Source organism: Ensifer adhaerens, from assembly GCF_013283195.1.
Lineage (GTDB): Bacteria > Pseudomonadota > Alphaproteobacteria > Rhizobiales > Rhizobiaceae > Ensifer > Ensifer adhaerens_G.
Map to the genome: position 1 here is coordinate 1,080,900 of NZ_JABEKT010000001.1, position 115,343 is coordinate 1,196,242.

Genomic DNA, 115,343 nt, shown 5'->3' on the forward strand with positions numbered 1-115,343 from the left:
GCCGTCCGAGCGTGCCGGGAGACGAGATCCGCGAACCCGCCTTCGGCATGCCGGCGGTCTCGATCCTCGAAACCTTCACCGAAGACTTGAAGCGTGAAGGTTTCCACCCGATCGACAACGTCTCGGTGGTGCTGACGCATCTTTCTGAAGTGATCCGCAACAACCTGCCGCATCTCCTGTCGTACAAGGACGTGAAGGTGCTGATCGATCGGCTGGATCCGGAATACCGCAAGCTCGCCGACGAAATCTGCACCTCGCACATGTCCTACTCCGGGCTGCAGGCGGTGTTGAAGCTGCTCCTGGCGGAGCGGGTATCGATCCGCAACCTGCACCTGATCCTCGAAGCGGTGGCCGAACTCGCGCCGCATGTCAGAAAGACAGAACAGATCGTCGAGCATGTGCGCGTGCGCATGTCGCAGCAGCTGTGCGGCGACCTCGCCGACAACGGCATCCTGCGCGTCCTGCGCCTCGGCAACAAATGGGACATGGTATTCCACCAGGCGCTGAAGCGTGATGCCAAGGGGGAGGTCGTCGAGTTCGACATCGATCCGCGCCATCTCGAAGAGTTCAGCGAACAGGCGACGAAAGTTATCCGTGAACATCTCGATCGCGGCATGCCCTTCGTACTGGTAAGTTCGCCCGAATCCCGCTCTTATGTCCGCATGATCATCGAACGTCTTTTTGCCACTTTGCCCGTGCTCTCGCATGTCGAGCTTGCCAAGGGACTCGAGATCAAGATCATCGGCTCGATTTCATGATAACCGACCCCGAGGGCACGGTGCTCGCGCTGTTTGCGGCGTTCTGCCGGATCGGGGCGTGCATCATGATCATGCCGGGGTTTTCGACCGCGCGCATTCCCATGCAGATCCGGCTGTTCATCGCGGTCGCCATCTCCATGGCGATCCTGCCTGTCATGTGGGCCGACATCTACCCGCAGGTGACCGGCAAGGGCCACACCTATATCTACCTGATCGCGGCCGAAACGGCGGTTGGCGCGGTGATCGGTCTGGTCGCGCGCTACTATGTGCTCGGCCTTCAATTCGCCGGCACGGCGATAACGATGCTGATGGGCTTCAACCCGCCGCCATCGTCGGACGTGCTCGAAGACACGGCGGAGAACCAGATCACGAGCATGATCAGCTTTGCCGGGCTGATGATCCTGTTCATGCTCGACTTTCACCACGTCATGTTCGAAGCGATCGCCCAGTCCTATCGGGTCATGCCCGTCGGCAGTGTCTTCGATCCGCAGGGCGTTCTGATTACCTTGACGGATTCGCTCGAGCAGACCTTCATGATCATGGTGAGGCTTGCCAGCCCCTTCCTGATCTACGGCCTCCTGTTCAACGTCGCCATCGGCATGGTCAACAAGCTGGCGCCGCAGATCCCGATCTACTTCATCTCGCAGCCCTATCTGATCATGGGGGGCATGTTCCTGCTCTATCTCGGCATCGCCGCGATGCTGCGCCTGTTCGGCGACGGCTTTGCACCCGTCATGCAGGGAGGTTAGGGAAATGAAGACGCGGTCACAGAAGCTCAAGCGCCTGGTCGCCGTTCAGCGTCATCTCGAGCAGATGGCTGAGGCGGACTTCGTCGAGATGACGCGCCAGCGCGACGTCCTGGCCGAGACGATCGACGTCGTCGTCGATGCCATGGGCTCTGGCCATCCGATGCATCGCATGTTTTCCGGCCACTATTCCTCTCAGGTCGGGCGCCTTGTGCAGAAGGACCAGATGCTGCTCGGCATCCAGCAGACGCACGAAGCGCGCATGCTGAAGGAGCGTGCCAAGGCCGACCGGCTTGAGGAAAACATGAAGGAGGCCCGGCAGTCGGAAGACCGCGAGGAGGCCGATAATTCCATCTACGACCTGATCGACCAACACGTCGGCGGCCAAGCGCCAGCTTCCGGTAAGGTTGAGCGGCGATAGTGTGACATCCGCAACGCTCGCCGATCGGCAGGGCGTTCGGGTCGAATGTTGAACGCGCGATTGCGTCGGTCCTGATCAAGGACGCCGCGGTACCGTTGTCGAGAGGAATTGTCATGGCTATCTCTCCGCCCAGCGATCTGGTGATGGACGTCGTACGCGCCGCCGATCCGGCCGAGGTGCAGGAAGCGCAGGCCCGGCTCAAGGCCAATCGCGCCGCCTTTCAGGCGACGAGCCTGGCGGAAAACGGCAATGGCTTCGCCGCTGCGGTCAACGTACTCAACTCTTCGCAAGGATCGAGCGGTCTCGGCGACATCAACAACCGCGTCGAACAGAAGAAGGTTCCCGAGACCTACCGCAAGTTCGAGGCGATGATCTTGCAGAACTTCGTGAAATCCATGCTCCCGAACGACAGCGAGAACGTTTTCGGCAAGGGCACATCCGGTGACATCTGGAAGAGCATGATGGCCGAGCAGATCGGCGACGTCATCTCCAAGAGCGGCGGTATCGGCATTGCCGATCAGCTGGCCGCGGGCGATGCGCGTGAGCGCGTCAATGCCTCGCTCGATGGCAACAGCCGAAACCTGGCCGCAAGCCTCGTGCAGGAATACGAGCGCAAGACGCTCACTGGTTATTCGACTGACGACGATAAAAACAAACAAGCTTAATTGGGAGTTCATTTATGGAAGCTGTGGCATCCAACGACGTCCGGATCCAGAACGTGCTCGGCCGGCTGGAAATGATCATCGACAATGAAAACAGCCGGATCGGCGTTGATCCGGAGTTCGATATCAAGACGTCGAACGCGCACAAGAGCCGTTGCCTCTACGAATTGACGATGCTTCACCGCGATACGCTGCCGGGTGAGTTTTCGCCGGCCTTCGCATCGCAGACCCGTCACCTGCGCGACAAGCTCGAGGTCAATTCACAAAAGGTCGAAGCCCATCTCGATGCCGTGCGATCGGTCGTCGATCTCTTGAAGACCGCAGCTCAGGACGCCGATGCCGACGGCATCTATTCCGAAGCGCAGTTCCGCTACAGCGATTTCTAATGCTTAAGCTCATTCTCACCGGGGTTTGGGTCTGCGCCGTCACGCTCGGATCCGTCTATTATTCCATGCAGAGCGCTTCGGCGCCCGTCGTCTCGGATGCGGAAGCAACGCGGCGTGCATCGGAACAATATGTTCCGGGGGAAATGATCACGGTCCCCGTCATCAAGGACGGGGCCGTACAGGGCTATTTCCTGACGAAGCTTTCCTTCTCGGCAACGAAGGAAGGCATCAACAATCTGCGGGCGCCGCTTCGCCAGATGGTCACGGACGAGCTTTACGACATGCTCGTCGGCTCGCGCTTCATCGACGTTGCTGACACCGGCACCTTCGATCTGCCGACCTTCAAGTCGACGGTCAAGGATGGGCTCAACAAGAAGCTCGGCGGCGAGGTGATCACCGAGGTCCTCGTCGAACAGCTCGAATATCTGACCAAGGACGACGTCAAGCGCGTGGCCAACGGCCAGAACGTCCCGCGCCAGAAGCCTGTCGCCATCGTCGACAAGAATGGCAACGTTGCCAACGACAAGCTGCCTGAAGGCGGCGTCAGCGCCAGCAGCGGCCACTGATTGCCTACGCAACAGCTGAGGACCAGCGCAGGGTCGTATCAGTTCTTTTCCGGATTGCGGTACTGTTCGTTGACGAAGCCGAACTCAGCCATCAGCCGGCCTACGGCCACATAGAAGTGGTAAAGCCCGGCTGAGAAGAGACCGGTCTTCCTCCATAATCTGATGCCGCGCGGCAGCGAGGCAGCGAGCAGGGCAAGCGACTTCGCGAAGGTTTTCACCCGTCCGCCAAAGCTTGAATCCCGGCGGTGCTCTAGCATTGTCGAAATCGCCCCGTTTCTGAGACTGCGCGCGCGAACCCATGATGAACTGGTGCGCCGCGCCGGCACCGTTTCCGCCACCCACGCCTCGTTGGCCCAGGCGAACGAAAACCCCTTTTCCTTGCCGCGGCTGTAGAAGTCGGCGTCGCCGCCGCCGATGAAGTTGAAAGCGGGATCGAGAAACGGGCGCGGCATGGCGTCCAGAACCCGCCGCGTCACCAGCACGTTACCGGAGGAAAAGAGGATCGGCACAGGTCCGGTCGCTTCATAATGGGGCGTAAACACCGGGTGCCGCTTCCATTTCTGTCCGCTCACATCCTCGAAAACGGGCAGCTGAGGTCCGCCGACCATGTCAGCCTGGGTCGCTTCCTGTGCCGTGATGAGGCAATCGAGCCATTCGGGTGCGGCGATCTCGTCGTCGTCGATGATGGCGATGGCGCGCAGGTTGGGGTAGGTTTCAAGCGCTGTCGCCCATCCGGCATTGTAGGCGTAGCAGTTTCCGCGCTGGTGGGCGACGATGACGATGGAGTCCGACGGATGTCCGAGGAAAAAATCTTTCGCAGCCGCAGCGCCTGCCAGACCTTTATCGTCGTTCTCGACGACGACGGTCGCAAAGGCGATGTCAGGCCGTTGGGAAACAATCGTTTTCAGCGTCTTGATGACATGTTCGGGCCGCCGAAAGGTCGGCAGCACGACGACAAGCTCGATGTCACCGACGTCCTCCAGCTCGGTCCGGAAATAGATGGAAATATCCTGGCCGGTAGACGTCATCATGAAACCTGTGCAAGCGGATTGCTGGCCACCACTAAAGCAAATCTTCCTAAACAGATGCTGAACCGGGAAAACGACTTTTGAATGAATGCTTTAAGTGGTCCTTCACCCCGTCCTGCTAAAGAAGGACGCAATGCTCCATCCATGACGTTTGGCACAATGCACCTGGTTCTGGTCTCCTCGCTCGTTCCCGTCGAAAATCCCGCTTCCGGTTTCGACATCGCCAACCGTGCGCTGCTTGACGGTCTGCTTGCGCTCGGCCATCGGGTCAGTGTCGTCGGCTTCCTGCAGCCCGGACGCAAGCCCGCGCCTGGTTGCGAGATGCGCCTGCTCGGCGAGCTGGAGGTGACCAATGCCAAGGTTGGCCGTCGGCAAAAGTTGCGCTGGCTCGGGGCCGCCTTTCTCAACCGGACTTCCGTGTCTTCAGCCAAGATGCTCGGTGTATCGGCAGGCCGGATCCAGTCGATCCTGGACAGTCTCGCACCGTTCGATGGCCTGGTGCTCAACTCGGTGCAACTGCCTGCCGCCTTTGCGCAGGTCTTCCGCCCGTACCCTTCAATCTACGTCGCGCACAATGTCGAAGCCAATTCCGCATTGGAGAACGCCGAGCGCGCCAAGGGGGGCGTCGAGCGGCATCTGTTCAGGCGAGAGGCGGGTTATCTCGAACGCTACGAGCAGCAATTGGCACAAGACGCAGTGGCGTTGTGGACGTTTGCCGAAGCGGATCGTCTCGGTTTTGGTCGAGCGGTTGCCGATCGGGCGTTCGTGCTGCCTTTGGTGACGGGATGGGACGCGCCGGCCTGTCCGGATGTCCCGCGGCAACATGACCTCGGGCTGATCGGAACCTGGAGTTGGCGGCCAAACCGGCTCGGTCTGGACTGGTTTCTGCACGAGGTCGTGCCGCATCTGCCGGGGGACATATCGATTGCAATTGCCGGCCAATTGGAGGCGACACCTGCCGTTTCACATCCCGGCATTCGTTTCGTCGGCCGCGTCCCGGACGCGCGCACCTTCGTTGCAGCGAGTGCAGTCGTGCCGCTGATCAGCCGCGGCGGCACCGGGGTCCAGCTGAAAAGCATCGAAACTTTTGAGCTCGGCATGCCGTCGGTTGCCACCGACGCTTCGTTGCGCGGCATCGAAACCATCCCGGCAAACTGCACCGCGAGCGATGATCCCGCGGAGTTCGCCCGGCTCTTGGTCGAAAAAGTTGGCCGCGCGCGAGCGGGCGCTTCGCAGCGCCTGGATGGAACGCTGTTCCACGAGTTCCAGAAGGTCCGGATGATGCAGGTGATGCGGGATGTCCTGCCCAACCTTGCCGTGCGCGGCAAAAGCGATCGCGCGGCGCGGCCTTCACATGCTCGATGGACCGTTCACGACGGAGGGCGGTGATGACGGTTATGCCCACCGCCACGAACACATCTCTGTCGCAGCGGGTGATCCTCGGCATTCCGGTTGCCGATCCGGGCTGGGCGAATGCGTTCGACTTTGCCAACGACGCGGCGTCTCGCCCGACCGGTCAGGTCAGGATCGCCTTTCTCAATGCGAACAACGCCAACTTGATGATGAAGGACGCCGAGTTTCGCGAGGTCCTTCGCCGCCAAGTCGTCTTCCCAGATGGACACGGCGTCGATATCGCCTCCTACGTGTTCCACGGCGACATGTTTCCGGCCAATCTGAATGGAACCGATTTCGTCCCGGCCCTCCTCACCCATATCGACCGGCCCATGCGGGTCGCGATGATCGGTGCGCGGCCGGACGTCTTGGTGCAGGCGGCGGAGAACCTTGGCAGACATGCGCCCTGGCATGAGTTCGTGCCGGTGTCAGACGGATTCTTCGATCGCAACCGCTCGCGGGATATCCTTGCAGAGGTGCGGGCTTGCAAGGCGGATATTCTTATCGTTGCCATGGGGAGCCCGATGCAGGAAAAATGGGTCGACGCCTATGTCGGTGCTCAGGATGCCCGGCTGGTGATCACCGTCGGCGCGCTGTTCGATTTTGTTGCCAATGCGATCCCGCGTGCGCCGAAGCTCATGCGCAGGCTTCGGCTCGAATGGCTTTACCGACTTGCCCTGGAGCCGAAACGCATGTGGCGACGCTATATTCTTGGCAATCCCCTGTTTCTTTGGCATGTCGCTGTTCACAAGCTGACGGGCAGGGGGCGCAAGAATGTCGGCGAAGCCAGCCTTGGAGCGCGAAAATATTGACCCGCCCTTCCACGCGAACCGCTGTTGTGACCGCATCCTACGCCAATGATTTCGAGCGCTGTCGCCTGATGTGCGAGAGCATGGATCGCCGGCTGCAAGGGGACTGGGTGCATTATCTGCTGGTCGCCGATTTCGACGTGACGCTTTTCCGGCAACTCGAAGGATCTCGGCGGCAGGTCGTGAGCGAGCGCGACCTCTTGCCCTGGTGGTTGCGTCCCGTCACCGATCCCCTGTCGGGCGGGCGCCGGAAAATCTGGCTCAGCCCCTTTGGCCTGCCGTTGCGCGGCTGGCACGTGCAACAGCTTCGCCGTCTGGCGCTCGCGCGTCATATCGATGAACCGGCGATGTTTGCGGTGGATTCCGATGTGGTTTTCCTGAGGGATTTCGACCCCGCCACGCTCTGGCAGGATGGCCGCCTGACGCTTTACCGCAAGGATGCCGCGATTGACGCGAACATGCGATCGAACCATCTGGCGTGGCTTGCCCACTCCGACCGGCTTCTTGGCATCGGCCCCTATGCGCTGCCGGCCAACGATTATATCAACACCTTGATCGCCTGGCGCAGCGACACATGCCGTAAGCTGGTCGAGCACATCGAGGCGCTGCACGGACGCAACTGGGTGCGCGCGATCACCAAGACCCGCGCCTTTTCCGAATGCACGATCTATGGCCGCTTCGTCGACGAGGTGCTCGGCGGGGAAGGGCACATGCCGTCGCCCGATGCGCTGTGTCACGTGCTGTGGTTCGACGACAGCTATCGGCAGGGCATCGCAGGTCTGAGGGATTTCTTGAAGGATATGGCGCCGCACCAGATCGGCATCGGCGTGCAGTCGTTCGTGGGCCACGACCTGGACGATATCCGCAAGGCGGTCGTCGAACTCGCCGCCTGAGCTTCGCGTCCGTCAGATGACCCGGTTGGCCGGCTTGGTGAGCGCCGTGTAGGTCAGGCCGAAGGATAGAACATACAACACAAGGAAGATCAAGTTGAGCGACGGCGCCCACCCAGCGACATCCGTCGTCGCCATCAGCAACAGCGATAACAATCCGGCTTTCACCACGCCCGCGACGAGCAGATTGGCCATGCGGCGGACCGTGCGCCCGGTCGCGTAAAGCAATTCCGAATGATACTCGATCAGATTGCGGAAAGAGGGCACCAGCAGGATCATCGCCACGATCGGTGCGGCGGCCGAAACATTGTGCCCAAGGCCGTTCGGGAAAACGTGGAGATAGATCGCCATCGCGGCAATGGCTGCGAACGAGGCTACCGCCACGGCAAGCTCGATCGACAGGCGTACCGGCCATCGGGCGATTGCGTCGGGCGTGCGCATGATCCGCTGGACGAGCAGTGTGTTGAACGAGCGCACGGGTAGGGCCGTCAGATCGGCGAGCCGCATCAGGATGGCATAGATGCCGGATACGGCCGGGCCGCCGATTGCCAGCACGACGATCTTGTCGAATTCCGACTGGACATAGAACAGAATCTCGGCGCCGGCGACCGAAACCGAATCGGCCCAGCGTCGCACATAAAGCCGGGGCTGCCAGCGAAGGCGCACCCTTGGATAAAAGACGACCAGCGCGACGACGAGGCTGATGGCATTGGCAGCAAGATAAAACTGCGACCAGGCCGCGAGCGTCTTGGCCTGCAACAGCGCAAACAGAACGGCCGCTGCCGTACGGATGGCCGTGGCGATGACGACAAGCAGGGCACCGCGGCCGAACCGGCCAAGGCCGTTGAGAACGATGACCGCAGTTTCAAGACCGCGCCAACAGACGATCTCGGCGATCATGAAGGCCGCAAAGGTGCCGGCCGACATGTCGCGTGAAAAAAGCGCCAGGAAGGTGCCGGCGCAGATGAGTGCGATCAATGGCAGGGAAAGCAGCGCGCCCACAAGAAATCCGGCACTGTAGGTGCCAACCAGCAGCGGCTTGACCGTCGCCACACGGTAGAGTGGCGACATGAAGCCGAAGGCCAGCGCCCTGGAGATCATGATGCCGGCGGCCGACGCCGTGGCAAAGAGGCCGAAGTCGGAGATCGCAAGGGTATTGGCGATCGCGATAAAGTAGGCAAGCGACAGGACGAGGCGGCCCGCCGAGCCCCCCGTCATCGAGAGGTAGGCGTGGATAAGCGCCTGATGGCGAAGGTAAAGCGCTTTGATGCGAGGCAACAAGGTCCAGCTTCCATTAGTCCTTCTCCTCATATGCGGGAATGTTTAATAAGGCGTGAGATTGGCCGGTTGCATGACCGCTTCTTTCGCCAAAATTAACCATTTGTTTTCCCTGTTTCCTTAGGTTGAGTTCACTATTCGGAATTCGCCATATCGGCAGCCGCGGGATAAGTCATGTTCAACGTCGACGACGACAAACGCCCGGTTCCGCGTGCATCGTTGCTCGATATCTCAGCAGGGAGCTCGCGAACCTCGAAGCCGGCGACAGGATCGGACGCCGCGCTGCGTGCATCCTCAAGCGCGTCGTTGCTCAATCGCTTCGTCGAAGTCGATGAAGCTGCCGCGCAATCGCACACCGCCATCCGTCCGACATCCCAGGCTCGCGAATCCCAGCCAAAGGCAGCCCAACCGCAACCGCAGGCAGCCCAACCCAAGACAAGGTCGGCACCCAAGGCCGCCGCTACCCGCGCGCGACCCAAGCGCGCGCTCGGCGATGCCGGGGGCAGGATGGCGCGGTGGTTGGCGGGCAACGATGCGTCCGGCACCGGCGGTGGAGACACGCCGCCTCCCGGCGACCGTCCCCTGGTCGATATCAAGGCCGTGCTTCGCTCCGTCTGGCAGCTTCGTTTCGTCATCGCCGCCACGACGGTTCTCGGCGCCGTCGCCGGCGTGGCGATCGCGCTGTCGACACCCAGCATCTACCTCTCGGAGAGCCGGCTCTATATCGACCCGCGCGAGGTGCGGCTGACGGATTCCGATCTCTCCAAACAATCGCTGGCAACGGAAGGCATTCTTGCGCTTGTCGACAGCCAGCTCGAAGTGCTGCGCTCGCGCACCGTTATGGAGAAGGTCGCACGCGATCTGGACCTGCAGAACGATAGCGAGTTTTCCGGAACCGGCGCAGCGGACGGCGAGGTGCCACCACGCACCCTGCAGAAGCTGAGCGACGCCATCCGCGTCTGGCGCGATCCCAAGACCTTCATCGCCATCGTCGAGGCGCAAAGCAGAAGCCCGGAGAGATCGGCGCAAATCGTGAACCACTTGGTCGAAACCTTCCTCGGCGAGGAGACGGCTGCGCAATCGGGCTTCTTCCAGAAGACGACCGCGGCTCTCGACCAGCGCATCGCCGGCCTCAAGTCCGAGCTCGACACTGCGGAAAAGGCGATCGAGGAGTATAAGGCGAGCAACGATATCGTTGGCGCAGGCGGCGAGCTGATTGCAGACAAGCAATTGCTCAGTCTCAGCGACCAGGTCGCGGCTGCCCGCAACCGCATTGCGGAAGCAAAGGCGAAGGCCGAAGTCTCCGGAAGGGTCCGGATCGACGATGTGCTGACGGGCGCGTTTCCCGAAGAGGTCGGTTCGATTGCGCTTGCCGAACTGCGCAAGCAATATGCCGCAACCCGGGCGCAACTGAGCTCGCTCGATGCAAGCCTCGGCCCCCGTCACCCGCAGCGCATCGCCGTCGTGCAGTCGCTGGATTCCTCCCGTGCCGAGATTGCCAACGAGCTGCGGCGTATCGCTGCCGCTTCGCAGACCGATCTCGAGCGTGCGCAGCGGGCGGAACAGGACCTCGTGAGGCAGTTTGCGGCACAGAAGGCCCGCCAGATCAACTCGTCCGGCGAAATGGTCGAGTTGCGTGAGCTGGAGAGAAATGCGGCAGCGACCCGCGAGATCTACGAATCCTTCCTGAAGCGCGCCAGCGAAACGCGCGAAGAAGAAAAGCTGACGACCAAGAACATCCGTGTCGTTTCGCGGGCGGAACCTGCACTGTTGCCCAAGGGGCCGTCGCGAAAGATCATCGTCATCGGCGCAACTTTGGCCGGTTTCTTCGCCGGCTTCGGTCTCGGTATCCTGCTCGGAATCTATCGCAGCCTGAACGGCTTGTTTGTCAGGCCGAAGGGCGGGCCGACGGAAACCGTCGACCCGGAGCCGCCGGAGCCCGGCACGGACCCGGATCCCTTGCCCGGCACACACAGTCAGCGGGAGGAGCAATTGCGCGAGATGGACCTGCCGCCGCCGTTCTCGCCGGCGGCGCACCACGCCCAGTCGCTGACCGCCGCCTATCTCGCTTCCCGCGAACTGGTGAAGCAGGAGCCCTCCGGCAAGCGCTCGCCTCGCGGTTTCGAACCTGACGAGGATGTCGGTATCGCCCAAGTTCAGGACGATCTTCGTGCGCTCAGGTCCCGCGTCGAGAGCTATTCCCGCCAGAAAGTCGCGCGTCGCTGAACCTCAGGATTTGCGGGTGTCATCAATGCGGCCCTTCAGTGATGAGAGGAAATGACGCTGCCTGCACTGTAAACGTGCGTCTGGCGATGCCTGCCCCTTGCATTTATGCGTTTGGGACAGCATAGGGCGCTTTGAGGCAATCGCCTTTCCCGAGGCGAATTAGAGTGTGCCACGAACAGGAAGCCAGGAGGAATGCCGTGACGACTGTGATTGATGGCAAGCAGGTCGCCGCTTCGGTTATCGAGGCCGTAAAATCCGCGACGCAAGCGCTTGAAGCGGATGCGGGCGTGCGTCCCGGTCTCGCGGTGGTGATCGTCGGCAACGATCCGGCCAGCCATGCCTACGTCTCCTCCAAGAGCAAAATGGCCAAGGAATGCGGCTTCCAGTCAGTCCAGCACACCCTGCCTGAGGACACGAGCCAGGACGATCTGGCGGCCCTCGTTGCCAAGCTCAACGCGGACGCCAGTATTCACGGCATTCTCGTCCAGCTGCCGCTGCCCAAGCATCTCAATTCCGAGCCGATCATCCAGTCGATCCTGCCGGAAAAGGACGTGGACGGTCTGCATGTGGTCAACGCCGGCAAGCTGGCGACCGGCGATCTCGAAGGCGGTCTGGTTTCCTGTACGCCCGCCGGCGCGATGGTGTTCGTGCGCCAGACCCACAGTGAGGACCTTTCGGGCCTGAACGCAGTTGTCATCGGCCGCTCGAACCTTTTCGGCAAGCCGATGGCGGCTTTGCTGCTTGCCGCCAACGCGACGGTGACGACGGCGCATTCGCGCACGAAGGATCTGCCGGCGGTCTGCCGCAATGCCGATATTCTGGTCGCGGCTGTCGGTCGACCTGAAATGGTCAAGGCGGATTGGGTGAAGCCTGGCGCAACCGTGATCGATGTCGGCATTAACCGCGTGTCCGCACCGGAAAAAGGCGAGGGCAAATCCAAGCTCGTCGGCGACGTCGCTTTCGGTGAAGTGGAAAAGGTCGCAGGCGTGATCACGCCGGTGCCGGGTGGCGTCGGCCCAATGACCATTGCCATGCTGATGGCAAACACCGTGATTGCCGCCTATCGCAAGGCGGGACGCAAGCCACCACGCTTCTGATCAGCGCCAGCTGGTATCTGTCGTTACCCGGCGCGCCGCCTCCGCGGCGCGTTTTTTACTTCTGCGGGGCCGGGCCAGTCGAGGCTCGGACGATCAATTCGGCGCGCCAGAGTTCCTGGTCGGGAAAAGCGCCGCTCTTGAGGATGCCTGCAATCAACCGAGTGGCGATGCGCCCGCCGGCTGCCCGCAGCGATGAGCGCGTCGTCGTCAGCGGCACGCTGAAGTTTTCCGGCTTCAGCATCGGCAACACATCATCATGCGCGATCAGCGAGATGTCGCGACCGATCGCCATTCCCGCCTGATTGACGGCCCTGACGGCGCCGAGCGCCAGCACCGTGCTCGAACACAGAACGGCAGTTGGCGCGTCGGGCTGCTGCAGGAAGCGCTGCATGCTGCGGTAGCCGTGTTCGTCAGTCATCAGCGAGTGATGGACGAGCGCCTCGTCGATGTTGAGGCCGTGTTCGGCCAGCGCCTTCGCCATGCCTTTCCGGCGGCGAATGGAAAAGCTGAGATAATCCGGACCGTTGATCAGTGCGATCCGCTGGTGGCCGAGCTGGATCAGCAGGCGCGTCGCATCGTAAAAAGCACCGGTGTTGTCGATGTCGAGGAAAGGATAATCCCGTGTCTCGCCGATCGAGCGCCCATGCACGACAAAGGGCATGGACAGCGATTTGAGCATCGCGATGCGCGGATCGTTCGCGCGCATATAGGCAAGAAACAGCGCATCGACATTGCCGCTGGCGGCAAGCCGCTGGAAGGTCGCCTCTTCATCCTCCGGCGCACTGGGATTGAGGACGAAATGGAAGTCGTGTTTGACCGCTTCCTCGCCAAGCCCCGCCAGGAATTCCCCGAAATGCACGTCGGAATCGATGCCGGCGGCGATCGGCATCACCATGCCGATTGAATAGGCCCTGCCGGTGGCAAGCCGCTGCGCCGCCCGGTTCGGCCGATAGCCGGTTTCGCGCACGGCCTGCAGCACGCGCTGGCGGGTTTCCGCATTGACTTCCGGAAAGCCGTTCAACGCCCGGCTCACTGTCGTCTGTGACAGGCCGAGAAGTTCCGCGAGCTGCTTGAGATTGACCGCCATGGTCAATTTTCCTCCCAAAGCGCTTTGGATATCCCTTTGATTTTTGTGGTTTCATCCAGCGCCCTCAATTTCTGTAGCACTCGTTTTTCATCATACAAAGCAGAATTAGCCGGCTTCGCGCTGCAAAAAGTTGCCGCAAAGCAAAATAATGTCGGGTGAGAGACGGTGAATCGAAAGCGCTTGACTCCTGGAGTGTCGCAATGGTTTGTTAGGAAACTCAAAGCGCTTTGAATTTTGCGCATTGATGATCTGCCCGGCGGGGTCCGGGTTCATCTTGGGAGGAGAACAACGTGAAGAGATCATTTCTGTTGAGCGTGGCCGCGCTGGCGCTGTTTGCGGGCGCTGCCGGCGCTGCGGATCTGAAGTTCAAGCCTGGCGAAGACAGCAAATTCAACTGGGCGAGCTTCGAGGAATTCAAGAAGGGTCATGACCTCAAGGGGCAGACGCTGACGATCTTCGGCCCCTGGCGCGGCGAGGACGAGGCGCTCTTCAAGAGCGTCTATGCCTATTTCGTCGAGGCGACCGGCGTCGAGATCAAGTATTCGTCCTCTGAAAACTACGAACAGCAGATCGTCATCGACACCCAGGCCGGCAGCCCGTCCGATATTTCCATCCTGCCGCAGCCGGGCCTCATCGGCGATCTTGCGTCCAAGGGTTACCTGACGCCGCTCGGCGATGACACCCAGAAGTGGCTGCTCGACAATTATGCCGCCGGCCAGTCCTGGGTCGACCTTTCGACCTACAAGGGCAAGGACGGCAACGCCGCCCTTTATGCCTTCCCCTACAAGATCGACGTGAAGTCGCTGGTCTGGTACTCGCCGGAGAACTTCGAGGACGCCGGCTACGAAGTGCCCAAGACCATGGAAGAGCTGAAGGCGCTGACCGAGAAGATCGCCGCTGACGGCCAGAAGCCCTGGTGCATCGGCCTCGGCTCGGGCGGCGCGACCGGCTGGCCCGCCACCGACTGGGTCGAAGACATGATGCTGCGCACGCAGCCCGCCGATGTCTACGACAAGTGGGTCAAGAACGAGATCCCGTTCAACGATCCGGCCGTCGTTGGTGCGATCGACGAGTTTGGCTGGTTCGCCAAGAACGACAAGTTCGTCGATGGTGGCGCGGCTGCCGTCGCGTCGACCGACTTCCGCGACAGCCCGAAGGGCCTCTTCGCATCGCCGCCGAAGTGCTACCTGCATCACCAGGCATCGTTCATTCCGTCGTTCTTCCCTGAGGGCACGGTGATCGGCGAGGATGCCGACTTCTTCTACATGCCGCCTTACGAAAGCAAGAAGGACCTCGGCAATCCAGTTCTGGGCGCCGGCACGCTGGCGATGATCACCAAGGACACGCCGGCATCACGCGCCTTCATCGAGTTCCTGAAGACGCCGATCGCGCATGAAGTCTGGATGGCGCAGACGAGCTTCCTGACGCCTTACAAGAGCGTCAACGTCGACACCTACGGCAATCCGCCGCTGAAGAAGCAGGGCGAAATCCTGCTGAACGCGACGACGTTCCGCTTCGACGGCTCGGACCTGATGCCCGGCAAGATCGGCGCAGGCGCATTCTGGACCGGCATGGTCGACTTCGTCGGCGGCAAGTCGGCGACCGACGTTGCCGACAGCGTTCAGAAGGCCTGGGACGCCATCAAGTAAAAACCGGACGGCGGGCGGTGATTGCGCCGCCCGCCCAGTCCTCTGGGTCCGTTGAACGTTCAGTGCGACGGGACCCCAACGAGAACGGCGACAATCGCCATGCCCTGCGCGAAATGTGCACTTGGGGGAGGGACATGTCATGCAACAGCTCGTCTTTGCGGTAGGCACCATGGTGGCCGGGGTGCTCGGCTGTGCTGCCTATTTCTGGGGAACCAGCTACATTCTCGATTTGATCTTCCCGTCGAAAGGGCGATCCGGTGTCGAGGCGTCGCGCAACCTGCGCATTACCAACGCCATCCGGCCATGGCTGTTTCTCGCCCCGGCGCTGTTTGCGCTGACGATCTACCTCATCTACCCCGTGATCATGTCGGTCTGGTTCAGCGTGCATGATCGCGCCGGCCAGAACTTCGTCGGTGCCAGCAACTACGTCTGGATGCTGAACGACGGCGAGTTTCGCCAGTCGATCTTCAACAATTTCCTCTGGCTCCTGGTGGTGCCAGCGCTCGCCACCTTCTTCGGGCTTGTCATCGCCGCTTTGACCGACCGGATCTGGTGGGGCAACATCGCCAAGACCCTGATCTTCATGCCGATGGCGATCTCCTTCGTCGGCGCTGCCGTCATCTGGAAGTTCATCTACGATTATCGCGCCGAGGGCACCGAACAGATCGGTCTCTTGAACGCGATCGTCGTCGCTTTCGGCGGCGATCCGCAGGCCTGGATCACGCTACCGTTCTGGAACAACTTCTTCCTGATGGCGATCCTGGTCTGGATCCAGACCGGCTTTGCCATGGTGATCCTCTCGGCGGCGCTGCGCGGCATCCCGGAGGAAACGGTGGAGGCCGCCGTGATCGATGGCGCCAACGGATGGCAGATCTTCTTCAAGATCATGGTGCCGCAGATCTGGGGCACGATCGCCGTGGTCTGGACGACGATCACCATCCTCGTCCTCAAGGTGTTCGATATCGTGCTGGCGATGACCAACGGACAGTGGCAGAGCCAGGTGCTCGCCAATCTCATGTTCGACTGGATGTTCCGCGGCGGTGGCGACTTCGGTCGCGGCGCGGCGATCGCCGTCGTTATCATGGTGCTGGTCATCCCGATCATGGTTTGGAACATTCGCAACGCGGCCAAAGAAATGAAGGGGCACTGAGATGAACCCGGCGACCCGCTCCCCTCTCACCTGGGCCGTACACCTCTCGGTCCTTCTTCTGGTCGCGCTCTGGACCCTGCCGACCGCGGGCCTGTTGATCTCGTCGCTGCGCGACAAGGATCAGCTCGCAGTCTCCGGCTGGTGGACGGCCCTGTCGACCTCGACCCAGAACATCGTCGCCCGTGCACCGGGGGCCGATACCCAGGTCGAACGCGACGGCAAGTTCGTGATCTCAGGCGATGTACTCGAAGGCACCGCCGCCGGCGAAGTCTCCGCCTTCGGCTTTTCGAGCCAAAAGCCGACGGCGTTCAAGGCCGGCGAAACGGCCGAGCTGAATGACGGCGAGAAGCTGACGGTACAGGCCGATGGCAGCTTCGAGATCGTCTCCGACACCAAGATGGAAGGTTCGCGCGGCCAGCGTATCTTCTTCACTGCCGCCATTCCCCCTCGCTTCACTTTCGACAACTACGTCGAGGTCCTGAGTGCCGAAGGCATCGGCGCCTCCTTCATCAACTCGCTGACGGTCGCCATTCCCTCGACGATCATCCCGATCCTGATTGCAGCCTTTGCCGCTTATGCCCTCGCCTGGATGCCGTTTCCGGGGCGCGCGATCCTGATCGCCGTCGTCGTCGGCCTGCTCGTCGTGCCGCTGCAGATGTCGCTCATCCCGCTTCTGAAGCTCTATAACGGCGTCGGCGCCTTCTTCGGCGTGCCGGCCAAGACCTATGTCGGCATCTGGCTTGCCCATACCGGCTTCGGCCTGCCGCTGGCGATCTATCTCTTGCGCAACTACATGGCCGGCCTGCCGCGCGAGATCATGGAATCCGCGCGTGTCGACGGCGCCAGCGACTTCGACATCTTCGTCAAGATCATCCTGCCGCTGTCGTTTCCGGCGCTGGCGTCGTTCGCGATCTTCCAGTTCCTGTGGACCTGGAACGACCTGCTGGTCGCCATCGTCTTCCTCGGCGCAGGCCAGGATGAACTCGTGCTGACCGGCCGGCTGGTCAATCTTCTCGGCTCTCGCGGCGGCAACTGGGAGATCCTGACCGCCTCCGCCTTCATCACCATCATCGTCCCCCTGATCGTCTTCTTCAGCCTGCAGCGCTATCTCGTGCGCGGCCTGCTGGCGGGATCGGTCAAGGGCGGCTGATCTCACAGGGACTTCTGAACGCAATGAGCATGACTGAAATGAGCGAATCCATATTGCAGGTCGATAAGGACTGGTGGCGCGGCGCGGTGATCTATCAGATCTATCCGCGCTCCTACCAGGATTCCAACGGCGACGGCATCGGCGACTTGAAGGGCATCACCGCCCGCCTGCCGCATGTCGCCTCGCTCGGCGCCGATGCCATCTGGATCTCGCCCTTCTTCACCTCACCGATGAAGGATTTCGGCTACGACGTTTCGAATTACACCGACGTCGACGGCATCTTCGGCAATCTCGCCGATTTCGATGCGCTGATCGCCGAGGCGCACAGGCTCGGCATTCGGGTGATGATCGACCTCGTCCTGTCCCACACTTCGGACCAGCACCCCTGGTTCGTCGAAAGCCGCTCAAGCCGGACCAACGCCAAGGCGGACTGGTATGTCTGGGCGGATTCCAAGCCCGATGGAACGCCGCCCAACAACTGGCTGTCGATCTTCGGCGGCTCGGCCTGGGCCTGGGATCCGACGCGGCTACAATACTACCTGCACAACTTCCTGACTTCGCAGCCGGACCTCAACCTGCACAATCCGGATGTGCAGGAGTCGCTTCTGGGCGTCGAGCGTTTCTGGCTGGAGCGCGGCGTCGATGGCTTCCGTCTCGACACCATCAATTTCTACTTCCACGACAAGCAGCTGCGGGATAACCCGGCGCTGGCGCCCGAGCGCCGCAACGCCTCCACCGCGCCCGCGGTCAATCCGTACAACTATCAGGAACATCTCTACGACAAGAACCAGCCGGAGAACCTGGCGTTCCTGAAGCGTTTCCGTTCCGTCATGGACGAATTTCCGGCAATCGCCGCCGTTGGCGAAGTCGGCGACAGCCAGCGCGGCCTCGAGATCGCCGGCGAATACACCTCCGGCGGCGACAAGATGCACATGTGCTACGCCTTCGAGTTCCTCGCGCCAGAAGCGCCGACGCCGGAACGTGTCGCCGAAGTCCTGCGTGATTTTCACAAGGCGGCCCCCGAGGGCTGGGCCTGCTGGGCCTTTTCCAATCACGACGTCGTTCGCCATGTCAGCCGATGGGGCGATGGCGTGACCGATCAAGACGCCTACGCCAAGCTGCTCGCCAGTCTGCTGATGTCGCTGCGCGGTTCCGTATGTCTCTATCAGGGCGAAGAGCTGGCGCTCACTGAAGCCGAGCTTGCCTATGAAGACCTGAAGGATCCCTACGGCATTCAGTTCTGGCCCGACTTCAAGGGGCGCGACGGCTGCCGCACGCCGATGGTCTGGGACAGCGCTGCGGTCAACGGCGGCTTCGGCGATGCCAAGCCATGGTTGCCGGTGCCGGCCGAGCATCTGAAGCGGGCAGTCTCCACGCAGAAGGGCAACGAGGCCTCCGTCATGGAGCATTATCGCCGCTTCCTGCAGTTCCGCAAAGCGCATCCGGCCTTTGCCAAGGGCGAGATCGAGTTTCGCGGCACCGATGGGCCGGTTCTGGCCTTCGTGCGCAGCCACGGCAACGAGAAGCTTTTCTGCGCCTTCAACATGAGCGGCGCGGCCGCGACGGCCGATCTGCCTGGGGAGCCAGTGGAAGCGCTTGAAGGTCATGGCTTTACAGCCGAGATCAGGGACAACAAGGTCAATCTTCCGGCCTGGAGCGCATTCTTCGCGCGCCTGGTTTGAGACAGACATAAGAGACGAAGGGGAGGGTGCGATGACAGGTCTGACGCTTAAAGATATCCGCAAGTCCTATGGTGCGGTCGATGTCATTCACGGCATCAATCTCGAGATCAAGCAGGGCGAGTTCGTCGTGTTTGTCGGTCCGTCCGGCTGCGGCAAGTCGACCTTGCTGCGCATGATCGCCGGCCTGGAGGAAATCACCGGCGGCGACATGTTCATCGATGGCGAGCGTGTCAACGACGTGCCTCCATCGAAGCGCGGCATCGCCATGGTGTTCCAGTCCTATGCCCTCTATCCGCATATGACCGTCTACGACAACATGGCCTTCGGCATGCGGATCGCCAAGGAAAGCAAGGAAGAGATCGACCGGCGCGTGCGCGCGGCGGCCGATATCCTGCAGCTGACCAAATATCTCGACCGCCTGCCGAAGGCGCTCTCGGGCGGCCAGCGCCAGCGCGTGGCGATCGGCCGGGCGATTTGCCGTGACCCCAAGGTCTTCCTGTTCGACGAGCCGCTGTCGAACCTCGACGCAGCCCTTCGCGTTGCCACCCGCATCGAAATCGCCAGGCTCAACGAGCAGATGGCCGACACGACGATGATCTATGTCACCCACGACCAGGTCGAGGCGATGACGCTTGCCGATCGCATCGTCGTGCTGTCGGCCGGTCATATCGAGCAGGTCGGCCCGCCGCTCGAGCTTTACGAGCGCCCGGCGAACCTGTTCGTCGCCCGCTTCATCGGCTCCCCGGCGATGAACGTCATTCCCGCCGCGATCACCGCCACCGGCCCGCAGACGACGGTGAAGCTTGCCGGCGGCAAGTCGGTGACGCTCGATATCCCCACCAACGCCTCCGAGAACGGCAAGACGGCGAGCTTCGGGGTACGTCCGGAAGATCTGCAAACGGCGAGCGGCGAAGACTTCCTCTTCGAAGGCACGGTGGCGATCGTCGAGGCGCTCGGTGAAGTGACGCTGCTCTACATCGAAGGGTTGGTTGAGAAAGAGCCGATCATCGCCAAGATCCCCGGCATTCTGCCTGTGCATCGCGGCGAGAAAGTCCGGTTCACCGCCGACAAGACCAAGCTGCATCTGTTCGACGCCGCCGGCAAGAGCTACCGCGCCTGAGAAAAAGCATCGCTGTTTTTCCCCATCAACCCGTCCGATTTTCGGACGGGTTTTTCTGTGTCCGTGCCCTCAATCTACCCTCTGTTAAATTTCTTCCTCTAGCCTGATGGGCAGGGGATATTAAGAGGCCTGTTGAATGACGACCGCGGCACCGATGATGCAGCAGCACTTCCTGAACAAGGAAGAATCTTTCATGTACGATCGCGAAACCACGTTCCCGATGGAGGACACGCGGAACGAGGCGCGCATCGAATATACGGAAAAAGGCATGACGCAGCTGAGCTCGCGCCGCTGCGAAATCATCAAGCTGTCGAAAAGCGGCGCCGTCCTCGGTATCCTGACGAAGTACCAGCTGCCGCAGAATTTCTACCTCGACATTCCAAGCGCCCGCATCCAGATGGTAGGTTGCCTGCTGAAGCGCGTGCACGCCAACAATGTCGTCGAAGCGCGTTTCCTGCGGCTATTGACCGACCGCGATCTCAATCGCATCTTCGTCTACAGCACGCATCCGAACCACCGGAACCGCACGCTCGACATCTATCGCTGAACGACGGAAATCCGTATGAAACGCCGGCCCAAACCAAGCGGGCTGGCGGTTGATGCATCGTTGCGGGACGGGCAGTCATCACCTGGTGGCGGCCGCATGCACTTGACTTCGTGCTTCAGTTTGGAATTGTTTTCGTCTTCACCGGAAGCGAGGCAATCCATCGATGGCGCCACCCTACCGTCTTTCCTGCCATTGTGGCGACATCGCCATTGAAGTCGATGTGGAGCTTTCAGGGCTGATCGAGTGCAATTGCTCGACCTGCCGGCGCACCGGTTTCCTTCACTGGAAGGTCGATGCCAGCAAGATCCGGCTGATCACGGAGAAACGGCGCCTCTCTACCTATGTCTGGCGCGGTGTGACCGAGGGGCATCATTTCTGCCCCACCTGCAGCGTCGCCATCATGCGCAGCGGCTATCCGAACGATCGCGTCTCGCTCAATGCGCGCTGCATCGAGGATATCGACATCTTCACCCTCGAGGTCGAGCGTTATGACGGTCGAAACGATATGTATCCGGGACCACTGAAGTAACGCGCGCCTTCGCGCGCCGGCTCACTGCCGACGGCGATGCTCGGCAGTGAGGGCTCGGTGGAAGTGAACGCCTCGGCGATGCCACCGAGGCCTCGTTCAGTTGAAGAGCACGCTGGCGCCGTGATCGGCGGAGCCGGCAATGGCGCGGAACGGCGCGAACAGTTCGCGCCCCATCCCGAACTCGTTGTCCGAGAGATCGGCATGGGCCGGAATGCGCGTTTTCAGGGCGATATCCTCGACCAGCACCTCGATCGTGCCGGCAACGGCATCGATGCGCACGATGTCGCCTTCCTGGATGCGGGCGATCGGCCCGCCGTCCTTGGCTTCCGGCGTCACGTGAATGGCGGCGGGAACCTTGCCCGAGGCGCCCGACATGCGGCCGTCGGTGAGGATCGCCACGCGCTGGCCGCGATCCTGCAGGATGCCGAGCACGGTCGTCAGCTTGTGCAGCTCCGGCATGCCGTTTGCCTTCGGGCCCTGGAAGCGCACGACGGCGACGAAATCGCCTTCGAGCTTGCCTGCCTTGAAGGCGGCGTTCAGCTCGCCCTGGTCATGGAAGATCTTCGCCGGTGCCTCGATGACGTGGCGATCGGGCTTGACGGCTGAGATCTTGATCACCGCCTTGCCAATATTGCCGGTCAGCATCTTGAGGCCGCCCGAATGCTGGAACGGATGGTCGATGGTGGATAGCACCTTCGGGTCACCGCTCTCAGTCGGCGTCGGCACGCGCTCCACGCCGCCATCCGCCCCGAGGCGGACGTCGATCTTGTAGGCGTCGAGACCTTGGCCAACGACGGTGCGCACATCGTCGTGCAGCAGACCGCCACGAAGCAACTGGCTGATCAGGAAGCCCATGCCGCCGGCCGCGTGGAAGTGGTTCACGTCGGCAAGGCCGTTCGGGTAGACGCGCGCAAGCAGCGGCACGATGTCCGAAAGCTCGGAAATGTCCTGCCAGGTCAAGAGGATGCCGGCGGCACGCGCCATGGCGACAAGGTGCATGGTGTGGTTGGTGGAGCCACCCGTCGCATGCAGGCCGACGACGCCGTTGACGATCGAACGCTCGTCGATCATTTCGCCGGCCGGCGTAAACTCGTTGCCCATGGCCGTGATCGCCAGCGCCCGCTTCGTTGCTTCCTTCGTCAGCGCGTCGCGCAGCGGCGTGCCGGGATTGATGAACGAGGCGCCGGGCAGGTGGAAGCCCATGATCTCCATCAGCATCTGGTTGGAATTGGCGGTGCCGTAGAAGGTGCAGGTGCCTGGGCCGTGATAGGATTTGGATTCCGCTTCGAGCAACTCGTCGCGGCCGACCTTGCCTTCGGCAAAGAGTTGGCGCACGCGCGCCTTCTCGTCGTTCGGCAGGCCCGTCGTCATCGGTCCGGCCGGCACGAAGACGGCTGGCAGATGGCCGAAGGTCAGCGCTGCGATCACGAGGCCCGGCACGATCTTGTCGCAGACGCCGAGATAGACGGTGGAATCGAACATGTTGTGCGACAGGCCGACACCGGCAGACATGGCGATCAGGTCGCGCGAAAACAGCGACAGTTCCATGCCGGGCTGGCCCTGGGTCACGCCGTCGCACATAGCGGGCACGCCGCCGGCAACCTGGGCGACGCCGCCTGCCTCACGCGCCGCGTCGCGGATCATCGCCGGATAGGTCTCGAACGGCTGATGCGCCGAAAGCATGTCGTTGTAGGAGGTGATGATGCCGAGGTTGGCGACGCGGTCGCCCGCGAGCGCCACCTTCTCGGCGGGGGAACAGACGGCAAACCCGTGTGCAAGGTTGCCGCAGCCGAGAACGCTGCGATGCGGTCCGCTTGAGGCTGCACGGCGCACGCGATCGAGATAGGGTTCTCGGTGCGGCTTCGAACGCTCGACGATGCGGGCGGTGATCGCGGCAATGCGGGAATCGGCGGACATGGCAAATCCTGTTCCGGAGCGCTCACGCTCCTCATCTTCATCCAGTCATCGATCCGGAGCGTTGCTTGCCTGGGAGAACGTGCAGGCCACGCCCCGGTATGAGCTCTTTCAACACTTTCGCGTTCCGGTGGAGCGCCCACCGGTTGAAAGTGTCCTGAACCGGCCGGTGATCCGGCCGTTATGGCGCCCAGTATATCTGCAGCGGCGAGGCTGCACGGCGCAGCATGGTACGGATCGGCATCTCGGCTTCGTCGCCTTGACCTTCCGCCTTGGCAAGCACCACCTTTTTGCCCTCACCTTCGATGTGCAGGACCAGGAGCCGCGCATCGTGAAGGCTGGAAAAGGTAAAGGTCAGGCGCGGTTCGCCGGCCCCTTCCGCTTCCATGGTGATGACGCCACGCGGCGTCGCCGCGTCGATCGCCCTTGAAAGCTGTGTGCCTCCCGGGAAGAACGACGCCGTATGGCCATCCGTTCCCATGCCGAGCACGACGACGTCGAAGGGCACGCCGATCTTGGCCGTTTCGTTGCTTGCGAGCACGGCCGCATCTTCTGCCGAAGCGGCAGCATGGTAAAGCGGCAGGAAATGTGCTTTCGCCGCAGGCCCGTGAAGCAGGTTTGCCGTGACCAGCGCGTGGTTGGAACGATCGCTTTCCGGCGGAACGAAGCGTTCGTCCACCAGCGTGACCGTCACCTTGTCCCAGGCAATGTCCTTCTGGGCGAGCGCCTGGAAGAAGGCCTTGGGCGTGGATCCGCCGGAAACGGCAATGCTTGCCGTTCCGCGCGCGGCAATACCGGCGGCAAGGGCTGCGCTGACGGCGTCGGCCAGGCCTTCGGCCAGCGCGGCGCCAGTGTCGAATGTGTGAAGCGTCGTGCTCATTTCCAACCTATATCGCATCGTGCCAGGTGCGGCCGTCGCGCTCGATCAGCGCGATCGACTGGCTCGGACCCCAGGTGCCGGCGGTATAGCCCTGCACCTGCTGTCCGGTTTCTTCCCAGGCTTTGAGGATCGGATCGACCCATTTCCATGCCGCCTCGACCTCGTCACGGCGCACGAACAGCGTCTGGTTGTTGCGAACGACGTCGAACAGCAGCCGCTCATAGGCATCGGCATTGCGCACGTCGAAGGCCTCGGCAAAGCTCATGTCGAGCGAAACGTTGCGAAGGCGCATGCCGCCCGGACCTGGGTCCTTGATCATCAGCGACTGCTTGACGCCTTCGTTCGGCTGCAGGCGGATGACGAGCTGGTTGGCGGAAATCCGACCGGCACTGTTGTCGAAGATCGAGTGCGGGATCTGTTTGAAGGTAATGACGATTTCCGACATGCGACCGGCAAGGCGCTTGCCGGTGCGAATGTAGAACGGCACGCCGGCCCAACGCCAGTTGCTGACTTCGGCCTTGATCGCGACGAAGGTTTCGGTGTTCGAGACGCCGCCTTCGAGCTCTTCCAGATAGCCCTTGACCGGGCCGCCGGCAGATGCGCCCGCGCGATATTGGCCGCGTACCGTCACCTGCTCCACATTGGAAGCGTTGACCGGCTTCAGCGCGCGCAGAACTTTCAGCTTTTCGTCGCGCACGGCTTCCGCGTCCATCGAGGTCGGCGCTTCCATCGCAACAAAGCAGACGAGCTGCAGGATGTGGTTCTGCACCATGTCGCGAAGCGCGCCAGCCTTGTCGTAGTAGCCAGCGCGGTTTTCGAGGCCGACGGCTTCCGAAACGGTGATCTGCACGTGGTCGATATGGGCGGAGTTCCAAAGCGGCTCATAGAGCGCATTGGCAAAGCGCAGCGCCATCAGGTTCTGCACCGTCTCCTTGCCGAGATAGTGGTCGATGCGGAAGATCTGCTCTTCGCGGAAAACCTTGCCGATCGTGTCGTTGAGTTCGGTCGCCGACGCCAGGTCGCGCCCGATCGGCTTTTCGACGACGATGCGGGTGGTCTTGGTGATCAGCTTGTGATCGCGGATCTTTTCGGAGATGTCGCCGAAGATCGCCGGCCCGACGGCGAGGTAGAAGGCGCGAATGCGCTCCTTGCCCTCTTCCAGGATCTTCTTCAGCTGATCCCAGCCCTGGTCGGACTTGGCATCGACCGAGACGTAGAAGAGGCGGGCGGTGAACTTCGCCACTTCCTCTTCATTGTATTCGGCCGGCTTCAGGTGTTCCTTCAGCGCATCGGCGGCAAACTTGCGATATTCCTCATGCGTCAACGCGGCGCGCGAAGCGCCGATGACGCGGGTCGGCTCAGTGATCTGGCCTTCCATCTGGCGGTGATAGAGCGCTGGCAGCAGCTTGCGCTCGGCGAGATCGCCGGTGCCCCCGAACACGACATAGTCAAACGGTTCGACGGGAATGATCTGGCTGCTCATAGGATAATCTCGATCTTGTTCAGGTCAGGGACACATATAATCTAATCGATTTAAAGGCGCTAGGGTGCGACGCAATAAAATGCCCTTCAATGCGGTTTCTAGAGTTTGTCGCGAAGCGCGTACCAGCTGAGCGCCAGGAACAGAAGCGGCGAACGGAAGCGTACTCCGCCGGGAAAAGCCGGTATTTTCAAGGCTTTCAACAGGTCGAGTTCCGTCTCTTTGCCAAGTGCGAGGTCAGCGTAGAGCTTGCCGCAATAGTTGGAAAGCATGACCCCGTGGCCGGAATAGCCGCCGATCGACGTGACGCCCGGCATCACCTCGCGACAGAACGGTGTGCGCGGCATGGTGATGCCGACGGAGCCGCCCCAGCCATGGGTGATCTCCACATTGCCGAGTTCCGGATAGATCTCTGAGATTTGCCGGCGGATATGGGTGGAAATGTCGCGCGGGTTATCGGCGGTGTAGGCTTCGCGCCCGCCGAAAAGCAGTCGTCCGTCTTTTGATTTGCGGAAATAGCGCACGACAAAGCGCGAATCGTCGACCGATTCGCCGCCGGGTAGCACATTGGGGTGGGCGGATAGCACCTCGGTCGCACCGATGAAGGAGCGGATCGGCATCACATGGCTGGCACTCACCGGCTCGAGATTGCCGATATAGGCGTTGCAGGCGACAAGCACCCGGTCGGCGGTGATCGTGCCGTGATCGGTGGTGATGACGACAGCCGCGCCCTTGCGTTCGATCTTTTCGGCCTTGGTCCGCTCGAACAGGTTGGCGCCGGCAAGGGCTGCCTGCCTGGCGAGCCCCACCAGCAGTTTCATCGGATGGATATGCCCCGTGCCGGCGTCGCGGATGCCAAAGTGATAGCGGGTCGATCCGAGGCGACTTGCCGTCTCCTCACGCTCCATGAACGAGAGATGCGGATAACCGAAGCGGCTCGCCATCGCCTCGACGTGGTCGCGATAATCCTTCTCCAGGCTCTTCTTGTGGCCGACAGAGAGCTGCCCCGGCATGAACTCGATGTCGATGGCGTGTTCCGCGGCAAAATCGAGCACGTGCCGCTTGGCGTTCTCGGCCATGTCGAACAGCGCTTGCGCCCGTTCATGGCCGAGCGTTTCCTCGGTCTCGTCGGCCCAGGCCCGCTGGCCGGTGCCGAACTGACCGCCATTGCGCCCCGACGCGCCGTCGCCGAAGCGGCAGGCGTCGATGAGGGTGACATCGACGCCCTGGCGGGCAAGATTGTAGGCCGCCTGAAGCCCCGTATAACCGCCGCCGATGACGGCGACATCGGCCTTGCGCGATCCCGGCATCTGAGGGAATTCCGGTCGATCCGGAACGGTTGCCTCATACCAGGAGTAACCGGGCGAGATCGGGCTTTGCCAGGGCATAGGGTGGCCTTTCAGGTCAGACGTTCAGCAACAGGAACTCGCGTTCCCAAGGGCTGATGACCTGCATGAAGGTTTCGAACTCGCCGCGTTTCACCCCGGCATAGATGGCGATGAATTCGGGGCTCAGCACCTCGGCAAGCGAAGGCGCCGATTCCAGCAGCGCGACGGCCTCGAGCAGCCCGCGCGGCAGATCGATCTCGCCTTCGTTGGCGGTGTCTTCCGTCGGCGCCGAGGGCTCGCGACCCTCGATGATGCCGAGATAGCCGCAGGCAAGTGAAGCGGCCAGCGCCAGATAGGGGTTGGCGTCCGAGCTTGGCAGCCGGTTTTCGATCCGCCGGGCAACCGGCTCGGAAACCGGGATGCGGAAGGCGGTCGTGCGGTTGTCGTAACCCCAGGCCGTGTTCACCGGCGCCGACATGTCGGGCGTCAACCGGCGGAAGGAGTTCACATAGGGCGCCATCATCACCAGCGTGCGCGGCACATAATGCTGCATGCCGCCGATGAAGTTGAAGAACTCCTTGGAGGCGGAACCGTCAGGATTGGAAAACAGGTTGCGGCCGGTGTTGATCTCGATCACCGACTGGTGGATGTGCATGGCCGAACCTGGCTGGCCCTGCATCGGCTTGGCCATGAAGGTGGCGTAGATGCCGTGCTTCAGCGCCGCTTCGCGGATGGTGCGCTTGAACAGGAACACCTGGTCGGCAAGCTCGATCGGATCGCCGTGACGAAGGTTGATCTCGAGCTGAGCCGGACCTTCCTCGTGGATCAGCGTGTCGATCTCCAGGCCCTGCTTCTCGGAGAAATGATAGATGTCGTCGATCAGTTCGTCGAACTCGTTGATCCCAGCGATCGAGTAGCCCTGGCCGCCGAGGATCGAGCGGCCGGAGCGGCCTTTCGGCGGATGCAGCGGATAGTCGGGATCATCATTGGTGGCGACGAGGTAGAACTCGATCTCGGGGGCGACGACCGGCTTCCAGCCCTTCTGGCGATAGAGGTCGACCACGCGCTTCAGGACGTTGCGCGGCGTGTAGCTGATCTGCTCGCCTTCAGAGCCGACGATATCGCAGATCACCTGCGCTGTCGGGTCGGTTTCCCAAGGGACGACGGAGAGCGTCGACAGATCGGGCACGAGCTTGATGTCGCTGTCGCGCGAATCGTAGCGGAACTGTCCGGTCTCGTCGGGATATTCGCCCGAGATCGTGTGGCGGTAGACGGCGGATGGCAGCGCAAGCGACGTGTTGGACGTGAACTTGGAGGTCGGCATCATCTTCCCGCGGGGAACGCCGGCAAGGTCGGGCGTGATGCATTCGATGTCTTCGATCCCGCGGATCTTCAGCCAGTCCGTTGCTTCCTTCCAGGTCTTGACCCCTCGAAGCGAATGCAGGGCGGCGGGTATTTTCGAGGATTTGCTGATTTTCGTTGTTTGTTGGGCAGCACTTCTCTTGGAGGGCATAAATCACCGGTTTTGGCTTCGGATGGCGCATCATAACCGGAGATTGCCAATTGGCTAGAGCGGGACGATTGACTTTCGCTTGCTTGACCGGAAAGGAATGCGCTGAAGAGCTCAAAGGTGTTTCGTGGCTGAAAAAAAGGATGTGGTGATCATTGGCGCCGGTGCCGCCGGCATGATGTGCGCCATCGAAGCGGGCAAGCGTGGCCGGCGCGTGCTCGTCATCGACCATGCCAGGGCCCCGGGCGAGAAGATCCGCATCTCCGGCGGCGGCCGCTGCAACTTCACCAATATCCATGCCGGTCCGAAGAATTTCCTCTCGGCCAATCCGCATTTCTGTAAATCGGCGCTTGCGCGCTACGGCGCGCGCGATTTCCTGGCGCTTGTCGAAAAACACGGCATCGCCTGGCACGAGAAGACGCTCGGGCAATTGTTCTGCGATCACTCGGCCAAGGACATCATCAGGATGCTGCTCACCGAAATGCGCGAAGTCGGTGCCGAACTCCGGCTGGAGACAACGATCGACAGTGTCGAGCGCCACGGCGACGGCTTCCGGGTGATGACCGGCGATGGGCCTGTCGATGCCCAGTCGCTGGTTATTGCCAGCGGCGGCAAATCGATCCCGAAGATGGGCGCGACCGGGCTTGCCTATAAGATCGCCGAGCAGTTCGGCTTGGCGCTGGTCGAAACCCGCCCCGGGCTCGTGCCGCTGACGCTCGATCCGGCCCAACTCGAGACGATCGGCGAACTGGCAGGCGTCGCCGCCGACGCCGAGGCGCGGTCCGGCAAGACGGCCTTTCGCGAGGCGGTGCTGATCACGCATCGCGGCCTCAGCGGCCCGGCTATCCTGCAGATATCGTCCTATTGGCGCGAAGGGCAGGATATCGTCTTGAGGCTGATGCCCGATATCGACATCGCCTCGATCCTGAAAGGCGCGCGTCGCAGCAACGGCAAGCAGGCGGTCCAGACAGCACTCGCCGATATCCTGCCACGGCGGCTGGCGCAATTCTTTGCCGATGCCGCCAAGCTGACCGGAAAGCAACTCGCCGATCTCTCGGACAAGACGATCGACGCGCTGTCGGCGTCGATCCAGGCTTGGACGATCAAGCCGGCCGGTTCCGAAGGGTATCGCACAGCCGAGGTAACGCTCGGCGGTGTCGATACCAGCGGACTCGATTCCAAGACGATGCAGGCAAAGTCTGTTCCCGGCCTCTATTTCGTCGGCGAATGCGTCGATGTGACCGGCTGGCTCGGCGGCTACAATTTCCAATGGGCCTGGGCCTCGGGCTTTGCGGCCGGCCAGGAGGCCTGATCCCCGCATTTGTGGCGCGTCGCTTCAGCCATTGTTAACGGATATGCCTGAACCTCTTTCGATGTCGGCACAGCCGGCGGTTGGCGAGATGGAACTGTTCCGCAAACGGAAATCACACTGTTTCCATTTTTAGGGCTTTTCTCCGCCGCGGCATGGCTGCAATATGATCTCGACTGGCAAGCCGGTTTATCCGGGCCGAACGTTGCCGGTCAGTGAGAAGGACAGGATGTCATGAACCAGCCACGCCGTCGTCCCCGCGCCATCGCGATCGCTCGCACCGACGAGAGCCGCGCCCAGAGAGTGATGCTCACCCGCATTGCTCTGCTTGCCTTCTTTGCCGTCGCTGCCTTCGCAACGCTTCCGGCCCTTTGGCATTGACGCTGCCGGTCGGCCGCCTGGCGGCCGAACTTCTGGCGCGCCTTGAGTGCGCGAGCGCCTTCGGAAATTCGTTGGCGAGTGTTGCGCGCTTATACAATTTTTAATCGTTCAAAATGATTATTGCGACGAAGTGAGTTCCGTCAGGACTTCGCTACCGGGGAGGTGGCGTGGTCCCGCAATGATTGCTGACGGACTGGCGGTGTGCGCCGCATGATTTTTCCGAAAAACATCAGCCTGTTTGCGCATCGGGTGGCTCTCGATCGTTTCGTCCTTTCGGCGGTTACGCTCAAAGGCGAGACATGTTTCGAGCCGCCGGGGGAGGCGAATGCGAGCTGCGAGCCAAGGTGTTTTCCATGTTCATCGATAGAATTCTTGCCCGTTTCAAGATTCAGACGAAGGTGCTTTTCTTCATTCTGCCCTTCGTCGTCAGCATCTGTGCCGTCGGCATTACCGGTCTTTATGCGTCCGGCCTGCTTCAGGGCCGGATGGAGATTTCAAACAGCGTCCTGCAGACGCTGAGCGGGTTCAAGGACGTCTATGCGGGGATGAACAACTTCCTGCATTCGACCACCGAGGAAACCCGCGACGCCTTGCAGGGCAAGATTTCTGCTCAGAAGGAAATCCTTGCCGACACCGCCGCACAGGTCGCCGGCCAGAACGGCCAGGACGAACTCAAGGCCGCGATTGCCGCAACCAACGACATCGAAGCCCGCATCGACGGACTGTGGAAGCTGCATGTCGGCGAGCAGGAAATGCGCGCCGCGATGTCGGCGAACCTCGATGCTCTCCTGGTCGAGCGCGCCAAGATCAACGACGAGTCGAACCGGCTGCAATATGCCGTGCGCAAGAACGAGAACGCCGCCAAGACCATGCTGCGCGAAGCCGAAAAGCTGATGCGCGCCAGCCGCTTCTTCAACGAGTTCGGTACTGAAGTCGCCAAGGCGACGACGGTCGAGGACAAGCTCAAGGCGGTCAAGGAACGGTTCCCGATGATCGGCCGCACCGAGCGCGACATCTTCCGGCTGCTGCCGAAGGACGAGAAGTCGCTGACCGAGACGATCACCTCCGCATCGAGCGAGATCGGCGCACTTTTGAAGGCGCCCGCCGGGCCGGAAACGCTTGCCGGTATCTCGAAATACGTCGACCGCTTCCGCACTGCGAGCTTCCGTCTTGAAGCCGCGTCGGTCGGCAAGATGCGCGATGCGACACGGATCTTCGCCGAGCTTGACCAGTTGATCGTCAGCACCGAATCCGTCCTGACAGCCACACGCCGGCTTTCAAGCTCGATCACCGATATCCAGATCTCCGCGGCGACCTTCATGGGCACGACCACGGAAAGCAACCGACAGAAGCTGCTCGACAAGTTCCTGGCGGTTCAACAGAACATGGCGACTCTGCGTGGTGTTGCGAGCGAAGGCGCATCCTTCGATGCGATTGCCGATACGCTGATGCCGATCATCACCGTGATGAAGAAGGACGCGGCGTCGCTGGTCGAAATCACCGTGAAGCGGACAGCCGATTTCGACGCGGCCGGCCAGTCGATCAACCAGATCTGGAGCGATCTCACCGGCTTTGCCGAACAGCAGAAGGTTGCCGCCGGCACCGAGCGCCAGGAGGCAAACCAGATTTCGGTCGCCGCGACCGTCGCAGGCGTCGTCATCGCCCTGCTTGCCGGCATTGCACTGACGCTGACGCTCAAGAAGCCGATCGGCCAGATCACCGCCGCCATGCGTCGCCTGGCAGACGGTCGCCTTGATACGTCGATTGACGGCGATGCCCGCCAGGACGAGATCGGCGACATGGCCCGCGCCTTGGGTGTCTTCAAGGAAAATGCGCTCTCCAAGGTGCGCATCGAGGCCGAAAGCGAAGAACAGCGTGCCCGCGCCGAAGTCGAGCGAACCCGCAACGATGCTGAAAAGCGCGAACTCGACCGACAGATCGATCTTGCCGTCAGCGAACTGGCGGCCGGCCTCGGCCGTCTGGCACAGGGCGACCTGTCGCGTCAGATCGACATTCCCTTCCATGGGCGTCTCGAGCAGTTGCGCACCGACTTCAACGGCTCGCTGATCCGCCTGCAGGACACGTTGGCTCAGATCCGTGGCAATGCGCAGGCGATCCAGCAGAGTGGCGCCGACATGCACCACGCCGCTGATTCCCTGTCGAAGCGGACGGAAGCCCAGGCTGCCTCACTCGAAGAAACGGCGGCCGCGGTCGACCAGATCACCGTGACCGTTCGCTCGTCAGCAGAGCGGGCGAACGAGGCCAACGTCGCCGTGACGCAGACGAAGAAGAGCGCCGACAGCTCGGCAACCGTTGTCACCAATGCGATCGCCGCCATGGGGCGCATCGAAGAGGCGTCACGCCAGATCGAGCAGATCATCGAGGTCATCGACGATATCGCCTTCCAGACGAACCTCCTGGCGCTGAACGCGGGCATCGAGGCAGCACGCGCCGGCGAGGCCGGCAAGGGCTTTGCGGTGGTCGCACAGGAGGTCCGCGAACTGGCGCAGCGCTCGGCTGAAGCGGCCCGCGAAATCAAGGGCCTCATCAACAAGTCGACCGACGAGGTCAATTCCGGCTCGCTCCTTGTCAAGGAAACCGGCGCCGTGCTGGCTTCGATCAGTGCCCAGATCGTCACCGTCAGCCAACATGTCGAAATGATCGCGACCGCAAGCCGCGACCAGGCGGTAGCGCTTAACGAAGTCAACGGATCGGTCAACCAGATGGATCAGATGACCCAACAGAACGCCTCGATGGTGGAAGAGGCAACGGCAACGAGCCTTGCGCTTTCCAACCAGGCCGACACGCTGATGATGCTGGTCGAGCAATTCCGGCTGGAGCCGGAAGCGGCCGATATCCACGCTTACCGCGCGGCCTGATCGGCCAGCACCGCGACAGCTTTGTCATCCTAGCACTGCACCGCGCAACCCACCGGTTGCGCGGTGCATTTCGTTTGCGCAGCCTGTTCAACGCTTTCAATCCGTCTGCGTGCCGCAAGCGCGGCGATGCAGCGGCAAAACATCCGCCGCAACAAGCTCGGCGGCTTGGGATCGAAATGCTCGTCCCAGCGGCGGGATTTTAGTATCAGATCGGCCATATAGGCGGCTGCCAGCGTTTCCATGGTGATGCTCCTCATCGAGTGGCATCCTCGCTTTTATGCAGCAAAAGCTGTTTTACATACGCAAGATATCGGCCTATGTTTTTCACCAATGAAAGACATGGATTGGGACATCTATCGCTGCTTCATGAGTGTGGCGCGCACCGGCGGCCTGACCGGCGCCGCGCAGGCGCTGGGATCAAGCCCGGCAACTGTCGGCCGGCGCATGCTGGAAATCGAGGAGCGTACCGGGCGCAGCCTGTTCGTGCGCAGCCAGACCGGCTATCAGTTGACCGGCGACGGGCAATTGCTATTCGAACAGCTTGAAGAGATGGAGGCCGCCGCCCGGCGCGTCGAGAGCTGGCGACGGGAAGGCGAGGGGGCTGTCGTTCGCATCACTGCCGGAACCTGGGTGTCCTGGCTGCTTGCCGAAAACTTTCCGGCGCTCTGTACGGAGCGTGATGGTTTCAGCCTCGCGATCAATGTCGGAGAGACACGTGCAAATCTTGCCTATCGTGAGAGCGATATCGGTATCCGTGCCTTCGAGCCGGAGGAAAGCTACCTGGCCGCCCGCCCGGTGGGCGACGTCGCCTACGCCGCCTATCGGCAGAAGAATGCATTGCCGGCGTCAAATGGCCGATGGGTCGCCGTCGGCGAGGAGGATGCGATCTCGTCCTATCTGCGTTGGCCGCATGCGCATGCGACCGGTCGCATCGTGGCGACGGTGACGCGGCCGCGCTCCCTGCTCGACCTTGCACGCGCCGGTGCCGGTTGCGCCGTGCTGCCCTGTTTCGTCGGTGACCTCGACCCGCTGCTGGAGCGGACGGGCGAGGAGATTCCGGCGCTTCGACATCGCCAGTGGATCGTCATGAACAACGAGGATCGCCACCGCCAGGAAATCCGCACGGTCGTCGATCGCATGACAAAGCTTTTGAAAAGCCACGCTGACATCTTCGCCGGAAAGCGCCCGCGCCGTGGCTGACGTGGTCAGCGCATCAACAGGCTGACGAGCGCCGCCTGCGAGTTCACGTCGGTCTTGGTGTAGATGTTCTTCAGCTGCGTGCGGATGGTCTCGTAGCTGACACCGTTGGCCTGGGCCATCTCCCGGAGCGACAGGCCGGCCGCAAGGCCGGACGCGATGCGAACTTCGGCGGGCGTCAGGCCGTGAATGTCCCTGAGATGTTCCCGTCGTTCCTCAGGCAAAAGCGATGTCGCCGGCTCGATCAGAACCGCGACCGTCGGTCCGTTCAGAAGTTCGACGAAGATATCGGACCGCAGTCGCACCAGTGTGATGCGATAGGCCGCGCCATCCGTGGCCCTGGCAAGGGAGACATGTGGCTCCGCATGGGTATTGATCCGCAAGGACAACAGTTCGAGAGCTACTGCCGATCCCGCGCTTGGCAGCGTCACACGCCCACCTGCCGAAATCCGAAGAGGCGCATTGTTGGCGATCATGCGCTCGGCGCTCTCGTTCATCGAGCGGATCCGAAGATTCTCGGTGACATAGACCACGCCGACGCCGACGCTATCGAGCAAATCCCGGCCTTCGCCGTTCCCGGGCGCCAACATGTCACGCTTGCGCAGCAGATCGAAAGCCCGTTTCAAGTGCGGCGCCAGAAAGGTGTATTGCTCGGCGGCCTGCTGATTGAGGTCGTCATCTGTCGAGGAAGTGCAGGTCGAGAGCATGAAGGTTCGGCTTGCGCTTCTGATGATCGTCACGCCGACGCTGGTCTCGCATCCGGTCTGTCGCTTCAGCCAGTCGTTATAGAATTCGGATTTGATCAGCTCGCCGCGCGCGACGATCTGCTCCCCGCAGATGCCCTGGCCTGCAGGCACGAGCATCGCCTTTGGGATCCAGGGATTGACCGCGGCAAAGTGCTGGTTGAACTGCTCGATATCCTCGGCGTCAAACCCCGAGACGGAAGGCACATAGCTGCGGGGTGTTGCCAGATCGTGATAGTGCAGCGCTGATCGGCCGTTGGGCAGCGTATTGGCCAGCCGATCGAGAAAGTCTTGCCAGCTGCACTCGCCGAAGGCGGCGCCGTAGATCAGCTCAGTCAGCTCTTCCGTTCCGGAATGTCCCGGCTGCAGCATGCGCGCCCCCGCTCGCAATAGTCACAGCTAATATAGGTGAAGCTCGCATCAGAAGCAACTTGAAATGGTATTTTGCGCCGCGGGCCGGGCGCTGAAAAGCAAACAGCCGACATTGCTGCCGGCTTGTTCCCGTTAAAGGTGTATTGGTTGGGCGTGCTACGCATATGGCCGGCGACCGGCGGCAACGATTGGTATCACTCGCCGCGACTCTACGCCCGGACCGGCCGTGCACAGAGACGCGATGAACGCGACCGCTGCCGCAAGCGCCATCATCATGCCCGTCCCTGGGTGACGATGACGGGGATCAGCAGGTCGCCCCAGTTGCCTTCGCCACCGTGGTGGCGGGCCGAGCGCACGAGCTCGACCGATACGCCGGCGTCGACGGCTTTCATGACGGCCTGGTTGAGGCGGTGCAGGTCGTTGGCGACCATGCGGATCGCGGCTTGCTGGTCCGGGGTCATGGCCGAAGACTGTTCCTCGGCCCGTTCCTTGACGCGTGTCTGGACTGTCATTGGGGTTCTCCTTGGTGTCAGCGAGGTCTGTTCGATTGCGCGGGGAGCGCGGCGGGCAGGGATTGCCGCGCCCCCCGGTCCTTCACTCTGCGGCCGGGCGGAACTGGTCGTGCTCGGTCGATTCCTTCATGGCCGTCGTCGACGACTGACCGCCGGTAATGGCGAGCGACACCGCATCGAAATAGCCGGTGCCGACTTCGCGCTGATGCTTGGTGGCGGTGTAGCCGTTGACCTCGGCGGCGAACTCCGCCTCCTGCAGCTCCGAATAGGCGGCCATCTGCCGGGCCTTGTAGCCGCGGGCGAGTTCGAACATGCCGAAGTTCAGCTGGTGGAAGCCGGCGAGCGTGATGAACTGGAACTTGTAGCCCATCGCACCGAGTTCACGCTGGAACTTGGCGATCGTCGCGTCGTCGAGGTTTTTCTTCCAGTTGAACGACGGCGAGCAATTGTAGGCGAGCAGCTTGCCCGGATGCGCCTTGTGCACGCCCTCGGCAAATCTGCGGGCCTGTTCCAGGTCCGGCTTCGAGGTCTCGCACCAGATCAGGTCGCAATGCGCCGCATAGGCGATGGCGCGCGCGATGCACGGCTCGATGCCGTTCTTCACCTGGTAGAAGCCTTCGACCGTGCGTCCGGCGTCGTAGTCGACGAAGGGGCGATCGCGCTCGTCGATATCAGACGTCAAAAGCTTGGCGGCTTCCGCATCGGTGCGGGCAATCACCAGCGTCGGCGTGCCCATGACGTCGGCTGCAAGCCGTGCGGCGTTGAGGTTGCGGATATGGGCCGCCGTAGGGATCAGAACCTTGCCGCCGAGATGGCCGCACTTCTTTTCAGACGCGAGCTGGTCTTCGTAGTGGACGCCTGCCGCGCCCGCTTCGATGAACGCCTTCATGATCTCGAAGGCATTGAGCGGGCCGCCGAAGCCGGCTTCGGCGTCGGCAACGATCGGGGCGAACCAGGTGTCGACCGAAAGGCCCTTGCCTTCCGATGTCTCGATCTGATCGGCGCGCTGCAGCGTGCGGTTGATACGCTTGGCCAGCTCCGGTGCAGCGTTTGCCGGATAAAGCGACTGGTCTGGATACATCGCGGACGCGGTATTGGCGTCGGCCGCGACCTGCCAGCCGGAAAGGTAGATTGCCTTCAGGCCGGCGCGAACCATCTGCATGGCTTGGTTGCCGGAGAGCGCGCCGAGCGCGTTGACGAAGTCTTCTTCGTGAATGAGCTTCCACAAGCGGTTGGCGCCCATTTCGGCCAGCGAATAACGGATCTCGACCGAGCCGCGCAGCCGCTTCACGGTTTCGGCGGTGTAGGGGCGTTCGATGCCGTCAAAGCGGCCCTGCTGGGCACTGGGAACAAGCTTGTAAAAATCAGTCATTACTTCCTCCTGCTGGAATTCATTCACCATTCGACATTTGTCGTATGGCCTCTCTATCTCCGAGTTGATGTGACAGTTTTTACATTGCGCTGCGCAATAGAGCCACAGGAATTGCAGTTATGGCTGTTTCAAAAGGGTTATCTTGTCTTGCGTTTGACAATCACAAGCAGTAAATTTGTAAATTATGTAAATCGTCATTCGGTGTCGTTATTGTAAAGGCAGTGACAAATGGCTGAGAACAAGATCTTTGCCGGGCCACGCGTCCGCCGCATCCGCAACGGGCTTTCGCTGACGCAGACGGCCATGGCGGAAGCGCTTGGCATTTCGCCGTCCTACCTCAATCTCATCGAGCGCAACCAGCGTCCGCTGACCGTCCAGCTGCTTCTGAAGCTCGCATCGGTCTACAAGGTCGACCTCGAGGAGCTGCAGGGCGAGACGGGCAGTGGGCTGGCGCAATTGCGCGAGGTCTTCGCCGATCCGCTGCTGGCGGCGGAACTGCCGGGGGATCAGGAACTGATCGAGGTGGCCGAAGCGGCACCGAACGCCGCCGGCGGGGTGGTCAAGCTTTACCGTGCCTATCGCGAGCAGGCGGCGCGACTGAAGGACCTTGCCGACCTCCTTGCGGGCCAAGGGCACATGGAAGCGCTGTCGGGAACACGCCTTCCGATGGACGAGGTGCGCGAGACGCTCGAAGCCAGGCCCAATCATTTCGCCCGGATCGAGGAGGTGGCCGAGGCGTTTCATGCCACGCTTTCACCTGGTGACGATCTGATCGGTGCGCTCAAGGCCTGGCTGAAGAAGGAGCACGGCCTCGTGGTGCGCAATCTGCCCGTTCACGCCATGCCCAATCTGCGCCGCCGCTTCGATCGGCATTCCATGCGACTGTTCATCTCCGAGCGCCTGTCGCCCTATGACCAGTTGCGCGAGATTGCCATGGAGGTCGCCTCGATCGCCTGCCACGAGGCGATCGTCCAGGAGCTTGAGACGCTGCGTCTGTCGACTGCCGAGGCGCGCCGCATCGGTCGTTTCGAACTCGCCCGTTATGCCGCCCATGCCTTGATGATGCCCTACGGGGCGTTTCATGCGGCGGCGCTGCGGGCCAGATACGATATCGACGTGCTGCGCGCGCGTTTTCAGGTGTCGTTCGAACAGGCCGCAAACCGACTGACCATGCTGCAGCGGTCGGGGGCCGCCGGCGTTCCGTTTTTCCTGATGGAGATCGACAATGCCGGCCATCGGCTGCGGCGGTCAGGCGCATCGGGTTTTCCGCAGGCAAGGTTCGGCGGCGGCTGTCCGAAGCTCAACATCCACACAGCATTTTCCGTGCCGGGGCAGATCCTCGTCGACCGGGTTGAGACCACCGAAGGGCTGGCATTCCTCACCGTGTCGCGCACGCTCGACGGTCCACAGGCGGGCTTTGAAGAGAGGGTTCGTCGTACGGCGCTGTTGGTCGGCTGCGAGGCGTCCTTTGCCGAAGAGGTTGTCTATGGGGCGGTCCGCTCGCCGGCGATCGCCATCGGGGCGGCCTGTCGTCTTTGCGAGCGGCAGGGCTGTCTAGCGCGCGCCGAGCCTCCGGTGACGCGCCCGCTCGGGCTCGACGAGATGGCGACGGGCCTCAGCGTCTTTGATTTTCAGTAGGCGCTGGCGCTTTCAGTAGCTGACCGGGTGATGGCTCGGCAGCAGCGGTGCACTGGGGGAGAAGCATTCTGCAGTCAATCCGGTGGTGTAACCGCGCGTGATGTGCGCCTTTCCGGCATAGGTTTTGTCGCGCATCAGTATCGCATGCAGTTCCGGCAGGTTGTAGAACGGCACGCCGGGATAGAGGTGATGCTCCAGATGGTAGTTGATGTTGTGTGGAGCGAAGAACAGCTTTTCCCAGGCATGCGGATAGACCGTGCGTGAACTCGTCAGCTCGTCGCTATAGTCCATGCTGCCGAAATGTTCCGCAACGCTGCGTACATAAAGGAACAGGCAGAAGACGGTGAAGAACGGCACCAGCCAGTAGAGTGCGAATTCGCGCCAGATACCGAGCACGCTGAAGAGGCCGGCGGCAGCGATATAGAATGCCAGGCGCATTGCCTTGTAGCCGCGCGTCGACCGATCGTTCTTCGACATGCGTTTGGCCATGTGCATCATGTCGCGGATCGAGTTGATGGCCACGAGGTAGCCGAGCAGCTGCACCACGCCGCGCGCGACCTTCTGTGGAAAGGTGAACTGGGCCATGCCGAGCTTGGCCGTCCAGTCCGGGTCGTCGTCGGTGTTGGCGTGCTGGTGATGGGCAAGGTGGTTCTGCCGATAGCCGTCGACGGTTGCCAGCATCGGCCATGCGAGAAGAAGATCGCTCATCCAGTCGCTGAGCGTGCGGTTCTTGATGATGCGATAGTGCGCCGCCTCATGCACGAGGCAACCGAATGCATGCATGCGCCCGGCAATCACCGCCACGGACAAGAGGTAGACGAAGACATTGTCGGCAACTTCGCTGGCGGCGATGGCGGCGGCGATGATCGCCCAGTCGACAACGATCGCGGCAAGCGATTTCCGTGGCTCGAGTATCGAAAGGCGCTTCAAGTCCCTCGGATCGATCCTGCGGTTCCGTTCACTCATGACGCTACCCAGACGCTGATGCACAACCTGAGGGAAAATCGCATGTCCACTATGGTTAATCAATCGTAAACGGGAGCGTGGACCGGCTGGTTGCTGCCATGGTTAACGGCCGTCGTCGGACTGCCAGTTGCCGCCGGACGCGCTGCCGTCCGGATAAGTGCCCGAATTTCCTTGGCTTGCTAAAACAAGGAGCGCTGGAAGAGGTCCGCCTCTTTCCGGCACGAAACCGCTTGAGGTTGTCGAGAAACATGCCTAACTTCGCCACGGAGCGATCCAGAATGGGCCTGGATCCGTGTCACGGGTCGGCCTTGTCCGGACCGATAATAACGAGGGAACTGCATGTCCAAATTCATCGTTACAACCATGGCGACGGTCATGTTGGCCGGCTCGACCATGCTCGCTTCTGCGCAGGAGCGGGTGGTCAACGTCTACAACTGGTCTGATTATATCGACAGCAGCATTCTGGAAGATTTCACCAAGGAAACCGGCATCAAGGTCGTGTACGACGTCTTCGATTCCAACGAGATTCTTGAAACCAAACTGCTCGCAGGCGGCTCGGGCTATGACGTCGTCGTGCCGACGGCGACCTTCCTGCAGCGCCAGATCGCGGCCGGCGTGTTCCAGAAGCTCGACAAGTCCAAGCTTCCGAACCTCACCAACATGTGGGACGTGATCACCGAGCGCACCGCCAAGTACGATCCCGGCAACGAGTACGCCATCGACTACATGTGGGGCACCACCGGCATTGGCTACAACGTCGACAAGATGAAGGCGATTCTCGGCACCGACGAGAAGCCCAACTGGGACGTCATCTTCAAGCCGGAGCTTGCCGCCAAGTTCAAGGATTGCGGCATCCACGTGCTCGATTCCCCGACGGATGTGATGCCGTCGGCGCTCGCCTATCTCGGTCTCAATCCGGATAGCCATGAGGCGGCGGATCTGGAAAAGGCGGCCGAACTGCTTGCCAGCGTTCGCCCCAATATCCGCAAGTTCCACTCGTCGGAATATATCAACGCCCTTGCCAACGGCGACATCTGCCTCGCCGTCGGTTTTTCCGGCGACGTTTTCCAGGCACGGGACCGTGCTGCCGAAGCCAAGGCTGGTGTGACCGTCGATTATGCGATCCCCTCGCAGGGCGCGCAGATGTGGTTCGACATGCTCGCCATTCCGGCGGACGCTCCGCACGTCGCCGAAGCGCATGAGTTTCTCAACTACATGATGAAGCCGGAAGTCGTCGCCAAGGCGTCGAACTATGTCTTCTACGCCAACGGCAACAAGGCCTCGCAGCAGTTCCTGGATAAGGCGGTTCTCGAAGACACCGCCATCTATCCGACGGACGAAGTGATGCAGAAACTGTTCACGGTCACGCCGTTCGGGGCGAAGGAGCAGCGGGTGCTGACCCGGCTCTGGACAAAGGTCGTTACCGGCCAGTAAGAGCGAAACGAATTGCCCGGACCTCAAAATCCGGGCAATTTTCTTTCAAGGGGGCACCGGGGAAAACGAGAGTGCCCATCGGCTGTATCATTCGGGGATAGATGATGAAGTCACTCGGCAGTATCAGGCGCTCGTTCGCCCCTTGGGCGGATCCCGCTTCCAAGCCATTCATTTCCGTCAAGAACGTCACCAAGCGGTTCGGCGATTTCACCGCCGTTGATGATCTTTCGCTCGACATCTACACGCGCGAATTCTTCGCGCTGCTGGGTGCGTCCGGCTGCGGAAAGTCGACGCTTCTGCGCATGCTGGCCGGTTTCGAGCAGCCGACCTCGGGCGAAATCATCCTCGACGGCCAGAGCCTCGCCGGCATCCCGCCCTATCGTCGGCCGGTCAACATGATGTTCCAGTCCTATGCGCTGTTTCCGCACATGACCGTCGAAACCAACATCGCCTTCGGCCTGAAGCAGGACGGCATGCCCAAGGCCGATATCGCCGAGCGCGTCGGCCAGATGCTCAAGCTGGTGAAGCTCGAGAAGTTTGCCAAGCGCAAGCCGCACCAGCTTTCCGGCGGGCAGCGCCAGCGCGTCGCGCTCGCGCGTTCGCTCGCCAAGCGACCGAAGGTGCTTCTGCTCGACGAGCCGCTTGGTGCGCTCGACAAGAAGCTGCGCGAGGAAACTCAGTTCGAACTGATGGACCTGCAGCAGGAGCTCGGCTTGACCTTCGTCGTCGTTACGCACGACCAGGAAGAGGCCATGACCATGGCCGACCGCATCGCGGTCATGAGCCACGGCAAGGTCGTGCAGGTGGCGACGCCCGCAGAAATCTACGAAGCGCCCAATTCACGCTTCGTCGCCGACTTCATCGGCGACGTGAACATCTTCGACGGAACAGTTTCCGCCGTCGAAAACGGTTACCTCCGCATTGAAACCGGAAACGGTTTTCCGATCCGCATGGCATCGCCGGACAAGCCGTCCGTTGGCGCCAAGGCCGCGGTCGCCATTCGTCCGGAAAAGATCCGCGTCAGCCGACAGCCACCGGCCCATGCGCCCCTCAACGCTGTCGAGGGAGAAATCTGGGACGTCGGCTATCTCGGCGACATGACCGTTTTCCATGTCAGGTTGAAGGATGGGAGGGTGGTAAAAGCGTCGTCGCTCAATGCGGTGCGCGCCGTCGAAGACCCCTTCGGCTACGACCAGCAGGTGTGGATCTCGTTCGGCGAAGACGCCGGCGTCGTCTTGAAGGATTGAAGCCATGGCGAGAGTTGCATCAGCCCTCTTCAGCCGCCTGGTCATCATCATCCCCTATGCCTGGCTGCTGTTCTTCTTCCTGATTCCGTTCTTCATCGTCTTCCGCATCTCGTTGTCGCAGACGGCGGTGGCAATGCCGCCCTACACGCCAGTCTTCGACCTCTTCGGCGGTCTTTCCGGCATCATGGAAAAGGCGCGGGAGTTCTCGCTCGACAACTATGTCTGGCTGACCGAGGACGTTCTCTATTTCAATGCCTATGTGTCGAGCGTCATCATCGCCGCCATTTCGACGGTCCTGACATTGATGATCGCCTATCCCGTTGCTTACGGGATGGCGAAGGCGCCGAAATCGATCCGTCCGACGCTTCTGATGCTGGTGATCCTGCCGTTCTGGACCAGCTTCCTGATCCGCGTTTACGCCTGGATCGCCATCCTGAAGCCGGAAGGGCTGCTCAACCAGTTCCTGATGAGCATCAATGTCATCGACCAGCCGCTGATCATCCTCAACACCAATTGGGCGATCTATATCGGTATCGTCTACTCCTACCTGCCGTTCATGGTGCTGCCGATCTACTCGTCGCTGGAGAAGATGGACCACACCCTGACGGAGGCTGCGCTGGATCTCGGCTGCACACCATTCTCGGCCTTCTGGCAAGTGACGTTCCCTCTGTCGCTGGCCGGCGTCGTTGCCGGCTGCCTGCTCGTCTTCATCCCGGCAGTCGGCGAGTTCGTCATCCCCGATCTGCTCGGCGGCTCGGAAACACTGATGATCGGCAAGACGCTCTGGAACGAGTTCAACGCCAACCGCGATTGGCCGGTCTCGTCGGCCGTTGCCACGATCCTGCTTTTGATCCTGGTGATACCGATCGTGTTCTTCCAGAACGCACAAGCCAAAGCCGACGGCGAGGGGAGGTAGGTCATGGGCAACTGGTCACGCTTCAACATCGCCTCGATCGTGCTCGGCTTCGGCTTCCTCTATCTGCCGATCGTGCTTCTGGTGATCTTCTCGTTCAACGAATCGAAGCTCGTTACCGTCTGGGCCGGGTTCTCGACCAAGTGGTACGCGCAGCTCTGGCACAATCAAGCACTGCTCGACGCCGCCTGGGTCACCATCCGCGTCGCGCTGATCTCGGCCACCTGCGCGACAGTGCTTGGAACGCTCGCGGCGCTTGCGCTGGTGCGCTACACGCGCTTTCGCGGTCGCATGCTGTTTTCCGGCATGGTCTATGCGCCGCTGGTCATGCCCGAGGTCATCACCGGCCTCTCGCTGCTCTTGCTGTTCGTCGCGATCGGGCTCGACCGCGGCTTCTGGACGATCACGCTCGCGCACATCACCTTCACCATGTGCTTCGTTGCCGTCGTCGTGCAGTCGCGGCTCCTGAGCTTCGATCAGTCGATCGAAGAGGCAGCACTCGATCTGGGTGCAACGCCGGTCAGGACCTTCTTTGCGATCACCCTACCGGTAATCGCGCCGGCGGTGTTTTCCGGCTGGGTGCTGGCCTTCACGCTGTCGCTCGACGATCTCGTGATCTCGAGCTTCACGACGGGACCTGGGGCGACCACGCTGCCGATGAAGATCTACAGCCAGGTGCGCCTTGGGGTGACGCCTGAAATCAACGCAATCTGCACGATCCTGATCGGCATCGTCGCCATTGGGGTCGTCGTCGCCTCCGTTGTAACCAAACAGCGTGAAGCACAGCGAGAGAGGGACGAGCGCGCCGCTTTCGCGCAATAAAGCTTAAATCCGTTCTTCGCGACGGCCGGTGCGTCAAGCGCCGGCCGTTTCAGTTGGGCTCGCCGAGAACTGAAAGCGGCGAGATCACCGCGTTCGGCCAGGAGCCGCCGACGAAGAACCGCAAGCGCTGCGCCGCATTGTTGGCGTCGGTAAAGGTCCCGGCGAGAGCCAGGCTGCCGGTGCGATAGGGAATGACGCCGTTGATCGACAGGCTGCCCGAAGGCCCGGTAAAGGTTGCGCGGTTCAACCGGGCCGATCCGTTGCTGAAACGCGCCTCGATATCGGCGCGCTGAAAATCAAACGTGCCGCTGCTCGCCTGCGACAGCGAGAAGAACTCGCCCTTGCGCACCAGGTCCGAAAAGGCATTGGCGTCGAACTCCGAGAGCTTGCCGTTGGCAAGCGACAAGGTCAGGCGCCCGGATGCGTCGGCTGCCTGCGGCGTCCAGAACGGATGGTCGGTGGCAAGGTCGAGATTGACGCTGCCGCGTCCCGTCGGAACGGGGCCGGCAAAGCCGAAGTCGGCAGCGGCCGCCGCAAGATCAGCGTCCTTCAGAACCAGCGCCAACTTGCCGCCACGCGCAAGGCCCGCTTCAGACAGCACGAGCCGGCCGCTGAGCCTGCCATTGGCATAGGTGCTGTCGCCGATATCGAGCGACGCACGCCCGTGATCGACCATGACGCCGGCGGCCACGTCGGTCAGCCGCAGCGGACCGATCGCCGCCTCCTGCGTCGACAGGCGAACGTCGACGCGCCAGGTGCGAGCGAAGGCGTCCGTCATATGTCTGGCAAGTTCTTCGGGATCGACCGGAAGCTCGGCGAACAACGGTTGCAGCCCGTTGAGGTCGATCTTGTCGAAGGCGAGCGTGCCCTCGACGCGCGGCGTGTCGTCGGCCGGAATGGCAACGTCGAGCACACCGGTTGCGTTCGCCCCGCCGAGCGACAAATGCAGGTCATCCAGCTTCAGCGTCGCATCGCCGGTGGTGACATTGGCATTGAGGTTGAAGCTGCTTTCAGGCAGCCCTTCGTGCGAAGCGCCCTCGAACCAGGCCGCAAGTGCGGGCAGCGACGCGGTGGAAACCTGGAGCCGGCCCGACGCGAAGGGTTTCATCGACAGATTGCCGACGCCGTCGAAGGAAAAGTTGAGAGGTGCCGAGGTCAGCGACGTCTTTAGCGTCGTGTTGCGGCCGGCCAGCAGTGTCAGCGGCTCGTCGCAGGCGAGGGACCAGCTCACGGTCTGGCCACCGATCACGCTCGACAGTTGCGCGTTGAGCCGCCCGGCAAAGGCGGGCCACTTCACCGTGCCGGATATGCCGGGAAATTCGCGCGCATAATTGGTCGTCCGATCAAACACCTGCAAGCGGCCGTTCTCGATCGTGATGTCGCCGAAGGGTGTGTCGCCGTTGGCAGCGGCAGGTTCGCGCGGCGCAAGCCAGCGCGGCCGCTCCCAGTTGAGCGTGCCGTCGGCGCCGCGCTCCAGCGTCACCACCGGCTCGATCAGGCGGATGTCTTCAAGTGCCGGTTCGCCGCGAAGTACTGAAAGCAGGCTGAAGGCTGCCGTGATGCTGCCGATCCGCGCGAGTGTGCGGGGGGTGCCATCGGTCGTCTCGATCGTGGCGCCGTACAATGTCAGCGTCGGGTTCGGCCAGAAACGGATGTCCGGCTCGCCGGTGATCCTGCTTTTGCCACCCGACCAGGCGTCGAGCATGCGCTCCATCGTCGGCCGCACGTCCGTGGTCGAGATCACCAGCGGCAGGGCCGCGTTGTACCCGACGGCAAGTGCAATGCCGATCGCCGCGGGCCAGAGGAAATGGCGACGGCGAAGCCGCGACCAAAGGCGTGGTCGACCCAACATATGCAGGATTTTTCTTGTCATTTCCGCCTGGTTGCCCATCCCTAGGGATCACGCAGATTGGATAGGCTTTCGGCTTGCATAAATCAAATGCAGCCGACATGGAAATGTCGCCAATGCGACGCCTGCGCAGGTTCTCCTGCTGTTTATTTTGCGTTGCAGCATGGTATAGAGGGCGTGGAGTAGGAGTGGAGGAAAGCATGCAGTCTGAGCAACCTTTGTGGGTTCCCGGTCCAGAGATCCGCGAGCATAGCCCGATGGCGCAGTTCATCGCCTGGTGCAGCGAGCGCTTCGGCAAGGACTTTGCCGATTATGACGCGTTTCACGCCTGGTCGGTTGCCGAACGCGGCGACTTCTGGACGGCGGTCTGGGAGCATTGCGAGGTGATCGGCGATCGTGGCGCGACGGCTCTCGTCAACGGCGACCGCATGCTCGACGCGCGGTTTTTTCCCGATGCCAGGCTGAATTTCGCCGAGAACCTTTTGCGTCGCGTCGGCAGCGACGACGCGCTGATTTTCCGCGGTGAAGACAAGGTCGGATACCGGCTTTCCTGGGATGATTTGCGCGCACTGGTCTCGCGGCTGCAGCAGGCGCTGAAGGCGCGTGGTATCGGCAGCGGCGACCGCGTCGCCGCCATGATGCCCAATATGCCCGAAACGATCGCGCTGATGCTGGCGACAGCCTCGGTCGGCGCGATCTGGTCGTCCTGTTCGCCTGATTTCGGCGAGCAGGGCGTGCTCGATCGTTTCGGCCAGATCGGCCCGAAACTCTTCATCGCCTGCGACGGCTACTGGTATAACGGTAAGCGCCAGGACGTTGACGCAAAGGTTCGCGCGGTTTCCACGGCTCTCGGCGTTCCCACGCTTATCGTCCCCTATGCGGGCGAGGCGAGAGCACTGGCAGCCTCTATTGCCGAAGGTGTGACGCTTGAGGACTTCATCGCGCCATTCGAAGCCCGGCCGCTCTCTTTCGAGCGCCTGCCGTTCGGCCATCCGCTCTATGTGCTGTTCTCCTCCGGCACCACGGGCGTTCCCAAGTGTATCGTACATTCCGCGGGCGGCACGCTGCTGCAGCATTTGAAGGAACACCGCTTCCACTGCGGGCTCGGTGACGGCGAAAAACTCTTCTATTTCACCACCTGCGGCTGGATGATGTGGAATTGGCTCGCCTCGGGTCTGGCGGTAGGTGCGACACTGTGCCTGTTCGATGGTTCGCCGTTCTACCCTGATGGAAACGTGCTGTTCGACTATGCGGCGGAAGAGGAATTCGCCGTCTTCGGCACCTCGGCAAAATACATCGATGCGGTCCGCAAGGGCGGTTTCGAGCCGGCAAAAACCCACGATCTTTCCCATCTACGCCTGCTCACCTCGACAGGCTCGCCGCTGTCGCCCGAAGGCTTTACCTTCGTCTATGAGGGCATCAAGCCGGATGTCCAGCTTGCCTCGATCTCCGGCGGCACCGACATCGTCTCCTGCTTCGTGCTCGGCAATCCGCTGAAGCCCGTGTGGCGCGGCGAGATCCAGGGGCCGGGCCTTGGCCTGGCGATGGATGTCTGGGACGACGAGGGTCGCTCCGTGCGCGGCGAAAAGGGTGAACTGGTCTGCACCAAGGCATTCCCGTCGATGCCGGTCATGTTCTGGAACGATCCCGAAGGCGTCAAATATCGCGCGGCCTACTTCGAGCGCTTCGACAACGTCTGGTGCCATGGCGATTTTGCCGAATGGACGTCGCATGGCGGCATCATCATCCACGGCCGCTCCGACGCGACGCTCAATCCCGGTGGCGTGCGCATCGGCACGGCGGAGATCTACAACCAGGTCGAGCAGATGGAAGAGGTCGCGGAAGCCCTCTGCATCGGCCAGGATTTCGAGGATGACGTGCGCGTCGTGCTGTTCGTGCGCTTGGCGTCCGGCGTGTCGCTCGATGAGGGGCTTGAGAAGGCGATCAAGAACCGCATCCGCACGGGTGCATCGCCCCGTCACGTGCCGGCGAAGATCATTGCTGTTGCCGATATTCCGCGCACGAAATCCGGCAAGATCGTCGAATTGGCTGTCCGCGACGTCGTTCACGGGCGCCCGGTCAAGAACAAGGAGGCGCTTGCCAACCCGGAAGCGCTCGATCTTTTTGCCGGGCTCGATGCCCTTAAAAATTGAAGGGGCGTTAACTTGTTCGCGCTTTTGGAATTAACCAAGGCTTCAGACTTGCTGATAAATCCCTAAAATTGTCGGATCGGCTGGTAAGGTCTTGTTAAGGATTGGGAGCGCATGGTCATCCCAACTTGAGGCCGGCCGATGAGTGGTCGGCGCCTGGCAGCGATGCCGCCGCAGACATGATGTCATTACTTCTCGAGCATTTGTTGGTTTAGCATTCGATTTAACGAGGTGGCCTCCCAGCCGCCTCTTTTTTTGCCTTGAGAGTGCCGGGTTTTGCCGCGCTTCAGGCGGGAAGAGCCGCTTCGCACTTTTGCTGGAAAGGCTTTAGGGCCGCCGTTCCATCGATCGCGACACCAGGATCACGGGGATCATGCCGGCGATGACGATGATCATCGCAGCCACCGACGCATCCTCGACCTTCGCACGCGAGGCGTCCTCATAGACAAGGGTGGCCAGCGTGTTGAAGTTGAACGGGCGCAGCATGATCGTCGCCGACAGTTCCTTCATGGTCTCGATGAAGACGAGCAGTGCCGCGGTCAGGACGGCGGGGCGCATCATCGGCAGAAGCACGGTGCGCAGCGTCTGCCCGCCGGTGCGGCCGAGCGCGCGCGCGGCCATGTCAAGATGCGGCGACAGTTTCTGGAAGCCCGCCTCCAGCGTGCCTTCGGCCATGGTGAGGAACCGCACGGTGCAGGCATAGATGATGGCAAAGCCCGTTCCGGTCATCAGCAGGCCGGTGGAGATGCCGAAGGCGCTGCGAAAGCCGGCATCGACCCAATTGTCGAGCGCTGCCAGTGGAAAGAGCACGCCGATGGCCAGGACCGTGCCGGGCACGCCGTAGCCGAAGGAGGCGAGGCGGCCGGCCGTGTCGGTGAAGCGCGAGCGCCCGGTCCGCGCCGCATAGGCGAGCACGAAGCCGAGCAGCACCGTCACCAGAGCGGTGGCACCGGACACCAGGATGCTGTGGAAGAGTGCATTCAAGAGCCGTGGCTCGATGAATTGATCGAGCCGCTTCAGCGCGTAATTGCCCAGAATCAGGAACGGTACCGCAAAGCCGGAGAGAACCGGAAGCAGGCAGGCGATCGTCGCGGCCCACTTCTTCCAGCCGGATAGCGAAAGCCTGGAGGCGTCATGCACGGCCGATGTCGTCTTCTGGCTGGAGAAACGCTGCCTGCGCCGCGCCGCCCGCTCGATCATCATCAGCCCGATGACGAAGACGAGCATGATGCAGGCGATCTGGGCCGCGCCGGCAAGGCTGCCGCGGTTCAGCCAGGTGTCGAAGATCGAGAAGGTCAGCGTTTGCACGCCGAGAAATTCGACGGCGCCGATGTCGTTGAGCGTCTCCATCGCGACCAGCGTCAGGCCGATCATGATCGCCGGTCGCGCCATCGGGATCTGGATGCGGAAGAACACTTTCAGCGGCCCGGCGCCAAGCGTGCGGGCAACGTCGGCGGCTGCGCGCCCCTGCATCAGGAACATCGAGCGACAGGCGAGATAGATGTAGGGATAGAGTACGGAGCTCAGCACCAGCACGGCGCCCCCGAGCGAGCGGATGTCGGGGAACCAATAATCGCGGCTCGTCTTGAAGCCGAAAAGGACGCGGATCGCCCCCTGCACCGGACCGGTGAAGGTAAACAGCTCGCCGAAGGCATAGGCCGCCAGATAGGCGGGAATAGCGAGCGGCAGCACGAGTGCTGCAGACAGAAACCGGCGCAAGGGAAACTCGCAGCTTGCCACCAGCCACGCGGTCAGGATGCCGACGACGGCTGTCGTCGCCCCGGTCAGCCCGATCAGCAGCACCGTGCGGATGGTGGCGCGCGGGATGACGTTTTGCATGAGATGCGGCCAGTCTGCGCCGCCGCCCGAGATCGCCAGCCAGGCAATGGCGAGGATAGGCATCAGCACAATCAGCGAGGCACCCCCGGCCCACACGGCGAGCAGTGGATGCGAAAGACCGGTTTTCGCGCCGGTGCGGCGCCGCTTGAGGCTTTGTGACGTGGACTGCAATCGATCGGATCCGGAGCGAAACGGCAAGGAATGGCCGTGAGGACGCCAACAAACTGGCTTCCCCAAGTCAACATTTCCTTACAGCATCTGTCGTCAGTTCGCCAAGACGCGTTGTGACGGGAAGGAAATTTCCACCAGCGTGCCCTCGTTCGGTGCGGAGGTGATGGCAAACTGCGCGCGGTTGGCTTCAGCCATGGCCTTGGTCAGCGGAAGGCCGAGGCCGGTGCCGTCGCCGCGCTTGCGGCCACCTGTTGTCACCTGCCGGAACGGCTTCATCGCCTGATCGAGTTCGACGCGCGTCATGCCGACGCCGGTGTCGCGGATGCGCAGGATGACGCTGCCGTTCGCTTCATAGGAGGTGGATACGACGATCTGACCGCCCGATGGCGTGAAGCGGATGGCGTTCGCCAGGATGTTGAGCGCGATCTGCTTGATCGAACGGCTATCGGCGACCACGCTCGGCACCGTTGCCGAAAGCGACGTGCGGATGATGACGCGCTGGCTGTTGGCCTGCGGCTGCACCAGCGAGACCGCCTCGGAAACCGCATCGTTGATTTCGACCGAGCCGAAGTCGAGATCCATCTCGCCCGCCTCGATCTTGGAAATATCCAGGAGGTCGTTGACGATGTCGAGCACGTGGCGGCCGGAGCGGCCGATGTCGCCGGCGTATTCGATGTAGCGGGGATGGCCGACCGGGCCAAAATGCTCGCTGGCCATCATGTCGGAAAAGCCGATGATCGCGTTGAGTGGCGTGCGGATTTCATGGCTGACGCGCGCCAGGAACTCGGTCTTGTGGGCGTTTGCGGTCTCGGCCGCGCGCTTGGCGTTGCGCAACTCCTCTTCGGTGCGCTTCCACTGGGTGATATCGCGGATGACGGCGCAATAGCCGTTGGAGGCGGACAGGCGGCCGATGGTCATGAACAACGGAAGGAAACCGCCCGCTGCCTCGCGGCCGATTACCTCGCGGCCGTCATTGAGTACGCTGGCAACGCCGTGACCGGACAGGCCCTGCAGATAGTCGATAACAGCCTTCTGGCTCTCATGGGCAAAGAGCGCCGCAAACGGCTTACCGCGGATTTCGCTCTCATCGTAGTTGAAGAGAGCGCTCGCCGAGCGGTTGACCGAGCGGATATCGCCGTCATGCCCGAGAATGACGACGCCATCGGTCGCCGTCTCCAGGATCGAGCGCAGCTCGTCGATTTCAGTCTTGAGCTTGCCGACCTGTTCGTCGGGGACGACGGCAGGCTGAACGGTTTCAGCCGGGTCGGCTTCGCTCTCGTGCGGTTGCGAGGCTTCGGTCGATGCCAGCGCCAGCATCAGCGCGCTCTTGCCGTCCCAGCGGATCGAATGCAGGTGGGCCGTCACCGCAACCAGCTGGCCGGTCTTGCGGATCAGCGTCATCGTGCCATCAGGCTCTGCGTCGCCGATCTCTTCGTCATTGGCAAACAGCGCGTCGATGCCGCCTTCCTGCTCGAAATCGTCGAGGGTTTCGTATCCCGTCAGTCGCAGGAATTCCGGATTGGCGTGCAACAGGTCGTCGCCACGATGCACCAGAAGGCCGACAGGCAGGCTGTCGAGGATCTCGCCGCTGAAGCCAACGGTTGCGATTGCCGCCGGATCGATGCCCGCTTCGGCCAGGTCGTCGGAGCGAGGTTCGGCTGCAGCGGCTTCGCTCGATGTCGGCGTCGCAAGCGTCCGTTCGGGCTCGCTGGCGGCAGTCGGGATCGCCTCAAGATCTGCTTCATCGTCAAGCTGCGATGCCGGTCGTTCGCTTTCGCCATGGGTGGCGTCGGCCGAAGCCTCGTCCGAGGACGTATTCTGGGCCTCTGGCATCGCTACGAAATTCTCGCCGAGCTGCCGCGCGATTTCGCGAAACGCCGCCTGCTCGCCGCGGGTAAGCGCGCTTGACCCGGCCGGGCGGTGCTGCTCGAGCTCGATGATCTTGTCGGAAGTCCTTCGTCCTGGCGTCTCGACGATGCGAAGCGCCGGCCGTTCGCCAAGGAACGGATCGGTCGATACTTGAGGTTGGTCGGCGGTCGTCGTCTCGTTCGCCTGCGGCTCGTCGACAAAAAGCGAGGGCTCGTCAGTATCGCTGTCGCTCTGAACCGCATTGATCGCCTCTTCGGCGACCGGCAGGTGCTCCGCAGCAGCCGGGGCGGTGGTGATATCGTCGGCCTCTGCCGGATCTTCGTCCCGGTCGAGCGAAAGGCCGTTGGCGTTTTCGTCTTCGATCGCGTCTGCAACGCGCACAATGCCGAAGCCGCGGAAGCCGTCGAATTCCCGCGAGCGCGAATAAGTCGGCAAAGCGGCGAGATCGACGGGAACCTTGAGGCTCGTACCTTCGACCGGCCAGAAGATCGTCTTTCCGGACCATGTGTCGCGGCGGTGCAGGAGTTCGTTGATCTTGTTGTCGGGGTCGAGCCCGTACCGGGCGGAAACCGAAGCGAAGCTGGCGCCGATCACGTCAGCGGCCTTCGGCCCGACGGCCGAGGCAAATTCCTCCGAGATTTCGCTGAACTGTCCTGCCGCGTCGATCTTCCAGACGAACCGCACCGCCCGTCCGCCAGCGGCAAAGGCGAAACGCGACGGAGCGCTGGCGACGTCCGTTTGTGCAGGGGGGGCCATCGGCAGCGCGTCGGTGGCAGGTGCCGTGTCGGCGATCAGCGATTGTACGGGCGCGTCCACGACAGTATCGGTTTGTTCGCGCGCATCATCCGCCGTTGCGGCGGGCGCTGTTTCCAGGGACGTCTCGCCAGCTCCGTCGACCTCCTGATTGGCGGAGAGGGCATCAGCTTCAATCGCGCCGACGGTTTCGTCGGTCTCCGCAAGCGGCAGCTCGATTTCGTCTTCAGCGATGACCTGCTCATCCGCCGATACCGCATCGTTGGGAGCCGCCGGCTCGTCGACCGCTTCCGCCGCGTCGGCGGACACGGCCACGTCCGTTTCGACGGCAACGGGGGCGATGTCGTTGACATCGTCGGCCTCGACGACATCGATGACAGCTGCCGGCGTCAGCGCCGCCTCGGCCGGTGCCTCGTCCGGATCGAGGTTGCCGAGAATGGTTTCCACCGCGAAGAGAAGATGCAGCGCCGGCTCGTCGGCGATCTTGCCGATGGCCGCGGGCAGGTGTCCCTTTGCCGTGGCGACCGGGCGCTTGATCAGCCAGTCGTGGTCGCGGGCAACAGCCAGCACGAGCTGGCGGCGGGTCTCGTCGGACATCCCGAGATTGGCGAAGCCCGGCGACTGCGCAACGATCGCGCCGTCGGCATCGAGCACCGCCATGTGCGTGTCCGGGCCATCAAGGCCGGCGATCATGCGTGCTGCGCGATCCTCCGTCGAAAGCGGCTTGCCGGAATGGGGGGCCGTAAACAGCACGCCGAGTTCGTCCGGCCGGACGCGGATCAGCTCGACGGCCGTATTGAGCGGCACGCTTCGAAAGCCCGCGGCAATGCGCATCAGGAGCTGGCGGCGGTCGCCGACCGAAACGAGCTGTGTCGCCGCCGCCTTCAGCTGGCGCGCCGACAGGTCGTTCTGGCTAGGCCCGGTTTCGATGAAGTCGTAGATGGAGTCGGCGCCGAAGAAGGCCGCACCCTGATCGTTGGCCCAGAGAACCCGGCTCAAATCTCGCGAAAACAGGATCGCCGCATCGCCGCGCGCAAAATGTTCGCGCACCCGCTCGTGCACGGCAATGTCGATGAAGGGGTACTGTCTTGCGGGCATGGACGGGCCTATTGACGGGTCGCGGGTACGTTAACACTCTATTAATACCCGCCGAGCGGCTGAGGGTCCAGCAATCCGGGCCTTTCGCGCACCCCTTTCACCGCGAAGGGTTAACGCAGGTGAATTTGTGCACTGCACAATTTTATTGCAATGCACAAGAAGATCGATTATATAAGGTGCATCAATCAACGGCGCCTCAAATGAGGGCCCTGACACCAAGGAGCGCTTTCATGGCTACCAAGAAGATCGACGACGCATTTTCCTTCTCCTCTTTCGACCCGGCCAAGGTTGCCGACAGCTTCCGCGACTTCGCGGAAAAGGGCGCCGCCCAGTCGAAGGACGCCTATTCCAAGATGAAGACCGCTGCCGAGGAAGCCAGCAAGACCGTCGAAGCGACGCTTGAAAGCGCCCAGACCGGTAGCGTCGAGCTCGGCCTCAAGGCTATCGACGCGCTGCGCACCAATGCCGAAAACTCGCTTTCGCATATGGAAGCGCTGCTCGGCGTGAAGTCGCTGTCCGAATTCGTCGAACTGCAGACCTCGTTCTTCCGCAAGCAGGCTGAACTTGCCGTCGAGCAGACCAAGTCGATGCAGGAAGCAACCAAGAAGGTTGCCGAGAATGTCGTAAAGCCGGGCAAGGATGCCGCTGAAAAGGCGATCTCTTCTTTCAAGAAGGCCTGATCCGCGCCGGCCCCTGGCCGCGCTGGGTTTGAATGGGACCGGGTGGCTTGCCATCCGGTCTTTTTGCAGGATAATCTCAAGTTTAGGCTTGCAATGCGACGGAAGTCTCCGTATGTGAGCCGCCAAGCGACTGATGTCGCTTGTTTGTGCGGTTGTAGCTCAGTTGGTTAGAGCGCAGGTTTGTGGCACCTGAGGTCGGAGGTTCGAGACCCCCCAACCGTACCATTCTTCTTCCACAGTAAGTTTATATATCACAGGGACTTACCGGGAGAGGGGGGGATTCCTTCCCACCCCTATCAGTTTTGAAAATCGGCGTGTTATGAAATTCATAACATTCCCATAACATTTCGCTGTGTTGACAACGCAGAACGTATGAGCTGTGGCTTTAATCGGCGCCGGATACGCTCACGGCGCTCCTGTTTTCGTCAGCCGAAAAATCCTGCAGGCCCAAGATTTCATTTTGCATTAATTGCATAGGTTGTATTGAACGGCGCTGCAAAACCATTCCTTGTTCCGTGAGTCGAGCGATGTCTGATGAGCCCTACATTGCATATCGTTGTCGCACATGTGACCAGGTCGTCACGCAGGATTGCGATTTTCCCTATTTTGACGAAACAGCGGAATACCGGCACGAGACTGTAGATCAGACTGATTGTGTCGCGGTATGCTCTTGCGGCGAGCAGTGCACTTTCACGATCACGGCTTACGGGGCGAACTACTGCGAGGTGGTCGCCCAAGGTGATCGAGAGATTACGGTGATGCTGTATAGGCCTCCTTCTATCGAGGACGAAGAGCAATATGAGATGTTTCTCGACCCTCCTGACCTCGACGACCCATACCGCATATTCTTGAGATCATCCTCCGGCCTGGCTGCGTTGGGTCGCGTTGACGTTCAAGCGGAACGATTGGAGCAGGCCCAGTTCAGGATGCTCTACGCGAACCATATCGCGATCTTGGAGGCGTACCTCTGCGATCGCCTGATCGACCTTGTGGCCTATGATGATGAGGTTCTTAGGAAGTTCGTCCTGAAACATAAGAACCTGAAATCGATGACGGTGCCGGTGCACTCCGTGCTCGGGCATCCAGGTATCGCGAGGAAGAGCGCACTCGATTACCTCCGGAATTTCCTTTATCACAAGCTGAACGATGTCGGCGGCATATACCGTGACGCATTTGACATAGACATATTTACCAACGTTGCCCGCAAGGAGGCCCTAGCGGAGATGGTTAAGGTCCGTCACGACCTTGTTCATCGCAACGGCCGAAGCAAGGACGGTCAGCTGCATACAATTCAACCCATCGACCTTTCGCGTGTCGGGCAGGCCGTCGCGGTTCTCGTCCATGAAACGGAGAATGCGCTTGAGCATCTGATAAAGATGAAGCGCTTCAAACAGTTCGAAAACCCTCCACCCGCCACGCCGGAGCCGATCAACTGGGACGACGTCAGCGAAGAGGAAGTTGTTGCTGCCCTTGGCGATCAATGACAGGCAGCATTGTAGGATTCTACAATCGACAACCCAAAAGTCATGCGGCAATCCTGTCGTCGTACGCGACATGGGGCCGAACAATGGCGATTACGGCTTACGCATATCAGGTCAACGAAGGTGGCGCTCTGAACGGGTTCGCGTCGTCGATCGAAGAGGTAGCTGAGACCCTCCGGCAGGCTCGGTCAGAAATTCGTCTGGAAGACGGCCACGAGCCTGGAACGTTGTCTATCTTTGCGTTCGATCTTATCAAGCCTGATCTCGAGCAGCTCTATGCGGTCCTAAACCAGGACGCCGATCTCTAAGACCTCATATAGGCCAGCGCCTAGTGCGCATCGTACGGGATTGAACGGGGGAAGCACGCCTGCTTTGATGTGCCTCAATAGTCGGCCGATTCGAAGGTGGGTTACGTGGACTTTCTCGCAGAGCTTGGCGACTAATGAGGCTGTATTACTTCACAAAAGCCGAACACGGCCTCCAGAATGTTGCGAAGCGCCGGATCAAGATTGCTCGGATCAAAGACTTGAACGACCCGTTCGAGTTCCTTCCTCTCCGCCTGCCTGACAAAGCTTCGCGGATCGGCATGCGAGAGATGAAGAAGCTGGCTGACAAGGAGTATGGGATCGTCTGCCTGTCCGACAATTGGCAGCATCCCATGATGTGGTCTCACTACGCCGACCGGCACAGAGGGATTTGCTTGGCGTTCGACGTTGTCGGCACCCGCCCGATCATCCCCATCAGCTACGCCGAAAACCTGCTTGAGGCTAAGGACTTCAAAAGGAAACAGTTCGATGACTTTACCGTCACCGACTTCATGGAGACCTGGTTCGTCAAATACGCCTCCTGGGCCTATGAGGAGGAACGCCGAATGGTCTTTCGGCTGGATCAGGAGGAGAAGGACGGCGACCTCTATTTCCACCACTTCGAGCCCCACCTAAGGCTTGCTCAGGTTATCGTGGGTACTGAAAGCTCGGTGAGCCGACAGCAGGTGGCTGATGCCATCGGTGACCTATCCGATGTAGATACCTTCAAGGCGCGTTTGGCATTCAAGAGCTTCACCGTTCGGAAAAACGATCTCCCGCGGCTGTGGAAGTGACCGCTACGTGTCCAGGTATTGCTGTTCCTTGAACTTCGAGTCGCTTCGATAGTAGCTGCGGTACGTCTTGTCGCGATCGTCGTCGACGAACACGGTATGGAGACCGTACTCATTGGTGTCCGCGAAGTGGATGCCGTAGCCGATCTCCGGGCTATGTTCGACGAGGACAGATCGGATGGACACCGTGCCGTCGTCGTACGTGTTGACGTCGATCCCACCTGGCACGTTTCGAAGGGCGCGCAGCAAGGCGTAGTAGCGTTCCATGGCGTCACGCAAGCGGTTTTCGAAGGCACGATCCTTGCGCTTGCGGATCGCTTTGTCGAGTTGCTCGGCCTCACGCTCGCTGAAAACCTCGAGCGTGGTCCCCTTCCTGGCGGCGTTGATGATCAGCATCTGCGAGATGTCGGCATACCGATCAATGAGATCGTTTGTGTCGAGCGACGACCTGGCGTCCTGAGAGGCGACGAAGTGCATGGTGCCGTACGGCTCAAAGTCTTGAAAAGCTGGGTACTTCAGGCAAAGGGCTTTGAAGTCGGCGTCGATCCGCTCTTTCCCGGCTTTCCTGAGGTCTTTCTCATAGGTCAGCAATTTGTGGAAGGCGCGGTGCATAGCCTCGGTGTCGTCCACCATGATCTCGTTGGCCAGATCACGGCGCAGGCCGTCGAGATATCGCATCTCGGCCTCATCGACGTCCCTGTTGAGTTTCTCGGCGACGAACCGTGTCGAGTCCGACTTTCCTTTCCAGACTGTCCTGCAAAAGAGCCAGCCAACAGCAAAGCCCGACACGCCGGTCAAGATTTCTTCCATGATTTTCCCTGCCTACCACCAGACGTTGACCCTACTTGATTGCCGTGCAAGATCAAGACGATGAACGGAGGCGTAGATGATCAGGGATAATCTTACCTGGGAGACTAATTCGACGCTGAGTTACCCAAGTGGCAACGAAGGATGCGTGGTGCGCTACCAAGAAGACTGGCGCGGAGTGCAGCTGATTGTTACGAGAATACATTCGTCGACAAAGTGCGCAGCGGGTTGAAGGAATACTGGATGCATAATGACTTCGCGCTGCCCCCCGATCTTGGAATTGCAGTCGCCGCGCACTCAGGTGCGACCGTCGAGTTGGGACAACCTCTTGCCAAAACTAGTGACGACGAGGTTTTGGAGAAGGTGAAGACCCAAGGCGTGGCGGTCGACTGAAGGGCCGAAATCAAATGTAGGTATCGCACTGACGACGACCGACTTGCGTCGGGCGCGATGACCATCCCGATTCGGTGACCTCTTGCTCCCTTGCCGCTCAAGCAAACATCTGATGCTCGGCCGTCACCAGTTCCTGCAGAAACGCAACGACGGTGCGCACGCGCACCAGGTCGCGGGCGCTTTCGTGATAGGTGGTCCAGTAGGCGCGCCGGATCGTCGTCTCCGGCAGGATGCGTTCGAGTTCGGGTGTGTGCCGGGCGATGTAGTTGTGCAGGATGCCGATGCCGGCGCTGGAGCGCACGGCCTCCGTCTGGCCGGTGGCGCTGGAGATCTCGAAGGAGGCATCCCAGCTTCGCATGATCTCGGCGGAAAAATTGAGCGACGGCGTGAAGATCAGGTCCTCGACATAGCCGATGCGGCGATGGTGCTTGAGGTCGTCGATCGTCTTCGGCGTACCGTGCTGCGCCAGGTAGGGCGTCGACGCATAGAGGCCGAGCGTGTAGTCGGTCAGTTTCGATGAGACCAGCCGTCCCTGTTCCGGCCGTTCGATGGTGATGGCGATATCGGCTTCGCGCTGCGACAGCGAGAAGGAGCGGGGGACCGGCACGAGCTGCAGCTTCAGTTCCGGATAGCGCGCCGTCAGCCGGCCGAGGCGCGGTGCGAGGAAGGAAACGCCAAATCCATCGGGCGCGCCGATGCGCACGGTGCCGGCGATCGCCGTGTCGATGCGGCCGATCTGTGACTGCGCCGCCAGCATTTCCGTTTCCATGCGTTCGGCCGCCGCCAGGAAGATCTCGCCCTCGGCCGTCAGTTCGCAGCCGTTCGGCCGGCGCACCAAGAGCCGCGTCTTCAGCGTTTCCTCAAGCGCAGTCACACGCCGGCTGAGCGTGGCGTGGTTGAGCCCGAGCCGCTTGGAAGCGGCAAGGATCTGCCCGGTGCGCGCTACCGCCAAAAACATTCTCACATCGTCCCAATTCATGTTTCAAATCCCTATGGACTTTAATCTGCGCACAACGGTTGCTGAATATCGGAAATTGCTTTGTTCAAATCGTAGTGCGATCATGCCGCCACAATCAAGATCAGGAGGAGACATCCATGTACGAACTGGGTCATTTCATCGATGGCAAGCGCGTTGCCGGCACCAGCGGCCGCACGAGCAACATTTTCAACCCGGCAACGGGCGAAGTGCAGGGCACCGTGGCGCTGGCAAGCGACGCGGAACTGGGCGCAGCCGTCGCCAGCGCCAAGGCTGCGCAGCCGAAGTGGGCCGCCACCAACCCACAGCGCCGCGCCCGCGTCTTCATGAAGTTCGTCGAACTCTTGAACACCCACATGAACGAGCTTGCCGAGATCCTGTCGCGCGAGCACGGCAAGACGATCGAAGACGCCAAGGGCGATCTCGTTCGCGGCCTGGAAGTCTGCGAATTCGTCATTGGCATTCCGCATCTGCAGAAGAGCGAGTTCACCGAGGGTGCAGGCCCCGGCATCGACATGTATTCGATCCGCCAGGCTGTCGGCATCGGCGCCGGCATCACGCCGTTCAACTTCCCCGCCATGATCCCGATGTGGATGTTTGCGCCGGCGATCGCCTGCGGCAACGCCTTCATCCTGAAGCCGTCCGAGCGTGATCCGTCCGTTCCGATCCGCCTTGCCGAACTGATGATCGAAGCAGGCCTGCCGGCCGGCATCCTCAACGTCGTCAACGGTGACAAGGGCGCGGTCGACGCGATCCTCACCAACCCCGAGATTTCTGCCGTGTCCTTCGTCGGCTCGACGCCGATTGCCCGCTACGTCTATGGTACGGCTGCCATGAACGGCAAGCGCGCCCAGTGCTTCGGCGGCGCCAAGAACCACATGATCATCATGCCGGACGCCGATCTGGACCAGGCTGCCAACGCGCTGATGGGTGCGGGCTACGGCTCGGCCGGCGAGCGTTGCATGGCAATCTCCGTTGCCGTTCCGGTCGGCGAAGACACCGCCGACCGCCTGATCGCCAAGCTGACGCCGATGGTCGAAAGCCTGCGCATCGGCCCCTACACCGACGAGAAGGCCGACATGGGCCCAGTCGTCACCAAGGAAGCCCAGGCGCGCATCAAGAGCCTGATCGACAGTGGTGTCGAGGCGGGCGCCAAGCTCGTCGTCGACGGCCGCGATTTCAAGCTCCAGGGCTATGAGGATGGCTACTTCGTCGGCGGTTGCCTGTTCGACCACGTCACCCCCGACATGGACATCTACAAGACAGAGATCTTTGGACCGGTTCTTTCGGTTGTTCGCGCCAAGAACTACGAGGAAGCCCTCGACCTGCCGATGAAGCACGAATACGGCAACGGCGTCGCGATCTACACCCGCGACGGTGATGCGGCCCGCGACTTCGCCTCGCGCATCAACATCGGCATGGTTGGCGTCAACGTTCCGATCCCGGTTCCGCTCGCCTACCACTCCTTCGGCGGCTGGAAGTCCTCGTCATTCGGCGACCTCAACCAGCACGGCACGGACTCGATCAAGTTCTGGACCAAGACCAAGACGATCACCGAGCGTTGGCCGTCGGGCATCAAGGACGGTGCCGAGTTCGTCATGCCGACGATGAAGTAACAACGGGATAAAGATCCTCCCGCCTCCAGGGCCTCCTTCGGGAGGCCCTTTTTTGTTGCATGCTCTGGACCTCTTTCCGACGGCTCTTTCTTGTTGCATGGCATGTTGCGATGCAACTAATTTGATATGCCGAGGCGGCCGAAAATTGATTCGGCCTTGATCGAATATCGCAAGCATTTCGACCGTTCTTTTGCATGGAAGGCTCATCCGGGGGGATAGCCACAGTTCGCTGGGTTCACAAATGACGTCATCCTGTCGCAACGCGGCGCCTGTTTGATAGCGGGCAGCCGCAAGCTGGTTTCATTGAGAGAGGTTTATCATGGTCGTGGCCGAAACAGCGTCGATGCAAGGGACGTTGACGCAGAGGGTACCGGACAATTTCCACCGTCTGTCGTTTACCGGCAGCGGAAAGGAGTATTTTGGCATCTGGATCGTCAACGTGCTTTTGACGATCATCACGCTCGGCATCTATTCCGCCTGGGCAAAAGTTCGCCGCAATCGCTATTTCTACGGCAACACCGTGCTGCTCGGGCGCGCCTTCGAATATCATGCCAAGGGCAAGCAGATCCTGATCGGTCGCCTGATCGTCTTCGCCTATCTGATCTTCTACAACGTCATGCTGACCTTCGTGCCGATCGCCGGCATCATGCTTGCGCTGTTGCTGGTGGCCTTCGTGCCATGGCTGGTCGTCAGAGGCCTGCGCTTCAGCGCCCGCGTGACCAGCTATCGCAATGTGCGGTTCGATTTCGTCGGCGGCGTCGGCGGTGCGTTCCTCGCCTTCATCGTCGGCCCGGTCATCTCGGTCCTGACGCTCGGCATCCTCGTGCCGCTCGCCAGCCGCTGGTCCTATCGCTACATCGGCAGCAACCTGCGTTACGGGCAGCGCGCATTCGCGACCGATCCCTCGGTCGGTACGATCTACAGGTCCTGGTTCCTGTCGGCAGCGATCATCGTCGCCGGCCTCGCGATCATCGCCTTCGTCGGGTTCCTCAACTTCGCGGTGATCATGGCGCTGTTCGACGGTTCCGTCGAGCCGACCGGGGGCATACAGTTTTCGATGATCGCGCTGTTCGTCTTCGGTTACATCGCGCTCGTCTCGATCTTCGGCGTCGCAGCGCTGTTTTACCGTGCCGGTGTGCGCAACGTCGCCTGGTCGGCAACGACATTCGACGGCAAGCACCAGCTGACGAGCGATCTGTCGCGGGGGCGCTATGCATGGATCGCGGTGACCAACCTGATCGTCACCGTCATCACCCTGGGGCTGATGCGTCCCTGGGCTGCCGTGCGAATGGCGCGGTATGTCAATGAACATACAGGCGTGCATTTCGAGGGCAATGTCGGCGAGATGTTCGACAAGATCGCTCAAGAGGGTTCGGCCGTCGGTTCGGAATTCATGGACTTCGAAGGCTTCGACTTTGGCTTCTGACGGAACAGAGATTGCTGTTGGCGAGTGGCATCCGGCAGGCTCCAGCCGGTCGGTGCCATCCCGTCTGATCGACGCCGGTGGCGGCTTCAAGGTTTTGGATGAGGCCGGCCTCGAGCTTACCGCCGGCACGTTTGCTGCGGTGGATGTTTCTGCGCGTGTAGGGGCCATTCCGCGTCGCGCCGAATTTCCCGACGGTTCGCTGTTCGAAACCACCGACAACGATACCATCGATCGTTTCTTGAAGGCCAAGGGAAAGACCAGTCTCGTCCACGAATGGGAACGCTTTCACCCGCGGCTGATCGCGGTCGTTCTGGCGACAGTGCTGAGCGGCGTGGCGATTTATCGTTATGCCGTGCCTGCACTTGTCGAAATCGCCGTGCTGGTGACGCCGCCGATCGTCCCGAAGATCATGTCGGCAAGCACGCTCGAGACCATGGACCGCTCGGTTCTCGATACCTCGGCATTGGCAGCCGAGCGCCAGCAGAAGATCCGCGACGGGTTCGCCGGGATCGCGCGGCTGTCCGATCGAGGCGAGGGCGGATTTAGCCTCAATTTCCGCAAGGGTGGCGCCATCGGACCAAACGCCTTCGCGCTCCCGGACGGCACGCTGATCGTCACCGATGAACTGGTCGAGCTTGCCGGCGACGACACCGAAATGATCGTCGGCGTGCTGGCGCACGAGATCGGTCACGTCGAGCTGGAACATAGCCTGCGGCAGATCTACCGCGCGGCCGGTGTTGCGGGACTGGTGATGATGATTGGCGGCGACATCGGCTCCGGTGCGGAAGACATTCTGGTGCAGGGCGCCGGCCTCTTGTCGCTCTCCTACTCGCGGGCAGCGGAGGCGGCGGCGGATCGGCATTCCGTCGAGTTGATGGTGAAGGCCAAGCGGGATCCCACGGCGATCGCCCGGTTCTTCGATCTGCTCGAAAAAGAGCTTGGCGACAGTTCCGATACCAGCATCCTTGCGACCCATCCCGGCACGCCGGAGCGCCGCAAGGCAATTCTCGATTATGCCGGCGAACTCAAGGCGCAGGGTCAGTAGGGGAAGAGGCTTCGAGCTTTGTCGCCCACGGTAGATCAAGAAACGAAAACGGCGGGCACATGGCCCGCCGTTTCCCGTTCATGCAATGGGTTTTGATCAGTCCTGCGGACCGTCGTTGTAGCCGACCTTGTCGACCAGTTCCGACGCCTTCTTGCGGTTCGCTGCGATCTCGGCGAGCGGCAGTTCGTCCGGCTTGATCGTGCCGAAGGACTTGACCACGTCGGAGGGCTCGGCACCCGGCAGCACCGGATATTCGTAGACCTGCTCGGCATAGATCTTCTGCGCTTCGCCTTCCGACAGGAATTCCATCAGCTTCAGCGCGTTGTCCTTGTTCGGGGAATTCTTGGCGAGCGCCATGCCCGAAATGTTCACATGCGTGCCGCGGTCCTTGGCGTTCGGGAAGAGGACCTTGATGGCCGCTGCCCATTCCTTCTGCTCCGGCTCCTTCTCGTTGGTCAGCATCAGACCGACATAGTAGGTGTTGCCGAGCGCAAGGTCGCATTCGCCGGCGAGGATCGCCTTGGCCTGGTCGCGGTCGCCGCCATCGGGCTTCTTCGCCAGATTGTTCTTCAGGCCGGTCAGCCACTTCTCGGTCTCGGCTTCGCCGTTGTGGGCGATCATCGAGGCGAACAGGCCGATATTGTAGGAGTGCTGGCCGTCACGCGTGCAGATCTTGCCCTTCCACTTGGGATCAGCGAGCTCTTCGTAGGTGATGTCGTTCTCGGCGACGCGGTCCTTGGAGGCGTAAACGACGCGGCCGCGGGTGGTCAGGCCGAACCAGTTGCCTTCAGGATCGCGGAAATGTGCTGGAATGTCCTTGTTGATCGTCTCGTTGACGACAGGCTGGGTCACGCCTGCGTCCTTGGCCTCGGTGAGGCGGCTGATGTCAACGGTCAGGATCACGTCCGCCGGCGAGTTTGCGCCTTCGGCCTGGATGCGCTCGACGAGGCCCTTGTCGAGGAAGAGCACGTTCGTCGTGATGCCGGTTTCCTTGGTGAAGGCATCGAGCAGCGGCTTGATCAGGTCGGGCTGACGATAGGAATAGATGTTGACCTCGCCATCGGCCCAGGCGGCCGTGGACGCGAGCAGGCTTGCGGTGAGGGACAATACGCCCATTGCAGCTCTTGAAACGGACATGGTTTCCTCCATTTTTTGGTTTGAGCTAAGTTAACAAAATCGCTCATCTTTTTGATCCGCAGCTGGCCAACAGTCAACCGGGTAACGGTTAACGATCAAGCAGATGTGACTTTTTCGGTTTTTTGGAATTGTTCCAAACTACGATCCGTCCTATATGAAGGTTCGATAAACCTCTCGATTCCGGAGCAAATGATGCGACTGACGAAACAAACGAACTACGCAGTTCGCATGTTGATGTACTGCGCTGCAAACGGCGAGAGGCTCAGCCGCGTTCCCGAAATCGCCAAGGCCTATGGCGTCTCCGAGTTGTTTCTGTTCAAGATCCTTCAGCCGTTGACCCGCGCCGGCCTGGTCGAGACCGTGCGTGGCCGCAACGGCGGCGTACGCCTGCCGAAGCCCGCTTCAGCCATCACCCTGTTTGATGTGGTCAAGGTGACGGAAGACAGCTTCGCCATGGCCGAATGCTTCGAGGCCGGCGAAATCGATTGTCCGTTGGTTGACAGCTGCGGTCTCAATTCCGCTCTGCGCAAGGCTCTGAACGCATTCTTCGAAGTGCTGCAGGGCTACACCATCGACGATCTGGTCAAGGCGCGTCCCCAGATCAACTTCCTGCTTGGTATCGAAGAGACCAAGCGTCCGCAGACGACTGCGGCCTGAACACAGTTTCGCGGCGCCGCGTGTCCGTCATGACGCCCGGCGCTGCACCGCCTGAATCTGCCGCATGATTTCGCGGTTCAGAGCTACTCCCGGCCACCGTTTCAGTTCGGCGCCAGATACTCCCTCAATATGAACTCTATTGCCGTCGGATCGATCTCTGACTTGTCGATGCGGAAATCCGCGCCGTATTCTTCCAGGTTCTGGAAATAGGGCTCGACGAGCGACCCCGAGATAACACCGATCGGGCCGATGAAGCCCTGGTGCCGGAGCGCCGGTACCGTTTCGCGGAAGTCGCGCTGCGGCTGAAGGCGGTTGTCCATCAGCACCATCGAGACCGGTTTTCCCGACCGTAGAAATTCCAGCGCGCTTTCGATCGTCTGGCAGTAATGCAGTTCAATCGCGATCGTGCTGACCTTCTTGATCAGCCCGCGCAGAATGAGGTTCTCCGCAGGGTCGTCGTCAACGAGCAGGATATGGGCTTTTTGTGTCATGATCGTCCAAGTACCTGAGTGACCGGGAGCCATTCTGCGGTGCTCGCCTGCCATCGGCAAGCGGCTGGGTGGTGGGTGTGTATTGTTTCTGCGGTGTCCGATTGCAGCGTTTCCGCCTTGCGGCGCTGCCATCGTCAAATCGTCCCGTCGACCGGCATCACTGAATGATCTGTTCGCGTATCGCCTTCGCCACCATTTGCGTCCGATTGACGACATCCAGCTTCTTCAGGATCGTCGCCGTATGCGAATTCACGGTGTGTTCCGAGACCGATACGATCAGTGCGATCTCGCTGGCTGTCTTTCCATGGGAAATCCATTTGAGAATCTCCGTTTCGCGCGGCGTCAGGCCCATCCCGGCCTTGTTGGAAAGCGCGATGCGGTAGAAATAGTCGAAGGCGCAGATGGCATCGTAGGTCAGCTCGAAATGCTCGGAGCGGGCGATATCGTTGCCATCGCCCAGGAACAGTACGGCATACCGCGCGCCCGTCGCCGCCGCGTGCACCGGCACGCTCAAGAGCAGCTCGAAGCCGAGCTGGACAAGCAGGTTCTGGCCGTTGGCGCAGTCAGGGTCATCAGCTCTCCAGACGGAGGAAATAATCGACGTGTGCAGGGTCTTGTAGAAGAGCGAATCGCCGAAGCGGTGACGCTTGTCGTATTCTTCCGCCAGACCCGACGGAAGATCGTGCAGGACGAGCCGGGTGGACAGCATGCACGCGTCGTTCTCGTTGCCGAGCTGCAGAATGCCGAAATGATTGAAGCCGAACCGCAGCGCCATCGTGTGAAAGATGCGGAAGAAGTCGACGCGGTTGAGCGCTTTCTCCAGATCGTTGCGGAGATCATAGCGCCTGTGATTTTCCAGCAAACTTGCCACGAATGCGCTACCCCTTTGTCGCGAGGCGGCAGTCTACGCGCAAGGCCGGCTCAATCAACCGCATGAGGCCGGTGGCGAAGTTGCGGATTGGCATCGTCACGACCGTCTCTCGGCGGCATTGCCGCGAGACCGAAAGCGCCGTGAGGCGGATGCCGCCCCCTCCCAAGGACGTTGTGGCACGTCGATTGTCTCCCCCGAGATTTTGTCTAGGTTCTATTGCACAATCGGTCGGGTGATTTCTACCCAACTATCTTGGGATTGACCGTTTCTTGCGATTTCATCGAATCGCTGCCCCTTGCGTCTGTGACGATACACGCAGGGCGGGTGCATGGGAGCGGAGGATTGCTACAACCAGTCCGTTCCGCGCATGCGCTTTGCCCGTCGAACATCGCTCCGCACCGTCGACGATAGACCGGATGAGCACGCGGCGCACCGCCCGTGCAGGGGCTGTCAAAGGCCACGGAAATGTCAGGGTATTCTAAAACAGTGGACAGATTTCCGGCTCCGCCGCAGGAGGAATTTTTCGCATAGACAAATTTGTTCGGCGACTTATTGCAATGCGACGCCAAATGTCGTTCCATCCGGCCTTGACCGGGGGCAAACGCCATTCCGCGTCAGGAAAATACGAGAACAAGAACAAATCTGGGAAGCAAAGCTCATGAAAAAGCTCACTACTCTCTTCGCAGCGACGGCGCTTGCCACGCTGATGGCCGGCTCCGCCTGGTCGAAAACGTTCGTTTATTGCTCGGAAGGTTCGCCTGAGGGTTTTGACCCGGGCCTCTACACCGCCGGCACGACGTTCGACGCAGCAGCGCACACGGTCTACAACCGCCTGCTCGAGTTCAAGAAGGGCACGACCGAAACCGAGCCGGGCCTCGCTGAGAGCTGGACCATTTCCGATGACGGCCTTGAATACACGTTCAAGCTGCGTCCGGGCGTGAAGTTCCAGACGACGGAGTTCTTCACTCCCACTCGCGAGCTGAACGCTGACGACGTCGTGTTCTCCTATGAGCGCCAGCTCAAGGCCGACAACCCCTGGAACAAGTACGTGACCGGCGCTTCGTGGGAATACGCAGCCGGCATGGGCTTCCCGGAAGTCATCAAGTCGGTCGAGAAGGTCGATGACCTGACGGTCAAGTTCACCCTGACGCGCAAGGAAGCGCCGTTCCTCGCCAACATCGCCATGCCGTTCGCGTCGATCCTGTCGAAGGAATATGCCGACAAGCTGCAGGCCGAAGGCAAGATGAACCAGATGAACCAGATGCCGCTCGGCACCGGTCCGTTCGCGTTCGTCGCCTACCAGCAGGACGCTGTCATCCGCTACAAGGCAAACCCGGACTATTGGGGTGGCAAGCAGAAGATCGACGACCTGGTCTTCGCGATCACTGCCGACGCTTCGGTTCGCTACCAGAAGCTGCAGGCCGGCGAATGCCACCTGATGCCGTTCCCGAACTCGGCCGACGTGGCTGCCATGAAGGCCGATCCGAACCTGAAGGTGATGGAGCAGGCCGGTCTGAACGTTGCCTACCTCGCCTACAACACCACGCAGGCTCCGTTCGACAAGCCGGAAGTCCGCAAGGCGCTGAACAAGGCGATCAACAAGCAGGCGATCGTCGACGCCGTGTTCCAGGGCGCTGCCCAGCCGGCAACCAACCCGATCCCGCCGACGATGTGGTCGTACAACGACACGCTCCAGGACGACACCTACGATCTCGACGCAGCCAAGAAGATGCTCGAAGAAGCAGGCGTCAAGGATCTGTCGATGAAGGTGTGGGCGATGCCGGTTTCGCGTCCCTACATGCTCAACGCTCGCCGCGCTGCGGAACTGATGCAGGCTGACTTCGCCAAGATCGGCGTCAAGGTCGAGATCGTCTCCTACGAGTGGGCCGAATACCTCGACAAGTCGAAGGCAAAGGACCGTGACGGTGCCGTCATCCTCGGCTGGACCGGCGACAACGGCGACCCGGACAACTTCCTCGACACCCTGCTCGGCTGCAACGCTGTCGGCGGCAACAACCGCGCTCAGTGGTGCAACCCGGAATTCGACGCCCTGGTCAAGAAGGCCAAGGACACGTCCGACCTGGCAGAGCGCACCAAGCTCTACGAAGAGGCGCAGGTTGTCTTCAAGCGCGAAGCGCCTTGGGCAACGCTTGACCACTCCCTGTCGGTCGTTCCGATGCGCAAGAATGTCGAGGGCTTCGTCCAGAGCCCGCTCGGCGATTTTGCCTTCGACGGCGTGGATATTGTCGAGTAAGCTAATAAACTGATCCGAAAGGGGGCGTTTGCCGCGGGCAAACGCCCCTCTTTGCATCTACTGCAGCGCCATGCGTCTTGTCAGACGCGTGAAGTTCGCTGTAGGCACTTTGAGTTGCTGCCTGTTTTTGCCCTCAAATCCGAAGGGTTCAAGAAAACATGCAGTGGTGCCAGCGCCGGGAGACAACGGCGCGGCAACGTGGCGCGGGGTAAAACATGTTTCGATTTCTCTTGGGGCGTTTGGCGGTCCTGATCCCGACTTTCATCGGGGTCTCCATCATTGCCTTCTCCTTCATTCGCATGCTTCCGGGCGATCCTGTCGCCCTGCTTTCGGGCGAGCGTGTCATGTCGCCGGAGCGGCATGCGGAAATTTCACACGCGCTCGGCTTCGACCGGCCGATCGTGATCCAGTACTTGGACTATCTCTGGGGTGTGCTCCAGGGTGATTTCGGCACGTCGATCGTGACGAAGAAGCCGGTGATCGACCAGTTCTTCGAACTGTTCCCGGCGACGCTGGAGCTTTCGCTCTGCGCGATCATCTTTGCGATCGTGCTCGGCATTCCCGCCGGCGTCATCGCGGCGATCAAGCGCGGCTCCTTCGTCGACCAGACGATCATGGGCACCGCACTTGTCGGCTTCTCCATGCCGATCTTCTGGTGGGGCCTGCTGCTGATCATGCTGGTCTCGGGCATCCTGCAATGGACGCCGGTTTCGGGGCGCATCTCGCTGATGTACTTCTTCCCGCCGGTCACGGGCTTCATGCTGATCGACTCGTTGTTGTCGGGGCAGGCGGGCGCCTTCAAGTCTGCCGTGAGCCATCTCATCCTGCCGACCATCGTGCTTGGCACCATTCCGCTCGCCGTGATTGCGCGTCAGACTCGGTCGGCGATGCTTGAAGTGCTGTCGGAAGACTATGTGCGCACGGCGCGCGCCAAGGGCCTTTCGACCTTCCGTGTCGTCGGTGTCCATGCGCTGCGAAATGCCATGATCCCGGTCATCACCACGATCGGCCTGCAGGTGGGCGTCATGCTCGCCGGTGCGATCCTGACCGAGACGATCTTCTCCTGGCCGGGCATCGGCAAATGGATGGTCGATTCCGTCTTCAGGCGCGACTACGCCGTCATTCAGGGTGGCCTCCTGGTCATCGCCGGCATCATCATGCTGGTGAACCTGGCCGTCGACCTTCTCTACGGTCTCATCAACCCACGTATCCGGCACTAAGGAGGGCGATATGTCTCAAGCTGCTGCAACAAGCGCCGTTTCGACAGATCCGTCCCGCCGGGCGCGACTGGCCGAATTCTGGTATTATTTCTCCGAGAACCGCGGCGCCGTCATCGGCCTCGTGTTCTTCCTGTTCCTCGTGCTCCTGGCGATCTTTGCTCCGATCGTCGCCCCGCATGACCCGACGGCCCAATACCGCGATGCGGTGCTGATCCCGCCGGTCTGGCAGGAAGGCGGCCGTGCCGAATTCCTGCTTGGCACCGACGCTGTCGGTCGCGACATGCTCTCGCGCCTGATCTATGGCACGCAGTTCTCGCTGTTCGTCGGCGTTATCGTCACCACGCTCTCGCTGGTCGGCGGTATCTTCATCGGCGTGATCGCGGGCTACTTCCGCGGTTGGGTCGATACCGTCATCATGCGCGTGATGGACATCATTCTGGCCTTCCCGTCGCTGCTGCTTGCCCTCGTGCTGGTCGCCGTTCTCGGACCGGGCCTGACAAACGCGATGATCGCCATCGCGCTGGTGTTCCAGCCGCACTTCGTTCGCCTGACGCGCGCTGCCGTCATGAGCGAAAAGAGCCGCGACTACGTCATTGCCGCCAAGGTCGCAGGTGCCGGCCACGGTCGCCTGATGTTCAAGACGATCCTGCCGAACTGCATGGCGCCGCTGATCGTCCAGGCGACCCTGTCGTTCTCGAGCGCGATCCTCGACGCTGCCGCTCTTGGCTTCCTCGGCATGGGTGCCCAGCCTCCGACACCGGAATGGGGCACGATGCTCGCTGAAGCGCGTGAGTTCATCCAGAGCAAGTGGTGGGTGGTAACGCTTCCGGGCGTCGCAATCCTGGTCACGGTGCTGGCGATCAACCTCATGGGTGACGGCCTGCGCGATGCTCTCGATCCCAAGCTGAAGAGGTCCTGATCATGGCGCTTCTCGAAATCGAAAACCTGGTCGTCGAGTTCCAGACGGCCACCGGTCCCTTCCGCGCCGTCGATGGCGTGTCGATGAAGGTCCACGAAAAGGAAGTGCTGGCGATCGTCGGTGAATCCGGCTCGGGCAAGTCCGTGTCGATGCTGGCGGCCATGGGCCTCCTGCCTTGGACGGCGAAGGTCACGGCCGACAAGCTGACGTTCAACGGTCGCGACCTGCTTGGCATGTCGTCCGCCGAGCGCAAGAAGATCATCGGCAAGGATATTTCGATGATCTTCCAGGAGCCGGTCGCAAGCCTCAACCCTTGCTTCACGGTCGGCTTCCAGATCGAGGAGGTGCTGCGCATTCACCTCGGTCTGGACAAGACCGCGCGGCGCAAGCGCGCCATCGAGCTGTTCGAGGCGGTCGGTATCCCCGATCCGGCCGAACGGTTGGGGCACTATCCCCACCAGATGTCGGGCGGGCAGTGCCAGCGCGTGATGATCGCGATCGCCATTGCCTGCAACCCGAAGCTCCTGATCGCCGACGAGCCGACGACCGCGCTCGACGTGACGATCCAGAAGCAGATCCTCGACCTTCTGATGCGGCTCCAGGCCGAGCATGGCATGGGCCTCATCATGATCACGCACAACATGGGCGTGGTCGCCGAGACTGCCGATCGCGTCGTCGTGCAGTACAAGGGCCGCAAGATGGAGGAGGCCGACGTGCTGTCGCTGTTCGAATCACCGAAGAGCAACTACACGCGCGCTCTTCTGGCAGCTTTGCCGGACAATGCGACCGGTGATCGGTTGCCGACCATCTCCGAGCTTTTTGTCGATGAACCGAGCCTTCAAGGAGCCGCCCGATGACCGTCGTTCTCGAAGCGCGCAATCTGGTGCGCGACTATCATATCCCCGGCGGCCTGATGAAAAAGGCCAAGACCGTGCATGCGCTCAAGGGCGTGAGCTTCTCGGTGGAAAAGGGCAAGACGCTGGCGATCGTCGGCGAAAGCGGCTGCGGCAAGTCAACGCTTGGCCGCATCCTGACGCTGATCGACCCGGCGACGTCGGGTGATCTGCTGATCGATGGCAACAAGATCGACATCACCAAGGGCGACCTGACGCCGGAGATGCGCCGCAAGGTGCAGATCGTCTTCCAGAACCCCTATGGCTCGCTCAACCCGCGCCAGAAGATCGGCGACATCTTGACCGAACCACTGATCATCAACACCAAAACCCCCGCTGACGAACGTCGCGAGCGGGGGATGGCGATGCTGAAGAAGGTCGGTCTCGACGAGAAACACTACAATCGTTACCCGCACATGTTCTCGGGCGGCCAGCGCCAGCGCATCGCTATTGCGCGCGCGCTGATGCTCAACCCGAAGCTTCTGGTGCTGGACGAGCCGGTTTCGGCGCTCGACCTGTCGGTTCAGGCGCAGGTGTTGAACCTGCTCGCGGATCTGCAGGACGAGTTCCAGCTGACTTACGTCTTCATCAGTCACGATCTCTCGGTGGTGCGCTACATCGCTGACGACGTGATGGTGATGTATTTCGGCGAGGCGGTTGAATACGGCAGCCGCGACGAAGTCTTCGCCGATCCGAAGCACAGCTACACCAAGACGCTGTTTGCCGCGACGCCGCGCGCCGACGTTGCCAGCATCAAGGCACGGCTTGCCAAGAAGCAGGCAGCCTGAGCCGTCTCGGTGCTGTCTGGCGATACCAGAGGCCGGGGAAAGAACTCCCCGGCTTCTTGGCCTTGCCGGGCCGATGGTGTAGAGCTTTCGCGCCGCCATTCACTTCTCGCCTTCCGGCGGCGGGCAGCCGCTTTTCGGCCGACCATTCAGCGTTCGGCCCAACTTCAGGAACACGATCATGGAAATCAAGCGTTTCGAAACCGGCCCCCGGATGAGCCAGGCCGTGGTTTACAACAACACCGTCTACCTCGCCGGCCAGGTCGGCAATGCCGGTGACGATGTCGTGACCCAGACGAAGCAGGCGCTTGCCGAAGTCGACCGTCTTCTGGCGCTCGCCGGCACCGACAAGACCCGCATCCTCTCGGCCACCATCTGGCTCGCCGACATGGCTGACTTCCCGAAGATGAACTCGGTCTGGGATGCCTGGGCACCCCAGGGCAACACCCCGGCACGCGCGACCGGCGAAGCCAAGCTCGCAACTCCGGAATACCTCGTCGAAGTCATCGTCGTCGCAGCCGCCGCCTAAGGCACGGCAATCGCATCTGAAATATTGCGACGCGCTTTCAGTCGCTTGCCAAAACCGAGCGGTCTTGCCGCCACACTGCATCTCCGCCGCCGTGCCCTGCGCACGGCGGCGTTTTCTTTTGCCGGACCTGCCCCGCATTCCCTCGTGCAGGAACCATTCGCCAGTCTGCACGTTTACCTTCAGTTCCACAAAAACATGGGAGGGCATTCGATGCTCTACTGGCTGCCGCGGATCTGCGTGCTTGCTTTCGCAGGTCTATTGATTGGTTTCGGCTTCGTCCCGGACACCGCTACCGGCGTAGCGCACACGCTGCTCGTCATCGTCCTCGGTCTCGGGCTCTTGTCGCTGACCTTGCACGTGTTCCCACCGGAACGACACTGAACGACGAGGTACGCCGACAGGTGTCCGCGTGACAAAAAGAGGCGAGGGACGGCATTGGATACATCCGGCCACACGGCTGCTTACTACAAGCTGAAACGCATCGCCGAGGAGGAAACGGCCACGGCCGAAGCGGCCTTGCCCGCTGAACCGAAGCGGGACGGCATCGATTTGATGGTCGCCTGGAGCATCATCGGCCTGTTCGTGATTGCCGGGTCGGCCGCCGTCTACTCGATGGAAACGATTCTGATGCCGATCACGCTGGCCGTCGTCGTCGGTATCGTGCTCGGGCGCGCGGCCGACAGCCTGTCAAAGTTCGGCCTGCCGCCAATCATCGGCGGGCTGCTGCTGGCGCTCGTCTTCGTGCTTGGTCTTGCATCGGTGGTCAGCGTCCTGCTCGGACCGATCACGGAGCTGGCGCAAAAGGCGCCGGCCCTGGCGGAGGGGGTGGTCGAGCGCGTGCTGCCGTTCATCGAACGCTTCGAGTGGCTCCGCCTGGCGGTGGCGAAAGGCACCGGCAGCGAAGCACTCGCTGATACCGTCATGAAAAATGCTGCCCCTGTGCTCGGCGCCGTCGCCGGCGGGCTGACGCCCGCTTTGGTCCAGACATTGATTTTTCTGGCAGCACTCGGGCTGTTCCTGCTGGGGCGCCTGCATTTGCGCAGAACCATCATTCTTGCCTTTACCAGCCGAGAAAGACGCCTGAGCACGATCCGGATCATGAACGCGATCGAAACCGCCTTGGCACAGTATTTTTCGATAGCAAGCCTGATCTATCTGGCCCTCGGCGTCGTCACCATGATCATCGCGCTGGTCGGCGGCTTGGCCATGCCGCCGCTTTGGGGGCTGTTCGCCTTCGTCTCCAGCTTCATTCCTTATCTCGGCGTTACAATGATGACGCTGGCGCTGCTCGTCGGCGGGCTGATGACGCATGACGCCATTCTGCTGGCGTTGGCGCCGGCTGCCACGTTCTTCGTGGTTCATCTCGTCATGGAAAATCTGGTGATACCGTCGATCCTGGGCAACAGGCTCGAGGTCAACCCGTTCCTCGTCTTCGTCGCCATCATCTTCTGGACATGGATGTGGGGCGCGGTCGGCGCCATGCTGGCGCTGCCCTTGTCGCTGATCGCCATGACGATTTTCGAAGAGGTGCGCGAGCAGCCGCCCGAACGGCAGCTGCCGGCATGATGCGCCCGAGCTGTGTAATTATCCGCGGGTCGAGCGGGCGTGTTCGTCGAAGAAAAGCGCTTGGCTGATCAGCGCCTTGACCATATCCGGATTGAAGGGCTTGGTCACCAGGAAGGCCGGTTCCGGCCGCTTGCCGGTCAGCAGCCGCTCGGGGAAGGCGGTGATGAAGATCACCGGCACTGCCGCGTCCTTCAGGATCTCGTTGACGGCGTCGATGCCCGAGCTGCCGTCGGCAAGCTGGATGTCGGCCAGCACCATCTTCGGGGCCGTCTTGTGATAGAGATCGAGCGCTTCCTTGTGCGTGCGGGCGATGCCGGTCACGCGATGGCCGAGGCTCGTCACCATGTCCTCGATATCAAGTGCGATCAGCGGTTCGTCTTCGATGATCAGAACTTCGGTTGCCACCTGGCGCGATATGTCTTCAGAAGCAACCGTCAGCAGCTTGGAAAACGCCGCCTGGCTCTGCCCCATGATCTCGGCGGCATCGGCAATCGAGAAGCCCTCGACCGAGACGAGCAGAAAGGCTTGGCGCGCTGCGGGCGCGATCAGCGAAAGATTGGCCGCTGCCTGCTGCTCCCAGGCGAAGGGAGAGACGTTCCCGGTCCGGTCGATGGAGACTTTCTCGAACAGCGAGCAGAACAGCTTATAGAGGGAGATCCGGTCGTTGGAACCGTCGGGAAAAAGGCTGATGTCTTCGATCAGCGCTTCCAGAACTGCAGCCACATAACCGTCGCCGGCAGCCTGCGAACCGGTAACGGCGCGGGAGTAACGGCGCAGAAAGGGAAGGTGTGGCGCAATACGGGTCGAAAGTGACATTAAGTACTTCCTTGGGTCTGATGTGATTCGCTTGTTTTCTGAGGACAATGGACATCCCGCGAAAGACGTGAATGTTTTGAACACGTTTTTCGGCCTATGGGAAGCTGGCAACAGCGATGCGCGCTCGAGGTGTTTCGAGCGCCGTGCGACGTGGGGATAGGTGGGATGGAAGATCCTGTGGACGAACGCAGTGCCAAGGAGGGCGGAAGAGCGAAGGCCGAAAGCGGTTTGGATCCGAATGGCTTGATTGGCTCGAAACTGAAGGCGCTCTATCGGGCTATCGAACAGGAGCCCGTACCCGACCTCTTCATCGACCTTTTGCAAAAGCTGGATGATGCCGAGGCGCGCACGCGGGTCGACGAGACGCTTTCGTCAAAGGCATGAGCCCAAGACATGAGAAACGGGCCAAAGCCCGTTTCCCGCGCTCTCTCGAAACGTTTTTGCCTTAGCAGGCGGCTTCGTAGCGGCGGCCGTAGCGGTCGCGGTAGATGCAGCGCCCAGGCTCATTGGCGTTACCGATGAGCGCACCGGCGACACCGCCGACGGCGGCACCCACGGCAGCGCCTCTGACATTGCCTGTTGCGGCACCGCCGATGATCGCACCGCCGGTCGCGCCGATCGCCGCACCCTTCTCCGTTTGCGTGCAGGCCGCGAGGGGGAGGATCAGGCTTGCTACAATAAGTATCTTCTTCATGACGCGTTCCTATCCGAGGTTTTCTTTGTTGGACATTGAAGGATGCATTCGGCCTAGGCCGTTTGCGGGGAATGAGGACGAACAGAATGACGACAATGAGGCCGCTCACCGAGGCAGGCGCCCGTTGTCGACACCAGCCCTGACCCGAGCCTCACGATCAACTTAGCGGCCTTTGGTTTGCTCGCAACGGGCGGGAATGCACCGCTCATCAATGTCTCCCTGTGTGGTATCGCTGCGGGCGCAGCGCTTGTTATTGCTATGGAAACGACGATCACGCCGATTTGTTCCATTGGGCGAAGTCTTCCTGGAACTTGCCGTCGATCCGGCGTTTTGGCGGGTGGTCCGCAGCAACCGCCCGCAGACGTGCCCGACGCCCCGTTCCGCCCGACAATGCCCAGGCCGTTACCCATCGTACCGACGTGAAAGGCCGCGCCGAATGCGCAGGGCCCAGCGAGGTTACGACAAAATTTCGGTCCGACCGATGGAACTTCATACGGTCCATGATCGTTTGCTTATGAAGTTTTTGATCGAAGGAGCATGCGAATGGAACATATCGCTGCCATCATGGTCCTCGTCGGCTGCATGCAGGGCGGTACCGCCTGCCGTGAGGTCCCGACACCGGTCGTCGGTTTTGAAACCGTCGAAGAATGTCACGAATTGCTTTCGCCATCGATCGAAGAGGTCGGGAAGGTGTTCAAGGGCGCCTACGGCCAATGCGCCGAAGTGGATCCGGCCCTGTTCGTCGAAGCCGCAACGATCGAGTGGCGGATCACGCCGTCACGCCAGCTCGAAGTCAAAGTGATTGCTGACGACAGCCCCTACGTTGTTGCCACACGCACGGACGATAAGCCCAAACTCCGCAACTGAACTTGCAATCGAGAAGTGCGACGACCTCCGCCGCTTTATGTCGCTGGCAAGAGTGTCTCACAGCCATGCAGAACGAAAAACAAACGCCGCTGCGGTAATCAAGCGCAGCAGCGTTTGCTTTTGTGGTCTTTGCAAAGAGCAGTTGCGCAGCAACTATCTCTTCGGTTTGGGCTCGGTCTTTTTCAGTTTTTCAAGAAGACTGTCCAAGTTTTTGCTCTGTTTGTCTGCGTTGTGTGCGTAGAGATCACGCATCGTTCTACCGATGTGAAGATTACTGTCCGGCCGTTCGGCGTTTCGGCGTGCCGTTTCAGCCGCGGACTTCCAGATATGTGACATTGGCATCTTCATGTCGAACCTGCTTTATTCCTTGAGGGAACAACGTAGGACTATCTCGAAGGTTCCTGGCGGAATTCGTCTCGGCTGTGCCATTTCGAAACTGATTTGACGATCGTGGTTAATAGATCGTTTCGATCCTCATTTGGCAGGGTCGAAGATTTTTTCCATCATTACGGATGCGCCGGAACAAAGTCCGGGATCATGACGTTTCTTCTCCAGCGACGCACACAAGGAGATATCCTATGCTTTACTACGCTCTCGTCTTTCTGGTGGTGGCGATTATCGCCGGTGTACTTGGTTTTGGCGGTATTGCTGGCGCTTCTGCAGGTATCGCGCAGATCCTGTTCTTCCTGTTCCTCGCCTTCCTGGTGATCTCGCTGGTCGCAGGTTTGATGCGCAGGACGTGATCCAGGGAGCGATCCTCTCGCCGGACATGAACAAGGGACGAATGTCGAAAGACTTCGTCCCTTTCGCGTGTTCGGTCACGGTCCGCGACATCCCTTGCCCTCACAGATGTGCTTGGCTATTCATGCCGAAACGGATCTGACGCGCACCAAAGGAATGCGAACACCATGAAATCGCTGGAGCTCCTCGTAGAGCGGATCATCTTGTCCAGTCGCTGGCTGCTGGTCATCTTCTATCTCGGGCTTGTTGCAGCATTGGGACTCTACGGAATCTCGTTCATGTACAAGCTCGCGAAGATTGCCGGCATGGTTTTCGTCTACGACGATGCCCAGATGATCCTGGCGATGCTCGGGCTGATCGATGCCGCGCTGGTGGCGAGCCTGATCGTCATGGTGATGATCTCGGGATACGAGAATTTCGTCAGCCGCTTCGACGAGGCCGACGCCGAGGTCTCCTTCCTTGGCAAGCTCGATGCCGGCAGCCTGAAGATCAAGGTTGCCTCGTCGATTGTCGCGATTTCGTCTATCCATCTTCTGCAGATCTTCCTCAATACGCAGCAATATACAAACCAGCAGCTGATGTGGGCGACGATCATGCACCTTGCCTTCGTGGTTTCGGCAGTTCTGCTCGGCTATCTCGAGCAGATCATGACTGGACTGAAGAAGAAGTAGCGTTTGGCCCCGGCGGCGAATGGCGCCGTGGCCGGTAGGGATCGAGGAGCGAGGCAGTGGGATATGAAGACTGACGTAGTGGTTCTCGGCGCCGGCATCGTCGGCATATCCACCGCCATCCACCTGGCGCGGCGCGGCAAATCGGTGGTGCTGCTCGATCGCCGCGGTGCAGGCGAAGAAACATCCTACGGCAATGCCGGGCTCATCCAGCGCGAGGGTGTGTTTCCCTACGGTTTCCCGCATGATTTCGGAGCGCTGTTCCGCTACGCGCTCAACAACACCATCGATGCGCATTACCACATCCGCGCCTTGCCGGGCCTGGTGCCGTTCCTGGCGCGCTACTGGTGGCATTCGGGTTTCACCCAGCACCAGCGTATCGCCCACATGTATGCCCCGCTGATCGAACATTCGATCGTCGAGCATGAGGATCTCATCAACGCATCCGGCGCCGGCGACCTGATCCGCAAGGACGGCTGGATGAAGGTCTTCCGCACAGAGAAGGAACGCGACGCCGCCTACAAGGATGCGGAGAAACTGTCGGCCGGTTTCGGCGTCAATCACCAGAAGCTCTCGACCAGCGAATTGAAGACGATCGAGCCTTCCATCAAGGCCGATCTCGTCGGCGGCCTGCGCTGGAGCGATCCCTGGTCTATCCGCGATCCGCACAGCCTCAACAAGGCTTATCTTGCCTATTTCCAGTCGCTCGGCGGGCGTCTCGTTTCCGGCGACGCGGCAACGGTGGAGCACATCCTTGAAGGCCCAGGCTGGCGGGTGGCAACGCCCGAAGGTCCGCTTGAGGCGCATGAGGTGGTCGTTGCGCTTGGCCCCTGGGCCGATACCGTGACGCGCAAGCTCGGCTACCACTTCCCGCTTGCCGTCAAGCGCGGCTATCACATGCACTACGGAACTCAAGAGGGCGCACAGCTCAACAACTGGGTGCTGGACGCGGAGAAGGGCTATTTCCTGGCGCCGATGCAACGCGGTATCCGCCTGACGACGGGTGCGGAGTTTGCCTGGCGCGATGCGCCGAAAACACCGGTGCAGCTCACCCGCGCCGAGCGCGTGGCGCGTGAATTCTTCCCGCTGGCGGAGCGCCGCGACGAGGAGCCGTGGATGGGCGCTCGGCCCTGCACGCCCGACATGATGCCGATCATCGGCAAGGCGCCGCGGCATCAGGGCCTGTGGTTCGCCTTCGGGCATGCCCATCACGGCATGACGCTCGGGCCTGTCACCGGCCGGGCACTCGCCGAAGCCATGACCGGAGAGAAGACCGTGATCGATATCGCGCCCTATCGGCCAGAGCGCTTCTTCTCCTGATCGTTGTTCCGATCGACAAAAGAGGCCGGAAGCATCGCATCCGGCCTCTTTGCATTTGATCTGCATCCGCGCAGATGGCGCTCTAGGCGTTGGTGCCGCCGTCGATGGTGAATTCGGCACCGGTTACGCCCCGCGCGTCCGGGCCGGCGAGCCAGGCGACGAGAGCCGCCACTTCGTCCGCATCGTTGAAGCGGGGGATTGCCATCAGGCCGCGCTGCGGATCCGCATGCGCGCCATCCTGCGGGTTCATGTCGGTATGGGTCGAGCCGGGATGGACGATATTGACGGTGATGCTTTTCGGCCCGAGGTCGCGCGCGACCGCCTTGGTAAAGCCGACGAGCGCAGACTTGCTGAGCGCATAAAGACTGATGCCCGGAAAGGGGACGCGCTGGGCCAGATTGCTGCCGACCGAAATGATGCGCCCGCCATCCGGCATGTGTCTGGCCGCAGCGCTCGTGGCCAGCACCACCGCCTTCACGTTGATGTCCACCGTGCGATCGAAATCCTCCGCCGTTACCTCAGTGATGGCGGTCGCTTCATAAATGCCGGCATTGTTGACGAGAATGTCGATGCGTCCGTACCGTTCGACGACCGCCTTGACGGCGGCTTCCACCGCCTCGCCGTCGCGGTTGTCGGCACGAATGGCGAGCGCCTTGCCACCCGACTGCTCGATTTCGGCAACCAGCGCATCGGCCTTGGCCTGCGATTGGCCATAGGTGATGGCAACAACGGCCCCCTCGCTTGCCAGCCGCCTGGTGATCGCCGCACCAATGCCGCGCCCGCCGCCTGTCACCAACGCTATCCTGTCCTTCAAATCCGTCACGTCCAGCTCCATATTTGTAGTGATCGATACATATAAAGATGGCGACTTGCTTCATCCTGTCAAGTCATTTATGTATTGATCGATACAAAATGGAGTTCAGGCGATGTCCAACCGCGGCCGACCCCGCACCTTTTCGCGCGACGAAGCGCTGAGAAGTGCCATGGAAATCTTCTGGGACAAGGGTTTCGACAACACTTCGCTTGCCGACCTGACACGGGTTATGGGGCTCAATCCGCCGAGCCTCTATGCCGCCTTCGGCAGCAAGGCGAAACTCTTCCTGGAGGCTGTCGATCTCTATGGCCGCACCGACGGCGCCGGCATCTGGGAGTTTCTCGACAGCGCGCCGACGGCAAAGGAGGCGGTCCACGACCTGTTGCGGCGATCGGCCGAGAATTTCACCCAATGGGCAGAACCGCGCGGCTGCATGGTCGTGCTTTCGGCCCCGCAAATGGAGGGTGGTGAACCGGCGGTGTGCGACGGTCTGAAGGCCCGACGGTTGGAAAAGCAGGTCGCCTTGCAGAGCCGCCTCAAGCGCGGCGTGGCGGAGGGCGATCTTCCCGAAGGCACTGACTGCGATGCGATTGCCGCCTATGTGACGGCGATCCAGCACGGAATGTCGATCCATGCCCGCGACGGGGCGTCGCGCCAGACCCTCATGGCGATCGCCGACTGTTGTGCGGCGGGATGGCACACAATGGTGGCGGGCGTAACGACGAAGGCTCAAGGGTAAAGTCGGCCGGTGACGCCTTCGCAGGCGTCGGACCGCCCACCTGATCTTCAATCCGCATGGATCCTACCCGACTAATGTGCCAGCCCGCGCGCCCTTGTCATTTCGAAGGACGCAATAGCAGACCTTTGCCGGAAGAGATGCTTCCGGCAAAGGCAAAGCATGGCGACAGAACCGTTACTGCGCCGGTGCAGGCTGTGTAGTCGTGCCATCCGTTGCCGGCGGCGTCGTACTCTGCTGCGGCGTCGCTTCCGGAGCGGTCATCGTTCCGCCCGACGGCGCGGTGGTCGTGTCTGCCGGCGGCGTGGTCGTCGTATCCGTTGCTGGCGGGGTCGCCGTCTGGCCTGATGTCGACTGGTCTGTCGTGGCCGGTGGCGTCGCCGTTTCCGTCGTATCCCGCGACAGTTCGGCCGGCAGCCAAGCGATCAGGGCGAGCACGAGGCCGGCAAGCAGGATGATGACGAGCGGCCAGCTGCTACGCCCGGAGCGGACCGGGGCGGGATCGTTTGGCAGCGGTGTCGGCTGACCTGTCACCGGGTCGACGAGCGGCTTTTCCTTAAACTCTTCATGTTGATTCATCGCGTTTACATCCTTTCTGGGCGTCCACCGGCTATGGGTGTTGTCTGGCCGAAACGGCCTCGCAAGGACCGGGGACCGGATTGTGCGGCCGCAAACTGTCGTTGCGAACCTGCATGCTCGGCTGGACGCGCTCTGCAACAAAAACGCGCGAAAACTTGCAATGTTCCATCGGGTACAACCGGTTGGATCGCGCACGCTTTACAGCCCGCTGTTTTCGCTGCAAGAAAGTCGTCTCTTTGGGGGGGGGCGATCATGACGCTTGAGGCATACCGAAGCGGAACCTTTGTCGGACGTGTCTGGCGCTCCGATGTCGACGGTCCGGCGCTCGTGACCATCAGGGATGGCGCGATTGTCGACATCACCTCGAAACTGGCGCCCACCATGCGCGACCTGTTGGAGCTTCCCGACCCGATCGCCCATATCCGCCAGCTGGATGGTGAACGGCTTGCGTCGGTGACGGATCTGCTCGCGAGCGAGGGAGAGGGCGCAAGAATTCGGCTGCTTGCCCCCTGCGATCTCCAGGCGGTGAAAGCCTGCGGCGTCACCTTTGCGCGCTCGATGATCGAACGCGTCATCGAAGAGCGGGCGGCCGGCGATGCCGCTCGCGCCGAGGCGATCCGCGCGCGCGTCACCGCCGTTATCGGCGATAGCCTGCGCAACCTGAAGGCCGGTTCGCCCGAGGCGGCGCGCGTCAAAGCCGCGCTGATTGAGGAGGGCGTCTGGTCTCAATATCTTGAGGTCGGCATCGGCCCGGATGCGGAGGTTTTTACCAAGGCGCAGGTGTTGTCTTCGGTCGGCTCAGGAGCGGAGGTCGGGCTCCATCCGATCTCGCGCTGGAACAATCCGGAGCCGGAAATCGTGCTGGCCGTCGCTTCTGATGGCGGAGTCAAAGGGGCGACGCTCGGCAACGATGTCAACCTGCGCGACGTCGAGGGCCGCTCCGCCCTGCTGCTCGGCAAGGCAAAGGACAACAATGCCTCCTGCGCCATCGGGCCCTTCATTCGCCTGTTCGACGAGACCTATACGATCGATCATGTCCGAAGGGCCGAACTCGAATTGCTGGTCGAAGGCGCCGATGGCTACCGCCTGAAGGGAGCGAGCAGCATGGCAGAGATCAGTCGTGATCCGCTCGACCTCGTTGCCCAGACCATCGGGCCGCATCATCAGTACCCCGATGGACTGATGCTGTTCATGGGGACCCTGTTTGCCCCGGTCGAAGACCGCGACGAGAAGGGCCAGGGTTTTGCCCACAGGATCGGCGACGTCGTGACGATTTCAAACGCCGAACTCGGCAGCCTGACGAACACCGTGCGCCTGTCGACGGACTGCCCGCCCTGGACCTTCGGCACGGCCGCGCTGATGCGCAACCTCGCCAGGCGCGGCTTGCTTTAACATCGCCCTTTGCTGCTTGCCCATGCAGCCTGAAACCAGCGTCCAGATCAGCCGCTTGGCAAGGTGGCCGGCCTAAACGACGAAAGGCCCGCCGATCTTCATCGGCGGGCCTTTCGTGCGACTGTACGGCTTAGGCCTGGCTGTTGTCTTCAACAGGTGCGTCCGGTCCGTTCTTCTTGATCGAATCGATGGCGTTTTGAGCGCTGGCCTTGCTTGAGTAGCCTTCGGTCGAAAACATCACTTCGCTGTTGTACTTGAAGCGAACCCGGTACTCGCCGGCCTTGTCTTTGTAGATCTCGAACTTATGAGCCATGTGCCCTCCCATATGTAACGGTGAATCACGCAAGGACTAGCGTGGCAGTTGCAAGCGGCGTTGACAAGATGTCGGCGGTCTCATTCAAATCGACACGTCCGCTTCATGTGGTCTTGATGAGCGCATGGCTGGTTGCGCAATTTTCGCGCACCAACCAACTCCGCACTGGAAAGGCAGAACCCACGATGAGCACGGAGACCGACGCCCGCTTCTGGAACCGGACGTCGCGGGCGTACGCAGCCGGCAAGATTGTCGACCGCGCTGCATATCAGTGCACGTTGGAGCGAACCCGCGCGCTGTTGAGATCAAGTGACAGGGTCCTCGAGCTTGGCTGCGGGACCGGGACGACGGCACTCGAGCTTGCCGGCCACGTATACAGCTATGTCGCGACGGATCTTTCGACCGAAATGATCGCGATCGCCGAGCAAAAACGGGTCGTCGACCCCGTCGCGGGCTTGAGCTTCCGCACCGCGACCGCCGACATGCTGTCACCCACCGACATGCAGTTCGATGTCGTCATGGGGTTCAACTATCTGCATCTGCTGCGAGACCTGCCCGGCACGCTCGGCCGTATCTACGCCCTGCTTGCAAGGAACGGCCAGTTCATTTCCAAGACACCTTGTGTCGGCGATATGAACCCTCTCATCCGGCATGCCCTGTTGCCGGCGATGCGCGCGCTGGGCAAAGCGCCCTATACCGTCATCTTTCGGGCTGCGGACCTGTGCCGGAGCATCCATGCTGCGGGCTTCGATATCGTTGCAACGGAAGATCACGCAGCCAGGGGTAACGACAACAGTCCCTACATCGTGGCGCACAAGCGATGATTGGAAGTTCGATGCGGTCGCGTTCGCAAGTGTTGCCGCGCCGGAGCCTGCGATCCCGGGCTTGCCAAGCATCACCTCATTGATTGCGCACCGGGGCTTGGAGCGGCCGTGCCGGCCATGGTGGCAAGCCCGGTTCGGCAGAAATTCGTCGCGATGTTCGGCATGCGACGTCCTCGATGGACGCCGAAGCCGTTGCCGCACACCGAATGGCCCTGCGGTCAGAATGACCGGGTGTTGTTCGACCAGATCGGTCCCAGGCGCTCTTCTTCCTTGATGCTGTTCGTCCCGTAGGAGAACCGCAGGCCACCGAAGACGGTGCTGGTGTCGCCCGACACCGAAGAGCCGAAACCGGAAATCTCCTCGTTGGCGTACTTGTAGCCGCCGAACACCGTGACCGGGAAGTATGCAGGGCGATAGTTGGCCGTCAGCTTCAGGCTACTGATGTCGTAGTCGATGCCGCTGTCGGTGATGCGGTCGAGCGCGCCGTCGAGATCGAAACGTATATGGTCGGTGGCATAGACGCGGGCGCCGAGCGCGACCATGTAATGATCGGCGTCCAAACCTTCCCACCGCGCCTGGCCGTAGCCGGCCGCGCCGTGAATGGTCCACGTATCCTGGAAATAAGCGCCTTCGATGCCGCCCATATAGTCGTTGATGTGGCTGTCGAACCCTGCATCGAGACGCGCCGCCTGAACGAACGCGCCGACGGCATAGACACTGTCGCGGTAGTAACCGTGCAGGGTGCCGCTGTAGCTATTCGTGTTGGTGTCCTCGATCGAGGCGCTGGTGTAGCCGAGATCCGTCTGGAGATTGAAGCCGCCGCCCGCGTCGAAGTTGACGGCGCCCCGCAGCGCCCAGGCATCGGCATCGATATCTCCGGGCGAATCGACGACGCTTCCATAAGCGCCTTCGATGTATCCCGTGACGCCAAGAGACGGTTGTTCGACCGGTGCCTCATAGTAGTCGCCCGTCCCGACCAGCGGCCCGTCAATATCGGCTGCTGCTGCGAGCGGTGCGCTCGACAAAAGAAAAACAAGAAAACTGTTTGCCCGAAACATCTGCCCACCCCGCTGGAAACCCTGCCGAAGAGTAAGCAAACATCGTTAATGCAATCTGAAGGCGTATCGAGCTTGCACGGCATCTGACGTGAAGGCAGCGAACGCGTTGGTGTCTTTTTGAAAGAGGCGCTCAAGGCGGCGGCGCAGTGCGCGCAAAACACACGCTTGCCGGCGCGATCATGTTACTGCACTTGTTTTTGAAAGAGTTTGGCTGGGGAACCTGGATTCTCACATGATTTCAATAGCTTAGTGGAGAAGCCTTGTAATTCCCTCTTTTTTCCTGCCGCGAGCGACCGTGGATGCCACCTTTGTGCCCTGGCTTTGGGCATCAGTCAACAGGACAGTCGAGCGGCAATAATTTCCGCGTTCCGGCGCGAAGCTGTCGTCTGGCCATCGCCTTATAAACCTCTGTTAATTCCTGCTCATGATTTGCGTCCCGCCGCGTTCCAAAGGTAATCGACAAGCGCCTCCAGGCGGGCGGGTTGCCATCCGGAATGGCGCGCACGTTGCTGACCGAATGTGTCTGTCGAATGCGCTCGGAAGACGGATGAAGCTTTCTCCGGCAGCGTTGAGGATAGAAGATCTTTCTCACGTAGACCGCCGTTGGCAAAGCGGAGAGGGGGTCAGCCAGTTAGCCGCGGCGCTAGATTTGAGATGTCGGCCAGGTGAACCCGAAGTGAAAATGGCCTACGTAGAAGTGGCGATGCAGGAAATCCAAATCTTGTTCCCACTCACGGATTGCATCCTCCCGGGACCCGTCTTTTCGCCGCTTGCTGTTCCTGCAGAACGCCGCGATCGACACAGCCATCTTCTGGAGCCGGACAGACGACCCGTTCGGCCCCCATTCCAACATATACGCACGATCGAACACAGGTGGCAGTGTCGCTTCGAACACACGGCGCAAGATGGCCTGCCTGACCTGAGCGGGCTCGCCGTGGGTGTGCCCCACTCGGTATTCGAGGTAGGACAGCATGCCCTCGGCCTGCGACTTTTCAAGCCCTAGCCGGCCGTTGCCTCCATTGGCGACCGTTGTTGGCCACTTGAAGCCTTTGACGTCGGTGCTCGACGATCCGCGGCGTTCCCATTCCTTTGTGACCTTTATTACGGCAGCCTGCGCGCTGGCATGACTGGTCTTCTGCTTGGGATCGCCGATAATCCGTAGTGCGTTCTTCCAGAGGATCAGAAGATCCGGCATTGACATTGTTTCCAGGTTTCTAGGCACGCGGGACTGCCCACAAATCCTAGCGACGGGAAGCTCGCTCTTGTTGTTCGCTTTCGGCGCTGTAGGAGAAGCCAGCGGCTTCGGAGGCTTAACTTTCGGTTCCTCCATCACGGGAAGTTTGAGCTGTCCGGATTTCACACGGCTCGCCACATCGTAGCCGAGGTGCAGGAGCTTTCCCCGACGCTCGACGAGCTTTTCGTTGACCAGTTTCGTCAGGGCGGAGGCGAAGGTGCGCTGATAGCTCGGCTCCCCCGTTGGCGTGCCATCTGTTTTCGCATGGGCAGGTGGGTAACCTAGGCCCGAAGCCACAACTGCCCCAAGCTCATGGTAGCCCAGAACCTTTCCATTCAATTCTCTGACGATAAGGGACAGTACTGAGGCGATCGGCGGAGGTGCGGGGGTAAACGACCCCTTCGCGGATGCAGAAACATCGGACTGTTGCGACACGGAAACGTTCGATGAGCTGGCCGGAGAACCGACCGCTGGCGCGGATTCTCCGCCAATGTTGATTGCAGGGATTCCAAGAAGGGTGACGCGGCCAGAGGCGGAGATGTCAATGTCCAGATAAGGATGATGCTCGTAATAGCTTACCACGGTGCCGTTTTTCTTCATCGCGGCAGCAAAGGTGATCATGTCGTACCAGCGGACAGCCCGCTCGCCATAAGGTAGCTCCTCATCCAACGACAGGCGAACGGCACTGCCGATGGCAGATGTAGCTGCCGCGCGGCGCAGTTCACGTATCAGCCTTTCATGAGCGCCACTTTGCGTGCTGCAATCGCCATCTGAATTAATACCAATGCCACCCATCTAGCCTCCCGACCGAGCATTAAGAACCAATACAACATACGGGCCTGATCTATTGCTATCTTGGTTGACGACATCTTCACACTTAATTGATTTAATTCCGATGACGTCAGATTTACCAAACCGAGCTGCCGCATTTAGAAAAGTTGTTAAGTTCTAGGCCATGGAAACTGCCGCACGAAAGGCCGGCGCTGCTGGCGGTGACATCCCAGGTTCACTTGAACTGGCTCTCACCCGAGCGCCTGCCGACCTCCTTCATGAGCTGCGCAGGGCTTGGGGTCTGAACCGATCGGGTCCCATCTGGGTCGTTGGCCGGGTATGGGTCAAGTCCCTGACGGATGGGCGCGAACTGTGGTTTCTCGACGACATCGAGCATCCGGAAAGTGGCGCAGGTCTTCTATACCCGACACTTCCAGGCGTGCAAGGTCGCGACGACCCTGAACCATCTGCCGCATTCATCCCGCCGGGCCCGTCCCGTAAAGTGATAGGTCTGCGTGACGCTGAGGCAGGCAAACAATGGGCCGTCGCCGAACTTGAGCTTTCATCTCTTACTGAACGCCGAAAGCGCCGAAATCCATGGCTCCTCAACGTACGCTCGGGCACAATGCGACTTCTGGCTGACCTTCCGGCCGAATGGCAGGTCGCAGTATCCGGCTCTGAAGCCGTAAGGCGAATCTCGGCCTTGGCGCGGCATGAGATCGAGAGCCACGTTCGCAAGGTGGTCCTGCAAGAGGACCAGGAACTAGCCCGTCGGCATGCGGACAACGTCGAGACGCTAAGCAGGCTGGATGGGGATCGACGCCAGGCACAGGATAATGCTCGTGCGGCCAGGGCCAAGATTGAGGCGGACCTCGCCAAGCATCGCCAACGCCGCGACGAAGCTGAACGCAGTGCCGCAGATCTGCAAGTCCAGCTTGGCATCGAGCAAGAGCGGTTTGCCGCGTACAAAAGCACCGTGGAGCAGGAGAAGCAGCTTATGGAAATCAACTATCGCCGGCTGACGGATCTGCTCACCGAGAAGGGCAATCGGCTCGTTGCCCTGGGACTGGCCGATGCCGAAGACGTCGCTGCGCTCATACCCCAGATGACGGGCCCGGAAGATGAGCGATCTGGCGTAGGTTTCACTGACGCCCTTGCCGGTGATTATGCCCGCCTCGCGCCATTGCTCCAAAGCAGGCTGGCTGAAGCCGGCCTGCTTTATTCTCAGGCCCAGCTTCGCGACTTTCTGGCGTTGTTGCGCACTCGCGACCTCATTGTGCTGGCGGGAGACTCCGGTTCTGGCAAGACGAGCCTGGTGCGTGCGGCCGCGGCAGCGATCGGAGGTGTCTGCACGGTAATTCCGGTCAAGCCCAACTGGACTGGTCCCGAGGACCTGCTCGGCTACTATAATCCGATCGAGCGAAGCTATCAGGCCACGCCTTTCCTTCTCGCACTCCAGGTCGCATCGCGCAGTCCTCACGTGCCGCATTTCATCTGCCTGGACGAGATGAACCTGGCACGGGTAGAGCACTACTTCGCCGATTTCCTTAGCTTGCTTGAGAGCCGCTCCACGTCACCCGAGATCCACTTGTACACGGCCGACGAGGAACGTCACGTCGTCGTGGAGCAAGGAATCTTCCTAGCCGTGGACGCTGAGGCGCGCCGCCGCACGGGACTTCCTGATACTGCAACGCTGGAGGAAATTCTCCGTCACGACCAAGCCAACGCCGAACTTCATCGTCTCGGAGGCCTGGCGGACAACGAGTCCGTGCTGGTGCATCATACCCGCCTACGACGCTCGCTGGCGGCCCAGCTTCGCATGCCCACCTCGCTTACTCTTCCGTCGAACGTGTGGATCCTTGGCGCAGTGAACATGGACGACACGACGCATCAGCTTTCACCCAAGGTGCTCGACCGTGTGCAGGTACTGCGTTTTCGGAACCCCATGCTGGCCGATTGGGACGCAATCGAGCGAGAAATCCGGGATGTCGCGTCAACGCCGGCCTCTGTGAAGGCCTCCTTGCGAATGATGCCACACGAACTCGGTCAGCGTGCCGACTATCCTGCTTTCGATCGCAGCGACTTAAATGTGGCCTTCCTTTTGCGGATCGCGCGGCAGTATCTGGACCCGCTGGGGGTGGAATTCGGACTGCGCGCCGTGCGCCAGTCCCAGGGGTACATCGAGGCCGCCACTGCTGCCGGGATCGGCTCAGATGAGGCGTTGGACAATGTGGTCAAGCACAAGATCCTGCCGAAGATCGCGTTTGATTCTGCGCGCCCCGCCGGCAATGGGCGGTCACGACGCGAACTTCTGATGGATTTGAGCGCCGAATTGGGCAAGCGATTTGAAAATGCAGGACTCGATCCAGACACAAGCAGCGTTGCGGATCTGGAGCGCATGATCAAATTTGCCGAGGGCAACAACGGCATCGTCAACTACTGGCTGCGCTAAGCCGTGCCATGGGGGTTTTGGCGCACTATCTCGATATTGAATGGCAGGCTCCAGGCGTAGCGCGCCGAGTGGAGGTGTCGACTTATCCCATCGAGATCGAGACCGCGCCAGATGGTACGCTTCATGCCGAAGTATCGATTTTCCGGGACTTTGCCCCATGGGTTGGCCTTCAGTTGTCAGGTGCTCTGGCTGGCGTCGAGCCGTGCACAATCAACGCCGAGAATGAACGCTTGCCGTGGCTGCAGGTGTCCGACGGTGGTGACCGAATGTGGTGGATCCCCGAGACAGGCTGGAGCAAGGCCGGCAACAAGCATGTCTCGGAAATGCATCGCTCGTTCGGTTCGTTTTCAGTCGAGCTGGGCTCTCGCCAGAAGCTCATCCTCGACGCCGTGGCATTGGAGCTCGATCGTGCGCATGCCCAGGAATACCTTGACGATTTCACAGATGAACTCGTTTGGCTTGCGATAGGGCGCCCGACCGGCGCATTGGGCGAGGTGGGATCGGACAACAGTCGTGATCTGCTGTTTGCCCTCAAAGGGTTCACTGACGCCGCCAGCCGCGTTCTCGAGCATCCGGCCCGCGAAATCCGCGAAGTGACCGGCGTAGTAGCAACGGCACGGGTCCGTCCCAATTCGGAGACTTTCCGCGCCGTGATGCGTCGGCCGGGAGCTCGAAGCTACCCGGGCCGAACAGCACAGGAAAGCGCCGACATTCCGGAGAACCGCTATCTCCGTGGCCTTGTCGAGCACTGCCGCCGCCTTGCGCGATCCCTCGCCCGCTCGTCCAGCCACCATCAAGCCCATCTTGCTGCCAGAGCAGTGCGCGAGAAATCACGAGCAGCCGACCTGCTGGCCGTGGAGAGGGTCGCGGTCGATCCCGAGATTTTTGACAACCAGCTTTCTGACATTCGTAAGCGCCTCGATTCCATAGCTACCTGGTCCGGTTCCTCGGTCGCGCCAGAGCCAGGCGAGCGACAATACCGGTTCACCGTCGGCAAGGAATTCAAGGGAGACAGAGGGGCTGCCAAGGAATTTTTCTATCGCAATCCCGATCGCGATGACCGTTATGACGAGCGCGAAGGCATTATTTTCAGTGTGGCGCGGCTCCCCGACGATCTCCATGACTTAGTGATTGCCGCATGCCGTTTCGACAAGGATATCTGTCTAGACCTAACGGGGAACGCGGTCATCACCACCTTCCGGACAGCTAATGGCAAGGTAGGTCGCCGAGCGACTTTCACGCACATATCAAATGCTTTTCCCCATTCGCCGGTACTTGTGCGTCGCGAGACCGCGCGATCCCGATATGAACGAGATGGATGGCATCGGCCGATAGGCCGCACGGAGCGTGAAGAATATCGGCTTGAAGCGAACACGGCACTCACACGCGCCGGCCATTTTGCAGAGCGCGTTGAAGGTAGTGCGATCGTCTCGTCTGAACTGAACGTCGTCGCAAATTCACTCGATCAGCAGGACGCGGCATGGGAACATCTCAGGGTCGTTTCCAGCTCGAAATTTCCGCTGGGGATGCGCTTTTTTCAGGCGCCGATCTACGCCGCGGCACTGGCTACCTACCATAGGGTCTCTGAATTGGAAAAACGCACAGGTCTCAGCGGAGATGTTCTCGACAGGCTGGGGCGCATCAACACGCTGCACGCCAGTGCGCTCTACGAACGCTGGTGCCTGATCAAAATTATCGGCATCCTGATGCAGGATTTCGGCTTCGAGCCACAGGGGGGCTGGGTGCAGCATCTGGTCACGTCCATATCGCCAGCCGGACAGCCAAATGACGCCGGTTTTTCACTGAGCTTCACGCGGGTACATCCGAGCATGACCGCCCGCCTCGATGTTGAGCCCACGCTGGCTAATGGTCGTCGCCCCGACTTCCGCCTGCGCTTCACCGTCGGCGGCGCCCCGGTTTCGAAGAGCGGTGATGATGAACGGGGCTGGGGGCGTCGCCGGCCTATCTTTCGAGATGTGACACGGCCGCAGTCCGGCCTGGTCATGGACGCCAAGTTTCGTACCCGGTGGAAGCCAGATGAGCTTCCTTCGATGTTGAGGGTACTGGTCGATACGAAGAAGTACGGCCAAGACGGCGACCGCGTCTTTATCCTCCAACCTGCGAAGGCCGCTATCGCACACCAGACCTCTCCGCTCGGCTGGAGCCGGGATTGCGATTATGGGCAGGAACATCCCACGGGACACGCTCACGGCAGCATTCAACTTGCCGCCGACCCTATATCTGGCGCGGCGTCCTTGACCAATCTGCGACGCCTGATCGCTCTCCAGCTTCAGCAGGTGTTTCCGGAGCTCGAGGTCGGAGAAGTGCGGGATGGAAACGGCGACGGGAATGCCGGGCGTTGGAGCAATACTACCGAAAATTGCCGATCGAATTCCACCTTCTGTATCGCCTGCGGAGAGGCGCATGAGCCAGCGGACGTCAAGCCAGATCGGACCGAAAGAGGAAACCGAAAATGGTACTACAGTTGCAGCCGGTGCGGCACTGGCACCATGCAGACGCGCTGTTTCGGCTGTGGGACATTTTTGCACAAGAACGGCCTACAGATGACCTACCATCTGACCGTCGCCGATCAGATCTCCAACGTGGTCTGTTATGAGTGCGGCGCGGGCTTTTGACTACTGGTGGGAAATAATTGATGTGAGCCAGTACTTCAGGTTTGATCGGATTTTCGCTGAATGGTGCTATCGGCCCCAAACGACGGTCGTTGGTCACGGCTTGTTTGGGGGCGGTCGAACAAGGTCCCCAGCCGCTTTTTCTACAAAGCTCCAAGCGTCGGTGGGATCTGAAGAATATCACATATTTGACGCGAAATCGCGCCAACTGACTGTAGAAACGTCACTTTTTGGGTGAAAAGTGACGGCCAGCAAACGGCGGAAATGGGACCAAAAAGTGCTTGCTTGGGGGGCTTGGATTCCTCCCCCATTATTTCAACGACTTAGCTGAAAATCGTTGAAATTCCCTCTGTTTTCCCATCGCGAGCGACCGTGGATGCCACCTTTGTGCCCTGGCATTGGGCATCAGTCAACAGGAGAGAGCCAGCGGCAATTATTTCCGCTGACCGACCTTGCGGCAAGGCGGCCATAACGCGCCCGGCAAGATTGATGAAGCCGTCGGTAGGGAGCAGTTACTTCAATGCCTCAAAGATGAAGAGCAGCCGGGTCTGGGCAAAATCCGACTTCTTGACCAGAAGCCGCTGCTTTTCGGCCTCGCGTCGATAGACCTGCATAATTGACTAGTTTCGTCCCCTAAATCTAATCCTCCACGGTGAAGCGTCATCGTGGGCGGATCCGCCCCGATCGAGTTGCGTTACGGGTAAAAAAGAGACAATCATAGCGAGATTACAGTATCCGCTAGATCGTGTTGCAGTAATGGGCAGACTTTCGAGGTGGCTTAGAGGGGAAAGCCTTGAATCCATTAGACTTGGTATCGGGAGCGCCGTGGCAAAGCGTCGCGTTTACGACCTATGCGTTGAGTCTGTCGTTTTTCGAGTCAGTTGTCCTTGATCGTCTAGTCCGAGGCGGCAGTCGGTCGGCTCTCATCCTCGCAGATCCCGAAGGGGTGCGATCGGGACTCAGCGAGGAAGGCGCTCGACGTGCCGGTCGCGACTACGACATCGAGCCGGTCGGCTGCACAACGGGCGTCTTTCATCCAAAGATAAGCGTCTTCGCGTCTGCGGACGACGCCCATATACTCGTCGGTTCGGGTAACCTCACATTTGGCGGTTGGGGAGGCAATTTGGAGGTTGTAGAACACCTCCATCCAAGTTTCGCCTCAGACGCGATGGCCGACGCGGCAGACATGTTCGAGCTACTCGCCATGTCCGAACGCATTCAGACGGCGGCAGGCCCTGCTTTCATTCGATTGGCAGATACTCTTCGCGCTGCGAACCACACCGGACCAAGGACTGGCGCGGTACGAATTATCCACAGCGTTGGCGGCTCCATCGGCTCGGAGATCGCGCGGTTTGCTGATGAACTCGGCGGTGCCCGAAGGATTACTGTCGTATCCCCTTATCACGACCTCGATGGGCGCGGAGTCGACGCTTTGTCCGACTTGTTGTCGTGCCACGATGTTCGACTACACGTTCATGAAGACGGCAACGTTCGTGGGATTGGAGCGGTCTCGTGGCCGTTTGAGGGAAAACGCAAACGCGACGCAGTCGAAGTCCCACTACCGTTCAAGGCTGATGGCCGTCTTCTTCACGCAAAGTCAATCGAAATCATGTGCCAACGAGGGAGGTTGTTGGTAGCAGGCAGCGCCAACAGCACCCATGCTGGGTTGTTCGGGGCAAACGTCGAGGCGTCGGTCCTTCGTATCCAACGGCAAACGTTGATGGGGTGGAAGACGTCTTCCGCGGACGTACCGCAACGACCAGACGCGCAGGCGGCAGACGATGGTGAGGAGACCACAGGCGGTGTCGGTGTTCTCCGGGCTTCGCTTGAGGGCGGCGCGATAAAGGCCACCGTAATTACCCCTAAGGTCCGTGGCCGCGTAAAAGTCTGCGTGCGAACAGTTCGGAGAACTCGCGAGCTTGGCTATGCTGATATCGATTCGACTGGCCGCCTGAGCATTGAGGCACATGGCCTCGAACAAGAGGCCTGGGAAATTGGGCGTCTTGTTCTTCGGCTAGAGCAGCAAGAGACGGTGGTCGAAGGGTTCGTTGCCATCACTGTAGCAACAGAGTTGGTTCGAAGGGCGGGTCCGATGGCGACTCGTCTGTTCGCAGTCCTTGCAGGCAATGAGACCCCAGCAGACGTTGCAGCCATGTTGGCATGGTTTCGTGAGGATCCTAACAGATTGCCTCGCGTAGCGAAGGAATCAACGGCTTCCGCAGGGGGCGACGAAAACAAGACTCCGACATTCGTGAATTTTGAAAGCCTCGATGGTTCGATTGAAGACATTCGTCACGAAGCCAGCGGGAATGGTTCGGCCGCTTGGAAGAACGCTATGGCATTGCTACGCTCGGCATTTTCGACACCGCGCGGGCCCTGGAACTCCGAACGAGATGACGACGCCGACGACGACGATAAGAAAACAAACGCGAAACGCACTAAGGAAAATGATCAGCAGAATGCAAAGTCGATTGAGCATTTCGAGGCTCTGCTTCCCAAGATGCTCGACTCGAAAAGTTCCGTAGCAGATCCTTTCCTGGCCCTCACTCTGACGCATTTTGTGGCTGATCGAATACGACCGCCGTCTGTGAAAGTACGATCTTGGATTAGTCAGATACTGCCCGCTATAACGTCCTTCAACGGCGCGGCCGCTGATCAGGCGTTGGCGTCCTTCTTAGTATATTACGGGACGGATGTCGCACCGAACAGTGCTGCAAGGGCGAGGCGTGCCCTCCTACTTCGGGACGTTGATCTAGGCACGCTGATCCCCGGCATCTTCGAGTCCATACCGGCCTTCATGGAGTTGCTTGCGCAAGATCTCAATCCAGCGGAGTTCATTGAGTGCATTATTCGCTCCAAGACCGGTGGCGAGGAAGTTCGTGCCTATCTGCTTGCGGCCGCCGCAGAGGTGCCTTTCGAAGGCTCCGTGCTCTTGTCGAAGTCGGACCAATGGGTAAAGCTTAAGAAGGCCCTGACCGATCGAGACCTTTTCGGCAAGTTCTCCGTCTTCAAGACACGGCCCTCTGGCTGCCCGCGTTGTCGCATGAATTTGCCGTTGGCGCGCTCCGCCGACCTTCGTCAACTCGGCGTCACTGAATGCTGCGGCCGTATTATTCTATGCGAGGAAATCTGATGCCGGCGTCGCTAACCGAACTTCTTGAGGAAGCGGCTTCGAGAGAGGAGCCGCAGATCGCAAGCAAAATTGCCATAAGTCCCGGCGGCGTCGACCCTCTAGGACTCCGCCAGATCAATTTTGGGCTGATGGACCGAGTGTTTCCGAATCTGAACAACGTAGCCCGGCATATCAGACCTTACGTCATCATGGCTTGGGCATGGAGGAGAGTTCGCCGTATTCTGGAGAGCGACAAGAAAAAGGGCGCTACCGACTTCGAAATTCGCGACTTCGTAGATCGGATCGAAGCAATCTACGCCTGGTCACAGTTTTTGGTCGATCCAAACGCAGACCTTCCAGGAGCGGTCGCGATGCGGGAATTGCTTGATGCTGAAAGTTATGTTTTCGGCGGGGAGGAGTGGGAGCGCCGACGGGACATGCGTCGCTATTCCACGGGTCTCATCTCTCCGCTGAACTACGGGCCTAGCCTGCAAACAATGGGCTGGATCAAAAGGGCAGATGAAGGAGTAGGCGTCTTCGTTACGCCGCAGGAGTTGGATCCTGTTCTTGACGCCTTCGAGCGGAAGTTTGAAGGCGAACTCGATCATCATGCCTTTAGTCGATTTGGCCAGGTAAGGGTAGGTCGCAAGGACGCTGTACGGTGGGGTAAGCTGTGGTCAATGGAGAAGCCTCTCAAGGTAGAGTGTGATGCATTGTACGAACGGCTCGGAGGATCGAAAGCGCCTGCTGCTCGTCAGGAGGGGATCGCGCTTGTCCTTGCAGGTGTTGAAGATCTCGGCATCGAAGATTATGACGTCAACGAGATCAGGGCGCGCATGTCGGACCCGCCGAATGTGTGGGACACCTCTGACACGCGCCCGGCCATCGCGTCTGATTGGCGTGCGGTTCAGGTGCGCCAAGTTTTCCGTCTCGCCTTGGAAGGACTATTCTTTTGGACCGTTGAAACGCTCGGTGACGGGCCGATGCACAGCCGGGCACTGGCCGATGAATTCATTGCCCAACTAGACAAAGCGCAGATGCCAGAAACGGCCTCCACGTGGCTGTTTTCGTCGCGGGCGAACAGCAATCCAGTCAAAGTCCTCGATCTGATCAAGGCCGCTTTGCGATCACGGAACGGAATAGCCCCGGCAGTTCTCGCCGGATTGCGCCACAGCTTGCGAGAAGCGCCAGCCGAGGCCCTGGAGTTCGAGGCCTTTGATCGCCTGCCGCTCGCTCGGGCTCGCAAAGAAGCCGAGCAATGGCGCGATTTGACTCCGCGGGAGTTCTTGGTCCGAGCGATCGAGACATGGGTAATGGCTCAGCACACATACTGGTGTGTCAATCGAGGAATGGCCGACGCACGCGGACGCGGCAAGACCATCCTGCGACTTCGCATTGTCATGGATGAGGGAGGTTGGACCCAGACGCCGGGTACCACGCTCGGTAACCCGCCAGAGGCCACCCCCGATCGTTTGGAAACCGCGCTAAATCTGCTTCGGGAATGCCGCGTATTGTGAGGAAAGATGCTCTGGGCTCAAGATGTTACGGCACTGCCGACCATATGGTGCGGAGTTGAAAGCTGTTACCTGGTCTTCGATGCCTGGGTGGTTGCGCCCGGATGAACATCATCAGTGAGCGGAAATTATTTCCGCTTCTCTCCTCCATCAGAACGTTATGCGCGCGAAGTGATACGCTGAATGCGTCATCCTCGCCTAATCACATCTAAACCTTTGAAGTGGGGCGGCATTTTCCACAATGTGATGATCGAAAACCCAATTGTACTTTCACTCCCTGCTGTCTATCGTAAAAAAGTTCTTGTCGTTCAGATAGTTGGGCATCTCGATGAAAGCGTTCGAATTTGATCACCAGTTAATAGGCGCCTATGAGCACTTCTCGCGTTCCTTCAGCGCGATTCGGGCACCTGACCTGAAATCCGAGATCGACGCGCAGTACGACGCCGGAAAGTTCTGGCCTGATGCCCTCCTATCACTCAACCCGTGCTTTATGGCTGGGCCGACGGTCGATGAACTCGTCGCCACAGGTGACCTTGACGAGGGCACAGGCAAGGTCTTCCGGTTCGGAGCTACACCACTTCGCTTCCATCGGCACCAGGCCGAAGCGATTGCGAAGGCGAAGCAGGGCAAGAGCTACGTTGTCACGACCGGCACAGGTTCGGGGAAATCCCTGTGCTTCTTTGTGCCAGTTGTCGACGCAATTATCCGTGCTCGTCGCGCAGGAAAACCGCGCCGGACGTCAGCAATCATCGTCTATCCGATGAACGCCCTGGCTAACAGCCAGATGAAGGAAATTGACAAGTTCATCGCTGGTTCTGGTTTGCCTGACGATTTCAGACCGGTGGTAAAGCGTTACACTGGTCAGGAGAGCCGAGAGGAACGCGAGCGCATTGCCGCCAACCCGCCAGATATTCTCCTGACAAACTACATGATGGCCGAATTGCTGCTGACGCGGCAGGACGATCTGGACTCGCAGGTAATCGCAAACGCATCCGGCCTCGAGTTCATCATTCTCGACGAATTGCACACCTACCGCGGACGCCAGGGAGCCGATGTCGCAGTCCTAGTTCGGCGTCTGCGTGATCGATGCTCTCCTGACAAAGAACCAATCTGCATCGGCACCTCGGCAACGATGGCATCCGAGGGATCGGATGAGAGCCGCGCACTTGCTGTCGCGAAGGTCGCATCACGACTGTTTGGCACCGAGATTGGACCGGATGCGGTCATCGACGAGTCCTTGCAGCGTGCCACAGATGACACCTTGAAGACTGAGCACGTCGTTGGCGCCTTGAGCAAGGTCCTAACGCAGCCCCTCCCGGACGCACTCGACGACGAGACCCTGAAGCACCACCCGCTCTCAGTGTGGGCGGAGCTGGAACTCGGATTGGACGACGGGCTCGAACTCCGCAGAAAAAGGCCGATCCCGTTCGAACAAGCTATTGAAAAGTTGTCGCTGGCCACTGGGGTCGACGCCGAAACCTGCCGCGACTATCTCGAAACGTTCCTGACCCGCATAAGTCTGCCTGAGAATGAGCGCGGCGGCGCAAAGGATGGTGCTTTTCTCGCCTTCAAGCTCCATCGTTTCATCTCCGGCGCAGGCGAAGTATTTACGACACTCACAGCCCAACCCCGGCGGATTCTTCTCGAGGGGCAGCTTGAGGATCCGGATGCGCCTGGCAACCGACTTTATCCGACGCGGTTTTGCAGAAGCTGTGGTCAAGAATACCACGTCGTGACGAAGGTCGAGGATGATGGGGATTTACGTTTTCTTCCCCGAAGCATTGATGACACCCCGCTCGATATTGAGGACGACGAGGTTGCCGGCTATCTCTGCCCAGTAAATGTCGACGATAATGACTTTCAGTTCACCGGGGAGCTTGAGGGTTACCCTGAGAGTTGGCGGGAGGAAAAGAATGGCATCGAGCGGCTGAGAGGCTATCGTAAGAAGCGTACCCCAATATCATACGCGGTGGGTGCAGACGGCCGCCACCGAACGGGCGGGAATGATTTCTGGTTCATCCCCGGGAGGTTCGCCTTCTGTCTTTGCTGTCATGACGAGCCCACGCAAGGGATGCGTGAACGCAGCAAGCTTGCAGGGCTCTCCGGCGAAGGGCGGAGCTCTGCAACAACGCTACTCGTGGCCAGTGCCCTGGAGTGGATGAACAAACCGGGCAGCGGCGTACCTGCGACCAAGCGCAAACTGTTGGGTTTCACAGACAATCGTCAGGATGCTGCATTACAGTCAGGTCATTTCAATGACTTCCTATTCGTAAGCCTATTGCGCGGAGCCATTCTTCGCGCGGTAATCTCCGCTGGCTCAGGAGGCCTTGCAGAAGACGAGTTCGGCCTTCAGGTAGTGAAGGCGCTTGGTTTCACCGCAGCCAACAAGGAGGCTAGGCAGCATTGGCTTCTGGACGCGAATGTTGGCGCCATTATCCGTGAAGACGCACAGCGTTCGCTCGCTAAAGTGCTCGCCCATCGTGTCTGGACGGACCTACGCCGTGGATGGCGCTTCACCAACCCCAGCCTGTCTGTTCTCAATCTGATCGATGTTAATTTCCTCGGCCTTGAGGAACTTTCTGAAGATCGCGAGCGCTTCATGGCCATCCATCCAGCTCTTGGCGATCTCGGCATCGATCAGCGGCAGGCTATTCTCAAGGCCATATTGTCTGCGATGCTCGAAGGCCTGGCTGTTCAGACCGAGGCCTTAGACCTGACCGTCCTCGATGGTGTGGCTCAGAAATCCCGTATGCTGCTTCAAGCCCCATGGGCAATTGACCAGAAGGAGAACCCGAGAGCACGCTCTTCCCTGGTCCTGCGTGGGGCGAGCAAGAATGTGGTCACGCTTCGCGAAGAACAAACTCTTCTCCGGGCTGGCCCCAATTCCAGAATCGCAAGGTTCCTGAACCGGAAATCCGTCCTAGGCGCGAAGCTGAACAAGGATGAGTATTACGAGTTCATGGAGGGAGTGCTTGCCTTCCTGAGCGATGAAGGGTTGCTTGTGTCCGTCGAGCTCGATGGTGACGTCACAGGCTGGCGCCTGTCACCATCCGCGGTCCGGCTTATCCCCGGGCCCGCGCTTTCTGATGAAAGCCAGCGCGGCAACCGATACTTCCATGACCTTTACACCGCGATCGCGAACGACTTTGGCGATGGGCGCAGTTCCTACTGGGGCCTGGAGGGCCGTGAACATACGGCGCAGGTATCGCAGAAACAGCGCGAATGGCGTGAATGGCGGTTCCGGTTCGAACAGGATGATATGCAACATCTCGCTACCTCGGAGTACCGCACGGAAATTCGAGCAACCGGCGAAACCGACCGGTTTTTGCCAGCGCTATTCTGCTCCCCGACGATGGAACTCGGCGTCGACATTTCCGCATTGAACGCCGTGTATCTCCGCAACGTACCGCCCACGCCAGCGAATTATGCACAACGCGCTGGACGTGCCGGACGGTCTGGGCAGGCCGCGGTTGTCGTGACGTACTGCGCTTCGGGATCTCCGCATGACCAGTATTTCTTCGAACGGCGCAATGATATGGTGGCCGGTGTTGTTCGGCCGCCCGCGCTTGACATCACGAATGAGGAACTTGTCCGGTCGCACCTTCATGCGGTTTGGCTGGCGGAAGCGAAATTGGCGCTTTCCCCAGATATTCCTGAAATCCTGGACCTTCACGGCGATAAATTCCCGCTGAAGGACGAGGTTCTGGCGGTAATTTCGAAGTCTACTCTTGTCTCTCAGGCGCGCGGTCCGATGGCGCGAGTTCTGAAACAGATTCTGGCGTCCGATGGTGGCAAGACCCCAATCTGGATGGAAGATCCGGACGAGCTCGTTCTTCACACGGCCATGAACGCGCCGAAGGCATTTGATCGGGCATTTGACCGTTGGCGTGAGCTCTACAGCTCCGCAAGAACGCAGTTGGCCGAGGCGAACAAGCGCTCGGAGATCACTGGGCTCTCGGGAGCGGACCGACGCAAGATCAAGGCCGCGCAGATGCAAGCCCAGGATCAAATCGCAATCCTCGAACAAGGCAAGGCCTCGAATGGATCCGATTTCTATTCGTATCGGTATCTTGCGACGGAAGGCTTCCTGCCTGGGTACAATTTCCCACGCCTACCGCTGTACGCGTTTGTACCCGGTGAAGGGAAAACCGGCACATTCCTGTCCAGGGCCCGTTTTCTGGCCATTTCCGAGTTCGGGCCGCGCAGTCTGATATACCATGAAGGCCGTGCCTACCGGGTTATGAAGGCTAAGCTGCCCCCCGAGGTACGCCAAGGCGATGGATCCGAATTGGCGACCAAGGACATCTACATTTGCTCCAACTGTGGTGCGTCCCACGAAGGCGAAGTGGAGCGTTGTCACGGGTGCGACAATCACATGGCTGGAGAGGTCCCCATCAAGAAGACGCTTCGTATCGACAATGTCGAAGCGGCGCCGACTGAGCGCATTACGGCAAACGATGAAGAACGGGTACGGCAGGGCTTTGATATCCAGACCGTGTTCTCCTGGCCGAAAAAGGATGGCCAGGTCCAAGTGAGCAACGCCAAGTTCGTCTGCGAAGAAACGTCGCTCCTGTCACTTCAATACGCCAATAGCGCCGAAATCAGCCGCTTGAACAAGGGCCTGAAGCGTCGAAGGGATCAGACCGTCTTCGGCTTCCACATAGATCCCAGATCCGGTTACTGGGCGAAGTCCGACGGCGAGGATGGTGACACGGATGTGCCGCCGGATGTGGTGAAACCGGTCCGAATAGTGCCAATCGTTCGCGACCGAAAGAATGCCTTGCTGCTCCGCTTTGAAAGGCCAGAACAATACGAGCCGGAAACGATCGCAACGGTCCAACATGCATTGCTGCGTGGGATAGAGGTGGTCTTCCAGCTCGAGGAAGGTGAAATCCTGAGTGAGCCGTTGCCCGCGAGAGATAACAGGCGAGCAATTCTCACCTATGAGGCGACCGAAGGCGGAGCCGGCGTGCTTACGCGCCTGATTGACGACGGAAAAGCAATCAATGAGGTCGCCAAGACGGCGCTCGGCTTGATGCATTTCGAAAATGTAGATGCTGCGATTGCGGCGGGGGATTCAGATCTGCTGCAGGAGAAAGAGGATGGGAGCTGCGTGCGTGGCTGCTATCGCTGCCTTCTCTCCTACTTCAATCAGCCAGACCACGAGCTGATCAATCGCGCGAGCCCACAAGTTGCGCAGTTCCTAATCGATCTGAGTCGCGGGGAGATTTCCCGAGCGGCAAAGGCAGCATCAGGCGCAGTGGTATCGCCTTGGCTTGAGGCGTTCGGAGCCGCTGGCATTCCTCAGATCGATACAATGCCCGTACGTTTCGGAGGCATTGAGTTCGAGTTTGCGTGGCGTGCAAGCATGGTTGCTGCGTCGACCAAAGAGCTGACATCGGAAGCTGAGGCGGATGCGATGAGCAAGGGCTGGGTTGTATACAGCTTGCCCGAAGTTTCGTCCGAAGGGCTACCAGACGGTTTCATCAAGAATTTTGCAGGTTGATATGACACTGAATTTTACTCCTGGGGACCTAATCAAAGCACGCGGCCGGGAATGGGTAGCTTTGCCGACACCCGGGGAGGGGCTCCTCGCTCTACGCCCTCTCTCAGGTAACGAAAACGACATCGTCGTTCTCGCACCGGATCTCGAACTGACGCCTGTCGAAGCTGCTCGCTTTGACCTGCCGGACGATGCTCGCCCGACAGTCCAGTCAAAGGCGGCACTCCTTGCGGATTCGCTCCGGCTGACCCTTCGTCGCGGCGCGGGGCCGTTCCGCTCGGCCGCGCAGCTCTCATTCGAGCCGCGCAGCTACCAACTCGTCCCATTGTTGATGGCTTTGCGCCTCCAGGTGCCGCGCCTACTGATCGCTGACGACGTCGGCATCGGCAAAACGATCGAAGCGGGCCTGATTCTTCGCGAACTCATGGATCGTGGTGAGGTCGACGCCTTTTCGGTGTTATGCCCACCTCATCTCGTTGATCAGTGGATCATCGAGCTGAAGGACAGGTTCGGGATCGACGCTGTTGCCGTCACCTCCGGGACGGCCGCACGTCTGGAGCGAAATCTGCCGTTGGCGCAGACCTTGTTCGATGCTTACCCCTTCACAGTCGTCAGTCTCGACTACATCAAGGCCGAAAAGCGTCGCGATGGTTTTGCCAGGGCGTGCCCAGACTTCGTGATCGTAGATGAAGCCCATGCCTGCGTTGGGACCCATAAAGGGAGGCAGCAGCGCTTCGACTTGCTGCAAGGCCTTTCACGCGATCCCGAGCGTCGGCTGATCCTGCTGACAGCAACGCCGCATTCCGGGGATGAAGAAGCTTTCGCCCGGCTCCTGTCGTTGATCGACCGGGAGTTCGGTACCGTGAACTTTGATGACCCAAAGTACCGAGAGCGCCTTGCCAGACAATTCGTTCAGCGGCGACGCGTCGATCTCGTCGAGGGGGCATGGGACGAAAACCGTGCCTTCCCCAAGCACGAGACCACCGAATACTCGTACCCTCTGAACGACGAACATCGAGCATTTCATGAGGCCGTCCTCGATTATTGCTTCGCTGTCGTCTCTCGGGCGGGAGATAGGCAGAAGGATCGCCGTCTTGCCTTCTGGGGCACGCTGGCACTGATGCGCTGTGTCGGGTCATCTCCTGCTGCGGCAATGAGTGCGCTGCGAAATCGGGCGTCTAACGAAGATGAACGCCTCGAGCCGCAGATCTATGACGAGGATGGCGACGATGAAGACGCTGTCGACATCGAGCCGAACACGGTCTTCTCTAGCGATCCCGCGCTCCAAGGGCTGCTTGATAAGGCCACTGCGCTACTTTCAGCGGATGATCCCAAGCTGAATGCCCTCATCAAGGCCCTCAAGCCTTTGATCAAGGAAGGCGCGAACCCCGTCGTTTTCTGCCGCTACCTCGCGACGGCGGAACATGTGAAGGAAGGGCTTCGCAAAGCCTTCCCCAGACTGAACGTGCAAGCCGTGACGGGAGAGCTGACACCGGACGAACGCCGCGATCGCGTTGCCGAAATGGCGGCGGCGAATGTAGACGCCGACGAACAGCGTATTCTCGTCGCTACTGACTGCTTGTCCGAAGGTATCAACCTTCAGCAACTGTTCGACACGGTGATCCACTATGATCTCTCCTGGAATCCGACGCGCCATCAACAGCGTGAAGGCCGTGTGGATCGCTTCGGCCAGCCTGCCGAGCTCGTACGGTCGGTCATGATGTTTTCGCCCGATAGCGCGATCGACGGCGCCGTGCTTGACGTGATTCTCCGTAAAGCAGAGGAAATCCGAAAGGCGACTGGCGTTACTGTTCCGCTACCAGATGAGCGCGGACCGGTCACCGATGCGCTGATGGCCGCGATGATGCTTCGCCGCGGTGGCGGAGTCCAGCAGCAGCTCACCCTCGACCTTCAACTGAGAAACGGCATCCAAGTGATGGAGACCCGGTGGCGAGATGCAAGCGAAAATGAGAAGCGTTCGCGAGCTAGATTTGCACAGAATGCCATGAAACCGAGTGACGTCGCTCCGGAATGGGAGAAGGTCAAGTCTCTGCTCGGGTCACCGGATGAGACGCTTGAATTTGTCGAACGGGCCATGTCGCGGTTCGGAGTTCCGCTGGAAAAGAAGAAGTCATTGCAGCTCGCCCATGTGCATGCCCTTCAGCCCAGTCTGAAGGAAAAGCTGGAACAACTGGGCCTCAAGGGATCCATCAAGCTCGCAATGCAGGAGCCGGCACCGTCAGGGACATCCCTTCTGACTAGAACGCACCCGCTGACGTCCTCCTTGGCGGAAAGCCTCCTTGAAGCCTCGCTTGATAGTGAATCGCTGCCGGATCTGGGCATCGGTCGCGTGGGTGCCTGGCCGAGTGCCGCGGTCACCCAGATGACGCGCGTCGCACTCCTGCGCATTCGCTACAAGCTGACGGTTCATGCAAGACGCGAACGCCTTTTGCTGGCGGAAGAAGCGGCACTCGTTGCCCTCGACAGCAACACTGTTTTTGCTTCCGGCAGCAAGGCGCGCGAATTGCTCGCCTCCCCTGCGACCGCGGATCTCGCACCAGTTGCCCGTGATCGCATGATCAACGCGGCACGGATGGCACTTCCGGATCTGCTGGCCGGCCCCATTGCCGAGTTTGTTGGAAAGCGGGCCGCAGAGCTGGTTGAAGACCACGCGCGCCTGCGTGCCGCCGCAGGTTCGGCGTCTCGTGTCACAGTCGAGCCGATCATTCCCCCTGATGTCATTGGCCTCTTCGTGCTTGTTCCGGGGGAGGTGTAATCCATGGCGCGCAAAACCATCACCGACATGTCGGCATGGCCATCGCTAAGTCTTGAAGGCAACCTGATCGCTCCGGCAATGATCGCCAAGATCGATCAGCGCCAGGCGCCGGAGCAGTCCCCCGAGGACTATTCGGTTCGCAAGGGTCTGCAGATCCGCGAGGAAATCGCGACAGCCTTCCGTGTGGGCCAATCGCACTTTGACGCCTACGCGAAGATCGAGCACCCGTCGGCTGCCGCGACCACGCGCTTCATCTCCGGTTTATTCAGGGAGACCTTCGGGTATGCTGACCTCGCTGCCGCATCGGTACCGATTGCCTTGTCGGCCTCTGGTCGCGTGCCCATCGTGGTTGTCCCGCCGCAAGAGCAACTTGACCGACGCAGCCCGACGCTCTCGACGGATCGATCGCGCTCCCCAGCCTTCGCCCTTCAGGATCATCTGAACGACAGGGACGATGCCCTGTGGGGCATCGTGACCAACGGCTTGCAATTGCGGTTGATGCGCGACAATGCCTCGCTGACAAGACCTGCCTACATCGAGGCGGATCTGGCTCAGATGTTCACGAACGAAGACATCGCCTCCTTCGCTGTGCTCTGGCTTTTGATCCACCGCTCCCGCTTTGGCGCGGCGGAGACTCCCGCCACTGATTGCCCCCTTGAGCGTTGGCGCGATGCCGGCTCCAAGGAAGGCGAAGCTGCGCGTGATCGCCTTGCAGATCAGGTCCAGCTTGCCCTTAAGCTTCTCGGCTCCGGCTTTCTCGAAGCCAACCCGGATCTTGCTGCCAAACTGCACTCTGGAGAAGTGAACCTCACCGAGTGGTTCAACGAACTCCTGCGCCTTGTTTACCGCCTGATCTTCCTCATGGTGGCCGAAGACCGCAACCTGCTTCATCCGGAAAAGGCAAGGCCCGAGGCTCGCAACCTTTACGCCGAAGGATACTCGCTTCAGTCGCTGCGCAAGCAATGCTATCGCGCCGCCACTTGGGACAAACACCGTGACCGTTATGAGGGCATGAAGGTTGTGTTCCACGCCCTGAGGCATGGCCAGCCTGCTCTCGCATTGCCCGCCCTCGGCGGGCTCTTCGCCGAAGACAGACTACCCCACCTTGAAACCGCCCGACTGCGCAACCGGGCCTTCATGGAGGCGCTCTATCGCCTCTCCTGGCTCGCCGACAGAAACGGCATGGTGCCGGTCAATTGGCGCGCGATGGAGACCGAGGAATTGGGTTCAGTCTATGAATCTCTCCTCGAACTCCAGCCGCAGTTGGGCGATGACGGCAAGACGCTGGTCTTCGCGTCCGAGGCGGCCGAGCAAAAGGGCAATCAGCGCAAGACCACCGGCTCTTACTACACGCCCGACAGCCTCGTTCAGGCGCTGCTCGACACAGCCCTCGACCCCGTCCTCGACAAGACCGAGGCAGAGGCAGACGATCCCGCCAAGGCGCTGCTCAAGCTTTCGGTCATCGACCCCGCATGCGGCTCGGGCCACTTCCTGCTGGCAGCCGCCCGCCGCATCGCGACACGGGTTGCGCGCATCCGGGCCGAAGGCACACCATCGCTCGCCGACTTCCGCCATGCGCTGCGCGATGTCGCGCGCTGCTGCATCCACGGAGTGGACCGCAACCCGATGGCGGTCGAGCTGACCAAGGTCGCGCTCTGGATCGAGACGGTGGACCCCGGCCTTCCCCTCGGCTTCTTCGACGCGCAGATCCGCTGCGGCGATGCCCTGCTCGGCGTCTTCGACCTGCAGGTGCTGCAGGACGGCATCCCCGATGCCGCCTACAAGCCGCTGACGGGTGACGACAAGGATACAGCGAAATACTACCTGCAAGCCAACCGCGCCGCGACATCCGGTCAGGGCGGATTCGATTTCGGCACTGGCCAGGCCACGATGCCCGGGATGAAACCGCTGGCGCTGGACTTCTCGGGCTTTCGCGACCTGCCCGAGGATACCGTGGAAGAGATCGGGGCCAAGGCCAAGCGTTTCAAGGAACTGCGCAAGGGGCAGACCTTTGTCCGCGCCAAAGCTGCGGCGGACCTTTATGTGGCGGCCTTCCTGCTGCCAAAGGTCGGCGGTGCACCGGCGGGGGCCTCGGCCCGCACCGTGCCGACGACCGAGGAACTATGGATGGCCCTCAACCAGGGCAACATGCGCCAAGCGATGGTCGAGGCGCCCAAGGCTGCCCGCAAAGCCCGAGCCTTTCACTGGCCACTAGAATTCCCCGATGTGATTCAGCGCGGCGGGTTCGACGTGGTACTCGGAAATCCTCCTTGGGAGGTCATGCAATTCAGCGATGAGGAGTTCTTTGCAGGGCCGGCACCTGAAATTGCAACGCTTGCAGGAGCTAGTCGAAAACTCGCCTTGGCGACGCTCGAAACAAGGAACCCGCTTCTTTGGACCTATTACCGTTCAGCTCTGAGGGGAGTCGAGGGATCCAAGGAGTTTGTTAAATCTTCAGAACGCTTTTCGCTTACAGCGCACGGAAAGCTGAATCTCTATGCCTTGTTTGCCGAGTTGGCTTTGAACCTCATTCGCAAGAATGGCCGTTGTGGCGTGATCGTTCAAAGCGGTATCGCGACGGACGACGGAAACAAGCGTTTCTTTGACCACTTGGTGGCAAGTCGACTTCTTATTTGTCTTTATGATTTTGAGAACAAAGAGGGCCTGTTCCCAATTCATCGGGCTATGAAATTCTCGCTTTTGACAATCGGAAGCGGCGCAATGCAAGCAGATTTGGTATTTTTTGCTACGAACATTGCCCAAATTGCCGACAGTAGAAAGCGATTTAGATTGTCTTTTGAAGAAATTAGCCTGATTAACCCGAATACACGTACTTGCCCTGTATTCAGGTCAAATTTTGACGCCGACCTTACAAAGAAAATTTATGAAAATTCACAGTGCTTGATAGATGAAACGGTAGTCCTAGCTGACCGCTGGCACATAGATCTTTCTCGAATTTTGAATTTAACCGACGACAGCAGTTTATTTAGCACGCAAGAAAATTTAGTGAGTATTGGCGCCACGTTAGATGGAAACATCTGGTCGGGGAAAGATGGTGAAGAGTACTTTCCTCTGTTTGAACCAAAGATGATCCATCACTATGATCATCGCTGGGCGAGCTATGATTTTCGGACAGATACCTTCTCGGATGTTTCGCAACGCGACCATTTGTCTCCAAACTATAGCGCGCTGCCGCGCTGGTGGGTCGAAAGTACACAAATCAATCAGTGGCTCATCGAGCGGAACTGGTCAGCAAAGTGGCTGTTCGGATGGCGCGACACTACCAACGCTATGAACGAACGAACAACTATTGCCACGGTGTTTCCCGTTTGTGCGCTGGGCAACAACCTACCACTAATAATATTTGGTAAGGAGCATCTGCCCACTGATTGCGCCGTTCTAGTAGCAAACTTGGGCTCGCTGCCGCTAGACTATGCGGCGAGGCAGAAAGTTGGTGGTACGCACTTGAACTACTTCATATTGAAGCAGCTTCCGGTGGTTCCACCCTCCATGTACGATCAGGAAAGCCTCGACTTCATCGTGCCTCGAGTGCTGGAACTCACCTACACCTCGCACAGCCTCGCCCCCTTCGCCCGCGATCTGGGGTATGACGGGCCGCCCTTTGCCTGGGATGAGGACCGTCGCGCCCACCTGCGCGCCGATCTTGACGCCTTCTACGCCCGCGCATACGGCCTGACCCGCGAGGAGCTGCGCTACATCCTCGATCCCGCCGACGTAAAAGGCCCCGACTACCCGTCGGAAACCTTCCGCGTCCTCAAGGAAAAGGAAGTCCGCCAACACGGCGAATACCGCACCCGCCGCCTTGTTCTCGAGGCCTGGGACAGGATGGAAGCCTGCGGTGAGTTCAGCGCGATGGGGATGTGACGCATGGCCGAGGATCGCATAGAAGTCAGCCGGGGCGGGCTCGCACGGCTCCACTCAGTTCCGGAGGACTTCGTCCGTGCCGAGATTGCCCGGACCGGCGGGGTAGCCATCGACGAGCTGCGCGCGCTCGTCAAAGAGAAGCAAGTGTTGCCTGCGCTCAGGAAGATGCGGGCCGGACTGTTTGATCGGCTGGATGGGCATTCATGCTTGTGATCGAGAGGCCCCAATCCTTCGTCACCCACCAGGAATGCGACAAGGTCGCATTTCAGAACGGTTTTCGCCGGACACATGGCGAAATCGATGGTTGGCGGCATTACACCTCGACGACAGCGCAAGGTTCGCTCTGGCTCGCACGCGATAACAATGGTGGCTGGCTCCTCGCGATTGATCACCCGGGCGTCGTCGCGGAGATCGACCTGGAACCTACCGATGCAGGAGGACCCGGCATCGCGCGTTTTGGGTTCGCTGACTTGGGTTTGCTTTATGCGGCGATGCCGCGCACTTACCAGCTCGCGGTGAGCCTCCCGGATGCGCCGCTTCAGGAGTTCCTTCAGGAGACGAAGGGTCTTCCGAAAACGACCGAAGCGGAGCGACTTGTGGTCCAACGGGTCGGGCAGGACATTTTTCGCGAGCGATTGATGGAATACTGGCAGGGACGCTGCCCCTTGACGGGTATTGCTGACAAGGCACTTCTGCGTGCCTCCCACATCAAGCCTTGGAAAGACTGCGACAGCGATGCTGAGCGGCTCGACGTCCACAATGGCCTGCTTCTGTCAGCCCTCTGGGATACCGCATTTGATAGTGGTCTCGTGAGTTTCGATGATGCAGGTAGGCCGCTCTTCTCGCCCGCGCTCAGCCTGGATGGCAAGGCATTCCTCCGTTGGGACAAGCCCCTTCCGTTGAGCGATAAGCATCGTGAGAAACTGGCGTGGCATCGAGCTGCATTTTCGTATGCGGCAGAATAAGTGCCGACGCACCAGCCAAACCGCTCGCGGCAACAGCGGAAATAATTTCCGCGTCCTCACCCCTTGAACACGCGCTCGCGATGATACTGCAGGAACTGCGAATGCGGCCGTTCGTCCGGCCTTGAGGGGACGAGCAGGCGCCGCTCCGGATTTATGACCCGCGTGACGGTGTCGGGTGCGCCGCCGCCCGCGATCAGCAAGCTGTAGTCATCATCAACCGAGATCAGCCCACGGTCGAACATCCAGTGCACTGTGCCGGAGAGTGCGAGGCCGTTTCGCACGCTGTCAGGGCCACCGTCCGCCACCGGACGAATGTGAGCCGCCTGGACTTCCGATCGTCCGCCGCCGTTGATGAGCTTGAGGCCGGTGGCGGCGCAGGTATCGTGGTAGGCCGTCTTTATGGCCGCGGCGAAGGCGCGGTCCCGGAAGGGGCGTTGAAGCACCTGGGTGACTATGCGGCGATCGATGGTGTTGACCTCATAGGTCATCTGCGGGTTGTCACCAAAAACCGATGCATGCTTCCTCGGCCGGATCCGGCGCAGTGCGTAACCGGTCACGTTGCCCGAGAACATGAGCGAAGCCCGCGGCAAGGACCAGATCATACGCGGCGTCGGAGATGTTTCGGACGGCGCGGCCGAACGCGCCCTTGTTGGTCGAGCCGTCCTCCTTGCGCAGGCCACTCTCGTAGTAATAGTCCGCCTCCCTGAACGGGACGGCACGATCGAAGGGAAGGAAATCTTCGATCAGCGCGTAGAAGTGATCGGGCTTCGATGGATCCTCAATGATGTCGACGATCCGGGCTGTCGCGAAATAGGTCTGTCTGCCGCCAGACTTCATCAGGTCGCCGCTCGGACGCCTCGGTTCATAATAGATGATCCAGTCCCCGCGGGCCGCCTCGACCTGGCGCAAATAAGTTCGCGGAAAATGATACCGCTGCTCCGGGAGATCGTCGTAGCTCGGATCGACTTTGGTGGTCAGTATGGCCTTCGCCATCGATGGATGCGCTCTCTCGCAAAAAAATGAGGCTCTATGGAACTTGCTACCAGGTGACAGGGTGTCGTGAAAGGGTCCCCGCAGGTGCTGCTTTCCGGCTCAGTTTTCGTCGCTTCAGCGCACGTATTAATTGTGCACGTTGCTTGGGCCTCACGCAAGCAAGATTCTTTTCGCACGTGGAGAAAATGACGTGAAGTACAGTATTATAGGTATTAATTTCAACATTTTACTTGGATACATTAATTTACCAAAACCATAGATTGGTAGATATCTTTGTGTGTGCTTGAGATAATAGTGAGGTAAGGGCAGATAAGCTTTTACTTATTTCAATCTCTTTGGAGTTTAACATGAACAAGACTACCCACATGAATGCTCTCTCGTCCTCCGCCCGCACGTTTTACGAAGCCAATCCGGTTACGGAAGACGTGAAGAGCCTGCTTGAAGAGACAGCCGTGTTCCTTATCGGCGTGACTCGCCGTTCGACTGAAGAGGCCTTCGAGCTCGGTGAGCGCCTTGAACACGCAGCCGCGCTTCTTCCGGAAGGTACTCTGGAAAAGTGGGCGGTCGCGCGCTGCGGTTATACCGCGCGTCACGTCCGGACCCAGCGCGCAGTGTTTCGCAATCTGGCTCGTTACAAGGACATTCTGGTGGAACTGGCCGTCGGTCCGACGGTCCTTGGAAAACTGAGCGCTGCGGAGCCGGAGCAGATCGAACAGGCAATCGGCTTTGCTGCGCAGAATGGAAAGCTGAGGGTGCTCGACGTCGCAGCGATTGTGGCCAGCTCGAAAAACCAGGTCGACCCGAAGCCGCAGGCCGATCCGTACGATGTCGGGGGTCTTGAGGGACTGAAAGCGATCATCGCGGTCAAGGTTCGGGATGGCATCAAAGCCTTCATCGGGCATCTTGAAATGATCCGCGCGCATGTCAGTGAGGCGTTGCCGAAGAAGAACATCGTCAAGAAGACGCTCGCCGAGAAGACACATCTGACGGCACGTCTCGCCTACCGCGAGCTTGAAAGTCTGGCACAGTTCGTCATGCCGCATCCGAACGACAAGCACACGATGTGGCCCATCAGCTTGCCTCCGAAATCTGGTTGGGAAAAGATTAGTCGGTTGCTCTTCAAAATGAGTAGCGAGACCCACTGGCCCGACAAGGCCGAGCTCCGGATTTGGCTGGAAACCGAGGTGGTGCCCTTGTTGGATTGGGCGACCTCGAAGGCTATTGCTCCTGCCTGGCCAAGTGCGGAAACCCGCGAGGTGTCGAACACCAACGTTCCGACGGACATCGATGCGAACAAGCCAGTTCTGGCGGCGGTCAAGGGCAGTGATGATCCGGGTCGGGCGGATACTGCGTCGGTGGAAGAGCGGCTGAAGTCCATCGCTGCGGCTTTCGGCGCCGAAGCCACGGTGGAACTGCCGGCGGCATCCAGTCAGATCTTGCCGGACGATTCGATCCCGACTCTGAGCGAAGCCTTGGCTGAGCCGCCTAAGGCTGTCAAATGGCCCGCCTTTCTTGGCCCTAAGGCTGCCGCCAAAAAAACCAACGACGGAACCGCATCTGCGGCCTGATAGGGGTGCGGGGCTTGGAGCCCGGAAGCAAGCTTCCATCAAAGCCAAGAGGGCCGCATGTCGGCCCTTTTCCATTTGCTTTCCGAAGGGCGATCAGCACGCCAGGCCCGATCAGGTTGGGCTCTGGAAACGCACATCGGTTTGGGGGCTGTGAGCTCGGCGTTAACCTTGGACCGGTTTTGTTCTCTTTTTCCCTGGCGGGTCCTTGAGCCCGGCCGCCGGTCCTGCCAGGTTGGGGCTGTTCGGAAGACCGAACACAAAACGGCCCGAGCCGATGCGCCAACATCGACAAGGGCCTGACCTTCAGCCTTCTCTTGAAAGGAATCGGGCTATGACTACGTTTACATCGACGCTCCCCACGGGGGAAGTTCTCCGTTCGACCATCAACGTCGACTTCGCCACCGCGTCGACCTTCGGATCGCGCCAGCGCCCTCTGGGCCTCGGCCGCGTTTCGGCTCTTACCGCAGGGTCCATCAGCGAACCGGCAAGTCTGCGCCGCCACCCGCACATCGTCCGCTTCGCCAACGTCGAGGCTGATCTCGACCTGCTGATCGATCGCGCCATTGCGGCGATTGCCGACGGCGAGCCGATCGAGGACGAGATCCTCGGACACTATGTTCACATCGCCTCGCTTGTGCGCGCCGTTTCGTTCCGCGAAGGCAAGCTGCTTGAACAGGCGGTCGAGTGCCTGGCGAAAGCCAACCCCAACGTGACGGTGCTGTCGCAGTCGTTGAAACTGCCGTTGGTCAAGGCGGCGCTTGAAGCCGTCGCCGGCAACGACTGGTCCTGCCTCGATGGCATCAAGCTCGATTGCGAGGCGCCGGCCAAGGGCAGCTACACGCCGGACCTCATCATCGTGAACCGTGCGCGGCATATCGCCTACATCCTCGACCTCAAGCGTTCGCTCGCCTCGTACGGTGACACCAGTCGTCTTGAAGAGTTGAAGATGAAGATGATGGCCTCGGCAATGGTGCTGCCGGACTGGCTCTACAAGAACCACAAGCGCATGATGGTCGACACCGTCGAGGTCGCCATCGTCGATGGCGCCAGCCGCCCGAGCGATCATGCCACCGGCATCTGGGCGTTGTCCGAGATCGACGACCTGCTGGAGATTGATGGTGTCGCCGCGTGCATGGCTGAACTGCGCCTGCGCTTTGGTCGTCGTGTGCAGCAGCTTCTCGAGACGGTCGCGCGCAAGGCGCTCGGTGTCGTGGAGATCGCCGTGTCGGATGCGGCGTCGGCCTTGTCTGCCAAGGCGCGGATCGCGCTGAATGGTCCGACGCTGAGCTATGAAGACGAGCAGGCGATGGCGGCGCAGGATGAGGACGACGGCTTCGATGAGCTCGGTTGCTTCGATGAGGACCAGGACGACGAACCGGAACCGGTCCGTATCAAGGTTGGCTTTGCCCGTCGTCCCCGCGGGCACTGATCTGTCAGTCATCCGACGGCACTGATCTCGGCCGTGCCATCAGGCGCGCGGCCGGCTTCCCATCCTTCCATTCCGAGAACGCCGGATGCCAATGTGCTCCGGCGAGGAGATCCTCATGTCCATCGATACAGACCGCCCGTCTGTGGCCGCCTTCCGATGTGAAACGGTCACGCCCGATACCGTCGCGCCGCCTTGCCGTCATAGCAGGCTGGCGACTATCCCTCACTTTCAAGCGACTGGCGTCGGTCACACCGATAACCGCCGCGACCATCCCGCCATCCTGATCGGCCTCGCGCTCGCCTGCGTTCGCCAAGGACCACCGGTGCCCGTGCCCTTGATTGCCAAGTTGGGTGCACTTGCCGATCATGACGACGCCGCCTGCCGCCTCGTGCTCGACTGGCTTCGAACCCGCAATCGGAATCTCGGTCTGCTCCCGGACGAGCATCGGACCGGGTCTGCTCCGGCTGTCATGACCGCGAAGACACAGGCAGTCTTTCGCTCTATCGGCGAACGCGTGCAGGCAGGCTCTTCGAAACCGGGTCACCTTGATGGACGTCGGCGCATGCGGACACGGCCGCGCGATCCGGTGACGATCGTTGAGACGGCAATTATTGCCGCGGAGACAGGAGGGCGCGCCGATGGATAAACTCACTCGTCTGTTCGTCCATCGCCTGCGGCATCTTGCGCGCCGCGAGGCGCGCAGCATCGCTCTGCGAAACGGTCTGCTCGAGGCTAAGGTCATTGATGTCGATGGCCATCTGCTTTGCCGTTACAGCCCCGCCTTCGACACGGCAGGTCTATCAGGCGATCCGGTTCGCGATGGTCCCTGGTTCCAGCGGAATTTTGGCAAAGGGATCGTTGCGTCAGAAGCCAAGGGCAATCTCAATCCAGAAGCAAACGGCGAGGTCGGCGTGACGGTGGAGACCATCGACAAGACGCTTCGCTCGCCGCTGGTTGCCTTCCCACGGAAGCGTCGCAGCGCAAATGCAGAGGAGGTGACACTGGCCAACGGCATCGATCGGCGTGCCTACGCGGTTGGGCTTGT

At 60.6% G+C, this 115,343-nt stretch carries 96 protein-coding genes and 1 tRNA gene (2 of these 97 cut by a window edge); 66 read left to right on the forward strand and 31 right to left on the reverse strand.

The annotated features are described in order from the left end of the window. The 6 genes from flhA to LPJGGPFB_RS05125 all read left to right on the forward strand — a co-directional run. On the forward strand, positions 1–758 hold the 3' portion of the coding sequence (gene flhA, locus LPJGGPFB_RS05100) for a flagellar biosynthesis protein FlhA (RefSeq protein WP_173419012.1). The gene continues 1,330 nt to the left of window position 1, outside the view; only the last 758 of its 2,088 coding nucleotides appear in the window; its start codon lies off the left edge, out of view; the stop codon is at positions 756–758. Then, positions 755–1,507, forward strand: coding sequence for a flagellar biosynthetic protein FliR (gene fliR / locus LPJGGPFB_RS05105; protein ID WP_173419013.1), 753 nt, complete (start codon positions 755–757; stop codon positions 1,505–1,507). Before flhA ends, fliR begins: the two co-directional genes overlap by 4 nt. A gap of 4 nt (positions 1,508–1,511) precedes the next feature. Then, complete coding sequence (locus LPJGGPFB_RS05110; protein ID WP_173419014.1) at positions 1,512–1,925, forward strand: hypothetical protein; 414 nt, start codon at positions 1,512–1,514, stop codon at positions 1,923–1,925. A 113-nt stretch (positions 1,926–2,038) separates the two neighbouring features. Further along, positions 2,039–2,590, forward strand: coding sequence for a rod-binding protein (locus tag LPJGGPFB_RS05115; protein WP_173419015.1), 552 nt, complete (start codon positions 2,039–2,041; stop codon positions 2,588–2,590). Positions 2,591–2,604: 14 nt separating this feature from the next. After that, positions 2,605–2,973 (forward strand): hypothetical protein, encoded by a 369-nt coding sequence (locus LPJGGPFB_RS05120; RefSeq protein ID WP_173419016.1) that lies wholly within the window; start codon positions 2,605–2,607, stop codon positions 2,971–2,973. After that, positions 2,973–3,539: a hypothetical protein gene (locus LPJGGPFB_RS05125; protein ID WP_173419017.1), complete on the forward strand. Its 567-nt coding sequence runs from the start codon at positions 2,973–2,975 to the stop codon at positions 3,537–3,539. The genes LPJGGPFB_RS05120 and LPJGGPFB_RS05125 overlap by 1 nt, the downstream gene beginning before the upstream one ends. A gap of 38 nt (positions 3,540–3,577) precedes the next feature. On the opposite strand, the gene LPJGGPFB_RS05130 is transcribed toward LPJGGPFB_RS05125, so the two are convergent. Beyond that, the gene (locus tag LPJGGPFB_RS05130) at positions 3,578–4,567 is read right to left on the reverse strand and encodes a glycosyltransferase family 2 protein (RefSeq protein WP_173419018.1); all 990 of its coding nucleotides are present in this window, start codon (positions 4,565–4,567) and stop codon (positions 3,578–3,580) included. A gap of 144 nt (positions 4,568–4,711) precedes the next feature. Here LPJGGPFB_RS05130 and LPJGGPFB_RS05135 point away from each other — a divergent pair, with 144 nt between their 5' ends. The 3 genes from LPJGGPFB_RS05135 to LPJGGPFB_RS05145 are packed head-to-tail and all read left to right on the forward strand — an operon-like array spanning position 4,712 to position 7,661. After that, on the forward strand, positions 4,712–5,956 hold the full coding sequence (locus LPJGGPFB_RS05135) for a glycosyltransferase family 4 protein (protein ID WP_173419019.1): 1,245 nt from the start codon (positions 4,712–4,714) through the stop codon (positions 5,954–5,956). Further along, entirely contained in the window at positions 5,956–6,771 is an 816-nt protein-coding gene (locus tag LPJGGPFB_RS05140; protein ID WP_173419020.1) for a WecB/TagA/CpsF family glycosyltransferase, read from the forward strand. Before LPJGGPFB_RS05135 ends, LPJGGPFB_RS05140 begins: the two co-directional genes overlap by 1 nt. A gap of 26 nt (positions 6,772–6,797) precedes the next feature. Further along, a complete protein-coding gene (locus LPJGGPFB_RS05145) occupies positions 6,798–7,661 on the forward strand; it encodes a DUF6492 family protein (protein WP_345790966.1) in 864 nt (287 codons plus the stop codon). A 12-nt stretch (positions 7,662–7,673) separates the two neighbouring features. Here LPJGGPFB_RS05145 and LPJGGPFB_RS05150 read toward each other — a convergent pair whose 3' ends face one another. After that, positions 7,674–8,939 (reverse strand): lipopolysaccharide biosynthesis protein, encoded by a 1,266-nt coding sequence (locus LPJGGPFB_RS05150; RefSeq protein ID WP_173419021.1) that lies wholly within the window; start codon positions 8,937–8,939, stop codon positions 7,674–7,676. Between the two features lie 171 nt (positions 8,940–9,110). On the opposite strand from LPJGGPFB_RS05150, the gene LPJGGPFB_RS05155 reads away from it, so the two are divergent. Further along, positions 9,111–11,162: a GumC family protein gene (locus tag LPJGGPFB_RS05155; protein ID WP_173419022.1), complete on the forward strand. Its 2,052-nt coding sequence runs from the start codon at positions 9,111–9,113 to the stop codon at positions 11,160–11,162. A gap of 197 nt (positions 11,163–11,359) precedes the next feature. Next, a complete protein-coding gene (folD, locus tag LPJGGPFB_RS05160; protein ID WP_173419023.1) occupies positions 11,360–12,259 on the forward strand; it encodes a bifunctional methylenetetrahydrofolate dehydrogenase/methenyltetrahydrofolate cyclohydrolase FolD in 900 nt (299 codons plus the stop codon). Positions 12,260–12,314: 55 nt separating this feature from the next. Here the strand turns inward: folD and LPJGGPFB_RS05165 are convergent, their stop codons facing one another. Then, positions 12,315–13,346 carry a substrate-binding domain-containing protein gene (locus LPJGGPFB_RS05165; RefSeq protein ID WP_173419024.1) on the reverse strand — a complete coding sequence of 344 codons (1,032 nt, stop codon included), beginning with the start codon at positions 13,344–13,346 and terminating at the stop codon, positions 12,315–12,317. Between the two features lie 290 nt (positions 13,347–13,636). On the opposite strand from LPJGGPFB_RS05165, the gene LPJGGPFB_RS05170 reads away from it, so the two are divergent. The 7 genes from LPJGGPFB_RS05170 to LPJGGPFB_RS05200 all read left to right on the forward strand — a co-directional run bounded on the left by LPJGGPFB_RS05170 (position 13,637) and on the right by LPJGGPFB_RS05200 (position 21,173). Next, a complete protein-coding gene (locus LPJGGPFB_RS05170; protein ID WP_173419025.1) occupies positions 13,637–14,995 on the forward strand; it encodes an extracellular solute-binding protein in 1,359 nt (452 codons plus the stop codon). A gap of 139 nt (positions 14,996–15,134) precedes the next feature. Further along, positions 15,135–16,145, forward strand: coding sequence for a carbohydrate ABC transporter permease (locus LPJGGPFB_RS05175; protein ID WP_173419026.1), 1,011 nt, complete (start codon positions 15,135–15,137; stop codon positions 16,143–16,145). A 1-nt stretch (position 16,146) separates the two neighbouring features. Beyond that, positions 16,147–17,295: a carbohydrate ABC transporter permease gene (locus LPJGGPFB_RS05180; protein ID WP_173419027.1), complete on the forward strand. Its 1,149-nt coding sequence runs from the start codon at positions 16,147–16,149 to the stop codon at positions 17,293–17,295. A 29-nt stretch (positions 17,296–17,324) separates the two neighbouring features. After that, positions 17,325–18,977: a beta-galactosidase BglA gene (gene bglA, locus LPJGGPFB_RS05185; RefSeq protein ID WP_427858202.1), complete on the forward strand. Its 1,653-nt coding sequence runs from the start codon at positions 17,325–17,327 to the stop codon at positions 18,975–18,977. A 31-nt stretch (positions 18,978–19,008) separates the two neighbouring features. Beyond that, positions 19,009–20,097, forward strand: coding sequence for an ABC transporter ATP-binding protein (locus LPJGGPFB_RS05190; RefSeq protein ID WP_173419029.1), 1,089 nt, complete (start codon positions 19,009–19,011; stop codon positions 20,095–20,097). Positions 20,098–20,233: 136 nt separating this feature from the next. Beyond that, positions 20,234–20,644 (forward strand): hypothetical protein, encoded by a 411-nt coding sequence (locus LPJGGPFB_RS05195; RefSeq protein ID WP_173419030.1) that lies wholly within the window; start codon positions 20,234–20,236, stop codon positions 20,642–20,644. 163 nt (positions 20,645–20,807) lie between these two features. Next, on the forward strand, positions 20,808–21,173 hold the full coding sequence (locus tag LPJGGPFB_RS05200) for a GFA family protein (protein WP_173419031.1): 366 nt from the start codon (positions 20,808–20,810) through the stop codon (positions 21,171–21,173). A 96-nt stretch (positions 21,174–21,269) separates the two neighbouring features. Here LPJGGPFB_RS05200 and edd read toward each other — a convergent pair whose 3' ends face one another. The 5 genes from edd to LPJGGPFB_RS05225 all read right to left on the reverse strand — a co-directional run bounded on the left by edd (position 21,270) and on the right by LPJGGPFB_RS05225 (position 28,288). Continuing rightward, complete coding sequence (gene edd, locus LPJGGPFB_RS05205) at positions 21,270–23,090, reverse strand: phosphogluconate dehydratase (protein WP_173419032.1); 1,821 nt, start codon at positions 23,088–23,090, stop codon at positions 21,270–21,272. Positions 23,091–23,268: 178 nt separating this feature from the next. Beyond that, entirely contained in the window at positions 23,269–23,967 is a 699-nt protein-coding gene (gene pgl / locus LPJGGPFB_RS05210) for a 6-phosphogluconolactonase (protein WP_173419033.1), read from the reverse strand. A 7-nt stretch (positions 23,968–23,974) separates the two neighbouring features. Then, a complete protein-coding gene (gene zwf, locus LPJGGPFB_RS05215; RefSeq protein WP_173419034.1) occupies positions 23,975–25,450 on the reverse strand; it encodes a glucose-6-phosphate dehydrogenase in 1,476 nt (491 codons plus the stop codon). Positions 25,451–25,548: 98 nt separating this feature from the next. After that, positions 25,549–26,835: an NAD(P)/FAD-dependent oxidoreductase gene (locus LPJGGPFB_RS05220; RefSeq protein ID WP_173419035.1), complete on the reverse strand. Its 1,287-nt coding sequence runs from the start codon at positions 26,833–26,835 to the stop codon at positions 25,549–25,551. Positions 26,836–26,851: 16 nt separating this feature from the next. Next, on the reverse strand, positions 26,852–28,288 hold the full coding sequence (locus LPJGGPFB_RS05225; protein WP_115420921.1) for a glutamine synthetase family protein: 1,437 nt from the start codon (positions 28,286–28,288) through the stop codon (positions 26,852–26,854). Between the two features lie 124 nt (positions 28,289–28,412). On the opposite strand from LPJGGPFB_RS05225, the gene LPJGGPFB_RS05230 reads away from it, so the two are divergent. The 3 genes from LPJGGPFB_RS05230 (at position 28,413) to LPJGGPFB_RS05240 (ending at position 32,854) form a co-directional block, all read left to right on the forward strand. After that, on the forward strand, positions 28,413–29,597 hold the full coding sequence (locus LPJGGPFB_RS05230; RefSeq protein WP_173419036.1) for an aminoacetone oxidase family FAD-binding enzyme: 1,185 nt from the start codon (positions 28,413–28,415) through the stop codon (positions 29,595–29,597). A gap of 231 nt (positions 29,598–29,828) precedes the next feature. Beyond that, complete coding sequence (locus tag LPJGGPFB_RS05235; RefSeq protein ID WP_173419037.1) at positions 29,829–29,975, forward strand: hypothetical protein; 147 nt, start codon at positions 29,829–29,831, stop codon at positions 29,973–29,975. Positions 29,976–30,328: 353 nt separating this feature from the next. Continuing rightward, positions 30,329–32,854: a methyl-accepting chemotaxis protein gene (locus tag LPJGGPFB_RS05240; protein ID WP_173419038.1), complete on the forward strand. Its 2,526-nt coding sequence runs from the start codon at positions 30,329–30,331 to the stop codon at positions 32,852–32,854. A gap of 29 nt (positions 32,855–32,883) precedes the next feature. On the opposite strand, the gene LPJGGPFB_RS05245 is transcribed toward LPJGGPFB_RS05240, so the two are convergent. Beyond that, positions 32,884–33,096: a hypothetical protein gene (locus LPJGGPFB_RS05245; protein ID WP_173419039.1), complete on the reverse strand. Its 213-nt coding sequence runs from the start codon at positions 33,094–33,096 to the stop codon at positions 32,884–32,886. 88 nt (positions 33,097–33,184) lie between these two features. On the opposite strand from LPJGGPFB_RS05245, the gene LPJGGPFB_RS05250 reads away from it, so the two are divergent. Further along, a complete protein-coding gene (locus LPJGGPFB_RS05250) occupies positions 33,185–34,054 on the forward strand; it encodes a LysR family transcriptional regulator (protein WP_173419040.1) in 870 nt (289 codons plus the stop codon). Between the two features lie 5 nt (positions 34,055–34,059). Here the strand turns inward: LPJGGPFB_RS05250 and LPJGGPFB_RS05255 are convergent, their stop codons facing one another. The 3 genes from LPJGGPFB_RS05255 to aceA all read right to left on the reverse strand — a co-directional run bounded on the left by LPJGGPFB_RS05255 (position 34,060) and on the right by aceA (position 37,050). Then, the gene (locus LPJGGPFB_RS05255) at positions 34,060–35,166 is read right to left on the reverse strand and encodes a helix-turn-helix transcriptional regulator (protein ID WP_173419041.1); all 1,107 of its coding nucleotides are present in this window, start codon (positions 35,164–35,166) and stop codon (positions 34,060–34,062) included. A gap of 272 nt (positions 35,167–35,438) precedes the next feature. Continuing rightward, positions 35,439–35,678: an SMc00767 family acetate metabolism repressor gene (locus tag LPJGGPFB_RS05260; RefSeq protein WP_025425977.1), complete on the reverse strand. Its 240-nt coding sequence runs from the start codon at positions 35,676–35,678 to the stop codon at positions 35,439–35,441. 82 nt (positions 35,679–35,760) lie between these two features. Beyond that, entirely contained in the window at positions 35,761–37,050 is a 1,290-nt protein-coding gene (gene aceA / locus LPJGGPFB_RS05265; protein WP_173419042.1) for an isocitrate lyase, read from the reverse strand. 228 nt (positions 37,051–37,278) lie between these two features. On the opposite strand from aceA, the gene LPJGGPFB_RS05270 reads away from it, so the two are divergent. After that, complete coding sequence (locus tag LPJGGPFB_RS05270; protein WP_173419043.1) at positions 37,279–38,688, forward strand: helix-turn-helix domain-containing protein; 1,410 nt, start codon at positions 37,279–37,281, stop codon at positions 38,686–38,688. Positions 38,689–38,700: 12 nt separating this feature from the next. Here the strand turns inward: LPJGGPFB_RS05270 and LPJGGPFB_RS05275 are convergent, their stop codons facing one another. Next, positions 38,701–39,654, reverse strand: coding sequence for a fatty acid desaturase family protein (locus LPJGGPFB_RS05275; protein WP_173419044.1), 954 nt, complete (start codon positions 39,652–39,654; stop codon positions 38,701–38,703). Positions 39,655–39,993: 339 nt separating this feature from the next. Between LPJGGPFB_RS05275 and LPJGGPFB_RS05280 the strand changes: the two genes are divergently transcribed. The 4 genes from LPJGGPFB_RS05280 to LPJGGPFB_RS05295 all read left to right on the forward strand — a co-directional run bounded on the left by LPJGGPFB_RS05280 (position 39,994) and on the right by LPJGGPFB_RS05295 (position 44,070). Next, positions 39,994–41,088 carry a polyamine ABC transporter substrate-binding protein gene (locus LPJGGPFB_RS05280; protein WP_173419045.1) on the forward strand — a complete coding sequence of 365 codons (1,095 nt, stop codon included), beginning with the start codon at positions 39,994–39,996 and terminating at the stop codon, positions 41,086–41,088. Between the two features lie 104 nt (positions 41,089–41,192). Then, positions 41,193–42,335, forward strand: coding sequence for an ABC transporter ATP-binding protein (locus LPJGGPFB_RS05285; protein ID WP_173419046.1), 1,143 nt, complete (start codon positions 41,193–41,195; stop codon positions 42,333–42,335). Positions 42,336–42,339: 4 nt separating this feature from the next. Beyond that, positions 42,340–43,251, forward strand: a complete 912-nt coding sequence (locus LPJGGPFB_RS05290) for an ABC transporter permease subunit (protein ID WP_173419047.1) — start codon at positions 42,340–42,342, stop codon at positions 43,249–43,251. Between the two features lie 3 nt (positions 43,252–43,254). After that, positions 43,255–44,070, forward strand: coding sequence for an ABC transporter permease (locus LPJGGPFB_RS05295; RefSeq protein ID WP_173419048.1), 816 nt, complete (start codon positions 43,255–43,257; stop codon positions 44,068–44,070). Between the two features lie 49 nt (positions 44,071–44,119). Here LPJGGPFB_RS05295 and LPJGGPFB_RS05300 read toward each other — a convergent pair whose 3' ends face one another. Continuing rightward, positions 44,120–45,943: an AsmA family protein gene (locus LPJGGPFB_RS05300; protein ID WP_173419049.1), complete on the reverse strand. Its 1,824-nt coding sequence runs from the start codon at positions 45,941–45,943 to the stop codon at positions 44,120–44,122. A gap of 176 nt (positions 45,944–46,119) precedes the next feature. On the opposite strand from LPJGGPFB_RS05300, the gene LPJGGPFB_RS05305 reads away from it, so the two are divergent. Then, on the forward strand, positions 46,120–48,072 hold the full coding sequence (locus tag LPJGGPFB_RS05305; RefSeq protein WP_173419050.1) for an acetoacetate--CoA ligase: 1,953 nt from the start codon (positions 46,120–46,122) through the stop codon (positions 48,070–48,072). Between the two features lie 324 nt (positions 48,073–48,396). On the opposite strand, the gene LPJGGPFB_RS05310 is transcribed toward LPJGGPFB_RS05305, so the two are convergent. Together LPJGGPFB_RS05310 and LPJGGPFB_RS05315 are read right to left on the reverse strand one after the other, a co-directional pair. Then, positions 48,397–50,079, reverse strand: a complete 1,683-nt coding sequence (locus LPJGGPFB_RS05310) for an ABC transporter permease (RefSeq protein WP_173419051.1) — start codon at positions 50,077–50,079, stop codon at positions 48,397–48,399. 93 nt (positions 50,080–50,172) lie between these two features. Continuing rightward, entirely contained in the window at positions 50,173–53,799 is a 3,627-nt protein-coding gene (locus tag LPJGGPFB_RS05315) for a PAS domain-containing sensor histidine kinase (RefSeq protein WP_173419052.1), read from the reverse strand. A 230-nt stretch (positions 53,800–54,029) separates the two neighbouring features. On the opposite strand from LPJGGPFB_RS05315, the gene LPJGGPFB_RS05320 reads away from it, so the two are divergent. The 5 genes from LPJGGPFB_RS05320 (at position 54,030) to LPJGGPFB_RS05340 (ending at position 57,059) form a co-directional block, all read left to right on the forward strand. After that, on the forward strand, positions 54,030–54,479 hold the full coding sequence (locus tag LPJGGPFB_RS05320) for a phasin (protein WP_077504281.1): 450 nt from the start codon (positions 54,030–54,032) through the stop codon (positions 54,477–54,479). Between the two features lie 148 nt (positions 54,480–54,627). After that, positions 54,628–54,704, forward strand: a tRNA-His gene (locus tag LPJGGPFB_RS05325). A 302-nt stretch (positions 54,705–55,006) separates the two neighbouring features. Then, positions 55,007–55,963 carry a hypothetical protein gene (locus LPJGGPFB_RS05330; RefSeq protein WP_173419053.1) on the forward strand — a complete coding sequence of 319 codons (957 nt, stop codon included), beginning with the start codon at positions 55,007–55,009 and terminating at the stop codon, positions 55,961–55,963. An 83-nt stretch (positions 55,964–56,046) separates the two neighbouring features. Further along, complete coding sequence (locus LPJGGPFB_RS05335; RefSeq protein WP_173419054.1) at positions 56,047–56,268, forward strand: hypothetical protein; 222 nt, start codon at positions 56,047–56,049, stop codon at positions 56,266–56,268. A gap of 134 nt (positions 56,269–56,402) precedes the next feature. Further along, positions 56,403–57,059 carry a DUF2971 domain-containing protein gene (locus LPJGGPFB_RS05340; protein WP_173419055.1) on the forward strand — a complete coding sequence of 219 codons (657 nt, stop codon included), beginning with the start codon at positions 56,403–56,405 and terminating at the stop codon, positions 57,057–57,059. 3 nt (positions 57,060–57,062) lie between these two features. On the opposite strand, the gene LPJGGPFB_RS05345 is transcribed toward LPJGGPFB_RS05340, so the two are convergent. After that, positions 57,063–57,854, reverse strand: coding sequence for a hypothetical protein (locus tag LPJGGPFB_RS05345; RefSeq protein WP_173419056.1), 792 nt, complete (start codon positions 57,852–57,854; stop codon positions 57,063–57,065). Positions 57,855–58,106: 252 nt separating this feature from the next. Here LPJGGPFB_RS05345 and LPJGGPFB_RS05350 point away from each other — a divergent pair, with 252 nt between their 5' ends. Beyond that, complete coding sequence (locus LPJGGPFB_RS05350) at positions 58,107–58,256, forward strand: hypothetical protein (protein ID WP_173419057.1); 150 nt, start codon at positions 58,107–58,109, stop codon at positions 58,254–58,256. Positions 58,257–58,353: 97 nt separating this feature from the next. Here LPJGGPFB_RS05350 and LPJGGPFB_RS05355 read toward each other — a convergent pair whose 3' ends face one another. Then, positions 58,354–59,235 (reverse strand): LysR family transcriptional regulator, encoded by an 882-nt coding sequence (locus LPJGGPFB_RS05355; RefSeq protein ID WP_173419058.1) that lies wholly within the window; start codon positions 59,233–59,235, stop codon positions 58,354–58,356. A 116-nt stretch (positions 59,236–59,351) separates the two neighbouring features. Here LPJGGPFB_RS05355 and LPJGGPFB_RS05360 point away from each other — a divergent pair, with 116 nt between their 5' ends. From LPJGGPFB_RS05360 to LPJGGPFB_RS05370, 3 genes are all read left to right on the forward strand, one after another. Then, a complete protein-coding gene (locus tag LPJGGPFB_RS05360; protein WP_173419059.1) occupies positions 59,352–60,848 on the forward strand; it encodes a CoA-acylating methylmalonate-semialdehyde dehydrogenase in 1,497 nt (498 codons plus the stop codon). Between the two features lie 319 nt (positions 60,849–61,167). Next, a complete protein-coding gene (locus tag LPJGGPFB_RS05365; RefSeq protein WP_173419060.1) occupies positions 61,168–62,274 on the forward strand; it encodes a YjgN family protein in 1,107 nt (368 codons plus the stop codon). After that, entirely contained in the window at positions 62,264–63,319 is a 1,056-nt protein-coding gene (locus LPJGGPFB_RS05370) for a M48 family metallopeptidase (RefSeq protein WP_173419061.1), read from the forward strand. The genes LPJGGPFB_RS05365 and LPJGGPFB_RS05370 overlap by 11 nt, the downstream gene beginning before the upstream one ends. Before the next feature lie 96 nt (positions 63,320–63,415). On the opposite strand, the gene LPJGGPFB_RS05375 is transcribed toward LPJGGPFB_RS05370, so the two are convergent. Further along, positions 63,416–64,435 carry a Fe(3+) ABC transporter substrate-binding protein gene (locus tag LPJGGPFB_RS05375; RefSeq protein WP_412728330.1) on the reverse strand — a complete coding sequence of 340 codons (1,020 nt, stop codon included), beginning with the start codon at positions 64,433–64,435 and terminating at the stop codon, positions 63,416–63,418. Positions 64,436–64,648: 213 nt separating this feature from the next. On the opposite strand from LPJGGPFB_RS05375, the gene rirA reads away from it, so the two are divergent. Continuing rightward, positions 64,649–65,113 carry an iron-responsive transcriptional regulator RirA gene (gene rirA / locus LPJGGPFB_RS05380; protein WP_173419063.1) on the forward strand — a complete coding sequence of 155 codons (465 nt, stop codon included), beginning with the start codon at positions 64,649–64,651 and terminating at the stop codon, positions 65,111–65,113. Between the two features lie 101 nt (positions 65,114–65,214). Here rirA and LPJGGPFB_RS05385 read toward each other — a convergent pair whose 3' ends face one another. Beyond that, positions 65,215–65,604, reverse strand: a complete 390-nt coding sequence (locus tag LPJGGPFB_RS05385) for a response regulator (protein ID WP_173419064.1) — start codon at positions 65,602–65,604, stop codon at positions 65,215–65,217. Positions 65,605–65,761: 157 nt separating this feature from the next. Next, positions 65,762–66,475 carry a helix-turn-helix transcriptional regulator gene (locus tag LPJGGPFB_RS05390; protein ID WP_173419065.1) on the reverse strand — a complete coding sequence of 238 codons (714 nt, stop codon included), beginning with the start codon at positions 66,473–66,475 and terminating at the stop codon, positions 65,762–65,764. A 658-nt stretch (positions 66,476–67,133) separates the two neighbouring features. On the opposite strand from LPJGGPFB_RS05390, the gene LPJGGPFB_RS05395 reads away from it, so the two are divergent. The 8 genes from LPJGGPFB_RS05395 to LPJGGPFB_RS05430 all read left to right on the forward strand — a co-directional run bounded on the left by LPJGGPFB_RS05395 (position 67,134) and on the right by LPJGGPFB_RS05430 (position 74,641). Continuing rightward, on the forward strand, positions 67,134–68,729 hold the full coding sequence (locus LPJGGPFB_RS05395) for an ABC transporter substrate-binding protein (protein ID WP_173419066.1): 1,596 nt from the start codon (positions 67,134–67,136) through the stop codon (positions 68,727–68,729). Positions 68,730–68,944: 215 nt separating this feature from the next. Next, the gene (locus LPJGGPFB_RS05400; protein WP_173419067.1) at positions 68,945–69,949 is read left to right on the forward strand and encodes an ABC transporter permease subunit; all 1,005 of its coding nucleotides are present in this window, start codon (positions 68,945–68,947) and stop codon (positions 69,947–69,949) included. Between the two features lie 10 nt (positions 69,950–69,959). Continuing rightward, positions 69,960–70,868 carry an ABC transporter permease subunit gene (locus LPJGGPFB_RS05405; protein ID WP_173419068.1) on the forward strand — a complete coding sequence of 303 codons (909 nt, stop codon included), beginning with the start codon at positions 69,960–69,962 and terminating at the stop codon, positions 70,866–70,868. Positions 70,869–70,870: 2 nt separating this feature from the next. Continuing rightward, the gene (locus LPJGGPFB_RS05410; protein ID WP_173419069.1) at positions 70,871–71,725 is read left to right on the forward strand and encodes an ABC transporter ATP-binding protein; all 855 of its coding nucleotides are present in this window, start codon (positions 70,871–70,873) and stop codon (positions 71,723–71,725) included. Beyond that, the gene (locus tag LPJGGPFB_RS05415) at positions 71,722–72,549 is read left to right on the forward strand and encodes a dipeptide ABC transporter ATP-binding protein (RefSeq protein ID WP_173419070.1); all 828 of its coding nucleotides are present in this window, start codon (positions 71,722–71,724) and stop codon (positions 72,547–72,549) included. The genes LPJGGPFB_RS05410 and LPJGGPFB_RS05415 overlap by 4 nt, the downstream gene beginning before the upstream one ends. 178 nt (positions 72,550–72,727) lie before the next feature. Continuing rightward, on the forward strand, positions 72,728–73,075 hold the full coding sequence (locus tag LPJGGPFB_RS05420; RefSeq protein ID WP_025426006.1) for a RidA family protein: 348 nt from the start codon (positions 72,728–72,730) through the stop codon (positions 73,073–73,075). Positions 73,076–73,285: 210 nt separating this feature from the next. Beyond that, positions 73,286–73,456: a hypothetical protein gene (locus LPJGGPFB_RS05425; RefSeq protein ID WP_171986904.1), complete on the forward strand. Its 171-nt coding sequence runs from the start codon at positions 73,286–73,288 to the stop codon at positions 73,454–73,456. Positions 73,457–73,510: 54 nt separating this feature from the next. Beyond that, the gene (locus LPJGGPFB_RS05430; RefSeq protein ID WP_173419071.1) at positions 73,511–74,641 is read left to right on the forward strand and encodes an AI-2E family transporter; all 1,131 of its coding nucleotides are present in this window, start codon (positions 73,511–73,513) and stop codon (positions 74,639–74,641) included. 18 nt (positions 74,642–74,659) lie between these two features. Here the strand turns inward: LPJGGPFB_RS05430 and LPJGGPFB_RS05435 are convergent, their stop codons facing one another. Further along, positions 74,660–75,457: a response regulator gene (locus LPJGGPFB_RS05435; protein ID WP_173419072.1), complete on the reverse strand. Its 798-nt coding sequence runs from the start codon at positions 75,455–75,457 to the stop codon at positions 74,660–74,662. Positions 75,458–75,622: 165 nt separating this feature from the next. On the opposite strand from LPJGGPFB_RS05435, the gene LPJGGPFB_RS05440 reads away from it, so the two are divergent. Beyond that, positions 75,623–75,841 carry a NepR family anti-sigma factor gene (locus LPJGGPFB_RS05440; RefSeq protein WP_173419073.1) on the forward strand — a complete coding sequence of 73 codons (219 nt, stop codon included), beginning with the start codon at positions 75,623–75,625 and terminating at the stop codon, positions 75,839–75,841. Positions 75,842–75,902: 61 nt separating this feature from the next. On the opposite strand, the gene LPJGGPFB_RS05445 is transcribed toward LPJGGPFB_RS05440, so the two are convergent. Then, a complete protein-coding gene (locus LPJGGPFB_RS05445) occupies positions 75,903–76,151 on the reverse strand; it encodes a glycine zipper domain-containing protein (protein ID WP_173419074.1) in 249 nt (82 codons plus the stop codon). 543 nt (positions 76,152–76,694) lie between these two features. Here LPJGGPFB_RS05445 and LPJGGPFB_RS05450 point away from each other — a divergent pair. The 4 genes from LPJGGPFB_RS05450 to LPJGGPFB_RS05465 all read left to right on the forward strand — a co-directional run bounded on the left by LPJGGPFB_RS05450 (position 76,695) and on the right by LPJGGPFB_RS05465 (position 79,747). Further along, a complete protein-coding gene (locus tag LPJGGPFB_RS05450) occupies positions 76,695–77,018 on the forward strand; it encodes a hypothetical protein (protein ID WP_173419075.1) in 324 nt (107 codons plus the stop codon). 578 nt (positions 77,019–77,596) lie between these two features. Next, positions 77,597–77,761, forward strand: coding sequence for a DUF1328 domain-containing protein (locus LPJGGPFB_RS05455; protein WP_037105882.1), 165 nt, complete (start codon positions 77,597–77,599; stop codon positions 77,759–77,761). Positions 77,762–77,926: 165 nt separating this feature from the next. After that, positions 77,927–78,430 carry a TIGR00645 family protein gene (locus tag LPJGGPFB_RS05460; RefSeq protein ID WP_173419076.1) on the forward strand — a complete coding sequence of 168 codons (504 nt, stop codon included), beginning with the start codon at positions 77,927–77,929 and terminating at the stop codon, positions 78,428–78,430. A gap of 63 nt (positions 78,431–78,493) precedes the next feature. Next, positions 78,494–79,747 carry an NAD(P)/FAD-dependent oxidoreductase gene (locus LPJGGPFB_RS05465; protein WP_173419077.1) on the forward strand — a complete coding sequence of 418 codons (1,254 nt, stop codon included), beginning with the start codon at positions 78,494–78,496 and terminating at the stop codon, positions 79,745–79,747. Between the two features lie 82 nt (positions 79,748–79,829). Here LPJGGPFB_RS05465 and LPJGGPFB_RS05470 read toward each other — a convergent pair whose 3' ends face one another. After that, entirely contained in the window at positions 79,830–80,576 is a 747-nt protein-coding gene (locus LPJGGPFB_RS05470; protein ID WP_427858204.1) for an SDR family NAD(P)-dependent oxidoreductase, read from the reverse strand. Positions 80,577–80,673: 97 nt separating this feature from the next. Between LPJGGPFB_RS05470 and LPJGGPFB_RS05475 the strand changes: the two genes are divergently transcribed. Continuing rightward, positions 80,674–81,300, forward strand: a complete 627-nt coding sequence (locus LPJGGPFB_RS05475; RefSeq protein WP_173419079.1) for a TetR/AcrR family transcriptional regulator — start codon at positions 80,674–80,676, stop codon at positions 81,298–81,300. A gap of 174 nt (positions 81,301–81,474) precedes the next feature. Here the strand turns inward: LPJGGPFB_RS05475 and LPJGGPFB_RS05480 are convergent, their stop codons facing one another. After that, positions 81,475–81,876, reverse strand: a complete 402-nt coding sequence (locus LPJGGPFB_RS05480; protein WP_173419080.1) for a hypothetical protein — start codon at positions 81,874–81,876, stop codon at positions 81,475–81,477. Between the two features lie 252 nt (positions 81,877–82,128). Here LPJGGPFB_RS05480 and LPJGGPFB_RS05485 point away from each other — a divergent pair, with 252 nt between their 5' ends. Continuing rightward, positions 82,129–83,268: a fumarylacetoacetate hydrolase family protein gene (locus LPJGGPFB_RS05485; protein WP_173419081.1), complete on the forward strand. Its 1,140-nt coding sequence runs from the start codon at positions 82,129–82,131 to the stop codon at positions 83,266–83,268. Between the two features lie 130 nt (positions 83,269–83,398). Here LPJGGPFB_RS05485 and LPJGGPFB_RS05490 read toward each other — a convergent pair whose 3' ends face one another. After that, positions 83,399–83,581: a YegP family protein gene (locus LPJGGPFB_RS05490; RefSeq protein ID WP_053250386.1), complete on the reverse strand. Its 183-nt coding sequence runs from the start codon at positions 83,579–83,581 to the stop codon at positions 83,399–83,401. A gap of 185 nt (positions 83,582–83,766) precedes the next feature. On the opposite strand from LPJGGPFB_RS05490, the gene LPJGGPFB_RS05495 reads away from it, so the two are divergent. Next, positions 83,767–84,405, forward strand: coding sequence for a class I SAM-dependent methyltransferase (locus LPJGGPFB_RS05495; protein WP_173419082.1), 639 nt, complete (start codon positions 83,767–83,769; stop codon positions 84,403–84,405). A gap of 218 nt (positions 84,406–84,623) precedes the next feature. On the opposite strand, the gene LPJGGPFB_RS05500 is transcribed toward LPJGGPFB_RS05495, so the two are convergent. Together LPJGGPFB_RS05500 and LPJGGPFB_RS05505 are read right to left on the reverse strand one after the other, a co-directional pair. Then, positions 84,624–85,463: a porin family protein gene (locus LPJGGPFB_RS05500; RefSeq protein ID WP_173419083.1), complete on the reverse strand. Its 840-nt coding sequence runs from the start codon at positions 85,461–85,463 to the stop codon at positions 84,624–84,626. Positions 85,464–86,106: 643 nt separating this feature from the next. After that, a complete protein-coding gene (locus tag LPJGGPFB_RS05505; RefSeq protein WP_173419084.1) occupies positions 86,107–87,492 on the reverse strand; it encodes a hypothetical protein in 1,386 nt (461 codons plus the stop codon). A gap of 160 nt (positions 87,493–87,652) precedes the next feature. Between LPJGGPFB_RS05505 and LPJGGPFB_RS05510 the strand changes: the two genes are divergently transcribed. The 9 genes from LPJGGPFB_RS05510 to LPJGGPFB_RS05555 all read left to right on the forward strand — a co-directional run bounded on the left by LPJGGPFB_RS05510 (position 87,653) and on the right by LPJGGPFB_RS05555 (position 110,308). Further along, positions 87,653–89,920: an McrB family protein gene (locus LPJGGPFB_RS05510; protein ID WP_234902769.1), complete on the forward strand. Its 2,268-nt coding sequence runs from the start codon at positions 87,653–87,655 to the stop codon at positions 89,918–89,920. Between the two features lie 8 nt (positions 89,921–89,928). Then, on the forward strand, positions 89,929–92,556 hold the full coding sequence (locus tag LPJGGPFB_RS05515; protein WP_173419085.1) for a hypothetical protein: 2,628 nt from the start codon (positions 89,929–89,931) through the stop codon (positions 92,554–92,556). Between the two features lie 790 nt (positions 92,557–93,346). Beyond that, positions 93,347–95,686 carry a phospholipase D-like domain-containing protein gene (locus LPJGGPFB_RS05525; RefSeq protein ID WP_173419086.1) on the forward strand — a complete coding sequence of 780 codons (2,340 nt, stop codon included), beginning with the start codon at positions 93,347–93,349 and terminating at the stop codon, positions 95,684–95,686. After that, positions 95,686–97,182: a septum formation inhibitor-activating ATPase gene (locus LPJGGPFB_RS05530; protein WP_173419087.1), complete on the forward strand. Its 1,497-nt coding sequence runs from the start codon at positions 95,686–95,688 to the stop codon at positions 97,180–97,182. Before LPJGGPFB_RS05525 ends, LPJGGPFB_RS05530 begins: the two co-directional genes overlap by 1 nt. A 325-nt stretch (positions 97,183–97,507) precedes the next feature. After that, on the forward strand, positions 97,508–102,685 hold the full coding sequence (locus LPJGGPFB_RS05535; RefSeq protein ID WP_173419088.1) for a DEAD/DEAH box helicase: 5,178 nt from the start codon (positions 97,508–97,510) through the stop codon (positions 102,683–102,685). A 1-nt stretch (position 102,686) separates the two neighbouring features. Continuing rightward, positions 102,687–105,458, forward strand: coding sequence for a DEAD/DEAH box helicase (locus tag LPJGGPFB_RS05540; RefSeq protein WP_173419089.1), 2,772 nt, complete (start codon positions 102,687–102,689; stop codon positions 105,456–105,458). A 3-nt stretch (positions 105,459–105,461) separates the two neighbouring features. Further along, positions 105,462–109,343, forward strand: coding sequence for an Eco57I restriction-modification methylase domain-containing protein (locus LPJGGPFB_RS05545; RefSeq protein ID WP_173419090.1), 3,882 nt, complete (start codon positions 105,462–105,464; stop codon positions 109,341–109,343). 3 nt (positions 109,344–109,346) lie between these two features. After that, positions 109,347–109,556, forward strand: a complete 210-nt coding sequence (locus LPJGGPFB_RS05550; RefSeq protein ID WP_173419091.1) for a hypothetical protein — start codon at positions 109,347–109,349, stop codon at positions 109,554–109,556. Next, the gene (locus LPJGGPFB_RS05555; RefSeq protein WP_210264353.1) at positions 109,547–110,308 is read left to right on the forward strand and encodes an HNH endonuclease; all 762 of its coding nucleotides are present in this window, start codon (positions 109,547–109,549) and stop codon (positions 110,306–110,308) included. Before LPJGGPFB_RS05550 ends, LPJGGPFB_RS05555 begins: the two co-directional genes overlap by 10 nt. A gap of 56 nt (positions 110,309–110,364) precedes the next feature. On the opposite strand, the gene LPJGGPFB_RS32935 is transcribed toward LPJGGPFB_RS05555, so the two are convergent. Beyond that, positions 110,365–110,796 (reverse strand): HNH endonuclease, encoded by a 432-nt coding sequence (locus LPJGGPFB_RS32935; RefSeq protein WP_234902770.1) that lies wholly within the window; start codon positions 110,794–110,796, stop codon positions 110,365–110,367. A 10-nt stretch (positions 110,797–110,806) separates the two neighbouring features. Next, a complete protein-coding gene (locus LPJGGPFB_RS32940; RefSeq protein ID WP_234902771.1) occupies positions 110,807–111,217 on the reverse strand; it encodes a hypothetical protein in 411 nt (136 codons plus the stop codon). Between the two features lie 431 nt (positions 111,218–111,648). On the opposite strand from LPJGGPFB_RS32940, the gene LPJGGPFB_RS05565 reads away from it, so the two are divergent. Next, positions 111,649–112,869, forward strand: coding sequence for a hypothetical protein (locus tag LPJGGPFB_RS05565; protein WP_173419092.1), 1,221 nt, complete (start codon positions 111,649–111,651; stop codon positions 112,867–112,869). Positions 112,870–113,200: 331 nt separating this feature from the next. Further along, positions 113,201–114,298, forward strand: a complete 1,098-nt coding sequence (locus LPJGGPFB_RS05570; RefSeq protein WP_173419093.1) for a hypothetical protein — start codon at positions 113,201–113,203, stop codon at positions 114,296–114,298. Positions 114,299–114,302: 4 nt separating this feature from the next. Here LPJGGPFB_RS05570 and LPJGGPFB_RS05575 read toward each other — a convergent pair whose 3' ends face one another. After that, positions 114,303–114,743 (reverse strand): hypothetical protein, encoded by a 441-nt coding sequence (locus tag LPJGGPFB_RS05575; protein ID WP_173419094.1) that lies wholly within the window; start codon positions 114,741–114,743, stop codon positions 114,303–114,305. A gap of 193 nt (positions 114,744–114,936) precedes the next feature. On the opposite strand from LPJGGPFB_RS05575, the gene LPJGGPFB_RS05580 reads away from it, so the two are divergent. Beyond that, positions 114,937–115,343, forward strand: partial view of an AAA family ATPase gene (locus LPJGGPFB_RS05580; RefSeq protein ID WP_173419095.1) — the 5' portion only. 1,597 nt of this gene lie beyond the right edge of the window; the window shows 407 of its 2,004 coding nt (coding positions 1–407); the start codon lies at positions 114,937–114,939; its stop codon lies off the right edge, out of view.

Excerpts from the sequence above, each read along its gene's own strand:
- fliR (WP_173419013.1), top strand. The coding sequence starts at position 755 with ATGATAACCGACCCCGAGGGCACGGTGCTCGCGCTGTTTGCGGCGTTC.
- LPJGGPFB_RS05110 (WP_173419014.1), top strand. The coding sequence starts at position 1,512 with ATGAAGACGCGGTCACAGAAGCTCAAGCGCCTGGTCGCCGTTCAGCGT.
- LPJGGPFB_RS05115 (WP_173419015.1), top strand. The coding sequence starts at position 2,039 with ATGGCTATCTCTCCGCCCAGCGATCTGGTGATGGACGTCGTACGCGCC.
- LPJGGPFB_RS05120 (WP_173419016.1), top strand. The coding sequence starts at position 2,605 with ATGGAAGCTGTGGCATCCAACGACGTCCGGATCCAGAACGTGCTCGGC.
- LPJGGPFB_RS05125 (WP_173419017.1), top strand. The coding sequence starts at position 2,973 with ATGCTTAAGCTCATTCTCACCGGGGTTTGGGTCTGCGCCGTCACGCTC.
- LPJGGPFB_RS05130 (WP_173419018.1), bottom strand. The coding sequence starts at position 4,567 with ATGACGTCTACCGGCCAGGATATTTCCATCTATTTCCGGACCGAGCTG.
- LPJGGPFB_RS05135 (WP_173419019.1), top strand. The coding sequence starts at position 4,712 with ATGACGTTTGGCACAATGCACCTGGTTCTGGTCTCCTCGCTCGTTCCC.
- LPJGGPFB_RS05140 (WP_173419020.1), top strand. The coding sequence starts at position 5,956 with ATGACGGTTATGCCCACCGCCACGAACACATCTCTGTCGCAGCGGGTG.
- LPJGGPFB_RS05155 (WP_173419022.1), top strand. The coding sequence starts at position 9,111 with ATGTTCAACGTCGACGACGACAAACGCCCGGTTCCGCGTGCATCGTTG.
- LPJGGPFB_RS05165 (WP_173419024.1), bottom strand. The coding sequence starts at position 13,346 with ATGGCGGTCAATCTCAAGCAGCTCGCGGAACTTCTCGGCCTGTCACAG.
- LPJGGPFB_RS05175 (WP_173419026.1), top strand. The coding sequence starts at position 15,135 with ATGCAACAGCTCGTCTTTGCGGTAGGCACCATGGTGGCCGGGGTGCTC.
- LPJGGPFB_RS05180 (WP_173419027.1), top strand. The coding sequence starts at position 16,147 with ATGAACCCGGCGACCCGCTCCCCTCTCACCTGGGCCGTACACCTCTCG.
- bglA (WP_427858202.1), top strand. The coding sequence starts at position 17,325 with ATGACTGAAATGAGCGAATCCATATTGCAGGTCGATAAGGACTGGTGG.
- LPJGGPFB_RS05190 (WP_173419029.1), top strand. The coding sequence starts at position 19,009 with ATGACAGGTCTGACGCTTAAAGATATCCGCAAGTCCTATGGTGCGGTC.
- LPJGGPFB_RS05195 (WP_173419030.1), top strand. The coding sequence starts at position 20,234 with ATGACGACCGCGGCACCGATGATGCAGCAGCACTTCCTGAACAAGGAA.
- LPJGGPFB_RS05200 (WP_173419031.1), top strand. The coding sequence starts at position 20,808 with ATGGCGCCACCCTACCGTCTTTCCTGCCATTGTGGCGACATCGCCATT.
- edd (WP_173419032.1), bottom strand. The coding sequence starts at position 23,090 with ATGTCCGCCGATTCCCGCATTGCCGCGATCACCGCCCGCATCGTCGAG.
- pgl (WP_173419033.1), bottom strand. The coding sequence starts at position 23,967 with ATGAGCACGACGCTTCACACATTCGACACTGGCGCCGCGCTGGCCGAA.
- zwf (WP_173419034.1), bottom strand. The coding sequence starts at position 25,450 with ATGAGCAGCCAGATCATTCCCGTCGAACCGTTTGACTATGTCGTGTTC.
- LPJGGPFB_RS05220 (WP_173419035.1), bottom strand. The coding sequence starts at position 26,835 with ATGCCCTGGCAAAGCCCGATCTCGCCCGGTTACTCCTGGTATGAGGCA.
- LPJGGPFB_RS05225 (WP_115420921.1), bottom strand. The coding sequence starts at position 28,288 with ATGCCCTCCAAGAGAAGTGCTGCCCAACAAACAACGAAAATCAGCAAA.
- LPJGGPFB_RS05235 (WP_173419037.1), top strand. The coding sequence starts at position 29,829 with ATGAACCAGCCACGCCGTCGTCCCCGCGCCATCGCGATCGCTCGCACC.
- LPJGGPFB_RS05240 (WP_173419038.1), top strand. The coding sequence starts at position 30,329 with ATGTTCATCGATAGAATTCTTGCCCGTTTCAAGATTCAGACGAAGGTG.
- LPJGGPFB_RS05245 (WP_173419039.1), bottom strand. The coding sequence starts at position 33,096 with ATGGAAACGCTGGCAGCCGCCTATATGGCCGATCTGATACTAAAATCC.
- LPJGGPFB_RS05250 (WP_173419040.1), top strand. The coding sequence starts at position 33,185 with ATGAAAGACATGGATTGGGACATCTATCGCTGCTTCATGAGTGTGGCG.
- LPJGGPFB_RS05255 (WP_173419041.1), bottom strand. The coding sequence starts at position 35,166 with ATGCTGCAGCCGGGACATTCCGGAACGGAAGAGCTGACTGAGCTGATC.
- LPJGGPFB_RS05260 (WP_025425977.1), bottom strand. The coding sequence starts at position 35,678 with ATGACAGTCCAGACACGCGTCAAGGAACGGGCCGAGGAACAGTCTTCG.
- aceA (WP_173419042.1), bottom strand. The coding sequence starts at position 37,050 with ATGACTGATTTTTACAAGCTTGTTCCCAGTGCCCAGCAGGGCCGCTTT.
- LPJGGPFB_RS05270 (WP_173419043.1), top strand. The coding sequence starts at position 37,279 with ATGGCTGAGAACAAGATCTTTGCCGGGCCACGCGTCCGCCGCATCCGC.
- LPJGGPFB_RS05275 (WP_173419044.1), bottom strand. The coding sequence starts at position 39,654 with ATGAGTGAACGGAACCGCAGGATCGATCCGAGGGACTTGAAGCGCCTT.
- LPJGGPFB_RS05280 (WP_173419045.1), top strand. The coding sequence starts at position 39,994 with ATGTCCAAATTCATCGTTACAACCATGGCGACGGTCATGTTGGCCGGC.
- LPJGGPFB_RS05285 (WP_173419046.1), top strand. The coding sequence starts at position 41,193 with ATGAAGTCACTCGGCAGTATCAGGCGCTCGTTCGCCCCTTGGGCGGAT.
- LPJGGPFB_RS05290 (WP_173419047.1), top strand. The coding sequence starts at position 42,340 with ATGGCGAGAGTTGCATCAGCCCTCTTCAGCCGCCTGGTCATCATCATC.
- LPJGGPFB_RS05295 (WP_173419048.1), top strand. The coding sequence starts at position 43,255 with ATGGGCAACTGGTCACGCTTCAACATCGCCTCGATCGTGCTCGGCTTC.
- LPJGGPFB_RS05300 (WP_173419049.1), bottom strand. The coding sequence starts at position 45,943 with ATGACAAGAAAAATCCTGCATATGTTGGGTCGACCACGCCTTTGGTCG.
- LPJGGPFB_RS05305 (WP_173419050.1), top strand. The coding sequence starts at position 46,120 with ATGCAGTCTGAGCAACCTTTGTGGGTTCCCGGTCCAGAGATCCGCGAG.
- LPJGGPFB_RS05315 (WP_173419052.1), bottom strand. The coding sequence starts at position 53,799 with ATGCCCGCAAGACAGTACCCCTTCATCGACATTGCCGTGCACGAGCGG.
- LPJGGPFB_RS05320 (WP_077504281.1), top strand. The coding sequence starts at position 54,030 with ATGGCTACCAAGAAGATCGACGACGCATTTTCCTTCTCCTCTTTCGAC.
- LPJGGPFB_RS05330 (WP_173419053.1), top strand. The coding sequence starts at position 55,007 with ATGTCTGATGAGCCCTACATTGCATATCGTTGTCGCACATGTGACCAG.
- LPJGGPFB_RS05335 (WP_173419054.1), top strand. The coding sequence starts at position 56,047 with ATGGCGATTACGGCTTACGCATATCAGGTCAACGAAGGTGGCGCTCTG.
- LPJGGPFB_RS05340 (WP_173419055.1), top strand. The coding sequence starts at position 56,403 with ATGAGGCTGTATTACTTCACAAAAGCCGAACACGGCCTCCAGAATGTT.
- LPJGGPFB_RS05350 (WP_173419057.1), top strand. The coding sequence starts at position 58,107 with ATGCATAATGACTTCGCGCTGCCCCCCGATCTTGGAATTGCAGTCGCC.
- LPJGGPFB_RS05355 (WP_173419058.1), bottom strand. The coding sequence starts at position 59,235 with ATGAATTGGGACGATGTGAGAATGTTTTTGGCGGTAGCGCGCACCGGG.
- LPJGGPFB_RS05360 (WP_173419059.1), top strand. The coding sequence starts at position 59,352 with ATGTACGAACTGGGTCATTTCATCGATGGCAAGCGCGTTGCCGGCACC.
- LPJGGPFB_RS05365 (WP_173419060.1), top strand. The coding sequence starts at position 61,168 with ATGGTCGTGGCCGAAACAGCGTCGATGCAAGGGACGTTGACGCAGAGG.
- LPJGGPFB_RS05375 (WP_412728330.1), bottom strand. The coding sequence starts at position 64,435 with ATGGGCGTATTGTCCCTCACCGCAAGCCTGCTCGCGTCCACGGCCGCC.
- rirA (WP_173419063.1), top strand. The coding sequence starts at position 64,649 with ATGCGACTGACGAAACAAACGAACTACGCAGTTCGCATGTTGATGTAC.
- LPJGGPFB_RS05385 (WP_173419064.1), bottom strand. The coding sequence starts at position 65,604 with ATGACACAAAAAGCCCATATCCTGCTCGTTGACGACGACCCTGCGGAG.
- LPJGGPFB_RS05395 (WP_173419066.1), top strand. The coding sequence starts at position 67,134 with ATGAAAAAGCTCACTACTCTCTTCGCAGCGACGGCGCTTGCCACGCTG.
- LPJGGPFB_RS05400 (WP_173419067.1), top strand. The coding sequence starts at position 68,945 with ATGTTTCGATTTCTCTTGGGGCGTTTGGCGGTCCTGATCCCGACTTTC.
- LPJGGPFB_RS05405 (WP_173419068.1), top strand. The coding sequence starts at position 69,960 with ATGTCTCAAGCTGCTGCAACAAGCGCCGTTTCGACAGATCCGTCCCGC.
- LPJGGPFB_RS05410 (WP_173419069.1), top strand. The coding sequence starts at position 70,871 with ATGGCGCTTCTCGAAATCGAAAACCTGGTCGTCGAGTTCCAGACGGCC.
- LPJGGPFB_RS05415 (WP_173419070.1), top strand. The coding sequence starts at position 71,722 with ATGACCGTCGTTCTCGAAGCGCGCAATCTGGTGCGCGACTATCATATC.
- LPJGGPFB_RS05420 (WP_025426006.1), top strand. The coding sequence starts at position 72,728 with ATGGAAATCAAGCGTTTCGAAACCGGCCCCCGGATGAGCCAGGCCGTG.
- LPJGGPFB_RS05425 (WP_171986904.1), top strand. The coding sequence starts at position 73,286 with ATGCTCTACTGGCTGCCGCGGATCTGCGTGCTTGCTTTCGCAGGTCTA.
- LPJGGPFB_RS05435 (WP_173419072.1), bottom strand. The coding sequence starts at position 75,457 with ATGTCACTTTCGACCCGTATTGCGCCACACCTTCCCTTTCTGCGCCGT.
- LPJGGPFB_RS05440 (WP_173419073.1), top strand. The coding sequence starts at position 75,623 with ATGGAAGATCCTGTGGACGAACGCAGTGCCAAGGAGGGCGGAAGAGCG.
- LPJGGPFB_RS05445 (WP_173419074.1), bottom strand. The coding sequence starts at position 76,151 with ATGAAGAAGATACTTATTGTAGCAAGCCTGATCCTCCCCCTCGCGGCC.
- LPJGGPFB_RS05450 (WP_173419075.1), top strand. The coding sequence starts at position 76,695 with ATGGAACATATCGCTGCCATCATGGTCCTCGTCGGCTGCATGCAGGGC.
- LPJGGPFB_RS05455 (WP_037105882.1), top strand. The coding sequence starts at position 77,597 with ATGCTTTACTACGCTCTCGTCTTTCTGGTGGTGGCGATTATCGCCGGT.
- LPJGGPFB_RS05460 (WP_173419076.1), top strand. The coding sequence starts at position 77,927 with ATGAAATCGCTGGAGCTCCTCGTAGAGCGGATCATCTTGTCCAGTCGC.
- LPJGGPFB_RS05465 (WP_173419077.1), top strand. The coding sequence starts at position 78,494 with ATGAAGACTGACGTAGTGGTTCTCGGCGCCGGCATCGTCGGCATATCC.
- LPJGGPFB_RS05475 (WP_173419079.1), top strand. The coding sequence starts at position 80,674 with ATGTCCAACCGCGGCCGACCCCGCACCTTTTCGCGCGACGAAGCGCTG.
- LPJGGPFB_RS05480 (WP_173419080.1), bottom strand. The coding sequence starts at position 81,876 with ATGAATCAACATGAAGAGTTTAAGGAAAAGCCGCTCGTCGACCCGGTG.
- LPJGGPFB_RS05485 (WP_173419081.1), top strand. The coding sequence starts at position 82,129 with ATGACGCTTGAGGCATACCGAAGCGGAACCTTTGTCGGACGTGTCTGG.
- LPJGGPFB_RS05490 (WP_053250386.1), bottom strand. The coding sequence starts at position 83,581 with ATGGCTCATAAGTTCGAGATCTACAAAGACAAGGCCGGCGAGTACCGG.
- LPJGGPFB_RS05495 (WP_173419082.1), top strand. The coding sequence starts at position 83,767 with ATGAGCACGGAGACCGACGCCCGCTTCTGGAACCGGACGTCGCGGGCG.
- LPJGGPFB_RS05500 (WP_173419083.1), bottom strand. The coding sequence starts at position 85,463 with ATGTTTCGGGCAAACAGTTTTCTTGTTTTTCTTTTGTCGAGCGCACCG.
- LPJGGPFB_RS05505 (WP_173419084.1), bottom strand. The coding sequence starts at position 87,492 with ATGGGTGGCATTGGTATTAATTCAGATGGCGATTGCAGCACGCAAAGT.
- LPJGGPFB_RS05510 (WP_234902769.1), top strand. The coding sequence starts at position 87,653 with ATGGAAACTGCCGCACGAAAGGCCGGCGCTGCTGGCGGTGACATCCCA.
- LPJGGPFB_RS05515 (WP_173419085.1), top strand. The coding sequence starts at position 89,929 with ATGGGGGTTTTGGCGCACTATCTCGATATTGAATGGCAGGCTCCAGGC.
- LPJGGPFB_RS05530 (WP_173419087.1), top strand. The coding sequence starts at position 95,686 with ATGCCGGCGTCGCTAACCGAACTTCTTGAGGAAGCGGCTTCGAGAGAG.
- LPJGGPFB_RS05535 (WP_173419088.1), top strand. The coding sequence starts at position 97,508 with ATGAAAGCGTTCGAATTTGATCACCAGTTAATAGGCGCCTATGAGCAC.
- LPJGGPFB_RS05540 (WP_173419089.1), top strand. The coding sequence starts at position 102,687 with ATGACACTGAATTTTACTCCTGGGGACCTAATCAAAGCACGCGGCCGG.
- LPJGGPFB_RS05545 (WP_173419090.1), top strand. The coding sequence starts at position 105,462 with ATGGCGCGCAAAACCATCACCGACATGTCGGCATGGCCATCGCTAAGT.
- LPJGGPFB_RS05550 (WP_173419091.1), top strand. The coding sequence starts at position 109,347 with ATGGCCGAGGATCGCATAGAAGTCAGCCGGGGCGGGCTCGCACGGCTC.
- LPJGGPFB_RS05555 (WP_210264353.1), top strand. The coding sequence starts at position 109,547 with ATGCTTGTGATCGAGAGGCCCCAATCCTTCGTCACCCACCAGGAATGC.
- LPJGGPFB_RS32935 (WP_234902770.1), bottom strand. The coding sequence starts at position 110,796 with ATGACCTATGAGGTCAACACCATCGATCGCCGCATAGTCACCCAGGTG.
- LPJGGPFB_RS05565 (WP_173419092.1), top strand. The coding sequence starts at position 111,649 with ATGAACAAGACTACCCACATGAATGCTCTCTCGTCCTCCGCCCGCACG.
- LPJGGPFB_RS05570 (WP_173419093.1), top strand. The coding sequence starts at position 113,201 with ATGACTACGTTTACATCGACGCTCCCCACGGGGGAAGTTCTCCGTTCG.
- LPJGGPFB_RS05575 (WP_173419094.1), bottom strand. The coding sequence starts at position 114,743 with ATGCTCGTCCGGGAGCAGACCGAGATTCCGATTGCGGGTTCGAAGCCA.